The sequence below is a fragment of the Variovorax sp. GW821-FHT09B05 genome (assembly GCF_059418265.1).
The window spans coordinates 55,316-144,637 of sequence record NZ_JBWKPN010000020.1; the positions used below are offsets into that span (position 1 = coordinate 55,316).

The 89,322-nt window shown below is 65.6% G+C and carries 83 protein-coding genes, 1 tRNA gene and 1 riboswitch (1 of these 85 running past the window's edge); of the genes, 47 read left to right on the forward strand and 37 right to left on the reverse strand.

From position 1 onward, the window contains the following. From AC07RM_RS35425 to AC07RM_RS35440, 4 genes are all read left to right on the forward strand, one after another. Nucleotides 1-561 carry the 3' portion of a fumarylacetoacetate hydrolase family protein gene (locus AC07RM_RS35425; RefSeq protein WP_208509969.1) on the forward strand. 141 nt of this gene lie to the left of the window's left edge, so only the last 561 of its 702 coding nucleotides appear in the window; its start codon lies off the left edge, out of view; its stop codon occupies nt 559-561. Nucleotides 562-582: 21 nt separating this feature from the next. Beyond that, nucleotides 583-1,134, forward strand: coding sequence for an NUDIX hydrolase (locus tag AC07RM_RS35430; protein ID WP_093342880.1), 552 nt, complete (start codon nt 583-585; stop codon nt 1,132-1,134). Between the two features lie 4 nt (nt 1,135-1,138). Further along, nucleotides 1,139-1,630, forward strand: a complete 492-nt coding sequence (locus tag AC07RM_RS35435) for a CreA family protein (RefSeq protein WP_495337467.1) — start codon at nt 1,139-1,141, stop codon at nt 1,628-1,630. Nucleotides 1,631-1,782: 152 nt separating this feature from the next. Then, on the forward strand, nt 1,783-2,292 hold the full coding sequence (locus AC07RM_RS35440; RefSeq protein WP_093342883.1) for a murein hydrolase activator EnvC family protein: 510 nt from the start codon (nt 1,783-1,785) through the stop codon (nt 2,290-2,292). A gap of 7 nt (nt 2,293-2,299) precedes the next feature. On the opposite strand, the gene AC07RM_RS35445 is transcribed toward AC07RM_RS35440, so the two are convergent. Next, a complete protein-coding gene (locus AC07RM_RS35445) occupies nt 2,300-3,904 on the reverse strand; it encodes a phospholipase D family protein (RefSeq protein ID WP_495337522.1) in 1,605 nt (534 codons plus the stop codon). Between the two features lie 251 nt (nt 3,905-4,155). Between AC07RM_RS35445 and AC07RM_RS35450 the strand changes: the two genes are divergently transcribed. Then, nucleotides 4,156-4,893: a DUF418 domain-containing protein gene (locus AC07RM_RS35450; protein WP_495337468.1), complete on the forward strand. Its 738-nt coding sequence runs from the start codon at nt 4,156-4,158 to the stop codon at nt 4,891-4,893. A 445-nt stretch (nt 4,894-5,338) separates the two neighbouring features. Further along, nucleotides 5,339-5,515 (forward strand): hypothetical protein, encoded by a 177-nt coding sequence (locus tag AC07RM_RS35455; RefSeq protein ID WP_177239319.1) that lies wholly within the window; start codon nt 5,339-5,341, stop codon nt 5,513-5,515. Nucleotides 5,516-5,609: 94 nt separating this feature from the next. Here AC07RM_RS35455 and AC07RM_RS35460 read toward each other — a convergent pair whose 3' ends face one another. Further along, complete coding sequence (locus tag AC07RM_RS35460; protein WP_398493975.1) at nt 5,610-5,840, reverse strand: hypothetical protein; 231 nt, start codon at nt 5,838-5,840, stop codon at nt 5,610-5,612. 218 nt (nt 5,841-6,058) lie between these two features. Here AC07RM_RS35460 and AC07RM_RS35465 point away from each other — a divergent pair, with 218 nt between their 5' ends. Together AC07RM_RS35465 and AC07RM_RS35470 are read left to right on the forward strand one after the other, a co-directional pair. Then, entirely contained in the window at nt 6,059-6,481 is a 423-nt protein-coding gene (locus AC07RM_RS35465) for a hypothetical protein (RefSeq protein ID WP_256222503.1), read from the forward strand. Between the two features lie 69 nt (nt 6,482-6,550). Further along, complete coding sequence (locus tag AC07RM_RS35470; protein ID WP_495337469.1) at nt 6,551-6,952, forward strand: hypothetical protein; 402 nt, start codon at nt 6,551-6,553, stop codon at nt 6,950-6,952. Nucleotides 6,953-7,354: 402 nt separating this feature from the next. Here AC07RM_RS35470 and AC07RM_RS35475 read toward each other — a convergent pair whose 3' ends face one another. From AC07RM_RS35475 to AC07RM_RS35505, 7 genes are all read right to left on the reverse strand, one after another. Then, the gene (locus tag AC07RM_RS35475) at nt 7,355-8,119 is read right to left on the reverse strand and encodes an HNH endonuclease (RefSeq protein ID WP_495337470.1); all 765 of its coding nucleotides are present in this window, start codon (nt 8,117-8,119) and stop codon (nt 7,355-7,357) included. A gap of 175 nt (nt 8,120-8,294) precedes the next feature. Continuing rightward, on the reverse strand, nt 8,295-12,272 hold the full coding sequence (locus AC07RM_RS35480) for a reverse transcriptase domain-containing protein (RefSeq protein ID WP_495337471.1): 3,978 nt from the start codon (nt 12,270-12,272) through the stop codon (nt 8,295-8,297). Between the two features lie 72 nt (nt 12,273-12,344). Then, nucleotides 12,345-14,330 carry a hypothetical protein gene (locus AC07RM_RS35485; protein ID WP_495337472.1) on the reverse strand — a complete coding sequence of 662 codons (1,986 nt, stop codon included), beginning with the start codon at nt 14,328-14,330 and terminating at the stop codon, nt 12,345-12,347. Between the two features lie 5 nt (nt 14,331-14,335). Next, complete coding sequence (locus AC07RM_RS35490; RefSeq protein WP_495337473.1) at nt 14,336-19,258, reverse strand: Eco57I restriction-modification methylase domain-containing protein; 4,923 nt, start codon at nt 19,256-19,258, stop codon at nt 14,336-14,338. Nucleotides 19,259-19,262: 4 nt separating this feature from the next. Continuing rightward, on the reverse strand, nt 19,263-22,112 hold the full coding sequence (locus tag AC07RM_RS35495) for a DUF8741 domain-containing protein (RefSeq protein ID WP_495337474.1): 2,850 nt from the start codon (nt 22,110-22,112) through the stop codon (nt 19,263-19,265). 6 nt (nt 22,113-22,118) lie between these two features. Next, nucleotides 22,119-27,449: a DEAD/DEAH box helicase gene (locus tag AC07RM_RS35500; RefSeq protein ID WP_495337475.1), complete on the reverse strand. Its 5,331-nt coding sequence runs from the start codon at nt 27,447-27,449 to the stop codon at nt 22,119-22,121. Between the two features lie 18 nt (nt 27,450-27,467). Beyond that, nucleotides 27,468-27,644: a type II toxin -antitoxin system TacA 1-like antitoxin gene (locus AC07RM_RS35505; protein WP_495337476.1), complete on the reverse strand. Its 177-nt coding sequence runs from the start codon at nt 27,642-27,644 to the stop codon at nt 27,468-27,470. 455 nt (nt 27,645-28,099) lie between these two features. On the opposite strand from AC07RM_RS35505, the gene AC07RM_RS35510 reads away from it, so the two are divergent. The 9 genes from AC07RM_RS35510 to AC07RM_RS35550 all read left to right on the forward strand — a co-directional run bounded on the left by AC07RM_RS35510 (nt 28,100) and on the right by AC07RM_RS35550 (nt 34,274). Further along, on the forward strand, nt 28,100-28,465 hold the full coding sequence (locus AC07RM_RS35510) for a hypothetical protein (protein ID WP_495337477.1): 366 nt from the start codon (nt 28,100-28,102) through the stop codon (nt 28,463-28,465). A gap of 230 nt (nt 28,466-28,695) precedes the next feature. After that, the gene (locus AC07RM_RS35515) at nt 28,696-29,031 is read left to right on the forward strand and encodes a hypothetical protein (protein ID WP_495337478.1); all 336 of its coding nucleotides are present in this window, start codon (nt 28,696-28,698) and stop codon (nt 29,029-29,031) included. A gap of 205 nt (nt 29,032-29,236) precedes the next feature. Continuing rightward, nucleotides 29,237-29,629: a DUF2958 domain-containing protein gene (locus AC07RM_RS35520; RefSeq protein WP_495337479.1), complete on the forward strand. Its 393-nt coding sequence runs from the start codon at nt 29,237-29,239 to the stop codon at nt 29,627-29,629. A gap of 129 nt (nt 29,630-29,758) precedes the next feature. Then, nucleotides 29,759-30,727, forward strand: a complete 969-nt coding sequence (locus AC07RM_RS35525) for a DUF932 domain-containing protein (protein WP_495337480.1) — start codon at nt 29,759-29,761, stop codon at nt 30,725-30,727. 152 nt (nt 30,728-30,879) lie between these two features. Next, nucleotides 30,880-31,890, forward strand: coding sequence for a YqaJ viral recombinase family nuclease (locus AC07RM_RS35530; RefSeq protein ID WP_495337481.1), 1,011 nt, complete (start codon nt 30,880-30,882; stop codon nt 31,888-31,890). A gap of 97 nt (nt 31,891-31,987) precedes the next feature. Further along, nucleotides 31,988-32,299, forward strand: coding sequence for a hypothetical protein (locus tag AC07RM_RS35535; protein ID WP_495337482.1), 312 nt, complete (start codon nt 31,988-31,990; stop codon nt 32,297-32,299). Beyond that, on the forward strand, nt 32,296-32,517 hold the full coding sequence (locus AC07RM_RS35540) for a hypothetical protein (protein WP_495337483.1): 222 nt from the start codon (nt 32,296-32,298) through the stop codon (nt 32,515-32,517). Before AC07RM_RS35535 ends, AC07RM_RS35540 begins: the two co-directional genes overlap by 4 nt. Before the next feature lie 58 nt (nt 32,518-32,575). Continuing rightward, nucleotides 32,576-33,613: a recombination directionality factor gene (locus tag AC07RM_RS35545; protein ID WP_495337484.1), complete on the forward strand. Its 1,038-nt coding sequence runs from the start codon at nt 32,576-32,578 to the stop codon at nt 33,611-33,613. Further along, entirely contained in the window at nt 33,600-34,274 is a 675-nt protein-coding gene (locus tag AC07RM_RS35550) for a hypothetical protein (RefSeq protein WP_495337485.1), read from the forward strand. Before AC07RM_RS35545 ends, AC07RM_RS35550 begins: the two co-directional genes overlap by 14 nt. On the opposite strand, the gene AC07RM_RS35555 is transcribed toward AC07RM_RS35550, so the two are convergent. After that, on the reverse strand, nt 34,261-34,662 hold the full coding sequence (locus AC07RM_RS35555; protein ID WP_495337486.1) for a helix-turn-helix domain-containing protein: 402 nt from the start codon (nt 34,660-34,662) through the stop codon (nt 34,261-34,263). The two genes, AC07RM_RS35550 and AC07RM_RS35555, sit on opposite strands and share 14 nt — an antisense overlap. 107 nt (nt 34,663-34,769) lie before the next feature. Here AC07RM_RS35555 and AC07RM_RS35560 point away from each other — a divergent pair, with 107 nt between their 5' ends. Next, nucleotides 34,770-35,285 (forward strand): hypothetical protein, encoded by a 516-nt coding sequence (locus AC07RM_RS35560; protein WP_495337487.1) that lies wholly within the window; start codon nt 34,770-34,772, stop codon nt 35,283-35,285. A 193-nt stretch (nt 35,286-35,478) separates the two neighbouring features. Beyond that, the gene (locus AC07RM_RS35565) at nt 35,479-35,805 is read left to right on the forward strand and encodes a hypothetical protein (protein WP_495337488.1); all 327 of its coding nucleotides are present in this window, start codon (nt 35,479-35,481) and stop codon (nt 35,803-35,805) included. Nucleotides 35,806-36,072: 267 nt separating this feature from the next. Here the strand turns inward: AC07RM_RS35565 and AC07RM_RS35570 are convergent, their stop codons facing one another. From AC07RM_RS35570 to AC07RM_RS35635, 14 genes are all read right to left on the reverse strand, one after another. After that, nucleotides 36,073-36,690: a hypothetical protein gene (locus tag AC07RM_RS35570; RefSeq protein ID WP_495337489.1), complete on the reverse strand. Its 618-nt coding sequence runs from the start codon at nt 36,688-36,690 to the stop codon at nt 36,073-36,075. Between the two features lie 285 nt (nt 36,691-36,975). Continuing rightward, nucleotides 36,976-38,283 (reverse strand): AAA family ATPase, encoded by a 1,308-nt coding sequence (locus AC07RM_RS35575; protein WP_495337490.1) that lies wholly within the window; start codon nt 38,281-38,283, stop codon nt 36,976-36,978. A 9-nt stretch (nt 38,284-38,292) separates the two neighbouring features. Continuing rightward, nucleotides 38,293-38,562 (reverse strand): helix-turn-helix transcriptional regulator, encoded by a 270-nt coding sequence (locus AC07RM_RS35580; RefSeq protein ID WP_495337491.1) that lies wholly within the window; start codon nt 38,560-38,562, stop codon nt 38,293-38,295. Between the two features lie 405 nt (nt 38,563-38,967). Further along, nucleotides 38,968-40,212 carry a tyrosine-type recombinase/integrase gene (locus AC07RM_RS35585; RefSeq protein WP_495337492.1) on the reverse strand — a complete coding sequence of 415 codons (1,245 nt, stop codon included), beginning with the start codon at nt 40,210-40,212 and terminating at the stop codon, nt 38,968-38,970. Nucleotides 40,213-40,405: 193 nt separating this feature from the next. After that, nucleotides 40,406-40,482, reverse strand: a tRNA-Pro gene (locus AC07RM_RS35590). Between the two features lie 26 nt (nt 40,483-40,508). Beyond that, nucleotides 40,509-40,970 carry a MerR family transcriptional regulator gene (locus AC07RM_RS35595; protein ID WP_398501852.1) on the reverse strand — a complete coding sequence of 154 codons (462 nt, stop codon included), beginning with the start codon at nt 40,968-40,970 and terminating at the stop codon, nt 40,509-40,511. A 73-nt stretch (nt 40,971-41,043) separates the two neighbouring features. Further along, the gene (locus AC07RM_RS35600) at nt 41,044-41,415 is read right to left on the reverse strand and encodes an integration host factor subunit alpha (protein ID WP_093342889.1); all 372 of its coding nucleotides are present in this window, start codon (nt 41,413-41,415) and stop codon (nt 41,044-41,046) included. Nucleotides 41,416-41,420: 5 nt separating this feature from the next. Next, on the reverse strand, nt 41,421-43,862 hold the full coding sequence (gene pheT, locus AC07RM_RS35605) for a phenylalanine--tRNA ligase subunit beta (RefSeq protein WP_495337493.1): 2,442 nt from the start codon (nt 43,860-43,862) through the stop codon (nt 41,421-41,423). A 63-nt stretch (nt 43,863-43,925) separates the two neighbouring features. After that, complete coding sequence (gene pheS, locus AC07RM_RS35610) at nt 43,926-45,002, reverse strand: phenylalanine--tRNA ligase subunit alpha (RefSeq protein ID WP_495316527.1); 1,077 nt, start codon at nt 45,000-45,002, stop codon at nt 43,926-43,928. Between the two features lie 115 nt (nt 45,003-45,117). Beyond that, nucleotides 45,118-45,477 (reverse strand): 50S ribosomal protein L20, encoded by a 360-nt coding sequence (gene rplT / locus AC07RM_RS35615; RefSeq protein ID WP_012747009.1) that lies wholly within the window; start codon nt 45,475-45,477, stop codon nt 45,118-45,120. A 26-nt stretch (nt 45,478-45,503) separates the two neighbouring features. After that, nucleotides 45,504-45,707, reverse strand: a complete 204-nt coding sequence (rpmI, locus tag AC07RM_RS35620; RefSeq protein ID WP_057596107.1) for a 50S ribosomal protein L35 — start codon at nt 45,705-45,707, stop codon at nt 45,504-45,506. 197 nt (nt 45,708-45,904) lie between these two features. Beyond that, the gene (gene infC / locus AC07RM_RS35625; RefSeq protein WP_093342892.1) at nt 45,905-46,525 is read right to left on the reverse strand and encodes a translation initiation factor IF-3; all 621 of its coding nucleotides are present in this window, start codon (nt 46,523-46,525) and stop codon (nt 45,905-45,907) included. 100 nt (nt 46,526-46,625) lie between these two features. After that, a complete protein-coding gene (gene thrS / locus AC07RM_RS35630; RefSeq protein WP_208509700.1) occupies nt 46,626-48,533 on the reverse strand; it encodes a threonine--tRNA ligase in 1,908 nt (635 codons plus the stop codon). A gap of 245 nt (nt 48,534-48,778) precedes the next feature. Next, nucleotides 48,779-49,090, reverse strand: a complete 312-nt coding sequence (locus AC07RM_RS35635; protein WP_093343463.1) for a putative quinol monooxygenase — start codon at nt 49,088-49,090, stop codon at nt 48,779-48,781. A gap of 121 nt (nt 49,091-49,211) precedes the next feature. On the opposite strand from AC07RM_RS35635, the gene AC07RM_RS35640 reads away from it, so the two are divergent. Continuing rightward, a complete protein-coding gene (locus AC07RM_RS35640; RefSeq protein WP_495337494.1) occupies nt 49,212-50,177 on the forward strand; it encodes a GlxA family transcriptional regulator in 966 nt (321 codons plus the stop codon). 77 nt (nt 50,178-50,254) lie between these two features. On the opposite strand, the gene aceA is transcribed toward AC07RM_RS35640, so the two are convergent. Together aceA and AC07RM_RS35650 are read right to left on the reverse strand one after the other, a co-directional pair. Beyond that, complete coding sequence (gene aceA / locus AC07RM_RS35645) at nt 50,255-51,586, reverse strand: isocitrate lyase (RefSeq protein WP_093342897.1); 1,332 nt, start codon at nt 51,584-51,586, stop codon at nt 50,255-50,257. 263 nt (nt 51,587-51,849) lie between these two features. Next, nucleotides 51,850-52,260, reverse strand: coding sequence for a gamma-glutamylcyclotransferase family protein (locus AC07RM_RS35650; protein ID WP_495337495.1), 411 nt, complete (start codon nt 52,258-52,260; stop codon nt 51,850-51,852). A gap of 68 nt (nt 52,261-52,328) precedes the next feature. On the opposite strand from AC07RM_RS35650, the gene AC07RM_RS35655 reads away from it, so the two are divergent. Together AC07RM_RS35655 and AC07RM_RS35660 are read left to right on the forward strand one after the other, a co-directional pair. Then, nucleotides 52,329-53,243 (forward strand): DMT family transporter, encoded by a 915-nt coding sequence (locus AC07RM_RS35655; RefSeq protein WP_495337496.1) that lies wholly within the window; start codon nt 52,329-52,331, stop codon nt 53,241-53,243. A 131-nt stretch (nt 53,244-53,374) separates the two neighbouring features. Next, the gene (locus AC07RM_RS35660) at nt 53,375-53,842 is read left to right on the forward strand and encodes an SWIB/MDM2 domain-containing protein (protein ID WP_093342900.1); all 468 of its coding nucleotides are present in this window, start codon (nt 53,375-53,377) and stop codon (nt 53,840-53,842) included. A gap of 82 nt (nt 53,843-53,924) precedes the next feature. Here AC07RM_RS35660 and AC07RM_RS35665 read toward each other — a convergent pair whose 3' ends face one another. Continuing rightward, the gene (locus AC07RM_RS35665; RefSeq protein ID WP_495337497.1) at nt 53,925-54,677 is read right to left on the reverse strand and encodes an AraC family transcriptional regulator; all 753 of its coding nucleotides are present in this window, start codon (nt 54,675-54,677) and stop codon (nt 53,925-53,927) included. 130 nt (nt 54,678-54,807) lie between these two features. Between AC07RM_RS35665 and AC07RM_RS35670 the strand changes: the two genes are divergently transcribed. Beyond that, a complete protein-coding gene (locus AC07RM_RS35670; RefSeq protein ID WP_431512298.1) occupies nt 54,808-55,101 on the forward strand; it encodes a hypothetical protein in 294 nt (97 codons plus the stop codon). Here the strand turns inward: AC07RM_RS35670 and AC07RM_RS35675 are convergent. After that, nucleotides 55,067-56,791 (reverse strand): thiamine pyrophosphate-binding protein, encoded by a 1,725-nt coding sequence (locus tag AC07RM_RS35675; RefSeq protein WP_495337498.1) that lies wholly within the window; start codon nt 56,789-56,791, stop codon nt 55,067-55,069. The genes AC07RM_RS35670 and AC07RM_RS35675 overlap by 35 nt on opposite strands. Nucleotides 56,792-56,883: 92 nt before the next feature. On the opposite strand from AC07RM_RS35675, the gene AC07RM_RS35680 reads away from it, so the two are divergent. The 13 genes from AC07RM_RS35680 (at nt 56,884) to arsC (ending at nt 69,547) form a co-directional block, all read left to right on the forward strand. Beyond that, nucleotides 56,884-57,531, forward strand: a complete 648-nt coding sequence (locus AC07RM_RS35680) for a TetR/AcrR family transcriptional regulator (RefSeq protein WP_395347978.1) — start codon at nt 56,884-56,886, stop codon at nt 57,529-57,531. 229 nt (nt 57,532-57,760) lie between these two features. Next, nucleotides 57,761-58,744 (forward strand): tripartite tricarboxylate transporter substrate binding protein, encoded by a 984-nt coding sequence (locus tag AC07RM_RS35685; RefSeq protein WP_093342906.1) that lies wholly within the window; start codon nt 57,761-57,763, stop codon nt 58,742-58,744. A 90-nt stretch (nt 58,745-58,834) separates the two neighbouring features. After that, nucleotides 58,835-59,608 (forward strand): ABC transporter permease, encoded by a 774-nt coding sequence (locus AC07RM_RS35690; RefSeq protein ID WP_093342908.1) that lies wholly within the window; start codon nt 58,835-58,837, stop codon nt 59,606-59,608. A gap of 63 nt (nt 59,609-59,671) precedes the next feature. Then, nucleotides 59,672-60,673 (forward strand): ABC transporter substrate-binding protein, encoded by a 1,002-nt coding sequence (locus tag AC07RM_RS35695; protein WP_495337499.1) that lies wholly within the window; start codon nt 59,672-59,674, stop codon nt 60,671-60,673. Nucleotides 60,674-60,827: 154 nt separating this feature from the next. Continuing rightward, complete coding sequence (locus AC07RM_RS35700) at nt 60,828-61,607, forward strand: ABC transporter ATP-binding protein (RefSeq protein WP_093342911.1); 780 nt, start codon at nt 60,828-60,830, stop codon at nt 61,605-61,607. Nucleotides 61,608-61,609: 2 nt separating this feature from the next. Beyond that, nucleotides 61,610-63,040 carry an enolase C-terminal domain-like protein gene (locus tag AC07RM_RS35705; protein ID WP_495337500.1) on the forward strand — a complete coding sequence of 477 codons (1,431 nt, stop codon included), beginning with the start codon at nt 61,610-61,612 and terminating at the stop codon, nt 63,038-63,040. A gap of 41 nt (nt 63,041-63,081) precedes the next feature. Beyond that, nucleotides 63,082-64,257: a Gfo/Idh/MocA family protein gene (locus tag AC07RM_RS35710; protein WP_209540883.1), complete on the forward strand. Its 1,176-nt coding sequence runs from the start codon at nt 63,082-63,084 to the stop codon at nt 64,255-64,257. A gap of 14 nt (nt 64,258-64,271) precedes the next feature. After that, nucleotides 64,272-65,477, forward strand: coding sequence for a dihydrodipicolinate synthase family protein (locus AC07RM_RS35715; protein WP_495337501.1), 1,206 nt, complete (start codon nt 64,272-64,274; stop codon nt 65,475-65,477). An 8-nt stretch (nt 65,478-65,485) separates the two neighbouring features. Beyond that, a complete protein-coding gene (locus AC07RM_RS35720; protein ID WP_495337502.1) occupies nt 65,486-66,364 on the forward strand; it encodes a sugar phosphate isomerase/epimerase family protein in 879 nt (292 codons plus the stop codon). 49 nt (nt 66,365-66,413) lie between these two features. After that, on the forward strand, nt 66,414-67,508 hold the full coding sequence (locus AC07RM_RS35725; protein WP_495337503.1) for a DNA glycosylase AlkZ-like family protein: 1,095 nt from the start codon (nt 66,414-66,416) through the stop codon (nt 67,506-67,508). 105 nt (nt 67,509-67,613) lie between these two features. Continuing rightward, nucleotides 67,614-67,785, forward strand: a riboswitch (FMN riboswitch). A gap of 99 nt (nt 67,786-67,884) precedes the next feature. Then, on the forward strand, nt 67,885-68,397 hold the full coding sequence (locus AC07RM_RS35730) for a 6,7-dimethyl-8-ribityllumazine synthase (RefSeq protein ID WP_495337504.1): 513 nt from the start codon (nt 67,885-67,887) through the stop codon (nt 68,395-68,397). A gap of 24 nt (nt 68,398-68,421) precedes the next feature. After that, on the forward strand, nt 68,422-69,129 hold the full coding sequence (locus tag AC07RM_RS35735; RefSeq protein WP_495337505.1) for a glutathione S-transferase family protein: 708 nt from the start codon (nt 68,422-68,424) through the stop codon (nt 69,127-69,129). 34 nt (nt 69,130-69,163) lie between these two features. Further along, nucleotides 69,164-69,547, forward strand: a complete 384-nt coding sequence (gene arsC / locus AC07RM_RS35740) for an arsenate reductase (glutaredoxin) (protein WP_495337506.1) — start codon at nt 69,164-69,166, stop codon at nt 69,545-69,547. Here arsC and AC07RM_RS35745 read toward each other — a convergent pair. From AC07RM_RS35745 to AC07RM_RS35755, 3 genes are all read right to left on the reverse strand, one after another. Continuing rightward, complete coding sequence (locus AC07RM_RS35745; RefSeq protein WP_495337507.1) at nt 69,544-71,226, reverse strand: ABC-F family ATP-binding cassette domain-containing protein; 1,683 nt, start codon at nt 71,224-71,226, stop codon at nt 69,544-69,546. The genes arsC and AC07RM_RS35745 overlap by 4 nt on opposite strands. 179 nt (nt 71,227-71,405) lie before the next feature. Further along, nucleotides 71,406-72,155, reverse strand: a complete 750-nt coding sequence (locus AC07RM_RS35750) for a sulfite exporter TauE/SafE family protein (RefSeq protein ID WP_495337508.1) — start codon at nt 72,153-72,155, stop codon at nt 71,406-71,408. A 40-nt stretch (nt 72,156-72,195) separates the two neighbouring features. After that, complete coding sequence (locus AC07RM_RS35755) at nt 72,196-73,452, reverse strand: MFS transporter (protein WP_495337509.1); 1,257 nt, start codon at nt 73,450-73,452, stop codon at nt 72,196-72,198. A gap of 89 nt (nt 73,453-73,541) precedes the next feature. Between AC07RM_RS35755 and AC07RM_RS35760 the strand changes: the two genes are divergently transcribed. The 4 genes from AC07RM_RS35760 (at nt 73,542) to AC07RM_RS35775 (ending at nt 76,787) form a co-directional block, all read left to right on the forward strand. Beyond that, a complete protein-coding gene (locus AC07RM_RS35760; protein ID WP_256222509.1) occupies nt 73,542-74,438 on the forward strand; it encodes an AraC family transcriptional regulator in 897 nt (298 codons plus the stop codon). Between the two features lie 55 nt (nt 74,439-74,493). Continuing rightward, nucleotides 74,494-75,186 carry a phosphatase PAP2 family protein gene (locus tag AC07RM_RS35765; RefSeq protein ID WP_208511196.1) on the forward strand — a complete coding sequence of 231 codons (693 nt, stop codon included), beginning with the start codon at nt 74,494-74,496 and terminating at the stop codon, nt 75,184-75,186. Nucleotides 75,187-75,324: 138 nt separating this feature from the next. Beyond that, on the forward strand, nt 75,325-75,567 hold the full coding sequence (locus tag AC07RM_RS35770) for an acyl carrier protein (RefSeq protein WP_057597863.1): 243 nt from the start codon (nt 75,325-75,327) through the stop codon (nt 75,565-75,567). Further along, complete coding sequence (locus tag AC07RM_RS35775) at nt 75,564-76,787, forward strand: beta-ketoacyl-[acyl-carrier-protein] synthase family protein (RefSeq protein WP_093342932.1); 1,224 nt, start codon at nt 75,564-75,566, stop codon at nt 76,785-76,787. Before AC07RM_RS35770 ends, AC07RM_RS35775 begins: the two co-directional genes overlap by 4 nt. 12 nt (nt 76,788-76,799) lie before the next feature. Here AC07RM_RS35775 and AC07RM_RS35780 read toward each other — a convergent pair whose 3' ends face one another. Next, entirely contained in the window at nt 76,800-77,693 is an 894-nt protein-coding gene (locus tag AC07RM_RS35780; protein WP_296781342.1) for a LysR substrate-binding domain-containing protein, read from the reverse strand. 186 nt (nt 77,694-77,879) lie between these two features. Between AC07RM_RS35780 and AC07RM_RS35785 the strand changes: the two genes are divergently transcribed. The 4 genes from AC07RM_RS35785 (at nt 77,880) to AC07RM_RS35800 (ending at nt 82,581) form a co-directional block, all read left to right on the forward strand. Next, complete coding sequence (locus AC07RM_RS35785; RefSeq protein ID WP_495337510.1) at nt 77,880-79,244, forward strand: M20/M25/M40 family metallo-hydrolase; 1,365 nt, start codon at nt 77,880-77,882, stop codon at nt 79,242-79,244. Nucleotides 79,245-79,326: 82 nt separating this feature from the next. Further along, nucleotides 79,327-79,785: a DUF2501 domain-containing protein gene (locus tag AC07RM_RS35790; protein ID WP_495337511.1), complete on the forward strand. Its 459-nt coding sequence runs from the start codon at nt 79,327-79,329 to the stop codon at nt 79,783-79,785. Between the two features lie 149 nt (nt 79,786-79,934). Then, entirely contained in the window at nt 79,935-81,683 is a 1,749-nt protein-coding gene (locus tag AC07RM_RS35795) for a SulP family inorganic anion transporter (RefSeq protein WP_495337512.1), read from the forward strand. 10 nt (nt 81,684-81,693) lie between these two features. Beyond that, the gene (locus tag AC07RM_RS35800) at nt 81,694-82,581 is read left to right on the forward strand and encodes a LysR substrate-binding domain-containing protein (RefSeq protein WP_495337513.1); all 888 of its coding nucleotides are present in this window, start codon (nt 81,694-81,696) and stop codon (nt 82,579-82,581) included. A gap of 24 nt (nt 82,582-82,605) precedes the next feature. Here the strand turns inward: AC07RM_RS35800 and AC07RM_RS35805 are convergent, their stop codons facing one another. Next, nucleotides 82,606-83,193 (reverse strand): DUF3299 domain-containing protein, encoded by a 588-nt coding sequence (locus AC07RM_RS35805; RefSeq protein ID WP_495337514.1) that lies wholly within the window; start codon nt 83,191-83,193, stop codon nt 82,606-82,608. 118 nt (nt 83,194-83,311) lie between these two features. On the opposite strand from AC07RM_RS35805, the gene AC07RM_RS35810 reads away from it, so the two are divergent. Beyond that, the gene (locus AC07RM_RS35810) at nt 83,312-83,848 is read left to right on the forward strand and encodes a DUF2306 domain-containing protein (RefSeq protein ID WP_495337515.1); all 537 of its coding nucleotides are present in this window, start codon (nt 83,312-83,314) and stop codon (nt 83,846-83,848) included. Here AC07RM_RS35810 and arfB read toward each other — a convergent pair. The 4 genes from arfB to AC07RM_RS35830 form a co-directional block, all read right to left on the reverse strand. Next, nucleotides 83,814-84,227, reverse strand: coding sequence for an alternative ribosome rescue aminoacyl-tRNA hydrolase ArfB (gene arfB, locus AC07RM_RS35815; RefSeq protein ID WP_495337516.1), 414 nt, complete (start codon nt 84,225-84,227; stop codon nt 83,814-83,816). The genes AC07RM_RS35810 and arfB overlap by 35 nt on opposite strands. Nucleotides 84,228-84,462: 235 nt before the next feature. After that, nucleotides 84,463-85,647, reverse strand: coding sequence for an acetyl-CoA C-acyltransferase family protein (locus AC07RM_RS35820; RefSeq protein WP_495337517.1), 1,185 nt, complete (start codon nt 85,645-85,647; stop codon nt 84,463-84,465). A 46-nt stretch (nt 85,648-85,693) separates the two neighbouring features. Beyond that, the gene (locus tag AC07RM_RS35825; protein ID WP_495337518.1) at nt 85,694-86,488 is read right to left on the reverse strand and encodes an enoyl-CoA hydratase/isomerase family protein; all 795 of its coding nucleotides are present in this window, start codon (nt 86,486-86,488) and stop codon (nt 85,694-85,696) included. Between the two features lie 27 nt (nt 86,489-86,515). Beyond that, nucleotides 86,516-87,226, reverse strand: a complete 711-nt coding sequence (locus tag AC07RM_RS35830) for a TetR/AcrR family transcriptional regulator (protein ID WP_495337519.1) — start codon at nt 87,224-87,226, stop codon at nt 86,516-86,518. Between the two features lie 209 nt (nt 87,227-87,435). Between AC07RM_RS35830 and AC07RM_RS35835 the strand changes: the two genes are divergently transcribed. Next, nucleotides 87,436-88,329: an ABC transporter ATP-binding protein gene (locus tag AC07RM_RS35835; protein WP_495337520.1), complete on the forward strand. Its 894-nt coding sequence runs from the start codon at nt 87,436-87,438 to the stop codon at nt 88,327-88,329. Beyond that, entirely contained in the window at nt 88,329-89,207 is an 879-nt protein-coding gene (locus AC07RM_RS35840; RefSeq protein WP_495337521.1) for a branched-chain amino acid ABC transporter permease, read from the forward strand. Before AC07RM_RS35835 ends, AC07RM_RS35840 begins: the two co-directional genes overlap by 1 nt. The last annotated feature ends 115 nt before the right edge of the window (nt 89,208-89,322 follow it).

Here is an 89,322-nt window from a genome sequence, read left to right on the forward strand (position 1 = left end):
CGCGAACCACCGTTCTTCTTCATGAAGCCCGCCGACGCCGCCGTGGTGGTCGAGGCCGGCCAGACCGGCACCGTGGACTACCCCACCCTGACCAAGAACCTGCACCACGAGATCGAACTCGTGGTGGCGATCGGCACCGGCGGCAAGAACATCGCCGCCGCCGACGCGCACAAGCACATCTTCGGCTACGCCGTGGGCCTGGACATGACCCGCCGCGACCTGCAGAACGAGATGAAGAAGCAGGGCCGCCCCTGGGACATCGGCAAGGGCTTCGAGCAGAGCGCGCCGATCGGCCCGATCGTGCCGGTGGCGCAGGCCGGCGACGCCGAGAAGGCCGAGATCTCGCTGCAGGTGAACGGCAGCGATCGCCAGCGCAGCAACGTGAGCAAGCTGATCTGGAACGTGGCCGAGACCATCGAGCACCTGTCGGCCGCCTGGGAGCTGCAGCCCGGCGACCTGATCTACAGCGGCACGCCCGAAGGGGTGGCCGCGGTGGTCGCGGGCGACACGCTGGTGGGCGAGGTCGCCGGCCTGCCCGTGCTGACCGTCAAGATCGTCTGAGGCCGCGAGCACGCCCGCCCCATGCTGCTGCGCATCCCCATCAAGCATTGCAAGAACTGCGGCACCGCGGTGGTCTACCGCGTGCCCGACGACGGCGACACCAAGGAACGCGCCGTCTGCCCGGCCTGCAACACGATCCACTACGAGAACCCGCTCAACGTGGTGGGGACCATCCCCGTGCTCGGCGACAAGGTGCTGCTGTGCAAGCGCAACATCGAGCCGCGCTGGGGCAAGTGGACGCTGCCGGCGGGCTTCATGGAGCTCGAGGAGACCACGGCCCAGGGCGCGGCACGCGAGACCGACGAGGAAGCCGGTGCGAATTTCGAGATCGAGGGCCTGTTCGCCGTGATGAGCGTGCCGCGCGTGGGACAGGTGCACCTGTTCTATCGTGCGCGCCTGCTCGACGACCGCTTCGATCCCGGCCACGAGACCATCGAGGCGAAGCTCTTCGCCGAAGAGGAGATTCCCTGGGACGAGATCGCCTTCCGCACGGTGCGCGAGGCGCTGCAGCACTACTTCGAGGATCGGCGCCGCGGCAGCTTCGACCGCGTCCACACGATCGACATCGTCTGAACCGATGAAGCACGCCATCTCCCTTCGACGCGGCGCGGCGCTCGCGTTCGCCACCGTCCTGCTGGCCGCCATCGCGGCCCATGCCGAGACCGTGGGCGAGGTCGACACCGCCTTCAAGCTGATCGGCCCCGACCACAAGATCGTGATCGAGGCCTACGACGACCCCAAGGTCAACGGCGTGACCTGCTACGTGTCGCGCGCCAAGACCGGCGGCATCGCGGGCGCCTTCGGCGTGGCCGAGGACAAGGCCGAGGCCTCGATCGCCTGCCGCCAGGTCGGCCCGGTGAACGTGACGCAGCCGCTGCCCAAGCGCGAAGAGGTCTACAGCGAGCGCCTGTCGGTGCTGTTCAAGCGGCTGCGCGTGGTGCGCATGGTCGACGCGCGGCGCAACACGCTGGTCTACCTCACCTACTCCGACCTGCTGATCGACGGCTCGCCGAAGAACAGCGTCACCGCGGTGCCGATCGACCGCGGCACGCCGATCCCGCTGAAGTGATCGCCTGAAGCCGCGCGGCCCCCCGCGCGCGGGAAGTCCCTGCCGGCCCGATGGGAACGTGCCGGCGACTTTGCTAGCATCGACCGGCCGGGACCACCCGGCCCCGAGATCCGAAGGAACCCTTCAGAACGCCCCCGTTCCAACCGAGCGCCATGCACCTTCAGACTTCCGTTTTCCGAATCGGCGCCGCGGCGCTGCTCGCCGCCGGCATCGCCGCCTGCACGACCACGCCGCTGCCGCCCATGCAGCAGCCCGGTCGCACCACGACGGCCCCGCCGCAACGCCAGGCCATGTTCATCCGGCCCGCCGCCGGCACCACCATCGGCCGCTTCGACGGCGTGCGCAACAAGGGCGTGGACATCGCCGGCAACCTCGGCGACCCGATCGTGGCCTCGGCCGACGGCCGCGTGGTGTACGTGGGCAACGAGCTGGCCGCCTACGGCAACATGGTCATCGTCAAGCACAACGAGACCTTCCTCACCGCCTATGCCCACGCGAGCACCATCCTCGTGAAGGAAGGCGCGGTGGTGCGCCAGGGCGAGAAGATCGCCGAGATGGGATCGGGCGGCGATGCCAACCGCGTCAAGCTGCGCTTCGAGATCCGCAAGAACGGCGTGGCCGTCGATCCCGAGCCCTACCTGAGCGGCCGGCTGCAGCAGTAGGCGAGCCTCACAGCAGGCTCTCGGGCACCAGCGGCGCGAGCAGCTCGAGCCGCCAGCGCGCCCAGAAATTCGTCTCGGGCTCGGTGTGCAGGATGGTGTCGGCACCATCGCCCGCGGCCGGACTCACCCATTCGATGCCACCGCGCGGCCCGAGCTGCAGCTGGTAAGCGCCGTCGAGCCGGATGAAGCCGATCAGGCTGTTGAGCTGCTGCGCGATCTGCGGGCTGAAGATGAAGAGCCCGATCTCGGTGTTGTGCAGCACCGAGCGCGGATCGAAGTTCATCGAGCCGATGAAGACCGTGCGCCCGTCGATCACCGCCGACTTGCCGTGCAGCCGGCCGCTCGAGGTCTCGTACATGCCGAAGCGCCGGCTCTGCTCGACCCGCTTGGGGCTGAGCTCGTAGAGCGCCACGCCCAGGCGCAGCATCTCGGCGCGGTAGCGACGGTAGCCGATGTGCACCAGCGACTCGTCGGTGGCCGCCAGCGAGTTGGTGACCATGATGTAGCCCACGCCGTTGCCGCGCACATGCCGGATGGTTTCCATGCCGCCGCGGCCCGGGATCAGGTAGGGCGTGGTCTGCATGATCTCGGTGCGCGCGCCGCGCAGGTGGCGCTGCAGATTGAACTGCACGCTGTCGGGCGAGACGTCGGCCGGCGCGCCGCGGCTCTCCTCGGGCGCCAGCGCCTTGGCGGGCGCGTCCGCGTAGGCCTCGGCGCGTGCCCAGGCCAGTTGCAGCTGGCCCGCATCGAGGTCCGCGGCCAGCGGATGGTGGCCCAGCAGATCGGTGGCCGAGGGCTGTTCGGGCTCGGGCGTGCCCGGCCCGCTCGTAAGTTCATCGAAGCGCGAGCGCAGTGCCTGCGGCGATGCGCCGTCCACCGACACCAGCGACTCGATCGGATAGACGTAGGGGCTGTTCCAGTAGATGTCGAACAGCGAGGACAGCTTGTGGACCACGGGCCCGGCCACCAGCGTGTCGATGTCGATGAAGTTCGAGCCGCCGTCGCGCAGGAAGTACTCGTTGGCGATGTTGCGCCCACCCATCACCGCCATCGTGTCGTCGACCACGAACAGCTTGTTGTGCATGCGGCGGTGCACGCGGTTGAAGTCGAGCAGCGACGCGGTCCAGCGCATGCCGAAGTGCTCGCGGCCCGCGGGGAACGGATTGAACATCCGCACCTCGACGTTCGGATACGCGGCCAGGCCCCGGAACAGCGGGTCGGCGCCGGCCGTGTAGAGATCGTCGACCAGCAGCCGCACGCGCACGCCGCGCTGGGCCGCGTCGCGCAGGTGGCGCAGCAGGTAGCGGCCGGTCTCGTCGTTCTGCACCAGGTAGTACTGCACGTCGATCGAGCGCTCGGCGCGGCGCATCAGTTCGATGCGCGCATGCAGCGAGAACTGCGCCATCGGCAGCAGGCGGAAGCCGCTGAGCGGTTCATCCGCGCCGCGCGGCGCGGTCGCCGCCACGAGGCGGCCGAGCGTGGTGTCGGCGCCGTTCGGGATCGTCACCGACGACCGGCGCGCGACCTCGGTGGGCAGGCCCGCGCAACCGCCCAGCAGCAGCGCGAAACCGAGCGTGAGCCAGAGGACGAGCGTCGGCCCTGCGCGGCCGATGCGGTCTGCGGGCAAGGTGGCGGACGAAGCGGATGGGTGTGGCAAGGGGGATGGATGCACCGGAAGGCGATGCGGGCGGCGGTTTCTACCACGAGGCGACGACCCACGCAGCCTGCGTAATGTTGAGGCAATGCGCCTGCCTAGCATCGGTGGCCGACGCGCATCGCCCACGGCCATGGCGTCTCGCACCTGGCGGCCTGCCGCGCCATGCCGGGTTCCTTCCATCGCTTCGCAGACCCTGCCGCACATCGATGACCCTCGGACTCGCCACGCCGCCTCTTTCTCTTTCTTCGACCTGGCCGATGGCCCGCACTGCCGCCGTCGCGGAAGCCGCCAGGCCGCGCCGGCTCGAACTCGTCGATGCCTTGCGCGGCTTCGTGTTGTTCGGCGTGCCGGTCGTGGGCCTGCGCGGCTTCTCGCCGCTCGACTTCACGGGTGCCGCCGTCTCGTGGCCGCTCCTCGTGCTGGGGGCACTGCTGGCCGGCCTTGTCTTGGGTCATGCGGACGCGCTGCGGCAGTCGGTGGCCCATCGGCGGTTCTGGCGCCGGCTGCTGCTGGCGAGCCTCGCGACGGGCTTGCTGCTCGCGCTGCACGTTCCAGCGGGCCGATTCACGACCGGCCTGCCGCACGCGGCGACGGCGCTGGCCCAGGGGTTTTTCTGCATCGCGGCCTTCGTGCTGCTGTTCCAGCATGCCGCCTGGCGGCGCCGGCTCCGCAAGCTGACACCGCTCGGGCGCATGGCATGGAGCAACGGTCTCGTGCAGATGCTGGTGGGCCTGAGCCTGTTCTACGGCGTCGGCCCTGGCCTGTGCCCGAAGTTCGGCGTGGCGGGCCTCGCCGTGGCCTGCATGGCGATCCTGGCGCTGCAAGCGGCCGCGAGTTGCTGGTGGCTGCGGCGCTACCGGCTCGGCCCCCTGGAATGGGCCTGGCGCAGCCTGGTGCAGGGGCGCATGGCACCGATGCGCTCGAAGCGGGAAGGACAGGTCTGATGCCGGCGGGCGCCTCTAAGAGAGATTTAACAATGCACTGCAACAATTCTCGGCGGATGGCCGGAGAGCCTCCCAGGGACCACGCAACACCGCGCCCGCGCCGGGAATTTCATGGCCAACCCGTTTTCGCCCTGCCCCTGCAGCATCGAGCATCTGGACAGCAGCCCGCAGCAGGCCTGGATGCGCTTCTTTCCGTGGCTGAAACCCTACCGTTGCAAGAACTGCGGCAAGTCGCAGCTGCTGCCCCAACGGGACGTGGAACGGGCCCTCGCCAGCCTGAGCAGCAGGAAACCTCCGCGCCGCGGCCCGCCCAAGCGGGCCAGGGTTCTGTAGCACGCCCGTCACGGGTGGGGGCTCTGCTCTTCCGGTCCCTGCTGGCTTGCGGTACAAACGTATATGTGTAACCCCCTGTAAACCGTGGGGTGCGAACTTACGTTAGGACCGCATGCGAGCATCCGACCCTTTCTTTATCGCTTTCGTTTTCATAGCCGGCATCGGTGCCGGCGCCGCTCTCATGGCCATGCTGGCCATCCTGAGGGCGGAGAAGCCGCGACGACAGCCGAAGCCTCGGGTCGAACGCGAGCATGTCGTCATCGGCCAGACCGGCTTCGGCAGCCTCTGAGAGGCCCGGCGGCGGCTCGGTGAGCGTCAGGCGCGGCGCTGTGAGCGTGCGCGCCGCCTGAGAGTGCGAGGGCCCAGCGTCGAGGCCCCGCGGTTCAGAGGCGAAAGCCCGTCTTTCCTTCGTCGATCATGCGATGGGCAAAGGCGACGCAGTTCGAGAGAAGCTCTTCTTCGGACCTGAAGGTGCCGATGCCGTGGCGGATGCGCCGTGATGCCTGGCCTTCCTTCTCGAAAGTCACCCACGCGGGCCATTCGCCATTTTCTCGGTCCTGGATGTGGCGGCGTGCAACGATGCCGTCCTTCTTGAGGATTTCGATATGCTGCATCGGATGTCCATTTTTTTCTTGAGTGCGGGATTATTCTCGCGACAAGGTCTCAGGAACATGTCAGGCGCCGGCGGAGTTGTGACGGTCGGTAAAGGGTTGGCGGCGATATTGCTCGGACGCGCGGCTTCAGGCGGCAAGGATCGGCTCATCGCGTTCAGACACCTGTTCGTCGCGAAATCACTGTATATTCAAACAGTATTTCCACGCCGATTCTTCCCATGACCCAAGTTGAGCTGTTCCATCAACCGGCCATCGTCGATGGCGCCCTTCCAGAGCCCTTCGAAGAAGCACCGCCAGCGCGGCAGAAAGCCGGGCCCGCGCTGTCTTCCACGGAACTCGACACCGAGCCTCCCGCCGCTTACGAGGTGCTCCTGGCCGACTATGCCCACGCCAGCGACGAAGCCATCGGCTTGGCGCAGCGGCGTTTCCAGCGCGAGCTCGAGCGGCAACTGGGCGGCGACGTGCTGCCGGCGCTGCGCGCCTTCCAGAACGCGAGCGAATCGAGCGAGAACGAACTCTCGAAGGCCGACATCGTGCTCGCGCGGCGCTGGGCCAAGGCCTACGACACGGCCAGGACAGCAGGCTTCCGCGATCTGGGCGATACGGACGAGGCGTTCTTCGAAGTCCGGGCGACCGCGTAGCGCTCGAGGGATGGGTTCGGTCGGCCCGGCACAATGACCTCCCATCCCAGTTTCGAGGAACCTCCGCCTATGGCCGACGACGTCTCCATGGTCTTCTTCGCATCGAGCGCCTCCAGCCCCGATCTGAACGAGGCCGCGCGCCTGTTGACCGAGCAAGGCCTGGATGTGGCCACCGATGGCGAGGCGCTCGTCGTTCAATGGGAGGACGACGGGCCCGCCCTTCGGATCAGGCTGTCCGCCGCGCCGCACGTGAACGCGGAGGCCATCGAAATCGCCGAAGGTACGGCGCACGCCGCCGGCATGAGCAGGTGCAATGCACGCTTCGAGATCGACATCGACGACCTCGACGAAACGCTGGACGAGATCAACACGCTGATCGAGGTCCAGGCGACGCTGCAGCATGCGACGGACGGCTACCTGTTCAATTCGTGGAACGGCGAGCTGAGCGCGCCGGACTCATCGCGCGCCTGATCCGCCTCGGCGAAACGCACGCCTTCTCGGAAGCACCAAAGAAAAACGGGTCGGAGCTTGTGGCTCTGACCCGTTGTTCCATCTGACGATGATTGTTGGTCGTGTGAAACCGATCTAAAGATTGGCCACACCCCGCATGAATGCTATCTTTGGCCAATTTGGAAAATATTTGTACCCCCTTTTGTACCCCCTCCCCGAAGCTCATCTTTCTATGTTGCTTTCAAGCATCATTGTTGGGGTCACCTCGACTGCCGCATCAGTTCGACATGATCGCGGCAGTCCCGGGGAAAGGCGATCAAAGGACATGACCCCACAGTAACGGGCACGCAGGCCAGGCTGGGGCAGCCGTCGGCGTGCACTGGTGGCACCACGGCGAACAAGGGCACGACCTTGCGGATGTGACTACTGCCAGTCAGACGTCGGACGACCTTCTATGCTAGTTTTCTCTCGCTGAAATTCATGTTGTCGATGAAAAGCAAGATAGCCAGCGTGTTCTTGCTTCAGGCCATCCAAGCGCCAATCGCCCGACAACCCCAGTTGCAGTCGTGCTGCCCCAGGAAGTGATGCTGAGGTCAACAGTGTCCCGTCGTCTTCAAACGAAATCCACCCCCCATCGAACAGGGCATCCAAATGCGGCGCCAGGAGCAGGCCATTGAAGACGTCCAGTCGCTCGTCATCGGTCACGCACTTGCCCCAAGGCTTTATGTGGGAAGCACGCAGCAGGCTGGGAAACGCCAAACCCGAAACGCAGCATCGCCCCTGCCAATAGTCGAGCAGAGCGTCCCTGAATAAGCCCTGCCCCACACGTTGAACAACGAAGCGCTCTGCCTCGGTCGACTGCGGGAGCTTGGCCTTCTCTTGCCGAAACCTCTCGGCCACCCGGTTTGGCATCGTCCTGGCGACGGCTGACGCGCGTTGCAGGATGGCGTAAAGCTCACTATACGAATGGACCTCGACAGCATCACCAACTGCACGGTCCAACAAAGCACCCGATGATGTCGACACCCTGAAGCTGACAGCCTCAGTGGTCAAAACCGAGACACAAATGGCCTCTGGAAATGCCGCCGATCGCAGCTCAAGCACCCCATCATCGGTCATGCGAGGTGTCATTTCGAAGCCGCAGTCTGCGCCGGCCTTCTCCAGCCGCAGGCGGTCCAGAGGGGTCATGCAGCGCCTCCATTAAAACTTTGGCTGCCTGCACGCACGGCGCCTGCGGAAGGCAGTTGGCGCGTCGTCTGGAACTCCGCGCAGGACATGCCCCACTGCGCACACATCTGCGCCCAGGCTGCGGCGCCACCGCGCTTTCGCCGGCAGTGTGTCGGCCGTTCAGCCGAAGGACGCATCACGACGGTCTTCCCCTGTAGCCGGCCGGCGCTGCCTTGAGCTCCTTCGGCGCCTTTGCGGGATTGGTCGATTTGAAGGGCGCGGGGTCAACCTCGAACACGCTCACAGCGACTTGGTTGTTACCATGAACATGTGCAATGAGGCGTTCATGCTTCGGGAGCGGCGCTTGGGCAGTGGAGCCTCCGAACTCGCCGGAGTTGGCCAACACCACTGGCTGATACATGTGAAAATGAAGCGCCGCCACCATGTTGTCAAAGGTCTGGACGTCCTGATTGAGTGCTGCCACTAAGAACACGTCGGATCGATCCCGAAGGTCGGCAACCAAGTCAAGGTCTGTTGCGTCATAGCAAATGGCAGCGGCAATCCGTGTTCGCGTCTTCGAGCCGACCGGTAGTTCGACCAGCGTCAGGTGTGGCCGATATCCCTTCACTCCCATCGCTCGTTCCAGCTTCATCGGATGAAGCTTGCCTTGCCACACGTACTGGATGCTGCGACCATGACCAGGTGACTCTGTGCGTATTAACCACAACCCCTGGTTGATCGGTGCGCCCAGCTTGGCCGACGTCTGGAACGTAAGCCCAGTGAAGATGTTCGCGCCAAGCTTGTCGGACAATCGGCGAAGCAAAAAAACATGCTCGGGGTGTACGGCCAGTTCTGGGAACAAGATGACATCAACGACCGGGCCATCCGCTTCTTCGCCGGCCGACTTTGAGCTCTGTGCAGAGGCCCAGGTTCGAAGCTTCTGAAAAGTCAGCCTGCAAACCTCCGCCAAATGCCTCCGGTGCTCAGCGAGGACACCGGCAGTCCAGTGAGTCGGATCCTTGACATCAAACTCATCCCTGCGTGGACGCATCGGCTGAACGATGGCGACACGCAGCGGCCTGTCTTGAAGCGGCGCGTGGTCGTCGGTCGGCACAACATACATGGGTGTCTTACTTCGCGTTCCGAACAGGGCCCGCTGCACGGCAATCCGTTCCTCAAAAACCGCAAGCAACTCATCGGCTGTTCGGGCCGCCCCCGCCGTAGCTGCGTGGTGCGCACGAAACTCGACCCCAGGCCAGCGCAGCAATGTTGAAAGCAACCCCGACAGCCACGGAGACACAGGCCCCGGCTCATCCAGCAGTCCGCGCCCTGAGTTCATCAACCCAAATCTGCGCTTGAACCAACTACTCCTGAGGCCGGTGTAGTGACCAATCTCCTCGGTCACAAGGTAGCGCCGGCTCGTGAAGTCAAACTCGCCGGTCAGTGCCGCTCGAAGAATCCGCCCCAGTCCGTACAGCCACGCCGCGTCGTCGTCGACCCAAGGCGGATTGCCGTACAGAGGACTTGCCGATTCGGTGCGCACCAACTGTTGCACCGACAGGAAATCCTTGTCCTCGGGCAATGCATGAACCCTTGTCCAGTCGTTGCAGGCCAGCGTGATGTCCATTGCGCTCAAGCCTGATCTCAGGTGCGCCTCAATGCCCTCCACGCTGAGCAGAGCCTTGGCAAGCATCAAGACCCCGTTCTCCTGCGCGAAGACGTTGTCGGCGTCCATCATGACGTGATGGAGTGGCCGGACAGTCCGGCGCGCCCCACCGGTGCGGCGGGAGGACGTTCGCTTGCTGGTCTCAATCAATGCAGGTGGTACAAACTTGCGCCAGCGCGGAGCCCTGCTACCCCGCCCATTTAAGGCCGCCAACATGAGGTCTGGTCGGTGAAGCGAGACGGTCGTCACCACCTCCGCCTGCATGGCGTCGTCCTTGGTCAGCCGCAGGCCCTCTGCCAACCAGACGCCGAATCGCCTCGGATTGGGGTGCAACTGCTGGGCGACAAGCGCCAACGGAAGCACCTCAATCAGTGCTTCGGAATACGCGGGTTCGAACATGATTGCGCGGTTGAGCGCCCTGTAAGGCTGGACCAATGCGAAGCTGCTTTCGTCCGTCACCGCCAGCGAGACATCGCCAATGGAGGACAGGTACAGATGCGCCTGTTGCAGCAGATACCAGGGGGAATCCGCACGCTCAAGAACAACACGACGAGCCAGTGCGCCCAAATCCTCTCTATAGCCGGCAATATCGACGGACTCGGGATAGTCCTCCTCGGCACGAAAGCCAGTTTCGACCGCACCTGCGCGCAAAAGGTCTGCGAGAACGTACTCGGCGACCCGCACCTGCCTCAGCTGAGCTGAATTGAGGCCGACCTGAGGATGGAACAACTTGACGCTGAGCGCTTCGGCAACCGGCGACAACAATCTGGGATGTGGAAATAGATCCATTCCGCAGCGCAGTAAGAGGGCCAGTGATGGGTTTTCGGCCCAGCACTTGATGAGCTTGCGCGCCGTGGATTCGAACTCATGGGCCAGGGCCATGCCATTGGTCACACGGTCGCTGAGCACGTTGCCAGCGGACGTGTGTGCAGTGGCATCCGTCATCGCCAGGCGATGTCGCATCAACTGTGCCAAACGCGTCGCCACGAAGCGCTTGACGGTGTCGTCGCGTACATCCGTGCTGGGGGCCGCGACAGTGGCTAAACGCAGGCGCGAGGGCTTGGGCTCCTCAGCATCGTCAATCTGCTCCGACATCCACAACAGGCCATCGAGCCCGCCAGCTGCTTGCGCCAGCGACTCCAGGTCGAAGGTTCCGCTGAGTTCCGCGTTGAGCACGTCCATGAGGGCAGACATGTTGCTCTGTGCCGAAATCGAACGGTAGGGCGTCACAACGCACTTGTCGGGTGACAGTTCAAGAACTTTCTGTGCCTTCAGCAGTTCGCTGTGGCTTTTTAGCGCGTCGGTGACAAATGCAACCACGAGCCTCAGGATCGCATCTTGTCCCAAGCCGCCCGTGCCGCTGGGGGCCTCGACAACCATGCGCATATCGTCCACATATCGACAGTAGTCGAGGAGCTTGACATCGCTACCGAGGCTTGTTGTCTGAGTTGCTGCTTGATGAAGCTGGCGGTCCAATCTCAGCAGGTACGCATTCGCCAGAAAACCGGAGGCAACCAGCCCTTGTGGCAGTCCGAGTTCCAGCTCTTCTTGTCCAGCCCCGTATATCAGCTCTGCTTGCTGGTGATCTTCCGACCGCCATTGCCAACGAAAGATGCGCTCGGCGCGGTGCCAGAACCCCTCATCCGCCGCCGTCCTGTCAGGCAACCCGAAGGCCTGCCGGTACTCCACTTCAATCCGGCGGAGTTCCGGCAAGAGTGCCGCCGTATCGATCCTGTCGAAGAAAGATTTGATGTCGAGAGAAACCACAAACAGCTCGCGTCTGGGCGGCAACTGCGACAGCAATTCGGCGCACACTCGTCGCGGCCTTGCCAGGAACGCACGATAGTCTTGAAAGTACTGACGGTAGGTCCGACTGTTACCCCAAGAGAACTTGGCACGAGAAGGCGCGTTGTGCTGCTCGACCCAATTGCACTGAAGCCGGTTGCCATAGCTCACCACGCCCCGCTCGCGCATCGTCATTACGTCCTTTACGGACGTATCGCCCTGCGCTGTCTCAACGGCTTCCGCCAGGCACATCATCACGGCCGTGGCCAGTGTCTGGTCGCGGATAGACAGATGTGCCAAGGGACGCAGCTTTTGCGTCAGGTTCATTGAGACGTCATCGGCGCCAGGCTCACTCACTTTGGTCTTGGGCGCCCAGTCATCGAAGGTGGGCTCGGGGCCGAGACTATCGATGTCCAGGTCGAGGAGGTCTTCCAGTGATTGCACAACCGGGGTAGGCCTAAACTCCCACTTCGCAATCTTCGGTGCGGGCACCAGAAGCAATTCATGCGGGCGGAAGCTGTCTTGACTGACATCAGCACCCCAGCGCAAGAGCTGGTCCTCGAGATCGACCGTCGACACATCCAGCTCTAACACGTCGGCATACCAGTTGTGGCGACGGATGAATGCGTGAGACTTTTTCCAAGCCTGAGAAAGCACCACGACATCGGCAAGGCTGCTGCCGTGCGGCGCCAACTCCAGATACGCGTCCTTAATAACTGACATTTGCCCCCTCCTCGTTCTTGTTCAGATTTATCGCGTCAGAGCAATCTTCTTCATACGCGTCGCTTCTCCGAGTTACTGGAAGCCCGGCAGTTCTGGCACAAGCTCGCGCCTGAACAACAGCTTCTCATCGGATCCTGGCTCCAGTTCGAGTACGACATACGACTCACCACGAACCTTCTCGGGGGGCGGCGAGGTCGTTGTCACGATGAACTGGAACGGCGCTCCATTGTCACTACCGAGTTGCTCCGCAGCTTCGGCAGCCACGAGAAAAAACTCTCGGTAAAGCACATCGCTCATATCGGCCTCACGTGGGCAATCGTGCACTAAGAAGCCTGGGTGACTACTTGCCTCGGATGTCGCGGAGTCAAGCAAGCACACGATGTCGCCCAGAAGCACTTCTAGTACCTGGTAGGCCTCACCGCCTCTTGCCACCTCGAAAGGTCGATACTCATGGTCCTGGACGAATCGAGCATGCCCTGGTGCCCCGAGAAGCCTTGTCGAAACAAGTGCTGTCAGTGCCTTGATGGCGTCGGCACGAACTGACTGTTGTGAACGACGGCTGTGCAAGGTTGATCGTAGGCTGTTCAGTTCAGCTTCCAGCCGTGCCAGAAGCCCACGCGCGCTGACCAATTCTGCAGACTCGATGCTCTGCTCTTTTTGTGTGTGCAGAAGCTGAAGCTCCGCCCATGCCGTCTTGAGCAGCGAACGAGAACTTTCGCTGGTTGCAACCCGAACTCGCAGACGCCGAAGCTCTGCTTGTTGAGTTGATATCCGCTTCCGCTGTTCGGTCACCGCAGACTCGGCGCGCACGTGGTCGGCCTGGCACTTGACAAAATGTCGGGCGCGTTCGGGCGCGTTGGCCTGGACTTCCTTGCCGTCTCGGAACCAGATCATGTTGACCGAGCTCTTGCGGGCTTGAATGTGCTGGCATGCAGAGAATTCAACGTCGCCATGGTCACACCGGCCGTCTAGCCACGCCAACTTTTCACGCACTTTCGTCAAGCGCTCAAAGTCCGCCTGATTGGCGTCCACGAGCGACTTGGCGATGCTCATCTCAACTTCGGCCAGTTTCACCTTGTCGTTAAGGTGCGCCAGTTGAAGTTGCTCTTGAGCCAAAAGTTGCTCCACTCGGCCTACATCGATCTCCCACCCCGCCTCGGATGTCTCTGCCAAAGCGAGAATTTCTCGAACCCGAGATTCGATGGATTCGCTCAGCATGGTTTCGAACACAGGCTCGTCCTCACCGGAGCGGACACGGGAACGCAATTGCCGCTCCGCATGCGAAAGGGCATAGACTGGAGCGCGTTCCAATTCTGGAATTTGCTCCTTGGACTTGTCGAACTGCGCCTGTTTCGACTCAAGATCGCGAAGCAGTTGGTCCAATCCCGCGTCGACGAGGCCCAGCACCGAGCCGACAAACAGCGGCGGGTCACGTCGGGAACGAAGAAATCCAAGCCCCTCGCCGTCTCGCCAATGATAGAAGCCGTCAAAGCGCGTCCGTTGATCTCTGATGCACCAAGCCAATAGGTGACGCCACCGGAGCGGTTGGTTGGTACCCGGCAGCGACTGCGCGGCGAGACGGCCTATCGAAAACAGTTCCAGTGCGGCAAGGTATTCTTGGAACTCATTGGGGACAGCGCCTTGCACCAGCGACTCCAATGCCTCGCAAGGCGCTGCGAGAGAATGGCTGTACGCCCCGTAGGGGCGAAACACCAGCCAGGTCGTCCCGTCCAGGTGCACCTTGGCCGCAATGCCACCTTTGGGGAAGCCCGCCGACGCCTTCTCACGCAATGTCGAAATGGCAGGCGCATCGTCGCCCAGGACGTACCGCATTAACAGACACAGCGAGGTCTTCCCAACCCCGTGACCTGCACTGGCCAGACCTGACGCCTCCGTTGAGGCCGACTCCCGAGCCCAAACGATGTTCAGACCTGGATGCAGGTCTATGGTCCGTGTCACTGACAAAGGCTCACGGGACTCCACCAGCCAAAGCGTCTCTATCCACATCCGAGGCTGTTTGCGGACCGGTTTGTAACCTTCAAGCCACTGCTTCGTCATACGTGTCACCTTGTTCCTCTAGACCTCGACGTCTGTTCGCTGTCCGACGTTCCTGCACGCTCAAATTCCAGACGTCGCGACTCTGCTGCTACGAGGAGCCGGGCGACGTCACCATGCTCCGGAACCTGACGGACATCTCCAGGCGGTACTGACCCACCTCGAGTGAACGCAGCCTCGCCGGCGCGAGCTTGTCGAGTGAGGACACCGACTGACTCCAGGCGCTGGACGATGGGGAGGGCTCGACTCAACAATTGCGTTGCAGCATTTGAAATGCCCAACACGCTGGAAAGCTCAGTGAAACGCAGTGCATCCGACGGCTCCAGGTACTGCACCGCGTTCACAGAACGAGCCACGAGGAACTGCAGCTCGGACACTGAGCTTCCTTCCGGTCGGTACTCGACCAACGCAATGATGAGTCCTGCAAGCAACGCCTCTTCTTCGGTGCGAATCATCCCCAGTTCGGAGAGCTGGGAAGTGACGGCTGGAGCAGCCAACGGTACCTGAGCGGGCGCCAATCTGTCCCAGGCCTCCAACACCATGCGCCGGGTACGGTACTCGCCGAACTCTCGCATCTCGTTGTTCTTTAGCACACGGAATGTTTCGGTGGGGTAGTCCGGGCCCATCACGTCGGCAGGGTCGAGGATGTAGCGCAGCTCATCGCGCGTAAGGCCATAGAGGCGCGCGTAGTAGATATCCAATTCGGCGCGCAGCTGCGCCCGCCGGACTGTGCTCCAAGCGAAGGGGCGGCCGCGTTCATCGGCTGGGCGGTAGTCGTAGGCCGCGAGGGTCTGAGCCCATGTCGCCAAGTCGTGCGCCGTGTAGGTGAGCTCGAGAACGCGCGGCACGATGAAGTCGAGGTCCGCCGGCCCATAGCGCTCCGGAAGTAGGACAGGAAGCTGCTTGTAGATGAAGAAATTCAAATGCATGCCACCGACCTTGTGGCGTGCGACAAAGTCGAATGTCAGCGCGCCAAGGTTGCCAAGCAGGCAGGCGAGAAGAGCTCCGTTGATATCAGGGCCGAAGAGCATCAGAGGCATGTTGTTTCCGACACCTGCGCGCGGAGCAACCGACGCGATCACCGTACGCTCGTTGGTTGCATTCGTGATGTCCCTCCAACCCATCAGCCAGCGGGGGCTGCGACGGTCCATCCACTCGTCAAGTAGGTCAAGCAATACAGGCGCCAGACGTTCGGCCTGCAGCGCCTCAGCCAGGCTTTTCAACTCGGCCTCGTTCAGTGACGCACTGCGGTTTTGCGCAGCCCATTTCGGGAACTCGGTGAGTGCTTTTTTTGTCGTTAGCCCGGTACCTTGCAGCACCTCGTGAAGGCGCGGAAAGCGGATGCGCAGTGCTCCTTCTGTCGACGAGATATGCGGCAGAGTCTGCTGCTGCGTCAAGGTATCGCTGGTCGTAATGACGCCGGCGGCGCGCGCGAATAGTTCGCCAGCCACCCAGGCGGCCAATGCCGCAAGCAGATCGACCAGCGTTGCATCGGCCCATCCGACGGGCGCACTGGCCTCGGCAGCATGAAGACCGAGCCAGCCCCTGGCCACGCGCGAGGGCACCCGCGCGATACGCGCAAGTACCTCGCGCTCGTCCACCCAATAGCGCGGACGCACAGCGAAATCGGAGTTGACCTTCTGAGCTGCCGTCACATCGACGGTCTCCACAGCGCCTTCCGCTGGTGCATCCACGTAGGTCGCCCAACGGTGGTCGAACTGGTGAATCATCTTGCCTTCGTACAAAGGCAAGCGGGAGACGGCATCAGTTGCGCGGGGCGCATTGTGAAAGAGCCCACTGTCGGTGTTCATCATGAACATCAACTGAAACTGGATTCCCCAGGGATTTACGTCTGCCTTGAGAACTGCTCCTTCGGCGTCTACCACTTGTTCGCGCCATAGTACGGATGCGGACCTGTAGAGCTTCTTGGTGAGTTCCGCGTCGGCATTGCTCCGAAAAACGGGACAGGTACGAGTGTTTGGGTTCAAGAGCTCGAAGTCTTCTGGCGTGAGCCTGAAGCGGCGCCGCAGATCAGTCAATTCGCTGATGTTGCCGGCGAAGAATTGGAACTGCGCCTCGTTGGAACTTCCCATCGTGAGCAAGCAAAACTTGTAACTCCGATGGACACCGGCAAAGATGGCCTCTCGGTTCTCGAAATCGAACAGGCTGACCAAATTGCCCGCGGAGATTGCATTGAACAGGTGTTGGGTGAACGAGTCGGTCGCAATGCCAGAGGGAAGAACCAGGCCCGCCCGCCCGCCGGACGTGAGTCTCACGGCTTGCAGGCAGGTTTCGGCGAACAGCGACGCGAGATTGATGCGCCCGAAACCGGAGTGTGGATATCGGCCGCTCGAATGCACGAAGGCTTGTACCGCTTCAGTGGCGCGCACGGCAGCCCAGTACCTCTGATATAGGTGCGGGCGTTCATCTCTCAGCGCAGTGATGAGCCTTTCCCTGGCGGCCATGTGCTGCGCGTTCGCAATCGAGGGCGCTTCCGCTGCAAAGAACTCCTGGGGGTCAAGCTGCAGCATCTCCCAGGGCGGGTTGCCCAGCATCACTGAAAAGCCCCCTTGGGACGCTACCTGCGGAAATATTAGCCACCAATGGAAGACACCGTGCTGACGGCACAGGGTCTGCGCAGCATCATCTAGCGCCGGTCTAGCTGATTGGCCGGTCAGCACTCCCCACAGGTAGCCTGATAGCGGCACTGTGTCGATGGCTTCCGCCACCTTCGGCGCAAGAAAGGCAGCCACGTAGGTGTCGGCCAGCCGAGCAAGCGGGCTGTTTCGCGCCACCTCCTCGGCCTCGGCCCAAGCCTTGCGCTTTGCGGCCAGATGCTCAGGTGTGTCGTCGTCCAACGCTTCCACCGTGACGGCACGGGACGCCAGTCCAGCCTGTGTGAAGAGGTCACCGGCTGCAATCGCCTTCCAACTTTTGAGGTCAGCTTTGTTCTGCTTCTTCAGCGCACTGGCCACGGCCTTGTCATCGCCCGAGAGCGCTGTGTATGCCTCGTCTGGGATGCCGTTCTCCAGCACCTTGGGGTCTAGCACGCCGAGCAGCGCGTCTCCTACCCGCAGGTGGTGGTCAATGAAGCTCAAGGGGCGGTCAGGTGAGTAGGCCTCCAGCCACAGCGCCGTCTTGGCCAATTGAATGGCCATCGGGTTCTTGTCCACACCGAAGATGCAGTGACTGACCACGTCGCGCAGCGCGTGGCGGTAGTCCATGGGTGTAGGGGCACCGCCCTCCCGCTCCGCAGCGGCACGATGCAGAGCCACTTCGTCAGCCAAACGCCGGGCGGCGGACAGCAAAAAGTGGCCGCTGCCGCATGCGGGGTCGCAGATGGTGAGACCAAGTAGCGCCTCGACAGGACGCTCAGGGTTGGCGCGAACCGTGTCCGCGATGACAGGCTCCAGCGCCGTCTTGATGAGCTCTTGAACCAGGCTGTCCGGCGTGTAATAGCTGCCGGTCAGCTTACGGGTGTTGCCTTTGGTGCTGCCTTCGCTTTCGTCATCGCCGACAAAGGCCAGTCGAGCCGTCGCAGGTTGGGACAGCATCTGCAGGTCGGGCACCAGCTCCAGCAGACTTTCGTAAACGCTGCCCAATTCTTCCGGGCCCATGTCCCTGTAGTTGACGCGGGTCAGGCCGCCGTCGACACGGAACCACCCCAACTGAAAAACGGCAGCCAGTAACCAGCGATTCTCCAACTGTGCGCCATCAAGCCACGCGCATTGGTCCGCATCAAAGAGGCCACCAAGCGCAGGCAGTCCCAGATGCGCTTCTCCTCTTGCCAAAGAGCCGAAGGTGATGCTGAGCGCCTGCCACAGGTCGGCGTGTCGGTCGTGCTGGCTGCGCCGCACAGCCCGCTCGCGCAGCCAGGTCATTGAATAGCCGGACAGGTAGCGTTGCTGTACTTCCGGCGGCGCGTCGGGCGTGAAGATGAGGCGTTGCCCGCTGGTCTTGTCGGTTCGGTCCTCGACGGTCGACAAAAAGATGAGGCGATAGACCAGGCACAGCAGTTCCTCAAAGAAGGCTTGACGACCCAAGGCGCCGTCCTCGTCATCCAAGCGCTGCAAGGCGGCCCGCAGCACGCCGTTGGCTGGGTGTGAAAGGAAACCCGTGCCCAGTGCGCGCAAGGCATCGGCCACCTGAAAGCGCAGGTTGGTTCGCACGGTGACGCCCGCTGCTTGCCCCGTGGCCCGCCAACGCTCCCACACGCAGTTAGTGGGCTCGCCCGAGGGACTGCCAAATCGGCTTGCGTGAGCCAGCAGCCAGAACGCAGTGAAGTCGGGATGGAGCTCTTCGGTGAAGAGCGCCTCCAGATCCACTTCGACGTATGCCGGCCGGGTCAAGCTAGGGTTATCGCGCAGGATGCGCAGCGTCAAGCCGTTGGTGACAATCGCCCACAAAGAGGCATCAGAGGCATTGAGGGCCTCTTGAGCCAGCATGTAGGGGCTGCGCCGACGAACCTTGGCCGTGTCCGGGTTGGTTTCCCCGAAGCGATCGGCCGCTGTATCTAGCGGCTGGTCATGCGCGGCAAGGACTATGGGCACGCGGCCGCGCTCGGCGGCATGGCCAATGGCGTAGCTATGACCGTTTCTCTCGATGGCCGCGCAACGGCCGATGTCTGAAAAGTGCAGCACTTCCCGCATCAAGGGCAGCAGCAACTCCCGGACGGTTACGTCGTGGGCATTTATGTCGGTGCGTTTGCGCAGCGACTTGAAATCGTTCCACAGGCTCAGGGCGATCTTGAAGTCGCGCCCGATCTCGTCGCGCAGTTTGAGGCCTTTGGATATCCGGTACTGCGCCTCAGTCTGCTCGGTTGAGGCCGGTTCGGCCAGGGTGGTCAGGCGGGTAAGTTCGTCTGCAGGAATGAGCCCGCCTTCGATGCGAATGGCCCGGTATGCCAGCGTAGTGATTTTCTTGCGTGCCATGGTGTCAGGCTCCCTCGCTCTGCGCTGCAGCGGCCGGGACGAGCACGTAAACACCCATCACGTCCACGGGCAGGCTGGCGGTCACTTGGTAGGTGCCTTTGGCATCAGCAGCCTCGCGCACTCGTCGATGGTCCTGCAATAGTTCCTGGGCGCGTGCCTTGGCAATGATTTCCAGTTGCGGCTGCCATGCCGGCAGCCCATCAAGCGCCGTTTGCAATTGGCGGTCTCGCACGGGCAGTGGCATGTTTCGGGTGGCTTCGGTGCCCAGCAGCTCACGGGCCTGGTCGGCGGCCAGCAGCTCGAACGGGGCTGCCCCCGCTGAAGCCACGGTCACGGACTCCTCGCAGAGGATGAGTCGTGTTTGGTTGCCATGCGTGACGCTGAGCTGGTGGCGCATGCGCAGCAGCAGCACGGTGGTCTTGAGCTGGACGTTGCCAACGACAGCCGCACCTGCTCGGGCGACTGCGCTTTCGTCACTGACGCCGTTCGTGGGGTCGAGGGCCCTTTCCAGCAGCGTGTCCGCCAACACCACCACCAGCGGATGAGTGCGGTGAATGAACAGCGCGCCCTGTGCGGCGGGCTGATGAAAGTCGATGCGCAGCGTGCCTTCGATGCCCTCCGCGTTGAGGCGTTCGCGAATGGGCTGCGGCAAGTGCTCAATCAGGAGCTTGAAATGACCGCGAACAGCTTCCAGCGGCGCGCCCAGCTTGGCGACCGCGCGACTGACGAATCGCTCGACATCGGCCTCGCCACCCAGCACTGCAGCCGATTTGCGCCACTCAGGCAGCACATCCTCAGGCTTCAGACGGCGTTGAGCAAAGATGGAGCGATTCAGCTTGGCCTTCTCCTTGGCGCTCTGCCATGCCAGTTCAATCTGTTTGGCGGGTTCGCCAAACAGGTCGAGCTGTGACTGTGCGTTGATGGCCGTGCCCTTGCGCAGCAACACAGCGTTCAGCAGCGCCTGGGTCAGCTTGCCCTCGTCATCGGGCATGGGCACCAGAACGCCCAGCTCCTTTCGGATGCTTTCGGCCTTGCGCAAGATGACCTGGAGCACGGCACCGTCCACCGGATTGTCTTCGCCGTACAGCATGGTGCTGCGAACTTCCCGGGCCTTCTGGCCGAAGCGGTCCACACGGCCTTCGCGCTGCTCATGGCGGGTGGGGTTCCAGCTGAGGTCGTAGTGAACGACGGCGGTGAAAAGACTCTGGAGGTTGACGCCCTCGGAGAGACAGTCCGTGGCCACCAGGATGCGGGTCTCGCTTTCGCCCAGTTGCTCGACAGCGGCTTCGCGCTCGCCAGGTGTGAGTTCCCCCGTCACAGCCTTGACCGTGGCGGACTTGAACTTGTCGCGCAGGTAGGCTGCCAGGTAGTGTGCCGTGGCGATGTAGCGGCAGAACACGACCGGCTGGAAGCCATCTTTCAGCAGCACGGCCAGGTGCTCCTGCAACTTGGCCAGCTTGGGGTCGTTTTGGCTGCCGGCCAGTGCATCGGCGGCAGCAATCAGTGCCTGGAGTCGTTGCGAGTCTTCGATCTGCACACCGGGCTCGATGTCGTCGGTCGAGAGTGCGTCGTCCGCACCGTCCAGCACCCGGTCACTGGCCTGCAGTTCCAACTCTTCGAGGGACAGTGTCTCGGCTTCCCCATCATCTGCCTGAACACCGTGCAGTCGTGTGCGCAGCGAATTGATGGCCGCCGCAGGTGACGACGAGATGCAGCGCAGCAAGGCCAGTGCCGCCCACCAGTTCATGCGCTGCTCACGCAGGCCCTGCCCCTCGGCACGTTCGACGAGCTCGCGGGCGTAGACCAGCACGTCATTGAACAGTTGCCCCCAGGCCCCGGTCAGACGGTAGGTTATCTCAGCCGTCCTGCGGTCTGGGAACATGGATGAGTCTTGCCACTCAGCAATGTCAGGCCGGCGCCGTTGGACGAAATGGCGCGACAGTGCCTCGCGCAGGTCGCTACGCTGGGTGCTCGGCAGGTCCTTCAGCAGCGTGAAGTCAGTGCGCAGCAGACCCAAGAGGTTGAAGAACGCTTCTTCGTCCCCGCTGTGCGGCGTGGCCGTCAGCAGCACCATGTGGCGACTGGTGTCTTCGGCCAACCCCTTGAGGAGCTGATAGCGCTGCTGCCGGCCTTGACCGCCCTGCGTGCAAGTGTGTGCCTCGTCCACGATGACGAACTCGGGGCAGAAGCGCTGAAAGGCCTCGCGCCGACGTTCGGACTTGATGTAGTCCAGGCTCACCACGGTGAAAGGGTGCGCGTCGAACACAGAAGTGCCGGGAGGCAGATCTCGCTCCAACCGGTCGGCGGTGTTCGAGCGCACAACCATCGCGGGGATGTGGAAGCGCTCGGCCAGTTCACGCTGCCATTGCTCACAAAGATGGGGAGGACAGAGCACAACAAGACGCTGAACCTCGCCGCGGTCAAGCAATTCACGGGCGATGAGGGCTCCCTCGATGGTCTTGCCGATACCGACGTCGTCAGCAATCAGCAGACGCACCGTGGGCAGCTTCAGTGCCATCAACAGCGGTACGAGTTGATAGGCCCGTGGTTCAACAGCGATGTTGCCAAAACTTCGGAATGGGCCTGCACCACTACGCAGTTTGAGCTGCAAGGCATCCAGCAGCAGTTGGCTGGCGGAGTGATTGCGAGCCTGGCCGACCGTGGGCCAAGGGAAAATTGCCGGTTGAACCGGATGGCGCTCCAGGGGCAAGAAGATGAGGGTTTCGTCGCGCTCACCGCCGCCCAAGGGGCGCAAGTGCAGCGTGCTGGTGTCGGACTCGGGCAGCACGATCCACTCACGGCCACGAGCGGCAATCAGGCTTCCCGGAAGGAACTCCGGCAGGGGTGCATTCATATCGATTCAGTTCTTGCCGGAACCAAACAGGTCCGTGTTGTTCTTGAAGATGTCGGGCCAGGCCGTGGCCTCTTTGGGGAACCTCACGACCAGATAGCCTAGTTCATCGAGCTTGCGATTGATGTCGGCGTCCTTCTGCTTCTGACCCTCAGTGTCGTGATGGGGGCCGTCGATGAAGACAGCCAGATGGAGGTCGTCGTAGAAGAAGTCCGCGCACGTGCCCGAGGGGGTAATCGTGTGTTGGCCACGGTCCGGCTTGCGATAGCCGTTGTCGCTGACATGGACAAGCCAGGCCTGCTCCAGGCTGCTGCCGGCCGTGCGTGACAGCTCAGCGTCGTGCTGCTCAGGCGCACGGCCTTGTGTACCTTGTTCGGTGCCGGCCAGCGTCAGTCGACAGAGAATGTCCAGCAGTAGGCCGCTGGCATCCTTGTCTTTTCGGTCAATGAGCGTGTGGTCCGGCTGGTTGTAGTACGACAGCAGGCATCGGTAGCAACCCGCCTCGCACAGTGGCTGACCGTCGGCATCGTGGTCCTCTACCAAGGTCTTACGCAGCCAGGGCTGCCCAGTTGCGGGTGGCAGGAAGTGCATGACCTCCAGAGCCTTGACAGCGATTGCCGCCATCGCCGTGGGCTCCGTTGCCAGACGAGTCAGCACGCCCGCGCCACCCTCGGCCGCCTCGAAGAAGAGGATGGACTGACGATTGTCGCGCGTTGGGAGGGGCTCAGCCATCAGCTCGCTTTCTTCGAGCTGATAGACCGCCTCGATGCCACGTTTCAGGGCGTATTGCAGCGTGGTCAGCGTCTCTACAGACAGAACACCGAGCCGGAAGTGCGGTCGCACGATGAGGATGTTTCGGCGGTCCTCGACATAAGGGACGATGCGTTGCGGTGGAGTCTTGTCCGGTGGCGCTTCGGTTTCCATTTCGGACTCACCGTTGCCATCGTCGACGCCGCCAACCCAATGACCCGTGACGGGGTTCATCATGAAGCCTTGAATGGCTTTCTCTTTGCGGCGGCGCCAGCCAAAGTTCATGCGCCACACCGTGGCGGTCGGGCCGTACTGCAGCTCCAACAAGGGACCCTCGTCGTCACTTGCGACCGTGGTCACCATCTGCAGCTTGCCGTCTGATTCAGCGAACTGCAGCGTGGTTTGCATCTCGTAGCCTTGTCGAACACGTTCTTCCTCATTGGCGGTGATGCGCTCGGCCCGCTTGGTGGAGACGTTTTCGATGCGGTAGAGGTTCTTGACCTCCTGGGCACCGTCCAGCGACGCACCGCAGGAAACACAGCGGTCAGCATCACGCTGCGAGCGGAAGTGACCGTAGCCGCAGGCGGGACACAAGCGGGCAACTTCCGTCGGCAGCCGTGCGCCGTCACTGACTTGATCTTGCCCCGTAATGGTCAGTAGGGCCTTAATGACCCGATACTGGCTGCCTTCGTGATAAATGAGGCTGTAAGGGCCGAACTCGCCAAGTGCCAGAAAGCGTGGACGTGACAGGAAACTCTCGCGGCCGATGTGACCGCGACGTGCAGGCAGATAAGCCAACAGTGGCAGGCGCGGGAAGTTGTAGCCGGGCAAGAAGCCCTGGCTGGCCATGTAGCGGTAAGTGTAGAAGTCGCTGTTGAAGGCGCTGTCACCAGCCAGCAGCAGGTCCCTCTGCTTGCGGGCTTCGTTGTGGCGCTGCTGGGCCTCGCGCCGTTCGCGCTCGCTCGCGGCGGGATTGTTTTCGATCTTGAAATTCAAGTCGATAGCCTGGGCCGTGGCACGGTAGAGGTCGCGCCAGCGCTGCAGGGCTGCATCGAATTCGATGTATGAACGCTGGAAGACGGTCTCGGCCCATGCGTCGCTGAACCACGGCGCACGTTGCGGCGTGAGCTCGGTCTTGAGCATGCCAAGAACCTTGAGGCCTCGCGCGTGCGCTCGCTTTTTCGCATCGGGTTTGTCCAGATCCGACGCCATCTCTTCCGTCATAGGAAGAGACTCTGGCTGATTCATGTCCAGCAAGTCGCGTACGCTGTTGCCAAGCTTCTTGCCGGTTTCTGCCAGCCAGATGGCATGCATGTGGCTCTTGATGAGTTCCAGGTTGGCCAGGTCGAGCGTCGGCGCGTTCACTTGACCATGAACCATCCGGACGGGGTCGCGGAAGTAATACTGATCGTGCGGGCTCTGGGCGGCACAGTAGGTGATGACCAGGGCTGGCTGCCCTGCCCGGCCCGCTCGACCGCTGCGCTGTGCATAGTTCGCCGGTGTAGGCGGGACGTTGCGCATGTATACCGTGTTGAGTGACGAGATGTCGACACCCAGCTCCATCGTGGGCGAACAGAACAATACCGGGAGCCATTCAAGGGGCGTGCCGCTCTTGTTCTGCCACTCCGTTCGGTCCTTCTCGGTGAAACGAAACCTCGCCTCGCGCTCCATCCGGTCGTCCTGCTCAACTTGAGCGGTGTGCTCGCGAGCCTCGAAGTCGAAGAGCTGGTGAACCGGGCTGTCAAGCAGGCTTGCGATGTTCTTGTATAGGCCTCTGAAGAATGTGTTGTCGTTGGCCTGCCGCTGGCTTGCACCCGATCCCGGCGCCCAGACCAACGCAGTGCCATTCAGTTGCCAGCCGGTGAGACCGACATCTGTGTCTTCTTTGCGGACCAGCCCATAGGATTCGGCGGCCTTCAGAAGTGCATCGATGACATCCGGGTATGTTTGGTCATTGACCTGCTTGTAATGCGGATTGGCGCCGCCCCAAGCGCTGCTCTTGCGCAGGTCTCTGCCCAGCCGGGACCGGCTGGAGCCGATGACAAGAAAGTCATCCAGATTGACACGGCGGCCCCTGCGGTCGCTTTCTTCCTTGGGCCGGCTCGTGACGAACCACTTCGCAGGCTGTGGGCGCTCGTCCTCCGTGAAGCCCCATGGCTCGCACAGATTGGCATAGCTTTGCGTACGGAGCTGGTCCAGTTCGGTACGGTCGAGGTAGCGAGTGGCGATACACAGACCCTGCCGCATGAAATCGAACAAGGCGCGCAACACCAAAGCACGTTCGCGGGGCTTAGCGGCTTGTAGCACCGGTGGTGCATTCGCCCACTCGGCGGCATCGGCGGCCAGATCCTCGATGTCTTGGTAGTCGATACGCACCAGCCCCAACTGTTCCAGATTGGGGTTGTTGAATCGCCAACCACGACGCAGATCGAAGTAGCTTCGGTAACCTAGGATGCCGCGCATGGCCTCCTGAACTTGCCGCCGAGTGTTGCCCTTGACCTCGGGCTGCTGCATGTATTCCGACCGGACAGCGAAGTCATCGCGGTGGAACCCGAGCGCTTCGAAAACCGCATTGGCGACCTCCTTCTCGCTCAGCACTTTGGATGGGGCTTTGTTAACGGCAGACAGGAGCGCAGCGCGGGTCAGCAGGACCTGCAGGAAGTCGTTGAAGTGACCGGCCTGAAGCGCAGCATCCTGGCGGTTGTCCGAGAAACCCAAGACTTTCTTGGCATCTGCCGAGAGCTGCTGGTCTTGCTCGTACAAGTAGCGCAATGCCGACAATGTGAGCATGGTCGTGGCAGAGCTGCGGCCCTCACCCGACAGCGAGGTCAGACGCAGCGCGTCCTTGCCAGAGGTCGCGTGGGCAGTGCCGCATGCGAGACAGAAACGGAATGCACCAGGGATGAACCACGCGGTGAGCCCGAGTTCCGACGTTGCCACTCCGTCCGCACGGACATTGACGGACTGCGGAATGAACTTGCGTTTGTCTGGTTTGACACGCCACTCACCATCTACGCGCTCTTCCACCCAGCCCTCTGGGTAGCGTTCGGGATCAGAAGGGTCCCAGCCGTCCAAAGTGGGTAGCAGGAAACCAAACTTGACTTGGTCGTCGCCATGTTGGCGCTCTTCAATGCTACGGACATTGAAAGTTCGACCCTCCGGACTTTCAGCATCCCAGACAGGCAAGTATTCCTGCCCACAGTCTCGGCAGAAATGGACGTGGTAGTAGCGGCGAAATCGGTCCTTGTCGCCTGACACGTACTGCTGGCCATCGAGCGTGATGGCGCGGTGACGGGGTGCCTCCAGCGTTGCGTAGACCTTCCCGCCACCAGCGATGAACTGGTGTAGCTTGAACGCGAACAGCGACTTGCCCGATTCGTCAGTGACAGCATAGGCCAGCAGCATGAAGCGTTGGAGGTAGTCGAGACAGGTGTCTGTAGTCTCGCCTGATGCCTCGTGCAAGAGCTTGGCGGCTTCAGCCAGTGTCCGCGGGCGAGCGCGGCGCGGCTTGTCGTCTTCGTAGGTCAAACCCAGCGTCAGTTCGATCCACACGGAGACTGGATGTGCTGCGAGCGCCTTGAAGTCGGCACTTTCGGGCACGCCAGCGCGAATGGCGTTTCCGAGTCGTCCCGCAACGGTAATGAGGGTCGCCTGTTCAGGCGTGGTTCTGCGCAATGTCTCGGTGATGATGTTCCGGTCGGGGATGCTGGTGCCGAACAGGCGAGAGGCGACACCGGCGACAACGGCATTGCGTGCCATCTGCGTGCCCTCGGTCGCCATCGTTGCCGATGTGCCGATGCAAACGAGGCTTTCGGCCAGCGCTTCCCTAACGCGGCGAACGAGCAGCGCAACATCTGCGCCCTGCCTCCCACGGTACGTATGCAGTTCGTCGAGTACGAGGAAGCGCAGACCCTTTGCGTTGCGCATCACCGCCTTGTCGATATCGTTCTGCCGGGTCATTAGCAGTTCGAGCATCATGAAGTTGGTGAGCAGGATGTCGGGCGGATTCGCCGCCATGGCCTGCCGCTCTTCGTCGGACTCCTGCCCTGTGTAGCGCCCGAAGGTCACTGCCCGATCCCCCGGGGCTGAACCCAAAAACTTTTTCAACTCTTCCAGCTGCGAATTGGCCAGCGCGTTCATGGGGTAGATGACGATGGCTCGCGTGCGCGACTTGGAGTCGACTGCTTTTGCCTTCAGGCAGGCATCAACGATGGGGATGAAATAGCTCAGGGACTTGCCGGAGCCGGTCCCGGTGGTCAGCACGTAGCTCTCGCCTGCAGCAGCCAAGCCAATGGCCTCGGCTTGGTGCTTGTGCAGGGGAAGCGAGACTCCCTCCGACGAGGCAGTTTTTCCGAGACGAAAGATGCTGGCGCACTGAGCGTTTAGCTGACCGGCTGCAACGAACTCATCGACGGTCCCGCCAGATTTGAAGTTCGGGTTGATTTGGATGAGCGGCTCTGGCCAATATTTTTGACTGGCGTACTGGCCATCCACATAGTCGCGAATGTCATCCGCGCGAATGCGTGTGAAGCTACGGGTGAACTGCTCGTATTCACTGACGATGTGCTCTCTAAACTCGAAGACATCCATATCGGCTCCCTGTTTGGCTCAGCGGCTCTCAGCACGCTTGACCTCTGCGCTCACGCCTTGCGTACGGCAGTGCTCTCGGACCAGCACTTCGATGAAGTTGGCAATCGTTCGTCGCTCCTGCTCTGCCGCTATCCGAATCAATTCCTTCAACTCGGGTGTAACCCGCAGGTTGAGGGTGTCGGTTTTTCGTTCCATGGCTGCGCTCGTCTAAGGATGTACCGCAAATGTAACGCAAAAAGTAAGTACTTGTGGCCAGTTGTGAAGCCCGGACGCCTCGGCAAGGCGAGTACATGGTGAGCAATGCCATGTCCTAGTGCGGGCTTTCTTGAACGGTGATCCGTGACAACCAAATGCTCAAGTGGTCCGACTTTCTCTCGGGCGACGTGATTGCAGTTTTTTTCAGACCTATATCACTAACTTGAATCCAGCCGATTCATTGCAGGAATCGAGCGCCCAAACCTGACGACGCCAACACGGCCGAGTCGGGTCTTGTGCCGCATACGCATCGCAACGAAGTCGGCTTTGATTCCGCAGGCTGAACCAGTTCCATGCTCGATCACGCCCGGCGTGGCGCAATCGGACAGGGGCGTGTGCCTGTGTCGTTCCCTTGTTCAACATCTACCCACTGCGTGGCATTCCACGCTCAACCCATGACCACCGATCTTTCTCTTTCTCTCAAACCACCCCGGCGTCGGCCCGTGTGCTGTCCGCGATGCAAGTCGCGTCGCGTCACAAGCCAGGATCTCGGCAAAAAGACCGGCGCCGCTCTTGGTACTACCGCCGGCGTCATTGGCGGCGCATCGGGCGTGCTGTCTGGCGCCGAAGCCGGTGCCGCTGTTGGTTTCGTGGCCGGTCCTGCTGGTGCAGGTCTCGGCGCCATCGTCGGCGCGATACTCGGCGCGCTCTGCGGCGGTGTCGCTGGCTGCGCGGTCGGCGCCGCGTGCGGCGAAATGGTCGATGAGTCCGTCCTCGGGAATCATCGCTGCACCGAATGCGGCCACGTCTTCACTGCCTAGACCGCTGCAGCTTGTCAGCATAGTGTCCTCGCACCGCTCGTTTCATCTGCCGCAGCGGCGGCTTTCGCAACCCATTCCTGCCTCGACTTGCCATGCCTTTCGAAAGAAAGGCGGCTTGGCCCTGCGCATCTTCATCTCACTCAAGAACAGGAATTCTTCCCCATGGCACGCCCTACTAGCCAACTGGCCTGCTCGACTGCTGCTGGCGTCGAGCCGAAAGCGGCCTCTGCATGACAATCCACCCGAACCACCCTTTCATCGACCCGCGCCTCCTGGCGATGTCCGTGTGGCTTGGCTTCATGGAAGCCAAGCCGTGGGCCGAAAAAGATGCCGACCTGTACGCTGGCCGGATTGGCGCGGCCATCAAGCTCTGCGACTGCGTCACGGATTTGCACGAGGCCCTCAACGAACACCTCGCCGACGTGGTGATGCCCGACTTCCCTGGCGTCATGGACTACGAGATCAGCGCGCCCTTCGGTGCATGGTGTCGCGAAAACTTCCACGGTAACCCGAACGCTCGCCGGGCTGAAGCCAAGCGCCTCGTCGAGCGATTCTTCAGCCAGTGAATTGTCAAGCCTTGATGTTTGCTGAGGCCACGCGAATTCAGAAATCCCCCGCCCCATATCACCACCTCGGGTAGACGCTCAACGTCAGCCCCTTCCAACGAAGCCCAGTCCGGTCTCACGACCGGATTGGGCTTTATGCCGTCTGGTTGCGTCCAGGCGTGTCTTCCCCATTCATCCAAGGGTGCCCGTTCGCATCCCGCATTTCATGGACCACGATTTCACACTCTCTGCTTCCGAGCTTCCCCCGGGTCTTATCACTCCCGAACAGCGCATCCAACTGCTGGCCAACGGCCGCGCTGCACGCGACAACCCGCGCCTCGATCCCTGGCCCGTGCTCAAGTGGTTCAACCCTTGTGGTGCCGCCACCTGGTTGATTTCCGAACTGGATCCCTACGATGAGGACCTTGCCTGGGGCCTGGCCGATCTGGGCCCAGGCCTCGGCCACCCCGAACTCGGTCATGTGTCCGTGCGCGAACTGGCATCCATCCGGTTGATGGGTGGTGCCTTGGGCATCGAGCGCGACCTGTACTGGCGCGCCGACAAGCCCCTGAGCGCCTACCTGCGTCTGGCCCAAGCAGCTGGGCGCATCGTCAGCTGAATTCACCCGTTCAACCCACGCATCGTCCGCTCTCGGCCGCGCGACGGCATTCCTTCCCTCAAAGCCCGCCATGTGCGGGCTTCTTTCTTTCCGCTTCCTTCATCTCTTCACTACAGCAAAGGATTTCCCATGGCACACCAGATTCAACAAATGGCCTACGTCGGCAACACCCCCTGGCACCAGCTCGGCAACGCGCTGCCGCCCAAGCAGTCCCTCGAAGTCTGGGCACAGAAGGCCGGCATGGACTGGACTATCTGCGAAACCCCCGTGCGCTACATGACCGGGCAGGCCGGCACGCTCGCCTCCATCCGCTCCTTCGATGACCAACGCGTTCTCTACCGCAGCGACACCCAGGCTGCGCTGTCCGTGGTCGGCGGCCGTTACCAGGTCGTGCAGCCCAAGGCCGTGCTGGAGTTCTATCGCGACCTCACCGAAATCTCCGGCTATGAACTCGACACTGCCGGTGTTTTGAAAGAAGGCAAGAAGTTCTGGGCACTGGCCCGTATCGGCAAGCAAGCGGCGCTCAAGGGCAACGATGTCGTCAAGGGCTATCTGCTGCTGGCGACCTCCTGCGACGGCACGCTGGCCACCACCGCCACGCCCACCACCATCCGTGTCGTGTGCAACAACACCCTCAGCATCGCCTTGAACGGCGCCAGCAGCGCCATCAAGGTGCCCCACAGCACCAGCTTTGATGCCCAGACCGTCAAGAAGCAACTCGGCATCGCCGTCTCCCAGTGGGACAGCTTCATGTACCGCATGAAGACCTTGTCCGAACGGAAGGTCAAGAGCCACGAGTCGATGAACTACTTCCTGAAGGTCCTGTGCGAGACCGATGGCCGCGTCGAGCCGTCCTCCGGCCTCGTGAACGAGCGTGCTCTGAAGAAGGTCCAGGCCCTGTACGACGGCAAGGGCCGCGGCGCCGAACTGGCCTCGGCCAACGGAACCGCATGGGGCCTGCTCAATGCCGTCACAGAGTTTGTCGATCACGAGCGGCGCGCAAAGAACCAGGAATACCGCCTGGACAGTGCGTGGTTCGGGCAAGGCGCCACGCTCAAGCAACGCGCACTCGATCACGCCATGCAACTGGTCTCCTGACAGCGTCGTTGCAATCCCGTTGCTATCCCATTGCTATCTCTTCCCACAGGCGGAACCCACCACGTCGGCATAACCCCCCGCTCCGCCTGGAGGCAGTGCGGGGATATGCGGGTGGGAGGAGATCTGCTCTCAACTCATTGCAAAGGAATCTCATGGGCAACCTGCTCAATGCCGACAAGGCAACCAAGTCCACGCGTGGTAGACCGGCCCTCAAGTTGGTCAAGACCCAGGCGCTGGCTCGCGACGAGTGGCTGTCGGTGCGCAAAGGCGGCATCGGCAGCTCGGACGCTGGGGCGGCTGTCGGCCTGAACCCCTACAAGTCCCAGCTCGAACTCTGGCTGGAGAAAACCGGCCGCGATGTCAGCCTGCCCAAGACCGATCCCAACGACGAAACCACTCCCATGTACTGGGGGACGCTGCTCGAACCCATCGTCGCCGCGCACTACACCAGGCGCACCGGGCACAAGGTACGGCGCATCAACGCCGTGCTACAGCATCCGGTTGAACCCTGGATGCTCGCCAACATCGATCGCGAGGTCATGGGCGCGCCGGACGTACAGATCCTCGAATGCAAGACGGCGGGCATGAACGGCGCGCGCCTTTGGAAAGACGGTGTTCCTGAATACGTCCAGCTCCAAGTGATGCACCAGCTGGCAGTGACTGGCAAGACGGCCGCCGATGTTGCCGTGCTCATCTGTGGTCAGGAACTGCGGATCTTCCGGATCGTCCGTGATGAAACCGTGATCGCTCAGCTGATCGAGCTGGAGCGACGCTTCTGGCATCTTGTCGAAACCGACCAGGCGCCCCCGGCCGATGGCTCCGACTCGGCGGATACGGCCTTGCGTTGCCTGTACCCGATGGATTCCGGCCAGACGCTTGATTTGTCGCAGGACACGCACATGTCGGCAACTTTCTCCGACCTGCTGGCTGTGCGGCAGCACCTGGCGACCACCACCGAGCTCGAAGCCGTGCTCAAGCAGCGCATCCAGCAACGCATGGGCGAGGCGACGCGCACTGTCTTCGAGACCGGAGAGGTGACATGGAAGCGCAGCAAGGATGGCTGCGGGCTCGATGTCGAAAGACTCCTGCTGGACCAGCCCGAGTTGCTGCAGCGCTACCCCTTGCCCAGATCTGGCAGCCGGCGGTTCCTGGTTCAGGCCTGACGCCACCCCGTCCATCCACGCAGCCTGCCTCCCGTGAGGGATGCGGGCTTTTTTATGGCCTTGTGTGTGTACGCGCACCCCAACCTCATTGCATTCCATGACCATCGATTTCCGGCGACACGCCACCGTGCCGCCCTATACCCGCGACCTCACTTCCACGGATCAGTACAAGTGGTCCGCGGAATTCGAGGTGCCCGCCATCGGCGAGGACATCGTGATTCGCCTCAACGGCATCGGCCGCGCCCAGGTCGTTGGCTATGCCACGTACGGCGGCTACCTGGGTGTGATGACCGTGCCGTGCAACCCGCCTGAATGGTGGGTGCGCCAGAACGGTGCGGCCAGCGCGGGCAACCCCGCGCTGGCCTTCGGCGCGGAGATTTCGCCAACGCACTCCCGCACGACGTCATGAGCCGCGAGCTGACCAACGTCGAGTTCATCACCGACCTGATGGAGCACTCGGTCCATGGCGCGCTGATTCAGGCCTTCGTGATCCATGCCGTTGACCAGTACGCGCGCAGGGTAGCTGCCGTCAAACCCGAGGACCTGGAGACCGCGCTCGTCAGCGGCCATGCCTGGCACGGCTGTGCACTCGAGGTGTGCAGGAAGCTGGCGCAGCGACTGGGCTGAGGGGCTGACGAGCCGAAAGGCCAACGCATTCACCAATTCAATTTTCAAGGAGAGCGACATGCTCAAAGGACTGGCACTCACGCCACCGGTGATCGGACGGATATCGATCGGCAAAGTGATAGAAAAAGACGGACGACGCCTGCCCGAGAAAGACGATGGCTTCACCCTCACCAGCCAGGTGCAAGGCCGAGAAGGCTGGGTGTTGCACCCGCTGGACAAGGTGCTTCGCAAGACCCCTGACGCTAAGCTGCGCCAGATCCCGGTGCGCCTGCTCTTCGACGATCCGGACCTGAACCTGCGCGCCAACTACAGCATGTTCGACCGAAGAACCGGTCGGCCGCTGTGCGTGGGCAATGGCCAGACGTGCCGGCGCTCGACGGCTTCGGGCATCCAGACACTGCCTTGCCCTGCCCCCGAAGGGTGTGAACTGGCCCGTGGTGGGTTATGCAAGCCGTGCGGGCGGCTGAATGTGCGTATCGGGGAGCCTGGCGGTGGAGGGAAGTCGAAAACGGGCCGTGAATCAAGCAACGAGCAAGGCCCAGCGGGGACACCGGAGGGCGATGAACTCGGCAGCTTCCTGTTCCGCACGACCGGCTTCAACAGTATCCGGACCTTGACCGCGCGGTTGCGCTATTTCCACGCGGTGTCCGGCGGACTGCTGTCGACTCTGCCGCTGGAGCTTCGCTTGCGGGGGAAATCAACCACCCAATCGCACCGCGCTCCGATCTACTACGTGGACCTGACCGTGTGGGAGGGGCTATCCCTCGCCGAGGCCTTGAAAACGGCTGCGGCGCAGCGCGATGCGCGCAGAGCTTCCGGCTTCGACCAAGCTGCGCTGGACGAAGCGGCGCGAGAGGGCTTTGCGAATGGGGCCTTCGAGGAGTCGGCTGAGGATGGTGCATCCGTGGTCGAGGAGTTCTATCCCGAGGTGCCAGAAGGGACTGAGCAAGATCCGACGGATGATGACAGCCGCAAGCGAAGGCTGGCCGAGAAGCTCACCCAGAAGCTCGGCGGCGTGGTCACGGCAACGGCAGCAGCATCTCAGACGAAGACCGGATTGCAGCGGGCGGAAGGCGACAGGCATGGCCCACCTTGAGCATCTTTTCGTCTCGGGCATCCGCTTCGATACCGACGTGCAGTATCTGGCGCAAGGACTGCAGGGCCTGCGCTACGAGAACCTGCCGGTCCGCAAGTCAGCGTCGGCGGTCATCTGCACGCTGACCAGCATCATGCAGTGCGTGGCGATGCTCAGGCAGACCCCACGCAAGCGCCTGTTAGGAAGGCCGCGGCGGGCGGCGCAACGCAGGTTAGGCATGCTCAACGATGACGGCGTTGTGGATTGCGTGAGGACGTTTGGCACGGGCGTCGTTGCGCAGCTTCATCCGTCTGGCGGCGTTGACGAGATTGGAGCGGGAGTACGGGACGCTCTGCGTTCCGGCCACGCGTGCCTGCTCCACTTCGAATCTGCTCGTTCCAGCCGGTGGGCAACAGTCATCGGTGTGGAACTGGATCGAAGGACGCAAGAGCCTCGAACCCTGCTTTTGCTGGATTCGAGTGCCAACGAGCCCTGGGCCTGCGCGCACAACGTGCGCATTGAGCTTCAGGGAACGGCAGGCCAGTCGGTGAACGCCAGCGCGGGGTTCACGCTCAGTTGCCGGCATCTCACTGGTGAAGCATGTGCCGTTCGGCTGTTGCGCCTGATCATCCTGATGCGCAGCGCCCCAGAGCCGGACTCGGCAGTCGCTATCGCTTCTTGACGGGGTAGGGGCGGGCAGTCCGAGGTGCGCGGGTGAGGGTTTCGTCGAGACCCCGGCGCTTGGGCAGGTCCGGGTCCATAAGCTCGTGCGCAGGAGAGCCAATGGCCTTGGCGATTAGCTCGATGTTGTCGATGGAGATGTTGCGCTGGCCGCGCTCCAAGGTCCCCACGAACGCCCGATCCAGCCCCGCTTCGGCGGCCATGCGCTCCTGGGACATACCGGCATGCAGGCGCACCAGGCGGATGTTTCGGGCGAAGACCTGCCGCAGGGACAGGCGGGAAGAAGCAGTACGAGGCATGCGCTCGATGCTGCGAAGTGGAGGTGTTTGTATCCACGGTGTTTGAAACCTATTAACATCCAAAAACAACCCTGCAAAACCACGAGCCATCGGAAGCCTTCCGGGATTCCGATCGCTCATCACGCCCTTAAAGGAGTATCAAACACATCATTAAAGCCAACTAGGAATACGTACGAATCTCATCAACCAGAACGCTCATGAAACCGAAAATCATCACCGAACCCAACGTCAGCATGCTCAATTTCGTCTTGCTGACCATCGCGACGCTTGGCGTCTATCCATTCATCTGGATGGCGATCAATCTGGAAAAGCTCAATGAGGTCGTTCCGGCCAAGTCCATCAAGATCCTGGACATCGTCATCCTCGCTGCCATGTGGGCTTGGAGCCAGCGGATCACCGCCGTCACGGATGTCACCGAGAACGAAACTGTGGTCGGCGTTGCAGGGCTCATCTTCACCGCACTGCTCATCGCGATCCCCGTCTATCAGTTCTTCAAGATCGTCAAGCCCTTCGTCGAAGGCGTCGATCGGGTCTTGCTCAGCGAGCACAAGATCGATCTGCGACCGAACAAGTTCTTTGCCTTCGCCTTTGGCTACTTCTACATCGTCTATACGATCAACCAAGTGCCCCAGTTGATTGCACGATCTGGCGCCTTGGGAAATGACGGTGCGCCCGCTGGCGACAGCAAGGCCGGCACTCCGGCGCAGAACTAGATCGCGCGCGAGCGGCAGTTCAAGCGGCAGTCATGTCGCCATGGCGCAAAAGCCGCCGGGGGCATCGGCTTGGCGCATGAGGCCCGTTCGGCTTCCATGAAACGGTCTGCCTTGATCTCCAGGTCATTTACATCTATCAAAAACAACGTCGGCACCTCTCGCCCAGTGGGCGTGAAGACCGAACAACATCATCATGAAGAAAGCAATCTTTTTCTACTTGACTGTGCTCATGGCTGTTGCCGGATGCACGTCCCAGGCGGGCGAATCCCCTTTTGATGCCTCGGTAAAGCTCGTGCAAGGCGTCTCGGTCATTCAGCTCGAAGCCGTGACCAATCGCGTCGTCCTCAACGACTTCAGCGTGAATCGCGGTAACTGCAAGACCAAGCTGGGCGGCGTCTACCCCCTCCCGTTGACGTTCAAGTTCGGAGACGGCGTCAAGCTCTTTGCCTACTCGTGCAGCGTGAAGGAGGTCGTCGTGCAGACTGACCAGGGCAATTTCACGTACTCATTCGGTCGTTAGACCAACCCCGTTGTCTCTGGCTACCTCATCGTCAGCGCCAAGCAGGGGACCACCACCCCTGTGCTGAACGGCGAGACGGACTATGTCGTGATGGGGGTTTCCAGGCAACCGCAGTAAATCATCGAAGCACAATGAATCTGCCTGTCCCGAAAGAGGCGGGCAGATTCACTTATTTTTTTGAGGACAACTTGGTTGTTCGCCTTGACCTGATGAAAGGGCTATTGAAATCACCACATCGGCGATTGAAATTCCCTTCTACGAAGACGGTCAAAAAAAACGCGCACCGAAGAGTTTGTCATCTCCTGTCCGATCTTTCGGAATTTGATTGGCCTTGGCCATGTAGTGGGCAATAAACGCTTGCAATATTTCTCTCTTTGAATTGTCATGGCGATTGACCTGTCCTATGCCCACCCCAAAACGCTTCAGTTTGTCTTTATTGGCATTGGAGTTCCAGTAATCACCCCACCCACCCGTCACCTCATTGACCCAATGCTCGCCAATCGCCCGAGCAATCATTACATCAGATTTCCGCTCTGCCGAATAGAAGATCAGCAGGTGCAAATGCAATCCACCCGATCGATTGCCTTCTTCTAGTTTCCAGATAATTCCTTGAACCATGTGCAGCAAGGCATTGGGGTACTCTTGTATGTGACGAAAAAACTTGTCTCGATGACGTTGAACCGTATCAAGCGTTACATCTTCTCGATATTTTCCTTTGTAGTTAACGGTGATGAACAGCACGAGGTAGCGAGAGGTTTTGTTGAACATCTCTTCTTCGAAATCCAGCCCTCTGCATCTATTCCTTCGGACTCTGGCCTGTGCTGCCTTGCGTACTCTTATCCTATCCTCAAGAGTTTCTTCAACCCCTTCTTCATCGAAAAACATGGTTTACCTCATTGACGTCAACACCAGTCAATTGATTCCAAGAATCGGATTTTCATAATTTTCCAATCGAGCCTTCAAGGCATCCAGCATTGAAATAATCCATCAAAAATCAAGACGCCATGCAAATCCCTTATTCATTGCTCATCCTATTTCATAAGAAGCAGTAAAATCTTTCGCCAAAAATCAGTTGCCCGATAAATAATTTACGAATTATTTCGGAAAATCCACCAAGCAACCTTGGTTTTGGGTACGGGGTTTTATGTCGCCATTAACAAGGCGTCTCATTCAAAATGAAAACCCGGCCTTTTTCGCCATGAAACTCGTGAAAAGCTCGTTCATTGAAGAGCGATCACCCACCTCATACGTCCGTGGGGGCTCCATCGCTTGCCCTGCTTGCCCTGCTTGCCCTACTTGCCCTACTTGCCCTACTTGCCCTACTTGCCCTACTTGCCCGGTTGCCCCCAGATCCTCGTCAAAGCGCGGACTCGTATCATCTGTTCGATCAGCCTCAGGCAACGACCACTCCTGCCCACCACTCGTCCTGATCGAGTTCAAGCCCAACTTTTCCCTTGCGTTTCGGAGCATCTTTCGCGTGATGCCCTCATCTTCAGCTCGATCATCGATCTCATCGAATAGCATCGGTCCATCAGCCAAAATTCGCATGAGAAACTCCTGTGCCCTGTTTGGCGGGCTAGCCGCCATTTCTTCTTTTTCGCTCTTTGCCCAGCGGTAAATCTCCTCCGCGGATCCGTTGAGCCTCTTGTCAAGCCAGATGACCCGGCTCGTGTCTATTTCACGGCCAGCCCTGCTGCCCACAGATGCTGGTTGGATTTCGTAAAGGAATCCGTCGCCGGATTTGCAGAGATTGGTCTTGGCGCGAGTCAAAACACCCAGGGAAGGAGAATCTTTATTCTGCAGAGGAATCTTCACCAGTGTTGCGATCAGCACCATGCGCGCTAGATTTCCGATAACTTGACTTCCGGCAAGGTTCTTGACCAAATCCCCGTTTTTCGGCCCTTTGACAAGGTGAGCAATGCCTATGACGGTGATTCCATATTTGTGAGCAATCTCGACCAATGCCCTCAAGTCTTCACGAACTTTCTTGGCATTCGTTCCCCCACCTGAAACAACTTCCATTACGGTATCGATCACCAACAATTTGACGTCGCCAAGTTGCTCTATTTGTCGAATCAGGTCCGGCAAGTCTTTGTCGAAATTGAAGTTTCGGCGACTACCGAACTCACCGACATCTCCTACAAAGATGACGTCTTTGAGGTTCGCGCCGGCCGCAACCAAGCGAGGTCTCAGGGTGCGCCGCCAATCGTCTTCGCACGACCAGATCAAAGAGCGGCCATATGGGGCTGGCGTTCCATCAGGGAAGACGCCGCGACGCGTTCCTCCATTACTCACCGTCGCCACCCAATCCATGGCGAGCAGCGTCTTGCCCGCGCCTCCGTCGCCGCCGAGGATGACCAGCTCGGCTTCGGGAATCCAGTCTCGCATGAGCCACTCGGTTGGAAGGGACTCCAACTCGTCGGCCCACACCAACTGAACACCGTCCTCAGACCAGTTCCAGTCAACAACCTTTGACATGTGCGCTCCTCAGAGCACGCCGCGTCGCGCGGCGACTGGCTCATCGTCATCAGCGACCAACAGGGTACGCGGGCGTGAAGCCAACCATTCCTCAATTTCAGTGACCAAATGGCCCTTGGCCCGAGCGCCCACCCCTCCGAGTTGCACGGGCTTGGGGAAAGTTGGATCGTGCTGGGGGGATTCCTGATCGAGCCAAGAATAATAAGTCTGGCGGCCCACACCTAGAAGTGCGGGAATTTCGTGGCTGCGGTAAGCCAGGCGGAAAGGCTTGGTGCTCATGCTAATGTTCGTCGTTACAGATGCCGGATAGGCACGTGGAATGACGCTCACGCAAAAAGACGCGCAGCACCACCTCACTAGCCTAAAGGCGGGTTTATTGGATAGATGTAGTGCATTGCACGCATGAACGTGTCAACCCGACGGTCGATCACGCCGGCAAGGCCACAGTCACGATTGATGCTGTGGGTGAAAGAGGAACCTCGTGCAAAGTGCCGAGGTGTTAAAGATAGGTGAGCCAAACAGGCGATTGCTGCTGGCACACCCGTGCGATGAACTGTTCACTCATCCGCACGAAAATTCTAGCGAAGAGCCGATTGCGTGACAACCCCGAAAGGGTTTGATTTCCCGCAACGGTTGAGTGAGAAATTGCTGATAGCCCTTGCCTGCGTTGAGCGGGCTCAAAGCTTATAGCGCGATGCGATGAGTGCTCGCAGGATCCGGTCCCCTCAAGTCATCAAGATAGTCGGCCCATCGTTGCATCATTTGCGCGCGCTGCTTGAGGTATTGGGTGCGGTTGTAGGCTCGGCCGTTCGCGTCCTTGACTGCATGGGCCAACTGCGCCTCGATCACCAGTGGGTCGACCTCCAAGACTTCGGCCAGCAAGGTACGAGCTGTTGCTCTGAAGCCGTGCACAGTCTGCACAGTGGGGCCGTATCCAAGCGTCAGGAGTGCGGCCCGCAGAGTGTTGTCCGAGATGGGGCGGTCATGGCTACGCTCGCCCGGGAAGACCAGCGCGCCATGACCCGTGAGGGGATGCAGCTTGCGCAGCAGTTCCACGGCCTGTGTCGGGAGCGGGACCAGATGGGGGTCGCCGTTTTCCTTGCCCTCGATGCGCCGCTTCATCCGTGCCGCGGGCACGGTCCACAGCGCATTGTCCAGGTCGATTTCCGCCCAGGCGGCCCCCCGCAGTTCATTGGGGCGCTGAAAGAGCATGGGGGCCAACTGCAATGCCGTACGCACGATGTGACCGCCTTGGTACGCTCGAATGACGCGGATCAGTTCGCCCAACTTGGCAGGCTCTGTGATGGCGGCAAAGTGCCGCTTTTTGTGCGGCGTCAGTGCGCCCTTGAGGTCGCTCGTGATGTCGCGCGGCGCGCGTGCGGTTGCGACGGCGTAGCGCCACACGGCACGCGACGTCATAAGCACGCGGCCGGCCACGTCGAGGGCGCCGCGCTCCTCAACGCGACGCAGCGCCGCCAGCAACTCGATGGGTTCGATTTCGCTGATGCGACGAGCAGCGAAGTGCGGGAACAGATCCTTTTCCAGATTGCGCTTCTCGCGGACGGCGTAGTGGCTGCTCCAGCGCGTACGGTGCTTCTCATACCACTCGAGCGCCGTCTCCCGGAAGGTGTCACCGGTGCTCACGGCTGCTTTGAGCTTGACGACCTGACGGGCTTGGATGGGGTTGATCCCCGCAGCCTTCTGGGCCTTAGCTGCATCGCGGGCCTTGCGTGCCGCAGCTAGCCCAACGCCGGGATAGGCGCCGAGGGCAAACTTCTTCTCCACGCCTTCGATCCTGAACTTCCAGAACCATCGACGAGAACCTGAAGCAGCAACTTCTAAATATAGGCCACCAGAATCGGCGTACCGGGCCTGTTTTCGGTCAGGTGGACAGGCGGCATTCCGGCACGCGGCGTCGGTCAATGGCATGGGCTACGTCGAGGAGAACTGGGGGTACAAGACTGCCGCCTCAGCGATTCACAGGGTTTGAACCCCCATCTGTACCCCTGATTTTCGTTGGCAGTCAACGGATTTCAGTGTACGTCCTCGGACTCTGCACGCCCATCTCTCCAATGAAAAAGGGCGTCCGGTGGATGAAACCGGACGCCCTTGGACGTTTTGTTGGTCGGTGTGAAAGGATTCGAACCTTCGACCCCTTGCACCCCATGCAAGTGCGCTACCAGGCTGCGCCACACACCGAAGCTCTCGATTATAGCCTTCTCTTTTCAGCGTCCGACCGTCAGCAACTCACGAATTTCAAAAAGCTCGCGGCGAAGCTGCAACAACTGCGACAGGTCGACACTGCGGGCCACGTTCGGTGCGGCTTCTTCGTCGTGCAGCGCGGCCTCGAACTCCTCGTGATCGATCTCGACGGCCTCCATGCCTTCGAGCGGAACCTCGCCGGCCTTGCGGCGGTCGCGTTCGTGCTGCACCAGTTCCTGCAGCTTGTTGCGTGCACCGCTGATCGTGAAGCCCTGGTCGTACAGCAGGTCGCGGATGCGGCGGATCATCAGCACCTCGTGGTGCTGGTAGTAGCGCCGGTTGCCGCGCCGCTTCATCGGGCGCAACTGCGTGAACTCCTGCTCCCAGTAGCGCAGCACATGCGGTTTCACCCCGCAGAGTTCGCCGACCTCACCGATGGTGAAGTAGCGTTTGACGGGAATGGGCGGGAGTGCCTTGTCGGCCATGTTCTCCATTGAAATCAAGTCTGCGCGCGGCAAACCTCAGAGGTTACTCCACGGAAGCGCGCCCGAACAAGTCCTATTCGGAACCCAGGCTCCACTCGACCTCGGGGGCGGCGTTCGGATCGATGTTTCCGTGAATCTGTTCCTTGAGCTTCGCGCTCGCATGGAAGGTCGCGACGCGACGCTCGCCGATCGGAATGGCTTCGCCGGTACGCGGATTGCGGCCAGGGCGCGGCGCCTTCACGCGGATCTGGAAGTTGCCGAAGCCCGAGATCTTCACGTCGGTGCCTTCGATCAGGCTGTTGGCAACCAGGTCGAAGAAAGCCTCGACCATGTCCTTGGACTCGCGCTTGTTCAGGCCGATCTGCTCGAACAGCAGGTCGGCCAGATGCGCCTTGGTGAGCGCGGGCGTCTCGAGTGCTTCGAGCGTGAATTCGACGGCATTCATTCGGGTCATCCTCTCAGGCGTCCGCCCACCTTCGCAGCCAGTTGATCGACGATGGCGCGCACGGCCGGCTCGACCTGCTCGTCGGTCAGGGTGGCGCTGTCGCCCTGGAAGCTCAGGCGCACCGCCATGCTCTTCTCGCCGGGTGCAAGGCCACCGGCCGCGGCCACCGTGCCGTCGCGCGCGGGCTGCGGACGGTAGATGTCGAACAGCACGGCGTCGCGCAGCAGGCCTTGCGCGGCACCGGTCGAACGGATGGCGTCGATCAGCGCATCGTGCGTGACGGCTTCCGCCACCACCACCGCGATGTCGCGCTCGACCGCCTGGTGCTTGGGCACGGCTTGCGCCACCGGCACGGGCCGCGCGGTGACGGCATCGAGGTCGAGTTCGAACAGCACGGCGGGCTGCGCGAAGTCCCACTTCTGGCGCCAGCGCGGATGCAGCTCGCCGACGAAGCCGATGGCCTTGCCGTCGATCGTCACGCGCGCCGAGCGGCCCGGATGCAGCGCCGGGTGTTCGGCGGATTCGAAGCGCGGCACCAGCGGCGCGAGCAATGCCTCGACGTCGCCCTTCACGTCGTAGAAATCGACGCGCTGCGCCTTGCCGTCCCAGCGCGCTTCGTCGGCATCGCCCCAGGCGAGGCCAGCCACGCGCATCGGCTGATGCACGCCGCGCACGGTGCTGTCGGTGGTGGCCACGCTGTCGTCGCGCAGGAACACGCGGCCCACCTCGAACACGCGCACGCGCGGCGCCTTGCGGTCGAGGTTGAACTTGAGCACCTGCAGCAGCGAGCCGAGCAGCGACGAACGCATCACGCTCATCTGGCTCGCGATCGGGTTCAGCAGCTTGACCGGGTTGTCGTTGCCCGCGAGCTCCTTCTCCCAGTCGGCTTCGACGAAGCTGAAGTTGATGGTTTCCTGGTAGCCCAGCGCGGCGAGGCCGCGGCGCACCGCGAAACGGCTGCGCTGCGCCTCGGGACGCACGCGCGCGGTGATCGGCGCGAGCGGCGCGGTGGTCGGCAGGTTGTTGAAGCCGATCAGGCGCGCGACCTCTTCGATCAGGTCTTCCTCGATCAGCAGATCGAAGCGGTGCGGCGGCGGCACGATGGTCAGCGTGCCACCGCCCTCGGTCAGCGCGAAGCCCAGCCGGCGCAGCGCGTCCACGCACTGGGCCTGGGTCAGCGGCATGCCGATCACGCGCGCGGCGCGCGCCACGCGCAGCGTCACGGGCAGCGCCTCGGGCACGCGCAGGATCTGGTCGTCCATGGCGCCGGCCTGGCCGCCGCAGATCTCGACGATCAGCTGCGTGATGCGCTCGATGATCTCGACGGTGCGGCTCGGGTCGACGCCGCGCTCGTAGCGATGGCCGGCGTCGGTCGAGAAGTTGAAGCGGCGCGAGCGTCCCTGCACCGCTTCGGGCCACCAGAACGCGGCCTCGACGTAGATGTTGCGCGTGTCGTCCGAGACCGCGGTGGCGTCGCCGCCCATGATGCCCGCGAGCGATTCGACCTCGCGTGCATCGGCGATCACGCCCACCTTGTCGTCGACCGAGATGGTGTTGCCATTGAGCAGCTTGAGCTGTTCGCCAGCCTTGCCCCAGCGCACGGTGAGGCCGCCGTGGATCTTGTCGAGGTCGAAGATGTGGCTGGGCTGGCCGTACTCGAACATCACGTAGTTCGAGATGTCGACCAGCGGCGTGACGCTGCGCTGGCCGCAGCGCGCGAGGCGCTCGACCATCCAGGCCGGGGTGGCGACCTTGGTGTCGACGCCGCGCACGATGCGGCCCGAGAAACGGCCGCAGAGCTCGGGCGCCTCGACCTTCACGGGCAGCTTGTCGGCGAAGGCCACCTCGACCGGCGCCACGGTGCGCGGCTTGAGCGGCGCGCCCGTCAGCGCGGCGAGTTCGCGCGCCACGCCGTAGACGCTGAGGCCATGCGCGAGGTTGGGCGTGAGCTTGAGCGTGAGCAGCGTGTCGTCGAGCTTGAGCACTTCGCGCACGTCGACACCGATGGGCGCGTCGGCCGCGAGTTCGAGCAGGCCGCCGTGGTCTTCGCTCAGCTGCAGTTCGCGCGCCGAGCACAGCATGCCCTGGCTCTCGACGCCGCGCAGCTTGCCGAGCTTGATGAGGAAGGGCTTGCCGTCCTCGCCGGGCGGCAGTTCGGCGCCCACCAGCGCGCACGGCACCTTGATGCCGACGCGCGCATTGGGCGCGCCGCACACGATGTTGAGCAAGGCGCCCTGCCCCGCGTCGACCTGGCAGACGCGCAGGCGATCGGCGTTCGGGTGCTGGACGGCTTCCTTGATCTCGCCCACCACGATGCGCGTGAAGGGCGGCGCCGCCGGCCGGCGCTCCTCGACCTCGAAGCCGCCCATGGTGAGGGTCTCGGCCAGTTCGGCGCTGTCGATGGGCGGGTTGCAGAACTCGCGCAGCCAGGATTCCGGGAATTGCATCTCTTCGATCTCGATCTGTTTTTCTGGTGTGGAAGGTCTCGTTTCGTCTCGCGCGTCAGCCGATCACTGGAATTGCGAGAGGAAGCGCAGGTCGCCGTCGAAGAACAGGCGAAGGTCGTTCACGCCGTAGCGCAGCATCGTGAGTCGGTCGGGGCCCATGCCGAAGGCGAAGCCGATGTAGCGCTCGGGGTCGAGGCCCATGTTGCGCACCACGTTCGGATGCACCTGGCCCGAGCCCGACACCTCGAGCCAGCGGCCGGCCAGCGGACCGCTCTGGAACTGGATGTCGATCTCGGCGCTGGGCTCGGTGAACGGGAAGAAGCTCGGCCGGAAACGCAGCACGAGGTCGTCGCGCTCGAAGAAGGTGCGGCAGAAGTCGGTGAAGACGACCTTGAGGTCCTTGAAGCTCACGTTCTCGCCGAGCCACAGGCCTTCGCACTGGTGGAACATCGGCGAATGGGTGGCGTCGCTGTCGACGCGGTAGGTGCGGCCCGGCGCGATCACGCGGATCTCGGGCGCCTTGAACGTGCCGGTGGTGTCGGCGGCCGCGGCCGCGAACTCGGCCGCGTACTTCTTGATGTGCTGGTGGGCGTAGCGCACCTGCATCGGGCTGGTGTGCGGACGCAGGTTGTAGGGGATGCCGTCCTCGCCGTTCAGGTCGACGTAGAAGGTGTCCTGCATCGAACGCGCCGGATGGTTCGGCGGGTTGTTGAGCGAGGTGAAGCTGTGCCAGTCGCTCTCGATCTCGGGGCCGTCGGCCACGTCGAAGCCCATGCTCGAGAAGATCTCCTCGATGCGCTCGAGGGTGCGGCTCACCGGGTGCAGGCCGCCCGGGATGCGGCGGCGGCCGGGCAGGCTCACGTCGAGCGCTTCGGCGCGCAACTGCTGCGAGAGCTCCTCGTCGGCCAGTTGCTGACGGCGTTCGTTGAGGGCGGACTCGATCGCCTGCTTGGCCACGTTGATGGCGGCACCGCGCGACTTCTTCTCGTCGACGCTCAGTGCGGCCATGCCCTTCATCAGCTCGGTGATGCGGCCCGACTTGCCCAGGAACTGGGCCTTGGCGTTCTCGAGCTCAGCGGGGGTCTTCGCCTGCGCGAAGGCGGCACGTGCGGTGTCGACCAGGGAGTCCAACTCGTTCATAGCAACAACAGATTTCTTCGGGGAAAAATAAAAAAGGGCTGGTGCTCTTTCAAGCGCCAGCCCTTGTGCCGTGGGCGCAGGAAACTGTCCGGGGACGGTCTCCCGCTGTGCAGAATCAAGCAGCCAGCTTGGCCTTGACCTGCTCCACGATGCCCGCAAAAGCGGCCTTGTCGTGCACGGCGATGTCCGCAAGCATCTTGCGGTCGATCTCGATCCCGGCCTTGCGGATGCCGTTGGCGAACTGGCTGTAGGTCAGGCCCAGTTCACGCGAGGCGGCGTTGATACGCGCGATCCACAGTTGACGGAACACGCGCTTCTTGGTGCGGCGGTCACGGTAGGCGTATTGGCCTGCCTTCATCACCGCCTGTTTGGCGATGCGGAAGACATTGCCGCGGCGACCGCGGAAACCCTTGGCGAGTGCGAGAACTTTCTTGTGGCGGGCGCGAGCCGTTACACCACGTTTGACGCGAGGCATGTGATTACTCCTTGTTCGTCAGTTGATCAAATGCCCATGCCGGGCAGCATCGCGGCCATCGAAACCATGTTGGTTTCGTGCACCGACACCGCACCACGCAGGTGACGCTTGTTCTTGGTGGTCTTCTTGGTCAGGATGTGACGCTTGAAGGCTTGACCGCGCTTGACGGTGCCACCGGGACGAACGCGGAAACGTTTCTTCGCGCTGCTCTTGGTCTTCATTTTGGGCATGTGAATGCTCCTTTAATTTGTGCTCGTGAGGCGCCTTGGATGAACTCCATGGACTTGTTGGCCCCGAGACACTTCTTCATCCCGCCACCGCCTGCGCTTGCCTTTCGACGCGCGCCGGCGATCGGCGAAATCCCGTCAAATTCTCACTTCCGTCGGCACCCGGGGCTTTCGCCACCGGGCCCGGCCGGATCCTTCGCTCAGGCGCCGACGGTGGTCGGTGCCGCGGCGGCTTCCGTCGCCGACTTTGCCGGCGCGCTGCCGGGCTTCTTGCGGCCCGGCGCGATCATCATGATCATCTGCCGGCCCTCGAGCTTCGGAAACTGCTCGACTAGGATCGTGTCGCCGAGCTCGTCGCGGATGCGCTGCAGCAGGGCCAGACCCAGTTCCTGGTGCGTGATCTCGCGCCCCCGGAAGCGCAGCGTGATCTTGCACTTGTCGCCATCCTCAAGAAAGCGCCGGATGTTGCGCATCTTGATGTTGTAGTCGCCATCGTCGGTACCGGGCCGGAACTTGATTTCCTTGACCTCGATGACCTTCTGCTTGGACTTCGCCTCGGCCGCCTTCTTCTGCTCGTGGTACTTGAACTTGCCGTACTCGATCAGGCGGCACACCGGTGGATTGGCCGCCGCGACGACCTCCACCAGATCCACGTCCTGCTCACCGGCGAGACGCAAGGCCTCCGCAAGACTCACAACACCCAATTGCTCGTTATCCGGGCCGATCAGGCGGACTTCCGGGGCCATGATTTCCCGGTTCAGGCGATGTTGGCGTTCCTCGCGGTGGCGGCGGTCGCGAAATGCAGTAGCGATGGTTGGTATCCTCTAAGTTTTGCTACAAAAAAAGTAGCGAAAGCCGCTCAGTCCTCGCGGGCAAGCGGTATATTTGGCACAGAAACATGTGGGGTGTTTCGACGACAAATCAACGCTTGTCAGCAATGTCCTGGACGACCCGTTGCACGAACGATTCGAGGGACATTGCACCGAGGTCTTGATTGCCTCGGGCGCGCACTGCGACGGCGCCAGCTTCCTTTTCCTTGTCGCCCACGACAACGATGTAAGGGAGCTTTTGCAACGAATGCTTGCGTATTTTATACGTAATCTTCTCGTTGTGCAGGTCAAGCTGGACCCTAAGCCCTTGATTTTGCAGCGTTTTCGCAACTTGCGCGGCGTAATCGGCCTGTCCTTCGCTGATATTGAGCACCGCCACCTGCACTGGCGCGAGCCAGGCGGGCATTGCGCCGGCATGGTGTTCGATCAGCATGCCGATGAATCGCTCGAGGCTGCCGACGATCGCGCGGTGCAGCATCACCGGGTGCGCGCGGCCGCTCGACTCCGTGACGTACTCGCCGCCCAGGCGCTCGGCCGTGTTGAAGTCGACCTGCATCGTGCCGCACTGCCACTGGCGGCCGATCGCATCGCGCAGCGTGTACTCGATCTTCGGTCCGTAGAAGGCGCCATCGCCCGGGGCGATCACGAACTCCACGCCCGAGCGGCGCAGCGATTCCATCACCGCGTGCTCGGCCTTGTCCCAGAGTTCGTCGGAGCCCACGCGGTTCTCGGGCCGCGTCGCGACCTTGTAGAGGATGTCCGTGAAGCCGAAGTCCGCGTACACCTTCTGCAGCTGCGCCGTGTAGGCGATGCATTCGTCGAGGATCTGGTCCTCCGTGCAGAAGATGTGGCCGTCGTCCTGCGTGAAGCCACGCACGCGCATGATGCCGTGCAGCGCGCCGCTCGGCTCGTTGCGGTGGCACTGGCCGAACTCGCCGTAGCGCAGCGGCAGGTCGCGGTAGCTGCGCAGGTCGCTCTTGAAGATCAGCACGTGACCCGGGCAGTTCATCGGCTTCAACGCGTACTCGCGCTTCTCCGACTCCGTCGTGAACATGTTGTCGCGGTAGTTCTGCCAGTGGCCCGTCTTCTCCCACAGGCTCTTGTCGAGGATCTGCGGACCCTTCACTTCCCAGTAGCCCGTGTCGCGGTAGATGCCGCGCATGTACTGCTCGACCTGCTGCCAGATCGCCCAGCCCTTGGGATGCCAGAACACCACGCCCGGCGCCACTTCGTCGATGTGGAACAGGTCGAGTTCCTTGCCGAGGCGGCGGTGGTCGCGCTTCTCGGCTTCCTCGATGCGCTGGATGTACTGGTCGAGCTGCTTCTTGTCGGCCCAGGCCGTGCCGTAGATGCGCTGCAGCTGTTCGTTCTTGGCATCGCCGCGCCAGTAGGCGCCGGCCAGCTTCGTGAGCTTGAAGACCTTGAGGAAACGCGTGTTCGGCACGTGCGGGCCGCGGCACATGTCGACGTATTCCTGGTGGTAGTACAGGCCCATGGCCTGCTCGTCGGGCATGTCCTCCACCAGGCGCAGCTTGTAGTCCTCGCCGCGCGACTTGAAGACCTCGATCACCTCGGCGCGCGGCGTCATCTTCTTGACCACGTCGTAGTCCTGCGCGATCAGCTCGCGCATGCGCGCCTCGATCGCGGCCATGTCCTCGGGCGTGAAGGGGCGTTCGAACGCGATGTCGTAGTAGAAGCCCTCCTCGATCACCGGGCCGATCACCATCTTGGCCGTCGGATAGAGCTGCTTGACCGCGTGGCCGACCAGGTGGGCCGTCGAGTGGCGGATGATCTCCAGGCCCTCGTCGTCCTTGGGCGTGATGATCTGGAGCTTGGCATCGTGGTCGATGACGTCGCTGGCGTCGACCAGACGGCCGTCGACCTTGCCGGCCACCGTCATCTTGGCAAGGCCGGGGCCGATGGACTTGGCAACGTCGGCCACCGAGACCGGGCCGGGGTACTCGCGCTGCGAGTTGTCGGGGAGCGTGATGTGGATCATGAAAAACCTCGGGCGAAAAACAAAAAAGCGCGGTGGATGACCGCGCTTTGCTGTGGCAGGGAAGCTGGCTCGAACCAGCGCGCGCGGTTTAGCGGGCGCTTCCTTCGAAGAAGAAAACACCGCAGGTGGCTTGCGGGGTAGTTCGCGGTGTCATAACCAAAGTGCCTTTCTCGCCCTTGTTGACAGTGGAGCCTCGGATTCTAGCCGCTCAGCGCGCGGGCCGTGCCGAGCGCCCCTTTAGTCCATTACGCCACGCCCGCCGCGTTCTTGAGCCCCAGCACGTCGATCGGCTCGATCGCCGGCGGCTTCGCGAACAGCTCGGGCGCCTTCGCCATCAGCGCCTGCGCGATCGGGCCGACGAGGTGCGCCTGGCGGCCCGCCTCGGTCTCGAACGCATCGAACACGCCGAAGGTGGTCGGCGACAGCCGCAGCGCAAACCAGATCGGCGTGGTGGCTTCGTCGCGCGCCATCGCGAGGCCGGCCTCGAGGAACTGCTGGACCTCGGCCTCCTTGCCGGGCTTGGCTTCGAGGCGGGCGAACAGGGCGAACTTGATCATGGACATCTCCGGTCGTTGCAAGGTGGAAGCGGTGCGCGGATCGCAACCGCTGCGGCGACTCTAGAGTCGGCCCTTGCTCTCACCTATTGGCATTTTTTACATCTTTGATATTGTTATTGCCATGCGACTCGACATCCTCGCGCTCGACGGCGTGTTCGACACCGGCCTGGCCACGGTGGCCGACGTCTTCACCACCGCCAACGAACTGGCGGGCCTGCTCGCGCTCGGCGTGCCACCCTTCGAGGTCCGTCTTGCCGGCCTGCGCAAGCGCGTGCGCACGGCACAAGGCCTGAGCGTGCCGGTCGTGCCGTTCGCCGACGCCAGGGCACCCGACTGGATCGCGATCCCGGCCATCGGCGAGAAGATGCCCGAGGGCCTGGCGCGGGCGCTCGAACGCAAGGACATCGCCGATGCCGGTATCGCGCTGCGCGCACGTGCCGACGAGGGCGCGAAGATCGCCGCCGCCTGCATCGGCACCTTCGTGCTCGCCGAATCGGGCCTGCTCGATCGTCAGCAGGCCACCACCACCTGGTGGCTCGCCTCGATGTTCCGCCAGCGCTATCCCGAGGTGCGGCTCGACGACACGCGCATGCTCGTGCCCTCGGGCCCGTCGCTGGTCACCGCCGGCGCGGCGCTCGGCCATGTCGACATGGCGCTGTGGCTGGTGCGCCAGGTCAGTCCCGAGTTGGCCGCCACGGTAGCGCGCTACCTGATCGTCGATTCGCGACCCGCGCAATCCGCCTACGTGATCCACGACCACCTGAGCCATGCCGATCCGATGGTCGAGCGCTTCGAGCGCTGGGCGCGCGCGCGGCTGGCCGACGGCTTCTCGCTCGACGACGCGGCGCGCGCCGTCGGCACCAGCAAGCGCACGCTGGCGCGCCGGCTGCAGCAGGTGCTCGGCAAGAGCCCGCTCGGCTACGTGCAGGACCTGCGCGTGGAGCGCGCGGTGCACCTGCTCAAGACCAGCGACCGGAGCCTCGAGCAGATCGCCGCGCTGGTCGGCTACGCCGACGGCGTGACCTTGCGCACCCTGCTGCGCCAGAAGCTGGGCCGCGGCGTGCGCGAAGTGCGCATGCGCGACTGAGGCGGGCCGGGCACGGACGAAAAAAAGCCCGGCACGCGGCCGGGCTTCAAGGTGACAGCGAATGTCGAGTCAGTTGCTCAGTGGAACTGCTCTTCTTCCGTCGAGCCGGTCAATGCCTTCACGCTCGACTGGCCGCCCTGGATCACGGTGGTCACGTCGTCGAAGTAACCCGCGCCGACTTCCTGCTGGTGCGACACGAAGGTGTAGCCCTGTTCGCGCGCCGCGAATTCCGGCTCCTGCACCATGTTCACGTAGTGCTTCATGCCCTCGCCGCGTGCATAGGCGTGCGCGAACTTGAAGGTGTTGTACCAGTTGACGTGGATGCCGGCCAGCGTGATGAACTGGTACTTGTAGCCCAGGTCCGAGAGGTCTTCCTGGAAGGTGGCGATCTGCTTGTCGTCGAGGTTCTTCTTCCAGTTGAACGACGGCGAGCAGTTGTACGACAGCAGCTTGCCCGGGCAGGCGGCGTGCACGGCCTGCGCGAACTCGCGGGCGAAGCCGATGTCGGGCACGCCGGTTTCGCACCACACCAGGTCGGCATAGGGCGCGTAGGCGACGCCGCGGCTGATGGCCTGCTCGAGGCCGTTCTTCACGCGGTAGAAGCCTTCCGAGGTGCGCTCGCCGGTCAGGAAGGGCTTGTCGTTGGCGTCGTGGTCGGAGGTGATCAGGTTCGCGGCTTCGGCATCGGTGCGGGCCAGCACGATGGTGGGCACGCCCAGCACGTCGGCGGCGAAGCGCGCGGCGATCAGCTTCTCGCAGGCTTCGCGCGTCGGCACCAGCACCTTGCCGCCCATGTGGCCGCACTTCTTGACGGCGGCGAGCTGGTCTTCGAAGTGCACGCCGGCAGCGCCCGCGGCGATCATGTTCTTCATCAGTTCGAAGGCGTTGAGCACGCCACCGAAACCGGCTTCGGCATCGGCCACGATCGGCAGGAAGTAGTCGATGAATTCCTTGTCGCCCGGGTTCACGCCACGGCCCCACTGGATTTCATCGGCGCGGCGGAAGGTGTTGTTGATGCGGCGGACCATGGTGGGCACCGAGTCGTACGCGTAGAGCGACTGGTCGGGGTACATGGTTTCCGAGCTGTTGCCGTCGGCGGCCACTTGCCAGCCCGACAGGTACACGGCTTCGAGGCCGGCCTTGGCCTGCTGCATGGCCTGGCCGGCGGAGATCGCGCCGAAGGCGTTCACGTAGCCCTTCTTCGAACCACCGTTGATCTTGTCCCAGAGCTTCTCGGCGCCGCGCTTGGCGAGCGTGTAGTCGATCGGGAACGAACCGCGCAGGCGCACCACGTCGGCCGCGCTGTAGCCGCGCTTCACGCCCTTCCAGCGGGGGTCCGTGGCCCATTCTTTCTCGAGGGCGGCAATCTGCTGTTCGCGGCTGAGTTGTTCGGTGAGGGTCTGGGGCATGGTCACTCCGTGAGTTGATTGAAGGGTTGGTTTTGAGCGTTTCGGCGCTGCGGCCATGGGCTTACTGTAATCGCGTCGCCCACTCTTATGTCTTATAGAAGACATATTTTTGCATCAACAAAATCAACAACTTACGGAGATATTTCTCAATGAGAAAACAACTTTCTCATATTGAGAAAAAATACTGCGGTGCAGCAGCTGCGATTTTCACGATGCGCAATCACTCTTTCGTCTGTGAAAAACGCGGGCCGGAACGCGCGCCGTCAACGCCGCGAATGCGCGATCCAGTCGCCACCCGCGATCACCGCGCGCCCCTCGATGCGCGACGGATGGATCTCGTAGACCAGGCAATCGAACGCGCGGCCGTCGCTGGCCTGCACACGCAGCCAGCGCTTGATGTACTCGCCCGAATCGTCGTCGGCCACTTCCTCGAGCCGGTCGAGCGCGGCCTCCACCTGCGCATCGATCGCGTAGATCTCGCCCGCCACGCGGCCCTCGCCACCGAGCACCATGCCCGGATAGGCGCCGAGGTCGTAGAGCGTGCCCGCGACCTCGGCATCGGCCACGCGGCGCGGCAGCGGCGCGAAGCGCGCGATGTCGTTGCGCCCACCCGCGCGCAAGGTGCCGTAGACGAAGACGTGGCGCACGCCCGGCACATGCGTCGGTTGCGGCATCATCGATGCCTCCTTTCCCAAATCACCCCAGTCTATTGAACCCCGCCGCACCCGCCCCAGGCCGGCTCATGGCCTACGGCTGCCTCGCGTTGAGCATGTCGCTCGTCGGCTGCTATGTCGCTCTCTCCAAGCCGCTGGTCGCGGCCTTCCCGGTGCTGCTGCTGGCCTGGCTGCGCTTCGGCATCGCGGCGCTCGCCATGCCGCACTGGCTGCGCCGCGCGCCCGACGAACCGCCGATGACCGCGCGCACGCGCTGGCTGGTGTTCCTCGAGTCCTTCCTCGGCAACTTCCTGTTCTCGATCTGCATGCTGTTCGGCGTGAGCCTCACGAGCGCGGTCTCGGCGGGCGTGATCATGGCGTCGATCCCGGCGGCGGTCGCGGTGGCGAGCTGGCTGTTCCTGCGCGAACGCATCACGCTGCGCATCGGCCTCGCGATCCTCTGCGCGGCGATCGGCATCGGGCTGCTCGCGCTCGCGCCGGCGCATGCGAGCGCGCACCCGGGCACGGGAGCGTCCTCGTCGATGCCGTGGCTCGGCAACCTGCTGGTGTTCTGCGCGGTGCTCTGCGAGGCCGCCTACGCGGTGATCGGCAAGTCGCTCACCGGGCGGCTCGGTCCCAAGCGGATCTCCTCGCTGATCAACCTCTGGGGCTTCGTGCTCAGCACGCCGCTGGGCATCTGGTTCGCGCTGCAGTTCGACTTCGCCACGGTGCGTCCCGGCCTCTGGCTGCTGCTGGTCGCCTACGCCCTCGCAGCGAGCATCTGGACGGTGTGGCTCTGGATGACCGGACTGCGCCACATTCCCGCCGCGCAGGCCGGTGTTTTCGCCGTGATGCTGCCCGTGAGCGCGGCCCTCGTGGGCGTGCTCGTGCTCGGCGAAAGCCTCTCCCTGGTGCAGCTGTTCGCGTTCGCGCTCGCTCTCGCTGGCGTCTTCCTGGCGACCTGGCCCGCGCGCCGCAGGCAAAACGGGCGCTCTCCCCTCTGAAAAAACAACAGCCTCCAATGAAAAAACCGCTTTTTCCCTTGGAAACGCGTTTTTTCTCATTTAGCATCCGCGATGCCAGTGGAGACCCTGTTTTTCATTGGTGACTGTTCAACCAAAAAAGGAAATCAACCATGGCAACTGCAAAGAAGGCTCCGGCCAAGAAAGCTCCGGCAAAGAAGGCCGCTGCTCCCGCGAAAAAGGCTGCTGCTCCCGCGAAGAAGGCCGCTGCACCGGCGAAGAAGGCTGCTGCTCCTGCCAAGAAGGCTGCTGCACCGGCGAAGAAGGCTGCTGCTCCTGCCAAGAAGGCTGCACCCGCGAAGAAGGCTGCTGCGAAGGCTCCCGCCAAGAAGCGCACCCCGAACGCCGCCTTCATGAAGGCCCTGACCCCCAGCCCCGCACTGGCTGCCGTGGTCGGCTCGACGCCGCTGCCGCGCACCGCCGTCGTGAGCAAGCTGTGGGACTACATCAAGAAGAACAACCTGCAAGACAAGGCCAACAAGCGCAACATCAACGCCGACGCCAAGCTGAAGGAAATCTTCGGCAAGGCCCAAGTGTCGATGTTCGAACTGGCCGCGCTGATCGGCAAGCACGTCAAGTAAGCGCACCACTCGAACGACCTCCGGGTCGATCAGGAAAGCCGGCGACAGCCGGCTTTTTTTCGTCCATGCCTTTTGCGAGCCCTCAGCGCGCCGCGTCGGCACCCTGCGCAAAGAAGCGCGAGGGCGTGCAGCCGAAATGGCGCCGGAAGGTCTCGATGAACGCGCTCACCGAGCTGTAGCCCACCGTCAGCGCCACCGTGGTCACGGGCTCGCCCACGCCCAGCAATTGCACCGCCTTGAGCAGCCGCGCCTGCTGGCGCCACTGCGCGAAGCTCAGGCCGGTCTCGGCGGCGAAGCGGCGCGTGAGCGTGCGGCGCGCCATGCCGATGCGATCGGCCCATTGCTCGAGCGTGTCGTCGCGCGCGGGATCGTCGGCCAGCGCGGTGGCCAGCGCGAGCAGGCGCCGCTCCTGCGGCAGCGCGAGGTGCAGCGAGGTCCGCGTGCCCGCCGCCAGTTCGTCGACCAGCACCGCCACCAGCCGCAGGCGGCGCGCCGTCTCCCCCTCTTCGCCGAGCGACACCAGCCGCCCCACCAGCTCGCGGATCAGCGGCGTCGACGCGAACACATGCGGCTGCGCGGGCAAGGCCGTCGTCAGCGCCGGATCGAGATAAAGACTCCACCCGGCCGTCGCGCCGTGACTCTGCGCCGCGTGCGCGCAGCGCGGCGCGATCCAGCCGATCCATCCGGGCGGCAGCACCCAGCGCCCCGCGCTGGTCTCGATCAGTTGCAGGCCGGCGCGCAGCGCGAACAGCTGGCCTTCCTCGTGCGCATGCGCGCCCGTGGTGCGCGGTGCCTCGTAGGCGTTGAGATCGAGCCGCACCACGGCCTCAGCCATCGCGTCGCTCCATCTGCGGCATGGCCCGATGGCGATACCGATTGGCACCGCGCCGCAAGCCCGCAACGTGGCGCCTGCCTAGCATCGAAGCCATCGATCCACCCTTCCCTTTCTTCTTCAAGGAGTCGCCATGAAAGCCCAGGATGTCCTGCCCGATGACCAGAACTTCGCCGTCCTCAACGGCCAGCCCGTGCGCAAGGGCTCGGTCGGTGCCTTCCTCGCCAATGTGCGCGTGCTGGAGGACGCCCAGGCCGGCGAGGCGCAGCGCCAGGCCGCGCACGAGGACCTCGTCGCGCTGATTCCCGCGCTCGAGGCGCTCGGCCTGTTCGAAGTGTTCGAGCTGCGCTCCACAGCCCTGCGCGCGGAGGTCGCGAGGCATCGCGCCGCGCTCAGCCCTGCGCCTGCTGCTGCGCCGCGCGCCTGATCGACGACAGCGTGCCGCGCGTGGTGATGACCTCGGGGTCGAGCGGAATCTCGATCAGCGTGCCGGTGTCGGCAGCCAGCGCGCGCAGCAGCGCGGCCTCGAACTGCGCGGTCTCGGTCACGCGCTCGGCCGCGTAGCCGTAGGCGCGCGCCAGCCCGCAGAAGTCGGGATTGCGCAGCGCGGTGCCGCTGGTGCGCTCGGGGTACTCGCGCTCCTGGTGCATGCGGATGGTGCCGAACATGCCGTTGTTCAGCAGCACGACGATGCTCTTGCCGCCATGCTGCGCGGCCGTGGCCAGCTCCTGGCCCGTCATCAGGAAATCGCCGTCGCCCGCGATCGTGAAGGCCACCCGGCCGGTCGCGAGGCTGGTGGCGATGCCGGCCGGCACGCCATAGCCCATGGCGCCACTGGTGGGCGCCAGCTGCGTCTTGTGGCCCTTGGCGAGGCCGTGGTAGCGGAAGTAGCGGTGCACCCAGCTCGCGAAGTTGCCGGCGCCGTTGGTGATCGTGGCGTCGGCCGGCAGGTGCTTCTGCAGCGTCGCCACCACCGCCGCCATGTCGACCGCGCCGCGCGGCGTTTCCGCGGGCATGCCGGCCAGCGCCTGCGGCTCGAGCCAGGCCTGGTAGTCGGCATGCGCCTGCAGCGCCCAGTCCTCCCAGGGCAGCGTGGGCGGCGCGCTCAGCACCTCGAGGCTGCGCGCCGCGGCGCTCATGCCGGCATTGATCGCGAGGTCGGCCTGGTAGACGCGGTTGAGCTCCTCGGCGCTGGCATGGATGTGCACCAGCGTCTGCTTCGCCTTCGGCGCCTCGAGCAGCGTGTAGCCGCCGGTGGTCATCTCGCCGAGGCGCGGGCCGATGGCGAGGATCAGGTCGGCGTCCTTCACGCGCTGCGCCAGCTTCGGATTGATGGCGATGCCGACATCGCCCGCATAGAGCGGGTGGTGGTTGTCGAAGGTGTCCTGGAACCGGAAGGCATTGGCCACCGGCAGCCGCCAGTTCTCGGCGAAGCGCTGCAGCGCCTGAGCGGCCTGCGCGGTCCAGCCGCCGCCGCCGGCGATCACCAGCGGCTGGCGCGACTTCAGCAGCAGCTCGCGCAGGGTGCGCAGCGCGCCCGGGTCGCTCCAGGGCTCTACCGCCTCCACCCGCGGCAACGGCCGCGCGGCGGTCTCGCTGCGCAGCATGTCCTCGGGCAGCACCAGCACCACCGGGCCGGGGCGGCCGTTCATCGCGGTCGAGAAGGCGCGCGCGATGTACTCGGGGATGCGGTTGGCATCGTCGATGCGCTCCACGCGCTTGGCGAAGCCCTTGGTGCTCGGGCCGAAGAAGCTGCCGTAGTCGACCTCCTGGAAGGCCTCGCGGTCGCGGAAGTCGCTGCCCACGTCGCCGACGAACAGCACCATCGGCGTGGAATCCTGGAAGGCGTTGTGCACGCCGATCGAGGCATTGGTGGCGCCCGGGCCGCGCGTCACGAAGCAGATGCCGGGACGGCCCGTGAGCTTGCCGTGCGCCTCGGCCATGAAGGCCGCGCCGCCCTCCTGCCGGTTGACGATGAAACGCGCGCGCTCGCCGTAGGCATGGAAGCCGTCGAGCACCGCGAGGAAGCTCTCGCCGGGCACGCCGAACGCGATCTCCATGCCCTGTTCGAGCAGGCACTCGACGATCAGGTGGCCTGCGGGTTGTGATGTACTCATGAGCAGTAGAACTCCAACACTTTGTCCGCGGCGATTATGTGCGCCCGCCCCGCCTCCCTTGTTTTAATTCCCCAAATGGTTAAATTCGCGCCATGAAGGCCACCGCCCCCGAAACGCTGGAACCCCGTTCGCGCGATGCCGACCGTTCGCAGCTCGCGATCCTCGCCTCGGCGCGCGACGAGTTCTCGGCGCGCGGCCTCGCCGGCGCCCGCATGGACAGCATCGCCGAGCGCGCGGGCCTCAACAAGCGGCTCATCTACTACTACTTCGGCAGCAAGGACGACCTGTTCCTCGCGGTGCTCGAGCGCACCTACGCCGACATCCGCGAAGCCGAGCAGCGGCTGCACCTCGACGAGATCGATCCGGTCGAGGCGATCCGCCAGCTGGTGTCCTTCACCTGGCACTACTACCTCGAGCATCCCGAGTTCATCACGCTGCTCAACAGCGAGAACCTGCACCAGGCCTCGCACCTCAAGCGCTCGGAACGCATCCAGGAGATGAACTCGCCGCTGGTGCAGCTGCTCGACACGGTGCTCGAGCGCGGCCGGCGCGACAACCTGTTCCGCGCGGGCGTCGATCCGGTGCAGCTCTACATCTCGATCGCCTCGCTGTGCTACTTCTACCTCTCGAACAACCACACGCTCTCGGCCATCTTCGGCCGTGACCTGCGCGCGCCCAAGGCGATGGCGCAGCGCCTCTCGCACATGACCGACCTCGTGCTCGGTTACGTGCTGCACTGAAGAGCCCCTTCCCGCCGCGCTCCGTCGCTTCCTGCCGTTCCTCGCGCGGCGGCGGGGCCGCGCGCCATCGCCGCGCACGACGACCCCCATCGCTTCAAAGATCTACGGGTATCCACCAGGGTCCACCCGTTGACGCTGCCGCGCCCGCGTTCCTAGAATCAGCAATTCACTTATTGGTGAATTAAGCTCGCAACGACACCAGCGGCCCCGCCGCGCGGAGACACCACCCATGAAGCAACTCGCACGCACCGCCACGCTGGCCGCGATCGTCGGCCTGGGCGCCCTGCTCCCCGCCCTCGCCGGCGCGGAAGCCGCCTACCCCAGCAAGCCGATCCGCGTGATCGTGCCGTTCGCGGCCGGCAGCACCACCGACATCATTGCCCGCGCCATCGCCGACAAGATGGGCGCGAGCATGGGCCAGCCGCTGGTGATCGAGAACCGCGGCGGCGCCAGCGGCACCATCGGCCAGCAGGCGGTGGCCACCGCGGCGGCCGACGGCTACACGGTGATGATCCATTCGTCGTCGCACACGGTCAGCCCCTCCACCTTCGCCAAGCTGCCCTTCGACACGGTGAACGACTTCGCGGGCGTCACGCCGATCTCCTCGCTGCCCAACGCGCTGGTGATCGCGCCCTCGAAGAACATCAAGACGCTGCCGCAACTGCTGGCCGCCGCGCGCGCCAAGCCCGGCAGCATGAACTTCGCCTCGGCCGGCCAGGGCAGCGCCACCCACCTGAACGCGGAGAAGTTCAAGATGGCCGCCAAGATCGACGCGACCAACATCCCGTTCAAGGGATCGGGCGAGGCCGTCACCGAGGTGCTCTCGGGCCGCGTCGACTACTACTTCTCGCCGATCGCGCCGGTCATCGGCCAGATCAAGGAAGGCCAGTTGCTGGCGCTCGCCGTGGGTTCGCCCAAGCGCGCGGCCGCCCTGCCCGACGTGCCCACCACCGCCGAGGCCGGCGTGCCAGGCTCCGAGTTCAACTTCTGGATCGGAATGATGGCGCCCGCGAAGACGCCGCGCGCCGTGGTCGACCGCCTGCACGACGAGGTGGCGAAGGCCCTTGCCACGCCCGAGGTGAAGGAGCGCTTCCTCAAGCTCGGCGCCGATGCCTGGACGCTCAAGCCCGCGCAGTTCGATGCCTACATCAAGCAGGAGATCGCGAGCAACGCCGAGCTCGTGAAGGCCGCCGGCCTCGCGGTCCAGCAGTAACGCCCATTCCGCCAGCGCCCGCTCCCCCGCTCCGCCCGCAGCCCACCGACTTCCGACCGAACGTCCCGCGCCGCCACCGGCGCGCTCTCCATGATCCGCAAACTCCTGCTCTCTCCGGCGCTGCGCCCCTTCCTGCTGATCCTGCTGCTGCTGGTGCTGTGGGACCTGGCGATCCGCCTCTTCAAGATCCCGGCCTACCTGATCCCGCCGCCGTGGGAGGTGGTCAAGCAGCTGATCAACGAATGGCCGCGCCTGCTGGCCGAGAGCTGGAAGACCACGCTGGCCACGCTCGGCGGCTTCGGCCTCACCATCCTCATCGGCATTCCGATGGCGATGGTCATCGCCTACTCGCGGCTGGTCGAGTCCTACGTCTATCCGCTGCTGGTGTTCTCGCAGAGCATCCCCAAGGTCGCCATCGCGCCGCTGTTCGTGGTGTGGTTCGGCTTCGGCATCTTCCCCAAGGTGATCTCGGCCTTCCTGCTGGGCTTCTTCCCGGTGGTGGTCTCCACCGTGATGGGCTTCAAGTCGGTCGAGCCCGACATGCTCGACCTCGCGCGCTCGATGGGCGCGAGCCGGCTGCAGACCTTCTTCAAGATCAGCCTGCCGCAGGCGCTGCCGCAGATCTTCAGCGGCCTCAAGGTCTCGGTCACGCTGGCCGTCGTCGGCGCGGTGGTCGGCGAGTTCGTCGGCTCGAACTCGGGCATCGGCTACGTGCTGCAGGTGGCCAACGGCAACTTCGACCTGCCGCTGATGTTCGCCGCGCTGGTCGTGCTCTCGAGCATCGGCGTGATCCTGTTCGTGGCGGTCGACCTGGTCGAGCGCCTGATGATTCCCTGGCACGCCTCGCAGCGCCACGCGGACTGATCCATCCCGCCCTTTTTCTTTCTGGTTCCTTCGCCCACGCCAACAACTCCCTGGAGACAAGACATGAAGAAACTGCTTCCCTCGCTGCTCACCGCCGCCGCGCTCGCCACCTTCGCCATCGCTCCCGCCCATGCGCAGGGCGACAAGCCCAAGGACAAGGTCACGCTGATGCTCAACTGGTATCTGTACAGCGAGCACGCGCCCTTCTTCCTCGGCAAGGAAAAGGGCTTCTACGCCGAGGAAGGCATCGACCTCGACATCCAGGAAGGCCGCGGCTCCGCCGTCACCGCCCAGGCGGTGGCCGCCAAGTCGGCGACCTTCGGCTACATCGACGTCACGACCATGATCAAGGCCGCCGCCAAGGGCGCGCCGCTGAAGTCCACCGGCGTGCTGTTCCAGGTCAGCCCGATGTCGGTCATGGGCTTCAGCGAGAAGAACATCAAGACGCCGAAGGACATCGTCGGCAAGACCGTGGCCGTGACGCCCGGCGACTCGATGTCGCAGATGTGGCCGCTGTTCCTCAAGGTCAACGACATCAAGGCCGACCAGGTGAAGATCGTCTCGGGCGACGGCCAGACCAAGCTCAATGCGGTGATCAACGGCCAGGCCGACCTGCTGCTGGGCTACGTGATGGACCAGGCGATCAAGCTGCAGGACGCCACCGGCAAGCCGGTGTCGCCGATCCGCTTCGCCGACTCGGGCGTGAACCAGATCAGCTCCGGGATCATCACCAACAAGAACCTGCTGACCGAGAACCCCGACCTGGTGAAGCGCTTCATGCGCGCCTCGACCAAGGCCGCCGAAGCGGCCGAGAAGAGCCCCGAGGCCGCGGTCGACGCGATGCTCAAGGCCAACCCCAAGGCCGGCGTGCGCGACACGCTGATCGTGGGCATGAAGCAGAGCGTGGCGCTCTATCACACCAAGGACACGGCGAACCAGCGTCCCTTCCGCGTGGCGATGAAGAACGTCAACGAGTCGCTGGACCTGCTGGTGCAGTACGGCGGCATGGACGCCTCGACGCGCGGCAAACCAGAAGACTACGTGACGCTCGACTTCCTGCCGTAAACAGCTCGCCCCCAGGCTCCGCGCACTTCGTGTCGCTTCTCCCACCCCCTACCGGGGGCAACACCAGCGGCCCGGCAAAGCCAGTTCCGCGGTGTTCCCCGAAAACGCCACAAGCGCCCCGTCACCTCGTTCGCTTCGTCCTTTACTACGCTCCATGTCTCCAGTCCAACTGATCGAAGCGCGCGGCGTCTCGAAGATCTACCAAAGCAAGGATGGCCCCGTCGAGTCGCTGAAGCCGCTCGACTTCGCCATCAAGGAAGGCGAGTTCGTCTCCGTCGTCGGGCCCTCGGGCTGCGGCAAGAGCACCTTGCTCAAGATGGTGGCGGGCCTGCTGCCGATCAGCGGCGGCAGCCTCACACTGGCGGGCAAGCCGATCCAGGGACCGCAGAAGGACGTGGGCATCGTGTTCCAGAGCGCGGTGCTGCTGCCCTGGCGCAGCGTGGAGGACAACATCCTGCTGCAGGCCGAGATGCGCCACCTGCCGATGGACGCCGCCAAGGCGCGCGCCCACGAGCTGATGGCCATGGCCGGCCTCAAGGGCTTCGAGCGCAAATACCCGTGGCAGCTCTCGGGCGGCATGCAGCAGCGCGCCTCGATCTGCCGCGCGCTGCTGCACGACCCGTCGGTGCTGCTGATGGACGAGCCCTTCGGCGCGCTCGACGCGATGACGCGCGAGAAGATGAACCTCGAGCTGCAACGCATCTGGATGGCCTCGAAGAAGACCGTGATGCTGATCACCCACAGCATCCCCGAGGCCATCTTCCTGTCGGACCGCGTGATCGTGATGAGCGAGCGCCCGGGCTCGATCGCGGCCGTCTACGACATCGAACTGCCGCGCGCCCGCACCCTCGACATGATGGCCTCGAGCGAGTTCGGCCACTACACGAAGCTGGTGCGCGCGCATTTCTTCTCGCAGGGCATCCTGGACCACTGACCATGGACGCGCCCCGTTTCCACGTCGAGGAGATCCGCTTCGCCGAGCGCGACGTCGCGCTGCGGCTGCCGTTCCGCTTCGGCGCCGCCACCGTCACCGCCTGCCCGCAGGTCTACGTGCGCGCGCGCATCCGCTTCGAGGACGGCCGCACGGCCAGCGGCTGCGCGGCCGAGATGATGGTGCCCAAGTGGTTCGACAAGAACCCGGCGCTCACCAACGAACAGAACTTCGAGCAGCTGCGCTTCGCGCTGCGCGACGCGCGCGAGGCCTACACCGGCGAGGCCGATGCCCAGACCGCGTGGACGCATTTCGCCGCCAACTACGCCGCGCTGATGGCGCGCGCCCGTGCCAAGGGCCTGCAGCCGCTGGTGGCGGGCTATGGGCCGGCCCTGATCGACCGCGCGATCTTCGATGCGCTGTGCCTGCATGCCGGCACCGGCTTCGCCGCCGCGATGAGCGCCAACCTCGGCGGCATCGACATCGCGGGCAGCGGCCTGGCCGACGACCTCGCCGGCTTCGACATGCCCGGCTTCCTCGCGCGGCAGCGCCCCGCGGAGCGCATCGCCGCGCGCCACACCGTGGGCCTGGCCGACGCGATCGACGACGACGATGCACTGCCCGATGCGCCCGCCGACGGCCTGCCCACCACGCTCGTGGCCGCCGTGCGCCGCTACGGCCTCACGCACTTCAAGCTCAAGCTCTGCGGCGACACCGCGCGCGACATCGACCGGCTCGAGCGCATCGCGCGCGCCATCGACGGCCATGCGCAGCTGGTCACGCTCGATGGCAACGAGCAGTACGCCGACGCCGATGCCTTCGGCGCCTTTCTCGACCGCCTGCTGTCCACGCCCGCGCTGTGGACGCTCGCGAAGAAGACCGTGTTCGTCGAGCAGCCGATCCGGCGCGACGCCGCGCTCGAGCGCGACGTGCGCTCGCTCGGCCGGCGCATCCCGCTGCTCATCGACGAATCCGACGCCACGCTCGATGCCTTCGTGCAGGCGCGCGAGCTCGGCTACACCGGCGTGTCGAGCAAGAGCTGCAAGGGCTTCTACAAGTCGGCCGTCAATGCGGCGCGCTGCGCGCGCTGGAACGCGGCCGACGACGGCACGCGCTACTTCCTCTCGGGCGAGGACCTGACCATGCAGGCCGGTCTCGGCGTGCAGCAGGACCTGGCGCTGGTGAGCTGGCTCGGCCTCTCGCACGTCGAGCGCAACGGCCACCATTACGTCAACGGCCTCGCGGCCGTGCCCGAGGCCGAGCAGCAGGCGCTGCTGCGCGCCCACCCCGATCTCTACGAATCCAGCGATGGCGCGGTGCGCCTCGCGATCCGCGGTGGACAGCTCGCCCTGTCCTCGCTCGCCTCCGCGCCCGGCTTCGCCACCGGCCAGCCCGGCGCGGGCATCTCGTGGGACGCCATGCGTTCCGTCTACTGAAGCAGCGCTTCTCCGTCCCCTCTCTCACTCAAGGAAAGAACATGCCCACCCAACGTCTAGGAATCATCATGCACGGCGTCACAGGCCGCATGGGCATGAACCAGCACCTGATCCGCTCGATCTGCGCCATTCGCGCCCAGGGCGGCGTGACGCTGTCGAACGGCGACAAGGTGATGCCCGACCCGATCCTGATCGGCCGCAACGCCGAGAAGATCGAGGCGCTGGCCAAGGCCCACGGCATCCAGCGCTGGGGCACCGACCTCGACAAGGCGCTCGAGAACAAGGACGACACCGTCTTCTTCGACGCCGGCACCACGCAGATGCGCCCCACCCTGCTGGCCAAGGCGATCCGCGCCGGCAAGCACGTCTACTGCGAGAAGCCCATCGCCACCAACCTCAACGAGGCGGTGGAGATCGCGCGCCTGGCCGAGGAAGCCAAGGAGAAGCACGGCCTCAAGCACGGCGCGGTGCAGGACAAGCTCTTCCTGCCCGGCCTGCGCAAGCTCGACATGCTGCGCCGCGCCGGCTTCTTCGGCCGCATGCTCAGCGTGCGCCTGGAGTTCGGCTACTGGGTGTTCGAGGGCGACCTGCAGCCGATCCAGCGCCCAAGCTGGAACTACCGCAAGGAAGACGGCGGCGGGATGATCCTCGACATGATGTGCCACTGGCGCTACGTGCTCGACAACCTGTTCGGCGAGGTCAAGTCGGTATCGTGCCTGGGCACCACCCACATCCCGAAGCGCTGGGACGAGGCCGGCCAGCCCTACGAGGCCACGGCCGACGACGCCGCCTACGCCACCTGCGAGCTCACCGGCCACAACGGCGAGCCGGTGATCGCGCAGATCAACATGAGCTGGGTCACGCGCGTGCGCCGCGACGACCTCGTGACCTTCCACGTCGACGGCACCGACGGCTCGGCCGTGGCCGGCCTGTCGAGCTGCCGCGCCCAGTCACGCGTGGCCACGCCGCGCCCGGTGTGGAACCCCGACGAGAAGCAGACCATGAACTTCCTCGACCAGTGGCAGGAGATCCCGGACTCGCAGGTCTACGACAACGGCTTCAAGATCCAGTGGGAACACTTCATCCGCCACGTGGTGGAGGACGCGCCCTACAAGTGGACCCTGCCCGAGGGCGCCAAGGGCGTGCAGCTGGTCGAGGCCGCGCTCGAATCGTGGCAGGACCGCCGCTGGGTCGACGTGCCCGCGCTCAAGGTCTGAGGAGGCGACCGCGCATGGCCCTGTCGCTCACCCTTCCCACCGCCGGCGGCGCGCTCGCCGACTACGCGCTGCGCGGCAGCACGCCGCCGAAGCCGCCCGCGGGCGTGCGCTTCGACCGCATCGCCTACTCGGCCGCGCACGTCGTGGCCGACCCGCTCGCGGCCATCGATCCCTGGCTGCAATGCGCGGTCGACTGGGACGCCACCCTCGCCTACCGGCGCCACCTCTACGCGCTCGGCCTGGGCGTGGCGGAGGCCATGGACACCGCGCAGCGCGGCATGGGCCTGGACTGGCCGACCTCGCTCGAGCTGATCCGCCGCTCGATCGACGCCGCCAGCGACATCCCCGGCGCGCTCGTGGCCTCGGGCTGCGGCACCGACCACCTCGACCTCGATGCGGTGAAGAGCGTCGACGACGTGATCCACGGCTACGAGGAGCAGATGGCCGCCATCGAGAAGCTCGGCGGCAAGCTGATCGTGATGTGCAGCCGCGCGCTGGTGCGCGTGGCGAAGAGCCCGGCCGACTACGAGCGCGTGTACGACCGCATCCTGAGCCAGGCGAAGCAGCCCGTGGTGCTGCACTGGCTCGGCGAGATGTTCGACCCCGCGCTGGCCGGCTACTGGGGCACGACCGACGTCGATGCCGCGATGGAAACCGCGCTCGGCGTGATCGCGGCCCATCCCGACAAGGTCGACGGCATCAAGATCTCGCTGCTCGACAAGGACAAGGAGATCGCCATGCGCCGGCGCCTGCCGACCACCGGCGGCCCCGACGGCCAGGGCGTTCGCATGTACACCGGCGACGACTTCAACTACGCCGAGCTGATCGCGGGCGACGGCCACGGCAGCCACCCCACGCACGGCAAGAGCGATGCGCTGCTGGGCATCTTCGACGCCATCGCGCCGGCCGCCAGCGCCGCGCTCGGCGAACTGGCCGCGGGCCGCGTCGAACGCTTCCACGAGATCCTCGGCCCCACCGTGCCGCTGTCGCGCCACATCTTTGCCGCGCCCACGCGCTTCTACAAGACCGGCGTGGTCTTCATGGCCTGGCTCAACGGCCACCAGAAGCACTTCACCATGGTCGGCGGCCAGCAGAGCACGCGCTCGCTGCAGCACTTCGCCGAGCTGTTCCGGCTGGCCGACGCGGCCAACCTGTTCGAGCAGCCCGAGCTCGCGGTGCGGCGCATGAAGACGCTGCTGTCGCTGCACGGCGTGGAGTGAGCCCGTCCATGCGCGACTTCTCGCAGAACCACGACTGGCTCTCGATCAACACCGCCACGGTGCGCAAGCAGTCGGGCGCCGAGGTGCCGCTCAACCGCATCATCGACCAGTGCGCCGAGCGCGGCATCCGCGCCATCAGCCCCTGGCGCGACCAGGTCGCGGCCGTCGGCATCGACAGGATCACGCGGCAACTGAAGGCACACGGCATCGGCCTCTCGGGCTACTGCCGCGGCGGCTTCTTCCCGGCGCCCGATGCCGCGGGCCTGAAGGCCGCGCTCGACGACAACCGCCGCGCCATCGACGAGGCCAAGACGCTCGATGCGCCCTGCCTCGTGCTGGTGGTCGGCGCGCTGCCCGGCGCGCTCGACGGCAAGGCCGCCTACCGGGACATCGCGCGGGCGCGCGCCGAGGTGCGCGACGGCATCGCGGCCTCGCTCGAGTACGCGCGCGAGGTCGGCATGCCGCTGGCCATCGAGCCCCTGCACCCCATGCAGGCGGCCGACCGTGCCTGCATCAACACGCTCGAGCACGCGCTCGACCTCTGCGACGAGCTCGACGCCGGCAGGAGCGGCATGCTCGGCGTGGCGCTCGACATCTACCACGTGTGGTGGGACCCGAAGCTGCAGCAGCAGATCGCACGCGCGGGCCGCGAGCGCCTCTTGGCCTACCACGTCTGCGACTGGCTCACGCCCACGCGCGACCTGCTGTCCGACCGCGGGATGATGGGCGACGGCGTGGTCGAGCTGAAGAAGATCCGCGGCTGGGTGGAGGACGCCGGCTTCGCGGGCTTTAGCGAGGTCGAGATCTTCTCGAACCTCGACTGGTGGCAGCGGCCGGGGGCCGAGACGCTCGACGTCTGCATCGAGCGGCATCGCAGCGCGGTCTGAGTCGGCCCCGGGGCAAGCAAGCCACGGCGGCCTGTGCTGCAATGCGCCCATGCCCGCCCCCAGCCTCGACGACCTGCGCCGCTACGCCGTGGCGCGCACCCTGTTCAAGCCCACCACGCTCCCCGGCGCCATCAAGAAGCTCGGCTTCGTGCAGGCCGATCCGATCCGCGCCCCGGCGCGCGCGCAGGACCTGACGCTGCGCCACCGCGTCAACGACTACCGCGCGGGCGATCTCGAGCGGCGCTACACGCGGCTCGCGATCGAGGAGGACTGCCTGGTCAACTACGGCTTCCTGCCGCGCGAGCACCTGGCGCTGATGCATCCGCGCGAGGCCGCAAAGCCCTGGGACGCGGAGACGCGGCGCAAGGCCGCCGAGGTGCTGGCCTTCGTGCGCGAGCGCGGCCGCGTGCATCCGCGCGAGGTCGAGCAGCACTTCGCGCACGGCCGCATGCGCAACTACTGGGGCGGCTCGGGCAACGCGTCGACGCACCTGCTCGACGGTATGCACTACCGCGGCCTGCTGCGCGTGGTGCGGCGCGACAGCGGCACGCGCATCTACGAGGCGGTCGAGCATGCGCCGGCCGACGAGAGCCCGGTCGGCCGCGCGCGCCGCGCGGCCGCGCTGATCGAACTGATCGTGCGCAAGTACGCGCCGCTGCCAGCCAGCAGCCTGACCTACCTGGTACGGCTGCTCGGCTACGGCGCGCCGCACCTGGCGGCACAGACCCAGGCCGCGCTGCGCCTCGCGCGCGAGGAGCTCGCGAGCCTGCGCATCGACGGCACCACCTGGTACTGGCCGGCCGACGAGAACCCGGCCTCGCGCCGCCACGCGCCCGACGACGCGGTGCGCCTGCTCGCGCCCTTCGACCCCGTGGTGTGGGACCGCCGCCGCTTCGAGCTGCTCTGGGGCTGGACCTACAAGTTCGAGGCCTACACGCCAGCGCCGCAGCGCCAGTTCGGCTACTACGCGCTGCCGCTGCTGTGGCACGACCGCGTGATCGGCTGGGCCAACGTGAGCGCGCCCGAGGGGCGGCCGCAGCCGGCCTTCGGCTACGTCGAGGGCCGCAAGCCGCACGGCGCGGCCTTCCGCGCGGCGCTCGACGACGAACTCGGGCGCATGGCCGAGTTCCTCACGGCGCGCTGAGCCGGCCGCGGGCCACCCCCGGCGGCCTGGGGTCTTGGCCCGTGCGCGACAGGGCCGGGCGCGCCGCCTGCCTAGAATCGCCCCCGCCCCGGTGCGAGCCGGGGCAAGCGTTCTCAGGGCGGGGTGCAATTCCCCACCGGCGGTGATGGCGGCGTTCTTCGAACCGAAGGCGCCGCATGAGCCCGCGAGCGCCCGTGGCTTGCAACGAGCCGCGGGGTCAGCAGACCCGGTGCGATCCCGGGGCCGACGGTCACAGTCCGGATGAAAGAGAGCGCGAAATGCGGGCCGGCCCGCGCGCTTCTTCCATGGAGCGTGCGGTCTGCTCCGTGGTTTCGTGCGCCCTGATTCAGGAAACCTGCTTTTGAAGAGGCACACCATGAGTCAGATCAACGACCTTCCCCTTTCCGCCATCGCCGCGACGGACGCACCGCGCGGCCAGCGCATCGCCTTCGTCGAGGCGCAGTGGCATTCCGACATCGTCCACCAGGCGCGCGACGCCTTCCTCGAGGAGATGGAACGCCTGGGCGTGCCGCGCGAGCGTATCGACGTCTTCGACGTGCCCGGTGCCTTCGAGATCCCGCTGCATGCCAAGCGGCTCGCGCTGTCGGGCCGCTACGCCGGCATCGTGGCCTGCGCGCTGGTGGTGGACGGCGGCATCTACCGCCACGAGTTCGTGGCCAGCACGGTGGTCAGCACGCTGATGTCGCTGCAGCTCGAGACCAACGTGCCGATCTTCTCGGCCGTGCTCACGCCGCACCACTTCCACGAGCACGTGGAGCACCGCAAGTACTTCCACCGCCATTTCGCGGTCAAGGGTTCCGAAGTGGCCGAGGCCTGCGTCAAGACGCTGAAAGGTCTGCAAGAGGTCGAAACGCTGCTGGCGGCCTGAACCCCGGCGCGCTAGTCTGGGTGGATGGCCTCCCCGTCATCCACCACCTCATCGCCCTCCGCCACGCCCGGTCGCTACACGCTCTACGGCGCGCCCGGCTCGGGCGCCACGCCCGTGCATGCGGCGCTCACGCTGATCGGCCTCGGCGATCGGGTCGACACGGTCGATATCGCGACCTGGGAAGGCGATGCCGAGCGCGACCGCATCGCCAACCTGAACCCGATGCGCCAGGTGCCGGCGCTGGTGCTGCCCTCGGGCGAGTTGATGACCGAGAGCGCGGCGATCCTGATCTGGCTCGGCGACCGCCATCCCGAGGCCGGCCTCTGCCCCGCGCCCGGCGATGCGCTGCGCGCGCAGTACCTGCGCTGGATGGTCTACCTGCCGGCTGCGATCTATTCGATGTTCTGGGTGCGCGACGATCCCGCGCGCCTGGTGCCCGACAAGGCGGCGCAGCCCGCGATGCTCGAGCGCTCGGCCGAGCGCGTGGCCCATTGCTGGCACCTGATGGACACGCAGATCGCCGAGCCCTCGCCCTACCTGCTCGGCGAGCGCATCGGCATGCTCGACCTCTACGTGGCCGTGATGTCGCGCTGGACGCCCTGCCGCGAGCGCTTCTACCGCGAGGCGCCGCGCATGGCCGAGGTGGTGAAGCGCGTCGACGCCGAGCCGCGGCTGGCCGCGTTCTGGGCCGAGCGCTTTCCGTTCGCGCCGGGCTGGGAACGCGGCGAATGACGCGCGTCGGTCCGCGGCTTCCGATAATCGCGCCATGACCCGCAAAGAAGCCACCACCGACTACCCGATGACGATCTACCACAAGCCCAACTGCAGCACCTCGCGCAACGTGCTGTCGTTGATCCGCGAAAGCGGCGTGGAGCCCGAGATCGTCGAGTACCTGAAGACGCCGCCGTCGAAGAAGAAGCTGCGCGAGCTCGCCGACGCGATGGGCCTGAAGGCGCGCGAACTGCTGCGCACCAAGGAAGAACCGTACGCCGCGCTGAATCTCGATGACCCGAAGTGGAGCGACGACCAGATCCTCGGCTTCATCGTCGAGCATCCGATCCTGCTGCAGCGCCCGATCGTGGTGTCGCCGCGCGCCACGCTGATGTGCCGGCCCTGGGAGCGGGTGCGCGAGATCCTTCCTGCCGCCTAAGGGCTGTCCGATTCGCGCAGTGTCCAGCCGTTGCCGCTGGACGCCAGGCGATGGGTCGGCGCGAGCGCGTCGAGGAAGCGCGCATCGTGCGAGGCTACGACGAGCACGCCCGGAAAACCTTTGAGCGCCTGCTCGAGCGCCAGCACCGAGGCGATGTCGAGATGGTTCGTGGGCTCGTCGAGCAACAGCATCTCGGCCGGAGCGCCGCTCCACAGCGCGCAGGCCAGCGCGGCCTTGAGTCGCTCGCCGCCGCTCAGTTGCGCCAGCGGCCGCAGCACTTCGGCCGCACCGAGCCCCAGCAGCGCGAGCCGAGTGCGCAGCTCGCCTTCGGGCAGCGGCGAATGCAGCGCATCGAGCTGCTGCAGCAATGACCTGTCGAGCGACATCGCGGCGCCGCCGTCCTGATCGAGCCATGCCGAGCGCAGCGGTGCGTCGCAAAGCCCGGCGATCGGCGCCTGCTGTCCCGCGAGCATGCGCAGCAGGCTGGTCTTGCCGCAGCCGTTGGGGCCGACGAGGCCGATGCGCACGGGGCCATGCAGGCACAGGTCCAGCGGCTTCGCGCCGGCCGGCTGCGCGGGCACCGCGCCCTCGAGCCACAGCACGCGGCGCCCGGCGGGAACCACCGAGCCCGGCAATGCGAGCGCGATGGCCGACGGCGGTGCCACGCCGGCGGCCGCCTCGCGCACCGCGGCATCGAGCGCCGCGCGACTCTCGCGCTGCCGCTCGTGCTCGCGGCCCGCGTAGGCTTCGGCATTGCCCTTGAGGCGGCCCAGGTAGAGCCCGCCTAGATTGGCATCGCGCGCCCAGGCCGCGCCGCGTGCGCTGCGCCGCTGCTGCGCGTCGTGCTGACGGCGCAGTTCGCGCAAGGCGGCGTCGCGCTCGTTGCGCGCATGCGCGAGCCGGGCCTGCGCGGCATCGGCCTCGCGCTCGCGCCAGTCGCTGTAGGCCTGCCATCCGCCAGTGCAGCCGCGCAGGCCGCCGGCCGGCGTGATCTCGACGATGCGGTCCATGCCCTCGAGCAGTTCGCGGTCGTGGCTCGCGACCACCACCACGCCGCGCCAGGCCGCGAGCAACTCGCGCAGCCAGCGCCGCGCATCGGCATCGAGATGGTTGCTGGGCTCGTCGAGCAGCAGCGCATCGGCGCCCGAGAGAAAGGCGCCGGCCAGTGCGACGCGGGTGCGCTCGCCGCCGCTCAGGCTGTCGGCGCGGCGGTCGATGGCGAAGGGCAGGCCCGCGTCGGCGAGCGCGGCCGCGAAGCGCGCGGGCAGGTCCCAGCAGCCCTCGGCATCATCGAAGTCGGCGGGCGTGCCCTGCCCGGCCTCGATGCGCGCGAGCGCGGCGAAAGGGCGTGCGAGGCCCGCGAGCACGGCCAGGTCCGCATCCGGCGCGGCGCCGGCGTTCTGCGCCACGTGCACACGGCGCGAGGGCCGCACGATCGCGCCCGCGGTGGGTTCGCGCCGGCCCGCGAGCAGGTCGAGCAGCATCGACTTGCCGGCGCCATTGCGCCCGACCAGCCCGATGCGCCCGGGCTGGAAGGTCTCGCGGAGATCGTCGAACAGCAGGGTCCCGCCCGGCAGCGCGAAGCTGGCGTGGCGCAGCTCGAAGCCGGCGGTGGCGGAAAGAGAAAAGGAAGCGTCCGGCCCTGAACCCGGGCGCGGTGCGTGCGTGCGATGAGCCATGCAGGCCCTCCGATGAATCGTTGGCAAGGCGATGCACGGTGGTCATGCATCGCGGCGATCAAGGAAGGCTCAAAGGCGCATTTCGGGGGGACGCTCCGGAAAAAACGAAAGGGCCGTGAAAGGCCCCGGGCCGGTTTGGAGGCGGACCTCGCGCGAAGGTTCCGCGACTTTTCTCTTCTTCAGCGCCGCAGCAGCGCCGGCAGCGCCGAAGCCAGCATCGCCACGCCCGAGGCCGTCAGCAGGCTCAGCACGATCTTGCGGAAGGTGGCCTCGCTGATGCCGATGTACAGCCGCGCGCCGAGCCGCACCGGCACGAACACGGCCACCGCGACCAGGCCCAGCAGCGGGATGGTCGACAAGGCAACGCCGCCGCGCGCCACGTGCAGCGAGAAGGCCACCACCAGCATCGTGAGGTTGAAGTTCTGGATCACCGCGCGCTGGGTGTCGCGCTCGAAGCCGCGCAGGGTGCACCACAGCGTGGGCACCACGCCCGAGAAGCCGCCGATCCCGGCCATCGCGCCGCCGATGGCACCGGCCACGCCGTCGGCCACCCGGCCGCCGAAGCGCACGCGCGGCAGCCGCTGCGACATCAGCATCGCGGGGCACCACAGCACCAGCACCACGCCGAGGCAGACCTTGAACAGCTCGACATCGAGGTGCGGCAGCAGCCAGACGCCGAAGGGAATGCCCGCGAGGCCGCCGGCGACGAAGGGCCACAGCAGGTGGCGGTCGAAGCGGCGGCGCACGCTGAAGGCGGTGATCAGCTGCCCGGTCATGCCGCCGAACAGCGCGAGGATGGCCGCGAGCTGCGGGTCGAGGGTCCAGGCCCAGACCGACATCGCCACCATGCTGAACGCAAAGCCGGACAGGCCCTGCACGAATCCCGCCAGCACCGCGCCGACGATCACATAGAGATACAAGGCCTGCATGCGGCCGATGATATCGGCCGCCCCCTGCGAGCGCAGGGACTCAGGCCGAGGCCGGCACCAGCGCCGTGCGGCGCACGCGCGTCACGTTGAAGGCGCTCGCGATCAGCACGCCCTGCACCAGCGCCAGGCCCACGATCACGGCCACGTACTGGCCATGGTCCATCAGGCGGCCGAAGATCAGCGGCGCCACGGCCTGCCCGATGTCGAGGCCGGCATAGACCACGCCATAGACGCGGCCGGTGGCATTGGGCGGCGTCGAGCGCTTGACCAGCAGGTCGCGCGAGGGACCGGCCACGCCCGAGACGAAGCCCATGGCGCCGAACAGCACCGGCACCACCAGCGGCGGGAAGTCGGCGAAGGCCAGCACCAGCGCCAGCGCGGCGGCGATGCCGAAGCCCAGGCCCACGATGCGCTCGCAGCGCGAGGGATCGGAGGCCAGGAAGCCGCCCGCCACCATGCCGGCCGAGCTCGCCACCATGTAGACCGTGAGGCACACCGCCACGATGCCGACCGGCACCGCGTGCAGGTGGCCGGCCGCGACCGGCGCGAAGGTCTGGACCACGCTGATCACGGCCGCATAGAAGAAGAAGAAACCGAAGCACATCCACACGGCCGGGATGCGCAGGAAATCGAACTGCCCGCCCACCGCGGCCTCGCCCTGGCCGGTGGCCTTGTGCACGGCCTTCACGTCGAGGTCGAGCACGCGACGGTAGACCCACAGCACCAGCAGCACCACGATCGCGAGCACGCCGGCCGAGGCCAGCGCCACACGCCACGAGGTGGCGATGGCGATCGGCACCACGAAGGCCGGTGCCAGCGCCCAGCCCAGGCTGCCGGTAATGCCGTGCACGCTGTAGGCATGGCCCAGCCGCGTGGGCGCGACCTTGCGGTTGAACAGCGTGTAGTCGACCGGGTGGAACACGCCGTTGCCGATGCCGCCGACCACGGCGCACAGCAGCAGCATCCAGTAGCTCTGCGCCAGCGCGTAGCCGAAGGCGGCCAGGCCCAGCGCGCCCAGCCCGACGAACAGCACCGGCCGCGGGCCCAGCTTGTCGACGATGAAGCCCGAGGCGGCCTGCACGATGCAAGAGACCACGAAGAACACCGTCAGCACCGCGCCCAGCTCGGTGTAGCTCACGCCGAAGGCGTCCTTGAGCCAGGGGAACAGCGGCGCCAGGATCAGCTGGCTGAAGTGGCTGATCGCATGCGCCAGCCCGACCAGGCCGATCAGTTGGGCGTCGTTGCGCAGGGTGGTCGGAGGGGTGGCGTTGGGAGTGGTCGAGGCGGAGGAAGACATGGATTGCTACAAAAAACCGGGGCAAGCCCCGATGCTATGTCCGGGCTCGACGGCAGAATGGCGATACCGCGACAACATTTGTCGAAACCATGCCAAGCGAGCCCCCCACCCCTGCGGACGGCGTTCCGCGACCCGACAAGCCGCGCGCGGCCCCGGTGCCCGCGCCGGTCACCAGCGTGGCCTCGCTCACGCCGCACCTGTACGCGCCCGACGCGGTGCGGCCGCTGCGCGCCAAGGAACACTTCCTGAGCGCCGACACCTTCGTCGAGCTGCACCAGCATCCGTGGCCGCAGCTCACCTTCTCGACCCGCGGCGTGATCCGCCTCAACACCCAGGACGGCAGCTACATCGTGCCGCCCTCGCGCGCGGTCTGGGTGCCGGCCGACATGCCGCACAGCATCATGCTGATCGAGGACGCCGAGCTGCGCACCATCTACCTGCATGCCTGGCTGGGCCCGGCCTGGGAGAAATGCGAGGTGCTCGAGATCAGCCCGCTGCTGCGCGCGCTGATGCTGGCGCTGGACACCACGCCCGACGGCCTGCCGCCCACCGACGCGCATGCGCCGCAGCGCGAACGCATGATCGCGCCGCTCCTGGTCGACGAGCTCGAGCGCGCCACGCAGATCCGCATCGACGTGCCGCTGCCCGCCGACAAGCGGCTGCGCCAGCTCTGCGAGGCGCTGCTGCGCAACCCGGCCGACCGCGCCACCCTGGCCGAGCGCGCCGCCAGCATCGGCGCCAGCGAACGCACGGTGGCGCGCATGTTCCGCGACCAGCTCGGCATGAGCTGGCAGCAGTGGCGCCAGCAGGCGGTGATGGCGCATGCACTGCCGCTGCTGGCGCGCGGCATGGCCGTGAGCCAGGTGGCGGCCGCCAGCGGCTATGCCACCGACAGCGCCTTCTGCGCCATGTTCAAGGCCGCCACCGGGCGTTCGCCGACCTCGTTCCAGCACCGCAAGCGCGGTCCCTCGTCCGCGCACGCCTGAGGTGCTTTGCGGCGCCCGGTCATGGGGCTCTGGCAAGATCGGCCGCCAGCCCGCCATGAACCGACCGCTCCCCCTGCCCCTGCCCGCCGCACCGGCCACGCCCACCTGGGGCGCCGAGATCGGGCGCCGCGTGCGCAGCCTGTTCCTGCTGAAGGCGGTCGGCACCACGGTCTTCACCTGGCTGTTCTTCATCGGCTACTTCCACCTGCTGCGCAACCCGGCCTTTCCGGTCACGGTGATGCCGCTGACCGCGCTCGACGCGCTGGTCCCGTTCCAGCCGCACTTCCTGGGCGCCTACCTGTCGCTGTGGCTCTACGTGGGCGTGGCGCCCGGGCTGCAGCCGAACTTCCGCGAGCTGCTGGTCTACGGCTTCTGGGTCGGCGGGCTGTGCCTCACGGGGCTGGGCCTGTTCTACCTGTGGCCGACGCAGATACCTCCTCTGGCCATCGACGTTTCGGGCTACCCGGGCTTCGAGATGCTGCAGGGCGTGGACGCGGCCGGCAACGCCTGCCCGTCGATGCACGTGGCGGTGGCGATCTTCACCGCGGTACGGCTCGAGCACGTGCTGCGCGAAGCCCGCACGCCGCTGTGGCCGCGGCTCTTGAACTGGCTCTGGTTCGCGGCCATCGCCTGGTCGACGCTGGCGGTCAAGCAGCACGTGGCGCTCGATGCACTGGCCGGCGCGCTGCTCGGGCTGGCCTTCGCGCTGCCCTCGCTGCGCTGGCGTCCGGGTTACCGAGCACGCTGACTCCCCCTTCCGGCCGGCATGTCCCTGCGGTGGGAGCGGATATCATTGGCGCTCACCGACCCTAGACATACGCCGAGCGAGGAAGGGATCGATTGCAATCGATCAGCGGCTGGCAAGAGAGACCACAGGCATCGCACGATGAGTTCGCTGAAGGAATTGCAGGACCTGATCCAAGAGAAGTACGGCATCGAACCGTCGACCCTCGACCCCCATGCCTCCATGCGGGAGAAAGGCGGCCTCGATTCGCTGGCGCTGGCCGAATTCCTGTTCGCCATCGAAGACCACTTCGGCATCACCATGCCCGACGAGGACGCCAACATCGACACGCTGGCCGAACTGGCCGTGCTGGTCGACAAGGTCCGCGCCGCCAAGCCAGCGTGAACACGCCCTCGGAGGTCGCCGTCACCGGGCTGGGCGTCGTCGCCCCGCACGGCGACCATCCCGACACCTTGTTCGAGGCCCTGCTGCAGGGCCGCTCGGCCATCGCGCCGGTGTTTCCCGAACTCCCCAAGCCGGCCGCCGCCGCCACCGTCGCCTTCGACGAGAGCCGCTGGTTCACCAAGCTGCAGCTCGCGGGCGTCGACCGCGTGAGCCAGCTCGCGGTGGCCGCCGCCGACCTCGCGATGCGCGATGCCGGCATTCCCGCCCTCGCCGACAGCGGCCTCGATGCCGAGCGCGTGGGCGTCTACGGCGGCTGCGGCATGGGCGGCGCGGCGGCGCTCGAGGCCGCCTACCGCGGCAACGGCCGCGTGTCGCCGCTGACCATTCCGGCCTTCATGCCCAATGCGCCGGCGGCCCACGTGTCGATGCGCCAGGGCGTGCAGGGCCCGGTGCTCACCTACTCGGTGGCCTGCGCCTCGTCGTCGGTGGCGATCGCCGAGGCCGCCAAGGCGATCCAGCGCGGCGAGGTCGATCTGGCCATCGCGGGCGGCAGCGAAGCGCTGATCGTGCCCGGCGTGGTGCTGGCCTGGCAGGCCATGATGACGCTGGCCGGCTTCCAGCCCGGCGAGGCGGCGCAGGCCGTCAAGCCCTTCGCGGCTGACCGCAGCGGCTTCGCGCTCGGCGAGGGAGCGGCCTTCGTGGTGCTCGAATCGGCCGAGCGCGCACGCCGGCGCGGCGCGCGCATCCATGCGCTGCTCGCCGGCTGGGGCCTGAGCAGCGATGCCACCCATCTCACCAAGCCCGACGCGCCCGGCCAGGCGCGCGCATTGCGCTCGGCCCTGCGCCAGGCCGGCCTGGCGCCGCGCGACGTGGGCTACTGCAACGCGCACGGCACCGCCACCCGCATCGGCGACGCGGTGGAGCGCAATGCGCTGGCCGCGGTCTGGGGCGACGATCTCGACGGCCTGCGCACCAGCTCGACCAAGGCGCTGCACGGCCACCTGCTCGGCGGCGCCGGCGCGCTCGAGGCGGTCATCACCATCCTCGCGCTGCGCGAACGCCGGCTGCCGCCCAACGTGAACGGCGGCCAGGCCGATCCCGACTGCGCGCTGAACCTCGTGGCCGCCGGCGACGCCGACGCGCCCGCGCTCGAGGCGGCGATCAGCAACTCCTTCGCCTTCGGCGGCACGAACTCGGTGCTGCTGTTCCGCCGCGCCTGAATCGCGCCGGCCTCAGGCGGTCGGCAGCTCGCAGACCCAGTCGATGAAGGCCTGCACCAGCGGATCGGCCGCACGCTGCGGCGGCACGAACACGCTGTAGCCGCGGCGCGAGGGCGCCTCGTGCTCGCAGGCCAGCGCCAGTTCGCCCGAGCGCAGCGCGCGCTCGACGTAGTAGCGCGGCACCAGCCCCACGCCGAGGTCGGCCCGCACCGCCTCGACCAGCATCGAGAACAGGTCGAAGCGATGGCCGGCGATCAGGTTCTCGGGCGGCTGCATCGCGGCGGGCGCCTGCGCGAACCACTCCTCCCAGGCACCGAGCCGGCTGCGCAGTTGCAAGAGCGGCGCCGCGCGGAAATCGCCGCGCGCCATCTCGGCGCGGCCGCGGGCACCGGGCGCGCACACCGCCACGCAGGCCTCGGCCATCAGCGGCTGCGTGTGGGCGCCGGGCCAGACCGCATCGTCGTACTGCACGCCGACGTCGAAGGGCAGGTCCTCCATGTAGCGCAGCGTCGGGAAGACCTGCAGGTGCAGGCTGCAGCCGGGCTGCAGCGCCGTGAAGCCGGGCAGCCGCGGCAGCAGCCAGCCCTCGGCCAGCACCGGCACCGCGCCCACGATCAGCCGCAGGCCGTCGGTGCGCCGCGCCATCGCCTCGAGCGTGTGGTCCTGCAGCCGGATCAGGTCGCCCGAGATCTGGCCGTGGTAGCGCCGGCCGGCCTCGGTCAGCGTGGTGCCGCGCGCGGAACGCTGCACCAGCCGCACGCCGATCTGGCTTTCGAGCAGCCGCAGCTGCTGGCTCACGGCGCTGTGCGTGAGGCACAGCTCCTCGGCGGCGCGGCTCACGCCGTGCTGGCGCGCGACCGCGTCGAAGACCAGCAGCGCGCGCGTGCTCGGGATGTGACGTCGCATGGTGTTTGTTAGAAAAACTGACGGAGTCGAAGATTAAATCCCAGCACGACAGCCGACTGAAAGGAAGAATCGCCGACGCTTCGTCCTCGGCGAACCGGTGATGCCGTCGTCGAGGCTTCGAATCCCTCCGGCTCCGTCGAACGACGGTTTTTCTTTCAACAGGATCCCTCACTCCCGGACTACCGCATGCCCCGTCTCGCGCCCTCTTCCCTCCGCCTCGCCCCGCTCGCCCTCGCCCTCGCGGTGTTCGGCACCGCCCCGCTCGCCCATGCGCAGAGCGCGGCGGTGGCGCCCACGCCGGCCCAGGTGAGCCCGGAGGTCGAGAAGGCCTACACGCAACTGATGGCCGCGCCCACGGTCCAGAAGCTGCTCGACGCGGTGAAGGCCGACCACGAGCGCTCGGTGGAAGACCTGAAGCTGCTGACCGAGATCGAGGCGCCGCCGTTCAAGGAACAGAAGCGTGCCGAGGCCTTCCTCGCGCGCATGAAGGCGCTGGGCCTGACCGACGCGAAGATCGATGCCGAAGGCAATGTGGTCGGCCTGCGCAAGGGCACGGGCAATGGTCCGAAGCTGCTGATCTCGGCCCATCTCGACACCGTGTTTCCGGCCGGCACCGACGTGAAGGTGAAGGAGCGCGAGGGCAAGCTGTTCGCCCCGGGCATCTCCGACGACACGCGCGGCCTGTCGGTGCTGCTGTCCTGGCTCAAGGTGCTCAACGACAACAAGATCCAGACCCGCGGCGACCTGCTGTTCGTCGGCAATGTCGGCGAGGAGGAACTCGGCAACCTGCGCGGCATGAAGGCGATCTTCCGCGACCACCTCGACATCGACGGCATGGTCGGCCTCGAACCCTCGCCCGATGGCAACGTGCTGGTGCTGGGCACCGCGAGCCATCGCTACGAGGTGAACTTCAAGGGCCCGGGCGGCCACAGCTTCGGCGCCTTCGGCCAGGTGCCCAGCGCGATCCACGGCATGGGCCGCGCCATCGCCAAGATCGCCGAGGTGCGCACGCCGAGCTTCCCCAAGACCACCTTCACGGTCGGCACGGTCGGCGGGGGCACCTCGGTCAACACCATCGCGCCCGATGCGCGCATGGCGATCGACATCCGCTCGGACGACATGGCCTCGCTGCTCGAGGCCGAGAAGAAGATCCTCGCCACGCTCGACGAAGCCGTGGCCGAGGAGAACAAGCGCTGGAACGTGAACACGCTGAGCGTGAGCACCAAGCTGATCGGCGACCGGCCCGGCGGCCGCACCCCACCGGATTCGGTGATCGTCGAGGCCGCCACGCGCGCCAACGCGGCCTTCGGCCACAAGACCTTGCTGCGCGGCGGCAGCACCGATGCCAACGTGCCGATCTCGCTGGGCATCCCCGCGATCATCATCGGCGGCGGCGGCAAGACCGGCGGCTTCCACGCGCTCAGCGAGTGGATCGACGTGACCGACGGCTGGAAGGGCGCGCAGAACTCGCTGGTGACCGTGCTCGGCCTGGTCGGCGTCGCGGGCGTGAGCGAACCGCTGCTGCCCAAGCGCCCGGCGCGCACGCGCTGAGCCGGTCCGCGCGGCGACCTCCTTTCGCCACCGGGGCGGCGTATGCTGTGCCCGCATATCCATTCGCACCAAGGAGGTCGCCATGAAGTTCCGTTCCACCCTGATCGCGCTCGCCCTGCTCGCGGCCGGCGTCTCGGCCAGCGCCGAATCGAAGCTGCTCGACCAGCTCAAGAACCAGATGGGCGGCGGCGGCGCGGCAACCAGCGCCGGCAACAGCGGCAGCAGCGGCGCCGGCGGCCTGGCCGAGAACCTCGGCTTCTCGATGCCCGCGATCGGCAGCAACACGGTCGGCAACGCGGCCGGCGTGCTGCAGTACTGCATCAAGAACAACTACCTGGGCGGCGGCGACGCGGCCTCGGTCAAGGACAAGCTGCTGGCCAAGATCACCGGCCAGAAGCAGCAGCAGAGCGGCTTCGCGAGCGGCGCCAAGGGCCTGCTCAAGGGTGGCGACGGCCAGACGCTCAACTTCAAGCTGCTGAGCTCGAAGGTCAAGGAGAAGGGCTGCGACTACGTGCTGAAGAACGCCACGAAGCTGCTGTAAGGGCGCGCTGCGCGCCGCGCCCGGGGTAAACCGCGCTGCCCGCGGCGAGGCGGCGCACTAACATCGGGCGGTCGCGGCATTTCCGCCCTCCTCCCTTCGTTTCCCCGCCGCGCCCGCCCACGCCCCGCGTGCGCGACAGCCCGCTTTCCATGACGCCGCCACCCGCCACTTCCGCTTCTTCCTCTTCCTCCCTGCGCCAGCGCCTGGCGCGCTGGGTTCCCTGCCTGGGCTGGCCGCGCCCCTCCGCCGCCCTGCTGCGCGGCGAGGCCATGGCCGGCATCACCGTCGCGCTGATGGTGATCCCGCAGGGCGTGGCCTATGCGGCGCTCGCGGGCATGCCGCTGGTCACCGGCGTCTATGCGGCGCTGTTCCCGGCGCTGATCGCCGTGATGTTCAGTTCCTCGCAGCGGCTGTCGGTCGGTCCGACCGCGCTCACCAGCCTGCTCGTGGGCGCCTCGCTCGCGCCGCTGGCGGTGGCCGGCAGCCCCGAATGGGTGGCGATGGCGGTGTGGCTCACGCTGATGTCGGGCGCGATCCAGATCGTGCTGGGCGCGGGCGGCTTCGGCTGGATGCTGCGGCTGGTGAACTCGCCGGTGCTGATCGGCTTCACGCAGGGCGCGGCGGTGCTGATCGCGATCTCGCAGCTGCCGGCGCTGCTGGGCTTCACCGGGCGCACCATCCCGCAGGTGCTCAGCGGCGACGGCCCGCTGCCCGACCTCACGGCCATCGCCTTCGGCCTCGGCGGCATCGCCGTGCTGTGGCTGGGCAAGCGCTTCGTGCCGCGCTTCCCCACCACCATGGCGCTGGTGGCCGGCGCGGCCGCGCTGAGCTGGGGCATCAGCTATGCGCTGCGCGGCGGCGCGGTGGTCGGCAGCCTGCCCTCGGGCCTGCCCGACTTCTACTGGCCCGGCCTGCTGCCGGCCGGCACCTTCAGCGCGCTGGTGCTGCCGGCGCTGATGATCACGCTGGTGAGCTTCCTCGAGACCGCCTCCAGCGCCAAGGTCGACAACGCGCGCGCCGGCACGCTGTGGAACGAGAACCAGGACCTGATCGGCCAGGGCCTGGCCAAGCTGGCCTCGGGCTTCACCGGCGCCTTTCCCACCAGTTCCTCGTTCTCGCGCTCGGCGATCACGCTCTACGCGGGCGCGCAGACCGGCTGGGCCACGCTGTTCAGCGTGGTGGTGGTGGCCGGCGCACTGCTGTGGCTGATGCCGCTGCTCTATCACGTGCCGCAGGCGGTGCTGGCCTCGGTGGTGGTCACGGCCATCCTCGGGCTGGTCAAGCCATCGAGCTTCACGGCGCTGTGGCGCATCTCGCGGCTCGAGGCCGGCATCGCCATCGGCACCTTCGTGCTCACCATCGCGACCGCGCCCAGCATCTACTGGGGCGTGCTCGGCGGCCTGCTCGCGAGCCTGGCGAACTACATGTACCGCCACCTGCATCCGCGCATCATCGAGGTCGGCCTGCATCCCGACGGCAGCCTGCGCGACCGCCACCTGTGGAAGCTGCCGCCGCTGGCGCCGCACCTGCATGCGCTGCGCATGGACGCCGAGCTCGACTTCGCCTCGGCCTCCACGCTCGAGCGCGCGCTCACGGTGGCGCTCGCCGACCGGCCCGACCTCACCGACGTGTGCCTGTTCGCCCAGCCGATCAACCGCATCGACATCACCGGCGCCGAGGTGTTCGGCTCGATCCGCCGCATGCTCGAGTCGCGCGGCGTGCGGCTGCACCTGAGCGGCCTCAAGCTGCCCGCGATGCAGGTGCTGGAACGCGCCGGCCTGCTGGCGCCGGGGCCGCTCTTGTTCAGCTACCGCACCGACGGCGAGGCGCTGGCGGCGCTGGTGCCGCGCATCGAGGTGCTGGTGCCGGCCGAGGCCGAGGCCCGGGCCGCGCACTGAACGAGCGCCCATGAAGACCACGATCGAGGAACTGCTGGCCTTCCGCACCGTGGTCGACACCGGCTCGATCACGGCCGCGGCCGAGCAGCTGTCGCAGACGGTCTCGGGCGTGAGCCGCGCGCTGAGCCGGCTCGAGCAGAAGCTCGACACCACGCTGCTGCGCCGCACCACCCGGCGGCTCGAGCTGACCGAGGAAGGCGCGGCCTTCCTGCAGCGCACCCGCGGCATCCTCGACGCCATCGACGAAGCCGAGGAACAGATGGCGTCGCGCCGCGGGCAGCCCGCGGGCCGGCTGCGTGTGAATGCCGCCTCGCCCTACATGCTGCATGCGGTGGTGCCGCTGGTGGCCGAGTTCCGCCGCCGCTATCCGCAGATCGAACTCGAGCTCGACACCGACGACCTGCCGATCGACCTGCTCGAACGCCGCACCGACATCGCGATCCGCATCGGCCCGCTGCGCGACTCCACGCTGCATGCGCGCCCGCTGGGCACGCACCGGCTGCGCGTGCTCGCGAGCCCGGCCTACCTCGACGCCCATGGCCGGCCGCGCAAGGTGGAGGAGCTCGCCACGCACGCGCTGCTGGGCTTCACCCAGCCCGAGTCGCTCAACCGCTGGCCGCTGCGCGGCCCGCATGGCGACGAATGGCAGATCGTGCCCAGCCTCGCGGCCTCGAGCGGCGAGACCCTGCGCCAGCTCGCGCTGGCCGGCGTGGGCATGGTATGCCTGTCGGACTTCATGACCGCGGCCGACCGCGCGAGCGGCGCGCTGGTGCAGGTGCTGGCCAGGGACACGGTCGACGTGCGCCAGCCGGTCAACGCGGTCTACTACCGCAACACGCAGCTGTCGGCGCGCATCACCTCGTTCCTGGATTTCCTGGCCGAGCGGCTCGCGGACTGAGCCGCGCCGCGCAGGCTACTGCGCTTATTGCGCCTTGGCGACGAAGGGCTCGACCGCCGCCGAGCGGATCTCGTAGCCGCTCACGCCCATGTCGGCCGAGGCATAGCGCGCCGCGCGCAGGGTGCCGCGCACGTGCACCGTGTCCATCGCATGCAGGCCCTTCACCGTCTCGTGGGCGATCACGCGCACGATCTGGTTGGCCGGCGGCGGCGGCGTGTGGATGCAGGCGCCGAAGTACGGCACCAGCAGGAACTCGCGGATGCCGTCGGGCGAGGCGTCCAGCGGCACCACGAAGCCGGTCAGGCGGCCGTCGACGCCGTCGAGCGCCACGTTCACCGGCGCGTTGTCCCAGACCGCGCGCATCTCGTCGAGCATCTGGATCGCGCGCGGGTCGTTGTCGCGCAGCGATTCGAGACTGATGTTGCGGTAGCGCTGGGTCGGGTCCCAGCTCTTGGGGATCAGCTCCTCCCACTTGAGCTCGGGCGCCACGCCGGCCGCCGCGCTCGCCGGCGCGGAGCGCTCGGGTCCGCATCCGGCCAGCAGCCCCGCGGCCAGCGCCAGCGAGAGGGCGACGGCCCGCGCGGGCCGCCAGTGCATGGGGAAAGCGGTCATGGGCTCGATTGTGCAAGCAGCTCCATGACGCAGGTTTAAGCGGGACTTAACCGGCCCCTCCCCAAAACCGGCCGAACACGACAGAATCGCGCGCACCACGAAACATGAGGAGCAGCACATGGCGGCAACGGTCTGGCTGGGGTTGACTTCGTTGGGGATCGTCCACACGGCGATCAGCCTGGTGGCGTTGGGGGCCGGGGCGATGGCCCTGATCCGCCACAAGGAGATCTCCTGGCGCACCGGCCTCGGCCGGCTCTACGTCTGGACCACGGTGCTGACCTGCCTCACGGGCTTCGGCATCTTCCAGCATGGCGGCTTCGGCCGGCCGCACGTGCTGGGCATCGTGACCCTGCTGGCGCTGGCCATCGGCTTCCAGGCCGGGCGCGGACGGCTCTTCGGGCGCTTCGCGCGCCATGCCGAGCTGGCGGCCTACTCGGCCACCTTCATGTTCCACTGGATTCCGACCTTCACCGAGACGCTGACGCGGCTGCCGCTCGGCGCACCGCTGCTGGCGAGCCCCGATGCGCCCGAACTCAAGGCGATCACCGGCGTGCTGCTGGTGCTCTATGCGGTGGGCCTGACCCTGCAGATCCGGCGGCTGCGCGGCGACACGGCGCCGCTCAGTCCCCCCGGACCGGTCCGCGCAGGCTCTTGACCTGCGAGCGCTGGCTCTTGCCTTCGAGCCGGCGCTGCTTCGAACCGTAGGTGGGCTTGGTGGCGCGCCGCACGCGCGGCACCGTCGCCACGCTGTCGACCAGCGCCTGCAGGCGCGCGATGGCATCGGCGCGGTTCATCTCCTGGCTGCGGTGCTGCTGGGCCTTGAGCACCAGCACGCCCTCCTGCGTGATGCGGCTGTCGCGCAGCGCGAGCAGCCGTTCCTTCAGGTCCTCGGGCAGCGAGCTCGCGCGGATGTCGTAGCGCAGGTGGACCGCGCTCGAGACCTTGTTGACGTTCTGCCCGCCCGCGCCCTGGGCACGGATCGCGCTGAAATCGATCTCGGATTCGTCGACGAGGATGGGGGGACGGTGCTGCACGGGCTGCATTGTGCGCGGTGCGGCGAAGCGGGAAGCCGGAGAGAGCGGTCTGATGAGAGGCATGTCGCGTCGGGCAGACCACCCCGCCCGACGCGCTGCACACACCCGGAGTCCTCTCCTCGAATCACTCGCTCCTCCTCTCCGGGCAGGCAGAAGATTAGCGGGGGCATGGCGTCGGGTCCTCCTCCTTGTGGAGGATGCCGCCACACTCCGGCTTCTGTTCCTCGCCCCGCGATCAGACGCGCTCGAACACCGCGGCGATGCCCTGCCCGCCGCCGATGCACATCGTGACCAGCGCATAGCGGCCCTGCACGCGGTGCAGTTCGGCGATCGCCTTCACCGCGATGATCGCGCCCGTGGCCCCCACCGGGTGGCCCAGCGAGATGCCCGAGCCGTTGGGATTGACCTTGGCCGGGTCGAAGCCCAGCTCCTGGATCACCGCGCAGGCCTGGGCCGCGAAGGCCTCGTTCGACTCGATCACGTCGAAGTCGCTGACCTTGAGGCCGGTGCGCTCGAGCACCTTGCGCGTGGCCGGCACCGGGCCGATGCCCATGTAGGCCGGCTCCACGCCCGCGTGCGCATAGCCCACCAGCCGCGCCAGCGGCTTCAGGCCCTCGGCCTTCGCGCGCGCGCCCTCGGCCAGCACCAGCGCGGCGGCGCCGTCGTTGATGCCCGAGGCATTGCCGGCCGTGACCAGGCCGTCCTTCTTGAAGGCCGGCTTCATCTTGGCGAGCGTCTCCAGCGTGGTGTCGGCGCGCACGTGCTCGTCGGTGTCGAACACCACCACGCCCTTGCGCGTCTTGACCTCGACAGCAACGATCTGCTCCTTGAAGCGGCCCGCGGCGATGGCGGCCGCGGCACGCTGCTGGCTGGCCACGGCCAGTGCATCCTGCTGCTCACGCGTGATGCCGTAGCGCGCGGCGACGTTCTCGGCCGTGATGCCCATGTGGATCTTCTCCCACGGGTCGTGGAGGATGCCGAGCATGTAGTCGACCAGTTGCACGTCGCCCATGCGCGCGCCGTAGCGCGCGGCGGTGTCGAAGTAAGGGCCGCGGCTCATGGATTCGGAGCCGCCGCCGATCGCGATGTCGCAGTCGCCGAGCGCGATCGCCTGCGCCGCCGAGACGATGGCCTGCAGGCCCGAGCCGCAGAGGCGGTTGACGTTGAAGGCCGGCGTCTCGATCGGGCAGCCGGCATCGATGGCGGCGACGCGGCTGAGGTAGGCGTCCTTGGTGTCGGTGGGGATCACGTTGCCCATCACCACGTGGCCGATGGCCGCGGGCGCGACGCCGCTGCGCTCGATCGCGGCCTTGACCGCGGTGGTGGCCAGCTGGGTGTTGGGCACGTCCTTCAGCGAACCGCCGAAGGTGCCGATGGCCGTGCGGGCGCTGCCGACGACGAAGATCTCGCGTGAGGTCATGAACTGCTCCTGGATGAAATGAACGAAAAGGGAAAAGGAAAAGGGATCAGCGGCCTTCGAAGCGTGCCGGCTTCTTCGCGAAGAAGGCGTCGACGCCGCTGCGGAAATCCTGGCTCGCGGCGCAGATCTGGAAGGCCACCGATTCGGCCGCGAGCTGCGCCGGCAGCTCGCGCTCGAAGCTGGCGCGCATCAGCCGCCGCAACTGGCCCAGCGCCACGGTCGGCCCGTTGGCCAGGCGCTGCGCCAGCGCCATCGCCTCGCCGGCCAGCGCATCGGCCGGCAGCACGCGGTTGATGAGGCCGATGCGCTCGGCCTCGGGCGCATCGAGCATGTCGCCGAGCATCGCGATCTCGAGCGCGCGGCGCAGCCCGACCCAGCGCGGCAGCGCCCACGAGGCACCGACGTCGCAGCTCGCGCCGATGTTGACGTAGGCCAGGTTGAAACGCGTGCCCTCGGCCGCGAGCACGAAGTCAGCCTGCAGCATCAGGCTCAGGCCCGCGCCGGCCGCCACGCCGTGCACCTGTGCGACCACCGGCGCGTCGATGGTGGCGAGCACTTCCAGCGCCTCGTGCAGCGGGCCGATCAGCGCGGCCGCGCCGCCCTGCGGATCGGCGCTCAGCAGCGCGAGGTCGCCGCCGGCCATGAAACCCTTGCCCGCGCCGCTCAGGAGCACCGCGCGCACCGAACGGTCGGCCGCGATGGCGCGCACCGCCGCGAGGAAGGCCTGCGCCATCGGCACGTCGATGGCGTTGAGCGCCGCCGGGCGGTTGAAGCGCAGCGTGGCGACCGCGCCTTCGCGGCCGATCTCGAGCGGGGTGTCGGGGGTGGTGGTGTCATTCATCGTTGTCGGCTCCATGGCATGGGAAGTTCAGGCGGCGGTCGCGCGCGGCTTGCGCCGCGCCGGTGCCGCGGGCACCTGCTGCAGCACCCCGTTGAGCAGCAACGCGATCGCCTGGTCGGCGATTTGCTCCGGTGTGAGGTCGCCGTCGCGCCGGTACCAGCGGCCGATCCAGCTCAGCGCGCCGGCCAGCATGAAGGCGGCCATCTTCGGGTCGCAGGGCGCGATCGAGCCCTCGGCGATGCCCTCGTCGATCAGGCGGCGGAACTCGTGGTCGATGCCGGCCTTGAGGCGGCGCAGCTCCTTCTTGAGCGGCTCGGGCAGCGGGTCCTCGCCGATGCGGATCACGCACTTGCCGAACTCCTCGCAAACGATGGCCGAATAGCTGCGCATGCAGGCCATGAGCTGGTCGAGCGCGCGGCCGCCGTTGCGGCGCACCTCGTCGATGCCCTCCTGCATCATGCCCAGCGCGGCGCGCACGCACTCGAGCAGGATGTCGTCCTTGCTCTTCACGTAGTAGTAGAGCGTGGGCTTGGTCACGTGCAGCCGCTCGGCGATGTCGTCGAGCGAGGTGGCATGGAAGCCGCGCTCGTTGAACAGCTGCGCCGCCGTCTGCAGCACGGCCTGGCGCTTGAGTTCGCGCTGCATCGCGCGCTGTGCCGAGGGCACCCAGGGCGATTCGTCGGCGGCCTCGGTGGCAGAGGCCTTGGCGGCGGAGGCACGGCGCTTGGTGAGGGTCATGGGGCGATCCGGGTTTGCGCGCAGGGGTAAGTCCTGATGCCGCGGCGAAGTCGCGTCTGGAAGATCGCGAACGTTACCGAGGAGTAGAAATTCTACGGGCAAGTAGCCCGCGATGCGGATGCCGGAGGAACCCTGAGGCGGCGGCGCATCGCTCACCTGCTCTTTCTCTTCTCGTTCAGAAGCCCGGACACAGGACACGAATCGACGCCATGCACGCCGACACCGAGCGCCCGCGCGCCACCTCGCCCGCCGACGGAAGCGCCGCCGCGCCCGTGCTGCGCGTGGAGGCGCTCACCTTGGCCTTCGGCGGGGTGAAGGCGCTCAGCGGCGTGGGCTTCGACGTGCAACCCGGCTCGATCACCGCGGTGATCGGCCCCAACGGCGCGGGCAAGACCTCGCTGTTCAACACGGTCTCGGGCTTCTACCGGCCGACCGCCGGCCGCGTGGTCTTCGAGGGCGCGGACATCACGCGGTTGCCGGCACCGAAGCGCGCCGCGCTCGGGCTGGCGCGCAGCTTCCAGAACATCGCGCTGTTCCGCGGCATGACGGTGCTCGACAACATCAAGCTCGGCCGCCACGTGCACCTGAAGGCCAACGTGTTCGACGCGCTGTTCTACCTGGGCCGCGCGCGCCGCGAGGAGGCCGAGCTGCGCCGCGACATCGAGGAGCGGATCATCGACTTCCTCGAGATCGACCACATCCGCCATGCCAGCGTGGCCGCCCTGCCCTACGGCCTGCAGAAGCGCGTGGAGATGGCGCGCGCGCTCGCGATGCGCCCCAAGGTGCTGATGCTCGACGAGCCGGTGGCCGGCATGAACCGCGAGGAGACCGAGGACATGGCGCGCTTCATCCTCGACGTGCGTCGCGAATGGGGGATCACGGTGCTGATGGTGGAGCACGACATGGGGATGGTGATGGACCTGTCGGACCACGTGGTGGTGCTCAACTTCGGCCAGGTGATCGCGCAGGGCACGCCGGCGCAGGTGCAGGCCGATCCCGAGGTGGTGCGCGCCTACCTGGGCGCGGGCGACGTGGGCGAGCTGCGGCGCAGGCTGCGCGGCGAGGCGGAGGCCACCGCTACAACGACAACGGCGGTGGCGTGATGGATTGGGCCTACCTGTTCGAGATCGCGCTGACCGGCCTGGCCGGCGGCGGGCTCTATGCGCTCGCGGCGCTGGCCTTCGTGCTGGTCTACAAGGCAACGCGGGTGGTCAACATCGCGATCGGCGAGATGCTGATGATCGGCGCCTACCTGTTCTTCGCCTTCGCCGCGACCTTCTCGCTGCCGATCTGGCTCGCGGTGCTGGGCTCGGTGCTGGGCACGGGGCTGCTGGGCGCGGTGATCGAGCGCACGATGATCCGCCCGCTGCTGGGCGAGCCGCCGATCTCGGCCTTCATGGTGACGGTGGGCCTTGCCTCCGTGCTGGTGGGCCTGGTCGAGATCGTCTGGACCGCCGACCAGCGCCGGCTGCCGGAGTTCATGCCGAGCGCGCCGGTGATGGTGGGCGAAGCCTTCCTCGCGCCCAAGGTGGCCTACGGCGCGCTCGCGGCGCTGGTGCTGATCGTGCTCGTGCTGCTGCTGTTCCGCTTCTGGCGCGGCGGCGTGGCCTTGCGTGCCACGGCGTCGGACCAGGGCGCGGCCTACATGATGGGCATCAACGTGCCGCGCGTGTTCTCACTGGCCTGGATGGCCTCGGCCATGATCGCGGCGGTCGCGGGCATCGTGGTCGGCGCGATCGGCGGCATCTCCTCCTCGATGGGGATCTTCGGTCTCTCGGTGCTGGTGGTGGTGATCGTGGGCGGTCTGGACAGCGTGCTCGGCGCGCTGGTGGGCGGGCTGTTCATCGGGCTGGTGGAGGCGCTGGCCGGGTCCTACCTCGGTGGCGAATACAAGCTGCTCGCGACCTTCGTGGTGCTGGTGATCGTGCTGATGATCCGGCCTTACGGGTTGTTCGGTACGCATGAGATCGAGAGGCTCTGATGATGGTCTTCCCTTTCTCGATACGTACGGGGCGGGCTCGGGGGGGGGGGGGGGGGGGGGGGGGGGGGGGGGGGGGGGGGGGGGGGGGGGGGGGGGGGGGGGGGGGGGGGGGGGG

What these genes read in the sequence shown, in the direction of transcription:
- AC07RM_RS35770 (WP_057597863.1), top strand. Translation starts at nt 75,325, where the DNA reads ATGAGTTCGCTGAAGGAATTGCAGGACCTGATCCAAGAGAAGTACGGC.
- AC07RM_RS35825 (WP_495337518.1), bottom strand. Translation starts at nt 86,488, where the DNA reads ATGAATGACACCACCACCCCCGACACCCCGCTCGAGATCGGCCGCGAA.
- AC07RM_RS35510 (WP_495337477.1), top strand. Translation starts at nt 28,100, where the DNA reads ATGACCACCGATCTTTCTCTTTCTCTCAAACCACCCCGGCGTCGGCCC.
- AC07RM_RS35475 (WP_495337470.1), bottom strand. Translation starts at nt 8,119, where the DNA reads ATGACCCCTCTGGACCGCCTGCGGCTGGAGAAGGCCGGCGCAGACTGC.
- AC07RM_RS35755 (WP_495337509.1), bottom strand. Translation starts at nt 73,452, where the DNA reads ATGTCTTCCTCCGCCTCGACCACTCCCAACGCCACCCCTCCGACCACC.
- AC07RM_RS35485 (WP_495337472.1), bottom strand. Translation starts at nt 14,330, where the DNA reads ATGACGAAGCAGTGGCTTGAAGGTTACAAACCGGTCCGCAAACAGCCT.
- AC07RM_RS35725 (WP_495337503.1), top strand. Translation starts at nt 66,414, where the DNA reads ATGCCCGCCCCCAGCCTCGACGACCTGCGCCGCTACGCCGTGGCGCGC.
- AC07RM_RS35840 (WP_495337521.1), top strand. Translation starts at nt 88,329, where the DNA reads ATGGATTGGGCCTACCTGTTCGAGATCGCGCTGACCGGCCTGGCCGGC.
- AC07RM_RS35455 (WP_177239319.1), top strand. Translation starts at nt 5,339, where the DNA reads ATGCGAGCATCCGACCCTTTCTTTATCGCTTTCGTTTTCATAGCCGGC.
- AC07RM_RS35520 (WP_495337479.1), top strand. Translation starts at nt 29,237, where the DNA reads ATGGACCACGATTTCACACTCTCTGCTTCCGAGCTTCCCCCGGGTCTT.
- AC07RM_RS35430 (WP_093342880.1), top strand. Translation starts at nt 583, where the DNA reads ATGCTGCTGCGCATCCCCATCAAGCATTGCAAGAACTGCGGCACCGCG.
- AC07RM_RS35435 (WP_495337467.1), top strand. Translation starts at nt 1,139, where the DNA reads ATGAAGCACGCCATCTCCCTTCGACGCGGCGCGGCGCTCGCGTTCGCC.
- AC07RM_RS35705 (WP_495337500.1), top strand. Translation starts at nt 61,610, where the DNA reads ATGGACGCGCCCCGTTTCCACGTCGAGGAGATCCGCTTCGCCGAGCGC.
- AC07RM_RS35835 (WP_495337520.1), top strand. Translation starts at nt 87,436, where the DNA reads ATGCACGCCGACACCGAGCGCCCGCGCGCCACCTCGCCCGCCGACGGA.
- thrS (WP_208509700.1), bottom strand. Translation starts at nt 48,533, where the DNA reads ATGATCCACATCACGCTCCCCGACAACTCGCAGCGCGAGTACCCCGGC.
- AC07RM_RS35760 (WP_256222509.1), top strand. Translation starts at nt 73,542, where the DNA reads ATGCCAAGCGAGCCCCCCACCCCTGCGGACGGCGTTCCGCGACCCGAC.
- AC07RM_RS35720 (WP_495337502.1), top strand. Translation starts at nt 65,486, where the DNA reads ATGCGCGACTTCTCGCAGAACCACGACTGGCTCTCGATCAACACCGCC.
- AC07RM_RS35735 (WP_495337505.1), top strand. Translation starts at nt 68,422, where the DNA reads ATGGCCTCCCCGTCATCCACCACCTCATCGCCCTCCGCCACGCCCGGT.
- rpmI (WP_057596107.1), bottom strand. Translation starts at nt 45,707, where the DNA reads ATGCCCAAAATGAAGACCAAGAGCAGCGCGAAGAAACGTTTCCGCGTT.
- arsC (WP_495337506.1), top strand. Translation starts at nt 69,164, where the DNA reads ATGACCCGCAAAGAAGCCACCACCGACTACCCGATGACGATCTACCAC.
- AC07RM_RS35525 (WP_495337480.1), top strand. Translation starts at nt 29,759, where the DNA reads ATGGCACACCAGATTCAACAAATGGCCTACGTCGGCAACACCCCCTGG.
- AC07RM_RS35810 (WP_495337515.1), top strand. Translation starts at nt 83,312, where the DNA reads ATGGCGGCAACGGTCTGGCTGGGGTTGACTTCGTTGGGGATCGTCCAC.
- AC07RM_RS35500 (WP_495337475.1), bottom strand. Translation starts at nt 27,449, where the DNA reads ATGGATGTCTTCGAGTTTAGAGAGCACATCGTCAGTGAATACGAGCAG.
- AC07RM_RS35680 (WP_395347978.1), top strand. Translation starts at nt 56,884, where the DNA reads ATGAAGGCCACCGCCCCCGAAACGCTGGAACCCCGTTCGCGCGATGCC.
- AC07RM_RS35790 (WP_495337511.1), top strand. Translation starts at nt 79,327, where the DNA reads ATGAAGTTCCGTTCCACCCTGATCGCGCTCGCCCTGCTCGCGGCCGGC.
- AC07RM_RS35780 (WP_296781342.1), bottom strand. Translation starts at nt 77,693, where the DNA reads ATGCGACGTCACATCCCGAGCACGCGCGCGCTGCTGGTCTTCGACGCG.
- AC07RM_RS35700 (WP_093342911.1), top strand. Translation starts at nt 60,828, where the DNA reads ATGTCTCCAGTCCAACTGATCGAAGCGCGCGGCGTCTCGAAGATCTAC.
- AC07RM_RS35685 (WP_093342906.1), top strand. Translation starts at nt 57,761, where the DNA reads ATGAAGCAACTCGCACGCACCGCCACGCTGGCCGCGATCGTCGGCCTG.
- pheT (WP_495337493.1), bottom strand. Translation starts at nt 43,862, where the DNA reads ATGCAATTCCCGGAATCCTGGCTGCGCGAGTTCTGCAACCCGCCCATC.
- rplT (WP_012747009.1), bottom strand. Translation starts at nt 45,477, where the DNA reads ATGCCTCGCGTCAAACGTGGTGTAACGGCTCGCGCCCGCCACAAGAAA.
- AC07RM_RS35715 (WP_495337501.1), top strand. Translation starts at nt 64,272, where the DNA reads ATGGCCCTGTCGCTCACCCTTCCCACCGCCGGCGGCGCGCTCGCCGAC.
- AC07RM_RS35795 (WP_495337512.1), top strand. Translation starts at nt 79,935, where the DNA reads ATGACGCCGCCACCCGCCACTTCCGCTTCTTCCTCTTCCTCCCTGCGC.
- AC07RM_RS35750 (WP_495337508.1), bottom strand. Translation starts at nt 72,155, where the DNA reads ATGCAGGCCTTGTATCTCTATGTGATCGTCGGCGCGGTGCTGGCGGGA.
- AC07RM_RS35550 (WP_495337485.1), top strand. Translation starts at nt 33,600, where the DNA reads ATGGCCCACCTTGAGCATCTTTTCGTCTCGGGCATCCGCTTCGATACC.
- AC07RM_RS35585 (WP_495337492.1), bottom strand. Translation starts at nt 40,212, where the DNA reads ATGCCATTGACCGACGCCGCGTGCCGGAATGCCGCCTGTCCACCTGAC.
- AC07RM_RS35710 (WP_209540883.1), top strand. Translation starts at nt 63,082, where the DNA reads ATGCCCACCCAACGTCTAGGAATCATCATGCACGGCGTCACAGGCCGC.
- AC07RM_RS35765 (WP_208511196.1), top strand. Translation starts at nt 74,494, where the DNA reads ATGAACCGACCGCTCCCCCTGCCCCTGCCCGCCGCACCGGCCACGCCC.
- AC07RM_RS35745 (WP_495337507.1), bottom strand. Translation starts at nt 71,226, where the DNA reads ATGGCTCATCGCACGCACGCACCGCGCCCGGGTTCAGGGCCGGACGCT.
- AC07RM_RS35450 (WP_495337468.1), top strand. Translation starts at nt 4,156, where the DNA reads ATGACCCTCGGACTCGCCACGCCGCCTCTTTCTCTTTCTTCGACCTGG.
- AC07RM_RS35470 (WP_495337469.1), top strand. Translation starts at nt 6,551, where the DNA reads ATGGCCGACGACGTCTCCATGGTCTTCTTCGCATCGAGCGCCTCCAGC.
- pheS (WP_495316527.1), bottom strand. Translation starts at nt 45,002, where the DNA reads ATGAACGAGTTGGACTCCCTGGTCGACACCGCACGTGCCGCCTTCGCG.
- AC07RM_RS35695 (WP_495337499.1), top strand. Translation starts at nt 59,672, where the DNA reads ATGAAGAAACTGCTTCCCTCGCTGCTCACCGCCGCCGCGCTCGCCACC.
- AC07RM_RS35830 (WP_495337519.1), bottom strand. Translation starts at nt 87,226, where the DNA reads ATGACCCTCACCAAGCGCCGTGCCTCCGCCGCCAAGGCCTCTGCCACC.
- AC07RM_RS35785 (WP_495337510.1), top strand. Translation starts at nt 77,880, where the DNA reads ATGCCCCGTCTCGCGCCCTCTTCCCTCCGCCTCGCCCCGCTCGCCCTC.
- AC07RM_RS35505 (WP_495337476.1), bottom strand. Translation starts at nt 27,644, where the DNA reads ATGGAACGAAAAACCGACACCCTCAACCTGCGGGTTACACCCGAGTTG.
- AC07RM_RS35495 (WP_495337474.1), bottom strand. Translation starts at nt 22,112, where the DNA reads ATGAATGCACCCCTGCCGGAGTTCCTTCCGGGAAGCCTGATTGCCGCT.
- aceA (WP_093342897.1), bottom strand. Translation starts at nt 51,586, where the DNA reads ATGCCCCAGACCCTCACCGAACAACTCAGCCGCGAACAGCAGATTGCC.
- AC07RM_RS35600 (WP_093342889.1), bottom strand. Translation starts at nt 41,415, where the DNA reads ATGAATGCCGTCGAATTCACGCTCGAAGCACTCGAGACGCCCGCGCTC.
- AC07RM_RS35515 (WP_495337478.1), top strand. Translation starts at nt 28,696, where the DNA reads ATGACAATCCACCCGAACCACCCTTTCATCGACCCGCGCCTCCTGGCG.
- AC07RM_RS35660 (WP_093342900.1), top strand. Translation starts at nt 53,375, where the DNA reads ATGGCAACTGCAAAGAAGGCTCCGGCCAAGAAAGCTCCGGCAAAGAAG.
- AC07RM_RS35535 (WP_495337482.1), top strand. Translation starts at nt 31,988, where the DNA reads ATGACCATCGATTTCCGGCGACACGCCACCGTGCCGCCCTATACCCGC.
- AC07RM_RS35640 (WP_495337494.1), top strand. Translation starts at nt 49,212, where the DNA reads ATGCGACTCGACATCCTCGCGCTCGACGGCGTGTTCGACACCGGCCTG.
- AC07RM_RS35465 (WP_256222503.1), top strand. Translation starts at nt 6,059, where the DNA reads ATGACCCAAGTTGAGCTGTTCCATCAACCGGCCATCGTCGATGGCGCC.
- AC07RM_RS35730 (WP_495337504.1), top strand. Translation starts at nt 67,885, where the DNA reads ATGAGTCAGATCAACGACCTTCCCCTTTCCGCCATCGCCGCGACGGAC.
- AC07RM_RS35805 (WP_495337514.1), bottom strand. Translation starts at nt 83,193, where the DNA reads ATGACCGCTTTCCCCATGCACTGGCGGCCCGCGCGGGCCGTCGCCCTC.
- AC07RM_RS35555 (WP_495337486.1), bottom strand. Translation starts at nt 34,662, where the DNA reads ATGGCTCGTGGTTTTGCAGGGTTGTTTTTGGATGTTAATAGGTTTCAA.
- AC07RM_RS35565 (WP_495337488.1), top strand. Translation starts at nt 35,479, where the DNA reads ATGAAGAAAGCAATCTTTTTCTACTTGACTGTGCTCATGGCTGTTGCC.
- AC07RM_RS35665 (WP_495337497.1), bottom strand. Translation starts at nt 54,677, where the DNA reads ATGGCTGAGGCCGTGGTGCGGCTCGATCTCAACGCCTACGAGGCACCG.
- AC07RM_RS35670 (WP_431512298.1), top strand. Translation starts at nt 54,808, where the DNA reads ATGAAAGCCCAGGATGTCCTGCCCGATGACCAGAACTTCGCCGTCCTC.
- AC07RM_RS35460 (WP_398493975.1), bottom strand. Translation starts at nt 5,840, where the DNA reads ATGCAGCATATCGAAATCCTCAAGAAGGACGGCATCGTTGCACGCCGC.
- AC07RM_RS35545 (WP_495337484.1), top strand. Translation starts at nt 32,576, where the DNA reads ATGCTCAAAGGACTGGCACTCACGCCACCGGTGATCGGACGGATATCG.
- AC07RM_RS35570 (WP_495337489.1), bottom strand. Translation starts at nt 36,690, where the DNA reads ATGTTTTTCGATGAAGAAGGGGTTGAAGAAACTCTTGAGGATAGGATA.
- AC07RM_RS35635 (WP_093343463.1), bottom strand. Translation starts at nt 49,090, where the DNA reads ATGATCAAGTTCGCCCTGTTCGCCCGCCTCGAAGCCAAGCCCGGCAAG.
- AC07RM_RS35560 (WP_495337487.1), top strand. Translation starts at nt 34,770, where the DNA reads ATGAAACCGAAAATCATCACCGAACCCAACGTCAGCATGCTCAATTTC.
- AC07RM_RS35440 (WP_093342883.1), top strand. Translation starts at nt 1,783, where the DNA reads ATGCACCTTCAGACTTCCGTTTTCCGAATCGGCGCCGCGGCGCTGCTC.
- AC07RM_RS35580 (WP_495337491.1), bottom strand. Translation starts at nt 38,562, where the DNA reads ATGAGCACCAAGCCTTTCCGCCTGGCTTACCGCAGCCACGAAATTCCC.
- AC07RM_RS35480 (WP_495337471.1), bottom strand. Translation starts at nt 12,272, where the DNA reads ATGTCAGTTATTAAGGACGCGTATCTGGAGTTGGCGCCGCACGGCAGC.
- AC07RM_RS35540 (WP_495337483.1), top strand. Translation starts at nt 32,296, where the DNA reads ATGAGCCGCGAGCTGACCAACGTCGAGTTCATCACCGACCTGATGGAG.
- AC07RM_RS35675 (WP_495337498.1), bottom strand. Translation starts at nt 56,791, where the DNA reads ATGAGTACATCACAACCCGCAGGCCACCTGATCGTCGAGTGCCTGCTC.
- AC07RM_RS35820 (WP_495337517.1), bottom strand. Translation starts at nt 85,647, where the DNA reads ATGACCTCACGCGAGATCTTCGTCGTCGGCAGCGCCCGCACGGCCATC.
- AC07RM_RS35655 (WP_495337496.1), top strand. Translation starts at nt 52,329, where the DNA reads ATGGCCTACGGCTGCCTCGCGTTGAGCATGTCGCTCGTCGGCTGCTAT.
- AC07RM_RS35595 (WP_398501852.1), bottom strand. Translation starts at nt 40,970, where the DNA reads ATGGCCGACAAGGCACTCCCGCCCATTCCCGTCAAACGCTACTTCACC.
- AC07RM_RS35650 (WP_495337495.1), bottom strand. Translation starts at nt 52,260, where the DNA reads ATGCCGCAACCGACGCATGTGCCGGGCGTGCGCCACGTCTTCGTCTAC.
- AC07RM_RS35490 (WP_495337473.1), bottom strand. Translation starts at nt 19,258, where the DNA reads ATGGCACGCAAGAAAATCACTACGCTGGCATACCGGGCCATTCGCATC.
- AC07RM_RS35530 (WP_495337481.1), top strand. Translation starts at nt 30,880, where the DNA reads ATGGGCAACCTGCTCAATGCCGACAAGGCAACCAAGTCCACGCGTGGT.
- AC07RM_RS35800 (WP_495337513.1), top strand. Translation starts at nt 81,694, where the DNA reads ATGAAGACCACGATCGAGGAACTGCTGGCCTTCCGCACCGTGGTCGAC.
- AC07RM_RS35690 (WP_093342908.1), top strand. Translation starts at nt 58,835, where the DNA reads ATGATCCGCAAACTCCTGCTCTCTCCGGCGCTGCGCCCCTTCCTGCTG.
- AC07RM_RS35575 (WP_495337490.1), bottom strand. Translation starts at nt 38,283, where the DNA reads ATGTCAAAGGTTGTTGACTGGAACTGGTCTGAGGACGGTGTTCAGTTG.